Origin of the sequence: Streptomyces sp. NPDC127129, assembly GCF_042671585.1 — a bacterium.
Lineage (GTDB): Bacteria > Actinomycetota > Actinomycetes > Streptomycetales > Streptomycetaceae > Streptomyces.
Window position 1 is genome coordinate 83,202 of record NZ_JBHXTV010000019.1, and the last position, 87,158, is coordinate 170,359.

Below are 87,158 nucleotides of genomic sequence, written 5' to 3' on the forward strand. Positions count from 1 at the left end.
CGATGGCGCCGAACGTCAGCCTGCCGGAGCCCTGCTGGATGGCGACTCCCACCACCACGCGCGCGTAGCGCGGCGCGAGGCGGTCCAGTTCGAGGATCATCGCCTCGTCGTAGCCGAAGCCCTGGCCCGTACGGCTGTCCCGGCTGAGCGTGATCGTCCCGTCGGGGGAGCGGCTGTCGAAGTGCACCAGATAGGCGGGCGAGCCGTACGGATCGTCCGCCGTGTAGACCCCGGCGATGATGTCGAGATCGTGCGCCGCGGCGCCGATCGGACTGGGGTCCCACTTGAGCGTCACCTCGACCTTGCCGACCCCCTTGTTGAGTCCGCTCACCGTGAATCCCCTCTCTGTGTACGACTGATAACCCGGGCACGGTCAACTGCCCATGGTCTCGGACCGGTTGCTCATGGTGTCATGCGCACTCCGCGCGAGAACGGGGTGGCGGGCGGTGAATGCCCCGTACGATGGCGCCGTGCTGGTCAAGTGGATTCGCTGCACCGTGGTGGACCGTCGCGGGTTCGAGCGGGGGCAGCGGAAATGGGCGGGTTTGCTGGGTGAGCCGGGGTTCCGGGGCCAGGGCGGTGGATGGAGCCGGGCGCGGCCCGATGTCGCCCATGTCTTCTCGTTCTGGGAGAGCCGCGCGTTCTACGACTCGTTCATGGCGCGATCGCACGACCGGCTGGCGGCGACGCAGTCCGGCTCGTTCAAGGACAGCCAGGTCAAGCTCTTCGACCACCGCTTCGATGTGAAGACCGGCTTCGAGCCGAAGTTCGCGGACGCCGATGTGGCGAGAGTGGCGCACTGCAGGGTCCACGAGGGCCGGGTCGAGCACTTCGCGCTGATGCAGGAGAAGGTGTGGAACCCGGCGATGGCCGGCTCCCCGGGCATGCTGCGCGGGGTCTTCGGCGAGGCGCCGGGGAACGAGTTCGTCGTGCTGTCGATGTGGCGGTCCGCCGCCGAGCACGGCAAGTACCGGGCGGAGCGGGTCGAACGGCTCGGGCTGCGTGCTCAGACGGAGGCGGACGTGGCAGCGCTCAGCGGGGACGTGGTGCAGCTCGAGGCGTCCTGGACGGTCTGATCACGCCTTTGCCGGGGCTGGTTGGACCGCCGGGACCGCCGGGACCGGTGAGATCGGCTGGACCGGTGGGATCGGCCTAGCTGCCGGGCTCGGCTGGTTCGGCGAGGTTCGACGGTGTTTCGGCAAGGTTCGACGGTGTGAGGTAGGCCCCCGCCGCGACCGCGGTCGCCGTCGCGCGGGCCGACTGGTCGGCCAGCGCCGTGTCGACCGGCTCGCGGGTGACGAACAGGCGCAGGAACAGGGGCGCCGAGACGGCGCGCACGACCGCGCCCGCGTCCGTGCCCTCCGGCGCTTCGCCGCGAGCCACGGCACGTTCGACGACCGCTTCGCAGCGGGTGAAGCGCTCCGTGTAGAAGGCCCGCAGCGCGTCCGCGGCGCGCTCCGACTGGAAGGCGGCGCCGACGAACGCGGTGGGAGCCGCGGATGCGGCGGGGTCGGAGAAGGAGTCGACCACCTCGCGGGCCAGCGCCCGCAGGTCGCGCTCCAGGCTTCCGGTGTCCGGCGGTGTCCAGCTGTCCTCGCCGGCGAGGACCAGGGCGTCCGCGAGAAGCCCTTCGAGGCTGCCCCAGCGACGGTAGAGCGTCGTCTTGTGCACTCCGGAATGCTCCGCCACGTACTCGACGGTGAGGGCCGGATAACCGTGCTCGGCCAGCCCCGTCAGGACGGCGTCGCGCACGGCCGCCCGGGTGCGCGCGGTGCGGCCGCCGGGACGACGGCTGCCGGGCGGAGGTGTCTGGTCCGTTTCCATCGACGCGTTCAATTGCGACTCCCGTTGCGTTAGGAGGCCGAGTCTGCCATAGTCTTCGTAATGCCACTTCCGTTGCATTTACCGGAGGCGGCCATGTCCTGTCGACCGAAACCGGAGGCGCCCTTGCCTACACAGATTTCTCTGCACGACGTGACCGTGTCCCGCGGCGAGCGCCTGCTGCTCGACCGGATCTCGCTCACGGTGCGCCCGGGTGAGCGAATCGGGATCGTGGGGGAGAACGGGGCGGGAAAATCCACCCTTCTCCGTCTGCTCGCGGGTCGCGAAGGGCCCGACGAGGGGGAGGTCACGACCCTTGCGGAGGGCGGCACGGGAATGCTCGCGCAGACCCCACGCCTCTCGGCCGACCACACCGTGGGCGACGCGATCGACGACGCCCTGGCCGAACTCCGGACCCTGGAACGGCGGCTCCGTGAGAGCGAGGCGACGCTCGCCGCGGCCGGAGCGAAGGAACTCGACGCCTACGGAGAGTTGCTCACGCTCTTCGAACTGCGCGGCGGCTACGAAGCGGACGCACGTGTCGACAAGGCCATGCACGGTCTCGGGCTCGCCTCCATAGGCCGAGAGCGCCTGCTCGCCAGCCTGTCCGGCGGCGAGCAGGCCCGGCTCGGCATCGCCTGCGCCGTCGCCGCCGCGCCCGAGGTGCTCCTGCTGGACGAGCCCACCAACCATCTCGACGAACAGGCCCTGGACTGGTTGGAGGAGGCACTGCTGGCCCACCACGGCACGGTCGTGGCCGTCTCTCACGACCGGGTCTTCCTGGAACGGGTCGTGACGTCCGTCCTGGAGGTCGACGCAGACCGGCGCACGGTCGTCCGGTACGGGAACGGGTACGCCGGCTTCCGCGCCGAGCGCGCGGCCGCCCGGCAGCGTTGGGAGCAGGAGTACGAGGCCTGGCACGAGGAGACGGCCCGGCTCGAGGCCTACGCCACGACCACCGCCCATGGAGTGGCCCTGGGGCGCTCGATCAAGGACAACAACAAGATGGCGTACGACCGGGCCGGCGGCCGGGTCCAGGCATCGGTCTCCGGCCGGGTCCGCAACGCCCAGGAGCGACTGCGCCGCCTCCGGGCCGAACCGGTCGCCAAGCCCCCGCGGCCGCTCACCTTCGCCGCACGGCCGGTCGCAGGAGGAGCCGAGGGGGAGGTGATCTCGCTGACTGCGGTGCGTGTGGCGGACCGGCTGGCCATCGACAGGCTGACCGTCCGGGCGGGGGAGAAGCTCCTGATCCACGGCGGCAACGGGGCGGGCAAATCCACGCTGCTCCGCGTCATGGCGGGGCTCATCGAGCCGGACGGCGGGGAAGTCCGACGCAGCGGCCGGATCGGGTTCCTCGCCCAGGAGATACCGGCCCACCGCCCCGCGGAGCGTGTCCTCTCCACCTTCGGCCGCGGGCTGGCGCTCACGGAGGACGAGCAGAGGGAACTGCTCCTCTCGTTCGGACTGTTCCGGCCGGGCGACCTCCACGTACCCGTCGGCAGCCTCTCCGCCGGGCAGCGCCGCAGGCTCGCCCTCGCCCGCCTGCTGGCCCGGCCCGTCGACCTGCTGCTGCTCGACGAGCCCGCCAACCACCTGGCCCTCGGCCTTGTCGAGGAGCTGGAAGAGGCGCTGGAGCAGTGGGCCGGAGCCCTGGTCGTGGTCTCGCACGACCGGCAGCTGCGCCGCCGGTTCACCGGCGCCATACGCCGGATGGACGCCGGACGCCTCCCCGGCAGAGCCCGGGTGGGGGTGGCCATCTAGGGTCATGACATGGCACGACCGCGGCGCATCGTCCTCGTACGGCACGGAGAGTCCGAAGGCAACGCCGACGACACGGTGTACGAGCGGGAGCCCGACCACGCGCTCAGACTCACCGACACCGGTCAACTGCAGGCGCGTGAGACGGGGGAGCGGCTACGGGACCTGTTCGGGGAGGAACAGGTCAGCGTGTACGTCTCTCCGTACCGCCGCACCCACCAGACGTTCCGGGCGTTCCGGCTCGACCCCGGACAGGTCCGGGTGAGGGAGGAGCCGCGGCTGAGGGAGCAGGACTGGGGGAACTGGCAGGACCGGGACGACGTACGTCTCCAGAAGGCCTACCGCGACGCGTACGGGCACTTCTTCTACCGCTTCGCACAGGGCGAGTCGGGAGCGGACGTGTACGACCGGGTCGGCGCGTTCCTGGAGAGCCTCTACCGCAGCTTCGAGGCGCCGGACCACCCCCCGAACGTCCTGCTGGTCACCCATGGGCTGACGATGCGGCTGTTCTGCATGCGCTGGTTCCACTGGACCGTCGCCGAGTTCGAGTCCCTGTCCAACCCGGGCAACGGGGAGACGCGGACGCTGCTCCTCGGCGAGGACGGCCGATACAGCCTGGACCGGCCGTTCGAGCACTGGCGTACCCCGGAACCGTACGGCCACACCGGATAGAGTGGTTCAGCGATGACCGCTGACTCCTCTCTCGACCGGCGCTTCGAACGCGCCCTGGCCAGCCTTCGAGGGCTGGCCGTGGGAGACGCCCTGGGCTCCCAGTTCTTCGTCCCCGTCAACTATCCGCTGCTCAAACGACGCGAACTGCCGTCGGGAACGTGGCAGTGGACCGATGACACCGAGATGGCCTGCTCGGTCCTGGCCGTGCTCGCCCGGCACGACCGGATCGACCAGGACGCGCTCGCTCACTCGTTCGCCGAGCATCACGACTTCGACCGGGGCTACGGGCCCGCGGTCAACCGGATGCTCCGACTCATCCGGGAGGGCGGCGACTGGCGTGAACTGGCCGCCGCGCTCTTCAACGGACAGGGGTCCTGGGGCAACGGTGCCGCGATGCGGATCGCCCCGCTCGGCGCCTGGTATGCGGACGACCCGGAGCAGGCGACCCATCAGGCCGAGATCTCCGCGTACACCACGCACCAGCACCGCGAAGCCGTCGTCGGGGCCATGGCCGTGGCGGCCGCCGCCGCGCTCGCGGCGGATCCCGCGGGTCCGCCGAAGCCCACGGACCTGCTGGACGGAGTCGTCGCCCTCGTGCCGCGCAGCGCCGTCGGCGCGGGGCTGCGCCGCGCACGCGACATGCTCGACTACGGCGATGCCGCAACCGTGGCGGCGGTGCTCGGCAGCGGGCGCCGCACCAGCGCCCACGACACCGTCCCGTTCGCACTCTGGTCGGCGGCCCGGGCCCTCGGCGACTACGAGCAGGTGTTCTGGACGACCGCCCAGGTCGGTGGGGACGTCGACACCACCTGCGCCATCGCCGGTGGTGTCGTGGCCTCCAGCACGGCCGGCGCGCCGCCCGCATCCTGGCTGGAGCGGACCGAGGACCTGCCGGAGTGGCTGCCGACGTCTGTCCGTCCCTGAAGTCCGAGGTTTTCCCCGCCCCAGGGTGCGGTCGGCCGGCGCCGGCCGACCGTGCCCCGGGGTTCCGGTCCCTGGCGGCGTGGTCCTGAACGTCGTCCGGCACCCCTGGAACGGGACGTTGAGTGTCACGGTCCTGACACAGCGCCCCCCGGCCGGGTCCGACGGGCCGGACCGGCGTTAGAGTCGGCCACTCCGCAGCGCTGATCATGACGAGAGCGCGCCGACGCGACACCCGGACCGCTCCCTTCCGCCGCCACGGCACCGAACGCGACCGGGTCGGGAGGGGGTCCCGTGTCCGACATACCGTCCGAACCGCCACCGCAGGACAGAGCTGAGGCGAAGCCTGCCGCTGAGCCGCAGAGCTCCGCAGGTACGCCGCCGTCCGGCGCCGTACCGACGGTGAAGCCGCAGCCGCACAGCCCGCCGCAGCCCCAGATCCAGCCGCAGCCACGGCCGCAGCCCCAGGGCCAGCCGCAGCAGGCGCGGGCCGTGGCGGGTGCCGGGGTGCCGGGCGTCAGACCGGCGTACCCCTGGGCGCCACCCGTGCCTCCGAGCGAGCCCTGGCTCAACCGACTGCGCCCCGCGGCCCCGGCCCCGGTGACGGCTCCGACGCTCTGGGCCGTCCTGGCGACCGCCCTGCTCAGCGCCCTGCTCCTGGGCGAGGGCCTCGGGGTCAACCTGATGATCGTGGCCGCTCCCGCGGTCCTCGCGGCCGCGTTCGCCGCGCGGGCGGCCGGCCGCCGACTGCGGCCCTGGACGCTGGTCTGGGCGATCGGCGGTCTCGCCCTCCTCGCCGTACCCGCGCTGCGGGACGCCGGCTGGCCGACCTTCCTCGCGATCGTCACCGCCCTCGGAGTGACGGCCCTGGCCCTGCACGGTGGCCGGAGCTGGCCGAGCGTCCTGCTCGCCCCCGTCGGACTCTTCGACTCCCTCGGCTCCGGTACCGCCTGGCTCTGGCACGGGGTGCGCCACCGGGCCGACGGCTCGCGCGGCCGGTGGGGTCCGGTCGTACGGACCGTCGCGGTGGCCGTCGTCCTGCTCGTCGTCTTCGGCGCGCTGTTCGCCGGCGCCGACGCCGCCTTCGCCGATCTGCTCGGCGCGCTCATCCCCGACATCTCACTGGAGCAGGCGCCCTGGCGGCTCTCCCTCTTCCTGCTCGGACTGTTCGGCGCGATCGCCGTCGCCCGTACCGCCGCCGCACCGCTGCGCTGGGACCGGATGGCCGTCCGCCCCGGCAAGGCTCGGGCCCGCCTGGAGTGGGCGCTGCCCCTCATCGTGCTGAACCTGCTCTTCGCGGCGTTCAACGCGGTCCAACTCGCCGTCCTCTTCGGCGGATACGACAAGGTCCTCCGCGAGACCGACCTGACCTACTCCGAGTACGCCCGGCAGGGCTTCTGGCAGCTCCTCATGGCGACCCTGCTCACCCTCGTGGTGATCGGCCTCGCCCTGCGCTGGGCGCCGCGCTCGGATGCGCGCGACAACACCCTCGTACGCGCCGTCCTGGGTACCCTGTGCCTCCTCACTCTGGTCGTGGTCGCCTCGGCACTGCGCAGAATGGACCTGTACGTGGACGCGTACGGGCTCACGCGGCTGCGGATCTCGGTGGCCGCCATGGAGATGTGGCTGGGTCTGATCATCCTGCTGATCATGGCCGCGGGGATCTTCGGCGCCCGCCTGCTGCCCCGTGCGGTGGCCGTGAGCGCCGCCGCGGGCATGCTCCTTTTCGGACTGGCCTCCCCCGACGCCATCGTCGCCGAACAGAACGTCGAGCGGTTCAGCAGCTCCGGGAAGATCGACGTGCCCTATCTCGCGGGCCTCTCGGCCGATGCCGTACCCGCACTCGACCGGCTCCCCGAGCCGCAGCGCTCCTGCGCGCTCCTCGACATCGAGGAGCGCCTGGGTGAGAACGACGGCAGCTGGTACGCCACCAGCTGGTCGGAGGCGCGGGCGCGCTCGATCCTGGCGGAGCGTGGGATCGACCGCACTCCTGCCGAATGCGGCAGGCCGAGCAGGGAGGACGAGTACGACCCGTACGCGGACGGCGCCTGGTACGGCGATTCGTACGGCTCTCCCTGAACCCGGACGTGACCATCCGTCCGTTTGTACGTGTGGCCCCCTGTTCCGCCCCGCCGCGGGGAGGAACAGGGGCGACGCCCGAGGCGTCGCGATGATCGATCAGAACACGCCGGAGCGGGGTCCCCGAGGGCTTCTTCCGGCCGCTTCGGACATCCGATGGGAATCCGGGTATCGCGGGCGGTCCCGATCGGCGTAATCTGTCTGGCGCCATGCCCTACGAACCACCCACTCACACCGTCGAGCGCTCGCTCCGAGCCACCACCGGCGCCAAGATCATCGCCGGGGTCGATGAGGTCGGACGCGGGGCATGGGCCGGGCCCGTCACCGTCTGCGCGGCCATCACCGGCCTGCGGCGGCCCCCCGAGGGACTCACGGACTCCAAGCTGATCACCCCCAAGCGCCGCACCGCCTTGGCCGCGGAGCTGGAGAAGTGGGTCACCGCCTACGCCCTCGGCGACGCCTCCCCCGAGGAGATCGACGAACTCGGCATGACCGCCGCGCTCCGGCTCGCCGCCGTGCGCGCGCTCGACGCCCTGCCCGTACGCCCCGACGCGGTGATCCTCGACGGCAAGCACGACTACCTCGGCAGCCCGTGGCAGGTCCGTACGGTGATCAAGGGCGACCAGTCCTGCGTCGCCGTGGCGGCGGCCTCGGTCATCGCCAAGGTCCGACGCGACGCGATGATGGCCGAGCTGGAGACCGAGGCGCAGGAGTGTGCGGCGTACGGGTTCGGCGACAACGCGGGCTACCCCTCACCGGTCCACAAGGCCGCCCTGCGAGAGCTGGGGCCCACGGCGTACCACCGCCTCTCCTGGGCGTATCTCGACGCGCTGCCTCAGTGGAGCCACCTCAAGAAGGTCCGGATCTCCGCCGAGGCGGTCGCACTGGAAAGCGGGGGCCAACTCGGCTTCGACTTCTGAACTTCCCGGCAGGCCCATGCCGACAGCCGGGTCGCACGATTGTGCACACCCGCCGGAGCTTCGCGCACCGGCGTTTGATAGACATCCACCCATGCCTCTCATCCCCGAGGAGCCTCAGATTCACGAGAGTGCCCAGGGTCCCCGCGGCACGGCCGCAGGCCACCCCGCGCCGACCCCCCGTCCCGTACCCGGTCCGCGTTCCGCGGCTTCGCCGCGTCCCGGGCGTCCCGGTCCAGGACCGGCTCGCCCCGCGCCGCCGGTACCGCGCCCGCACCCCGGTGCCGGGCAGTCCCCGTCCTCCCGCACGGAGAATCGTTCCGAACAGCGGTCCGGACCGCAGATCCAGCTGATCCCGGCCCCGGTCGACGGCGCGATCGACGCCGCCGAAGAGGCCGTCGATCTGCTCCTGGAGAGCGGCCGTGCCCCCGGCGACATCCTCGTGCTCACCACCGGTGAGCAGCACCCGTGGGCCGCGCACGAGCTGTCCTTCGGCGAGACCGCCTACTGGGCGCAGCAGGACGCCGGCGACGACGTGTTCTTCGCCGACGCCTCCGCCGTGGAGCGTGCCGCGGCCCGGCCCGTCGTCGTCGTGGCGGTCAACGGTCCGAGCGACGAAGTCGCCGCTCGGACGCTGCCCCTGGCGATGGGACGCGCGACCACGCTGCTCATCGTCTGCGGCGACCCGCAGCGCATCAACGCCGTGCTCGGCGCGGGTGTCTGAGCCGGAGAGCCTTCCGCGGTCCTGACCCGGCTGCCCCTCGCGGGCGGCCGGGCCGTGGTCCCGCGCACCGGCGGGTCCCTCTCAGCGGGCCGCGGTCCGGCGCAGCGGTTCGGCGGCACCGCCGGCCGTGCGCGGAGCGAAGATGCCTCGTTCGGAGGCGGTATCACCGAGCGCGTCGGGACGTGAGCCCAGGCTCGGGTGCCGGCCGCCGCGGCCCTCGCCCAGCACCTGCCAACCGCCCCGGGTGAGCGCGATGTACGCACCGCAGCGCAGCCCGTGGAGCGTGCAGGCGTCCCGCAGCCCCCACATCCAGGCGCCGTCCTCCTCCGTCCAACGCTCGTCGCCCTCGCGGCAGTAGAGCAGCACGGCAGTCCGTACCGGCGTACGCCGACGCAGGTCGTGCGGGATCACGCGACGCAGATGGGCCAGGAGCGCGTTACGGAACTCCCAGCCGTCCGCGATGACCGGACGACGCGTGAACGACGCGCTGGCGATGAGCCGTTCCTCGTGGTCGAGCACCGCGACGACCGCCGTCGCGGGCGTCGGCCGATGGCGTGTGTGCAGTCCGCCGACGACCTCACGGGGATTGCGCAGCAGCGGGATTCCGGCGGCCGCCCACTCGGCGGGCTCCAATATCCGAGCGAGGCGGCTGGCGGACTCGGACGAGGCGATCGAGGCGGCTGCGGACGGAGCGAATCCGAAGGTCACGGTCCTCCCTTCGGATACGCGCCCGTTGGGCGGGCAGGGGCGAGTGAGGGCGCACCACGGCACAGTCCTTCCGGACCGCGTACGGGGCCATGCCGGGCGGTTTCCCAATTCTTGCGGGCCCGTGCGCGGGCGGCAACGAGCAATTGAGGCCGCTGACTGGAATGGGTTGGTATGACACTCATATCCCTGCCCAGACACCCACTGTTCACTCCCCGTTTCACGCCTGGACGGCCAATACCAGGGGGTACACCCCCTCGGCACCCGAGCGGCGCAGCAGTCGGGCCGCCACGGCGAGCGTCCAACCACTGTCCGACAGATCGTCAACAAGCAGCAGGGGACCCCCGGCCGAGCCCAGTCGCTCCGCCAGGGCGGGAGGCACCGTCAGAGCCTGGTGCAGCCCGACCACCCGCTGGGCACTGTTGGTCCGGGAGATCCGCAGCTCCTCGGCCTCCGGCGCGTACTCGACAGTCCCCAGCAGCGGCATCCGGCCGATCTCCGCGATCCGCTGCCCGAGCGAGCCGACCAGCTGCGGCCTGCTGCGCGAAGCCACCGTCACCACGCCGACGGGCCGGGCCGGAGCGTCCGGCGCGCCGGACGCCCAACCCCCGGGACCCTTGGCCCAGTCGGCGAGCACCCGAACCACCGCCTGCACGACATCGTCCGGAACCGGACCGTCGGGCGCCCGCTCGGTCAGCAACGGACGCAGCCGGTTCCCCCAGCCGATGTCCGAGAGCCGCCCCAGCGCCCGCCCGCCGAACGACTGCTCGCCCGCGGGGATACGGCCCTTCAGATCGACACCCACCGCCGCGAGTCCGGTCGGCCACATCTTGCGCGGCTCCACCTCCACGCCGGGACGGCCCAGCTCCCCCTTGGCGGCATCGAGCGCCGCGTCACTCACCTTCGGGTCGAACCGGGAGCCCGCGCAGTTGTCGCAGCGGCCGCACGGCGCGGCCTCCTCGTCGTCCAGCTGGCGCCGCAGGAACTCCATCCGGCAGCCCGTCCCCGCCGCGTACTCGCGCATCGCCTGCTGCTCGGCCGCCCGCTGGCGCGCCACCCAGGCATAGCGCTCGGAGTCGTACACCCAGGGCCGACCCGTACTCGTCCAGCCACCCTTCACCCGGTGCACGGCACCGTCCACGTCGAGCACCTTGAGCATCGTCTCCAGCCGGGTCCGCCTCAGCTCCACGAGAGGTTCAAGGGCGGGGAGCGACAGCGGACGGTCCGCCTGCGCCAGGACGTCGAGGGTGCGGCGCACCTGCTCCTCGGGCGGGAAGGCGACCGACGCGAAGTACTGCCAGATCGCCTCGTCCTCCTTGCCCGGCAGCAGCAGCACCTCGGCATGCTCCACACCACGCCCGGCCCGGCCCACCTGCTGGTAGTACGCGATGGGGGAGGACGGCGAACCGAGGTGCACCACGAAACCCAGGTCCGGCTTGTCGAACCCCATGCCCAGAGCCGACGTCGCCACCAGAGCCTTGACCCGGTTGGCCAGCAGGTCCTCCTCGGCCTGCTGCCGGTCCGCGTTCTCGGTGCGGCCGGTGTACGACGAGACCGTGTGGCCGCACTGGCGCAGATATGCGGTGACCTCCTCGGCGGCGGCCACCGTCAGCGTGTAGATGATCCCCGAACCGGGCAACTCGCCGAGGTGATCGGCCAGCCAGGCCAGCCGGTGCGCGGCGTCGGGCAGCCGGACGACACCGAGGCTCAGGCTCTCCCGGTCCAACGGCCCGCGCAGCACCAGTGCGTCGGTCCCCGCGCCCGTACCGAGCTGCTCGGCGACGTCGGCCGTCACCCGCGCGTTGGCCGTGGCCGTGGTGGCGAGCACGGGAACACCCGCCGGCAGCTCGGCCAGCATCGTCCGCAGACGCCGGTAGTCGGGCCGGAAGTCATGACCCCAGTCGGAGATGCAGTGGGCCTCGTCGACCACGAGCAGGCCCGTGGCAGCGGCCAGCCGGGGAAGGACCTCGTCGCGGAAGCCGGGGTTGTTGAGCCGCTCCGGACTGACCAGCAGGACGTCGACCGCGCCCGCCGCCACCTCCTCCTGGACCGTCTCCCACTCCTCCGTGTTCGACGAATTGATCGTGCGGGCGCGGATGCCCGCACGGGCAGCCGCCTCCACCTGGTTGCGCATCAGCGCCAGGAGGGGAGAGACGATCACGGTGGGACCGCTGCCGGCCTCGCGCAGCAGCGAGGTCGCGACGAAATACACCGCGGACTTGCCCCACCCGGTCCGCTGGACGACCAGCGCACGCCGCTTGTCCGCGACAAGCGCCTCGATGGCACGCCACTGGTCCTCACGCAGTCTCGCCGTGCCCGTGGGATCGCCGACAAGGCGGGCGAGTACGGCGTCGGCGGTGGCTCGGAGGGCCGCGCGGTCGGGGAGGCGCTCTGCGTTGGTCATGCCCCCATGCAACCCGATGACTCGGACAATGCGCGAACGCGCCTCGAAACCTGTGGAAAACCTGGTGAGGGCCTCGCTGCCGAGTTATCCACAGGGCTTTCGGAGTCGGCTCTCCTCGCGAGACCGTCGTGACCATGAACACGAACCCGCACGAATTCCGTGGAACGACCGAAACTCAGCAGATCACCCTGCGCGGCCCCGCCGAACTGGCCGACGCCCTGCCCTTCATGCTCGGCTTCCATCCCAGCGACTCCGTCGTCCTCGTCGCCCTCCACGGCGAGCTCGGACGATTCGGCGGCCGGGTCAGGCTCGGCATCCCGCGATCGTCGAAGGAATGGGCCTCGACGGCGGAACAGCTCGCGGAGTGCCTCGTCGACGGCTGCGCCCGCCGTGGCACCCGCCCGGACGGCATCGTCGTCTTCCTCTGCCAGGACCCGGCACCGGGCGAGACGGGCCGGCATGTGATGGAGCGGCTGCGCCCCTTCTCGCAGCGCCTGCGCACCGCCTGCGGCGCACTCGACATTCCCGTCTACGAAGCCCTCTGCATCTCCGACGGCCTGTACTTCTCCTACTGCTGCCCCGACACCCGCTGCTGCCCGCCCGACGGCACACCGATGGCGCTCACCGGAACGTCGGTCATGGCGGCCTCGGCCGCCTACGCCGGAATCCAGGTCCGCGGATCGCTGCGGGACATGGAGGCACGGCTCAAGCCCCGTCCCTCGTGGCCGGGCGAGGAACAGCAGCGCAAGGCGCTCAACGAGGGCTCGACCCTGATCGTCCCCAAGATCTTCGACGGCCCGCCCGGCGTCGGGCGGACCGAAGTCAGGGAGGCGACGCTCAAGCTCGCCCGGGACGTGCTCCGGCGGTTCGACATCCCGTCCGGCGGGGCCGACACCACGGCGAGCACACCCGTGACGAGCCCCGGGCGCCGCGACGGGACGGCCGAGCAGGATGCGGCGGACGACGCGTCGATCGGGGCCCACGAGGCCGCGGCCCTGATCCTCGGCCTTCAGGACCGGGACACGCGGGACCAGGCCGCCGAGTGGATGGAGGGCCGCGAGGGCGCCTCTGCCCTGCGCCTGTGGCGCGCGCTGGCCCGGCGCTGCGTCGCCCCCTTCGACGAGCACGCTGCGGCCCCGCTCACCCTCGCCGGCTGGGTGGCCTGGTCCACCGGGGACGAACCGGCGGCCCGCGCCGCGCTGGGCCTCGCGCTGGACGCCGACCCCGAGTACGTCTTCGCCCGACTGCTGCACCAGGCCTGCAACGAGGGGCTCGACCCCGAGTCGCTGCGCAGCTGCCTGAGGCACGAGCGGGGATCGCGGGCGGCCGCTGCCGTGGAGGCCCGCGTCGAGGCCCGGCCGATCGGCTCCCAGGACGCCCTCGCGTCGACGGCCGAGGTGGAACGGGCGGAGGGGACCGTCGAGCGGCCCAAGCCGGTGCGGGTGGCCAAGCCGGCCAAGCCCGTCAGGCAGGCCCGGAGGGGCGCCGGAACCCGTCCCGGCAAGACCTCGCCCAGGCCGCCGCGGGATGCGGCGGCACGGCGCGGCGGACGGCGCGGGACGAGGAGGAGGTGATGACGCCCGTGACCCGGCCACCCACAGCGGCGTTCACGTCAGTGGCGGAGCCCGACGACCCGTGCCGCCGACCCCTCATCGGCAGTCCGGACCGCACAGAGAGCACCGCACACCACCCATGGCCACCCGTCCCGCCCCAGCCCCCGGACTCCCGGCCGCACAAGCACCCGCCACCAGCCTCAGGCCGCCCGGAGGCGTACGGCCGCCGGAGCTTCCGTCGGTGCACGACGCCTTCCTCTGCGTCGCCCTGCCGGCCCTCGCTGTCTCCTCCGAGCACGGACAACTCACCGGACACGGTCTCGAAGGGGTCTACGCCTCCGGACGACGCCTCCTCTCCCGCTGCGTGCTGCGGGTGGCGGGCCGTGAGCCCCTCGCACTCTCGGGCCGCCAGGACGCCGCGGACCGTGCCGTCTTCCTCTCCGTGGTCCGAACGGCGGGAGACTCCGGGCCCGACCCCGGGCTCACCGTCGAGCGCTCGCGGAGCGCGGACGGAACCGAGCGGATCACGCTGCGCAGCTTCGCCGCCAGGCCGCTCAGGCTCCCGGTGGAAATCTCTCTGGGGACGGATCTCGCGGATCTGGGTGCCGTCGCGGCCGGGAGGGCGGGAGCCGACATCGTCGCGAGCGTCCACGGCACGGGGATGCGCTGGACCGCCGCCGACGGCCGGTGCGCCTCCGTCAGCGCCGACCCGCCGCCGACGGACGCCCTGGCGGCTGCGGGACTCCTGCGCTGGGAGGTCGACCTCGCTCCCGGATCCGCCCGGACCATCGAGCTCAGAGTGCGGGGCGACCGCCCCCACGGACTGCCCGGTCCCACCGGGCCGGGTACCGGCCGCCCCGGTGGCGTCGGGCTCGCGGAGGTCCACGCGGAAGGGGACGACCCCCGGATCGGCGAGCTGCTGCGGGTCGCCGTCGACGACCTGCGGGCGCTCCTCCAGCGCGACCCGGATCACCCGGCCGACGTCCATCTTGCCGCCGGGGTGCCGTGGCGCTGCGGACCGGTCACCGCCGAGGCGCTCTGGGCCGCACGGATGGCGCTCCCCCTCGGGACTCGGCTCGCCGTCACGACGCTCCGGGCCCTGGCCCGGACCCAGCTCGACGGACCCGGGCCGGCGGGTGGGCGCATTCCCGGCCCGCTCAGAGACGCGGGCCCCTTCCTCCCGCCTCGCTGTACGGGAATCGAGGCCACCCTCGCCTTTCCCACGGTCCTCGCGGAGGCCAGACGCTGGGGCCTGCCCGAGCAGGACCTCGCGGAACTCCTCCCCGTCGCGGAGAGGTGCCTGGGCTGGCTCCGTACCGCGGCCGACCCGCACGGGTTCGTCCCGGACCCGGGGCCCGCCGGGCCGCGGCGGGCCGAGACACAGGCCCACGCCCACCGCGCGGCCGTTCTCGGCGCCGACCTGCTCGACGCCTGCGGCCGACCCGGGGGAGACGGCTGGCGGGACTGGGCCCGCACGCTGCGCGAGCGGTTCCGGGATGAGTTCTGGATCGACGACCGGTCAGGGGGCAGGCCCGCCGCGGCCCTGGCGCCGGGCGGCCGGCCGTGGACACAGCTCGGCGGCTGGGCGGCGCACCTCCTCGACACCGGGCTTCTGGGCGGTGGGCGGTACGCACCCGGCCTGCTGGACGGGTCCGCGACGGACCAGCTGGCCCGGCTGCTGGGCACCCCTGCGCTGGACTCGGGCTGGGGCCTGCGCAGCCTCGGAACCAAGGAGCCGGGCCACAACCCGTTCGGTCACCGGGCGGGAGCGGTCAGGGTCCACGAGACGGTGGTGGCGGTGGCTGGTCTCGCCGCGGAGGGATACGAGAAAGAGGCGGCGTCGTTGCTGAAGGGCACCCTCGACGCGGCGGAGGCCTTCGGCTACCGGCTGCCGGAGATGTACGCGGGCAGTGTGCGGACGGCGGGCGCGGTCCCGGTTCCGCATCCGGCGGCCTGTCGGCCCGCCGCGGTCGCCGCCGCCGGCGCCGTCCACCTCATGACGGCCCTCGTGGGGATCCGGCCCGACGCACCGGGGGGCACGGTCGCCCTCCACCCCGTCCGGTCGGCGCCGCTCGGCGCGGTCCGCCTGTCGGACGTCCGGGTCGCCGGTGAGCCGTTCTCCGCGCGGGTGAGCCGGCTCGGTCTCGGCATGGTCGAGGAGGCCGCAGACGGCCTCCAGCTGGGGGTCTGATCGGATGCCGCTCGACATGGCGCGGGACGCCGCGGGGAACCGCGAAGAAGTCGTCGTCGATGCACGGCAGGGGCGTGTTTATCGTCAGGAAGACGACTATGATCACGGCATGCCTCCCTACGACCCGTCGGCCTTCCCACCCTTCGCCGTCACCGTCGATCTGGTCGTACTCACCGTGCGGCGCCACGCGCTGTGCGCCCTCATGGTGAGACGAGGGGAAACACCGTTCCAGGGCAGGTGGGCGCTGCCCGGCGGCTTCGTCCGGGCCGACGAGGACCTCGGTGCGGCGGCCGCGCGTGAGCTGGTGGAGGAGACGGGGCTCTGCGTCCACGACCCGGGCACCCCGGCGCCCATGCCCGGCAATGGTGCCCACCTGGAGCAGCTGGCCACCTACGGTGACCCGCAGCGCGACCCCCGGATGCGGGTGGTCAGCGTCGCTCATCTGGCTCTCGCGCCGGATCTGCCCGCCCCACGCGCCGGCGGCGACGCGAACAGTGCCCGCTGGGCACCGGTGGAGGAGGTGCTCGGCAAGGACGGTGCGGCCGAGCGCGAGGAGCAGGCCGAGCCGCTCGCCTTCGACCACGCGAAGATCCTGGCCGACGGTGTGGAACGGGCCCGATCGAAGATCGAGTACTCCTCGCTGGCGACGGCGTTCTGTCCGCCGGAGTTCACGGTCGGCGAGCTCCGCAGGGTCTACGAGGCGGTGTGGGGCGTGGCACTCGACCCGCGCAACTTCCACCGGAAGGTGACCGGCACACCTGGGTTCCTGGTTCCGGCGGGTGGGACGACGACCCGTCAGGGAGGGCGCCCCGCACAGCTGTTCCGCGCGGGCGGCGCAACGCTGCTCAACCCGCCCATGCTCCGTCCTGAAGTCTGACCGCGTCGATCCGGCCCGACCCCGGCGACCCGGGGTCCCAACCATGCACCAAAAGTCCGAAATGTAGCGTTATCTTGCTGGGATAGCCGCCCTGCCGCGGAGCGGTCTCACCTACCGCGAGAGAAGCGATGCTCCAGGCCATCGGACTCACCAGCAGCCCCCGCCGTGACCTCCCGCCCGCCGTGGACGATCTCACCTTCGAGGCACGCCCGGGTCAGGTCACCGCCCTTCTCGGCCCCGCCGGATCCGGCAAGACCACGGCCCTGCGGCTGATGCTCGAACTCGAGCCGGGGCGAGGCGTCACCTACTTCCGCGGTCGCCCGCTGCAGCGCATCGCGCACCCCGCCGGTGAGGTCGGAGTGCTCTTCGGGGACGTTCCCGGACACCCTTCGCGGACGCTGCGCAGTCAGCTGCGGATGCTGTGCGCCGCGGCCGGTGTCCCGGCTTCCAGGGCCGACGACATGCTCGAGTTCGTGGGGCTCACGGGCCTCCATGACCAGCGCATCGGCAGACTGGCCCGTGGCATGGATCGCCGACTCGGTCTCGCATCCGCGCTGTTGGGCGACCCCCACACGCTGTTGCTCGACGAGCCGGGTGCCGGACTCTCCGCCCGCGAGAAGGCGTGGCTGCACCACCTCCTGCGGGCTCATGCCGCCGACGGAGGCACCGTCCTCTACACCACCACGGATCCCAAGGGCGCGGCCCGCAACGCCGACCGGGTCGTCACGCTCGACAAGGGCCGGCTCGTCGCGGCACAGGACGCGGCCGACTTCGCCCGTACCCGCCTGCGCCCACGCGTGGCCGTGAGGACCCCCCACGCGGCGCGGCTCGCCGCCGCGGTCGCCCAGGAGGCGCGCGCGGCCCGCCGTACCGTCGAAGTGATCGCCGAACGGGGAAACCGCCTCTCCGTCTACGGCAGCGACTGCGCCGCGATCGGTGAGACGGCCTTCCGGCACGGAGTTCTCATCCACCAACTGGCCGACGAGGTGGGAGACACCGCCCCGCCGGGCCCGCGGGACCTCGCCGGGCCTGCCCCGGAGTCCGCAGAGCGCCGAACCGTGGCCTCCTCCGAGCCCGGACCCTCGAAGGCCCGGCGGCCGGCGCGTTCGCCACTGAGACCGCTGCGGTACGAGATTCGCCGACTGCTCGGGGTGCCGGCGACTCCGCTCGTCGCGGCGGCCGTCCTCGTCGCCTCCGTGGTGATCTCGGTGCTTCTCGCACGCAGCGGCCGGACACCTCTGCCCACGGTGCTCGCCGGATGGCCCGCGGTCTCACCGCTGCCGCCCGCCGCACTGGGCGCCGGACTGCTCGGAGCCTTCTCGTTCGGCGACGAGTACCGCTACCCGGCACTCACCACGGGGCGCGGCGTCGTTCCGCGCAGGCTCGGGCTGCTGCTCGCCAAGCTGACGGTCGCGGCCGCCGTGGCCCTGGTCCTCGCCGTGCTCGTCGTGGTGGCCGATCTGGAGGCGCTCCGCCTCGTCTACGGCGGAGAGTTGATTCCCGTACCCGAAAACTGGCCCACACTCTGTGCGAGTTGGCTGGGTCTGATCGTCGGCTGCGCCTGGGCGGGGGTGCTCGGGGCGGGCGTCTTCCGCGTCGCCACGGCGGGAGTGGCAGCGGTGCTCTCGGTGCCTGTCGTCGTGGCCCCTCTGCTGCGGCTGGTCAGCTGGGGGCCGACGGGCCGGTCGATCGCCGGACTCCCGGGTCGGCTGCGGGAATTCGCCAGCGTGCAGTGGCCGCCGGCGGCCGACCGCTGGCTGCTGGGTGCGCTGCGCGTCGTGGCGCAGCCCGTGGGGGTGGCGCTGGCCGTCGCGTTGACCGCTCTGCTCTGCGCGTATCTGATCACCGGCCTTCATCGCAGAGCGCGTTGGTGATCACTCCAAGATCGGAACTTTCCGTTTCCCCGGTAACTCTCTTGAAAATGCCCGCTTATGTCCGATTAATCGTCAATTGTGTAGCGGGTGCCGATCACCCTTTCGTGTGCTTTTCACCAAAGACCTCAAGGGCCACCGGGGCAACGCCGACAAAGGATGCGTGAGTACCCTTGCGCACACCATGATGACCGCCGCCCGCCCCGTCGACTCCGGCCTCGGCGCCCCGGGCGACCTCGATCGCTACCCGTACGCGGAGGCGCCCGTCTCCGAGCGCGTGGGCCCGCCCTCCTGGGAGGGGGTGGAGACGGACCTCGGCCGGGTCGGGCGTCGCAGCGCCGGCAGCCGCGGCCGAGGGCTGCACGGCCAGCTCGTCCAGCAGCTGGGGCAGATGATCGTCTCCGGCGACCTCGGCGCCGACCGCCCGCTCGTCCCGGAGGAGATCGGCCAGCGCTTCGAGGTCTCCCGCACCGTCGTGCGCGAGTCGCTGCGCGTGCTGGAGGCCAAGGGGCTGGTCAGCGCCCGTCCCAACGTCGGCACCCGGGTCAGGCCCGTCAGCGATTGGAATCTGCTCGACCCGGACATCATCGAGTGGCGCGCCTTCGGGCCGCAGCGCGACGACCAGCGCCGCGAGCTGAACGAGCTGCGCTGGACGATCGAGCCCCTCGCCGCCCGGCTCGCCGCAGGCCACGGCCGCGAGGACGTCCAGCAGCGGCTGTCCGACATGGTCGAGATCATGGGCCACGCCTACGCCCAGGGTGACGGCATCACCTTCACCCGGGCCGACGCCGAGTTCCACTCCCTGCTGATCCAGCTCGCCGGCAACCGCATGCTGGAGCACCTCTCCGGCATCGTCGCCGCCGCCCTGCAGGTCTCCGGCGGCCCGGTCACCGGCTGTGACCGCCCCGGCGAGTCCTGCCTGGCGCACCACGCACGTATCGTCGACTGCCTCGCGGCCGGCGACGCCCAGGGGGCCGAGGCGGCCATGCGCCAGCTGCTCACGGCCCACCCGGAGGTGGAGCGCGTCGTGCCCGCTCCGCGCGAGCACTGACCCCGGCCGTGGCCGGGTGGGCGGAAGTGCGCGCATCGCGTGTCGCCGGACCCGCGCGGAACCCGGGGATCATGGCGTGATCCCCGGGGCCGCGGGGGTTCCGGCGGCGCGAATGCGCCACGAACACCCGTTCTGACCGATTAGTCGCACATGGGGTGTGACTCGGGCCACGCGGATTGGGCGTAACACTCTTCGAAGTCGTGCGATGACCTAAGAGGTGACAGCCGAGGAAGGAATACAGCAGCCGTGTCAGGCGCTGTGCAGTTCCCCGGTCCAGCCCGCGCCGTCGGCACATTCCCCGTCGACGGTCGTCGGCTCCGGCCCGAACATGGGCGGGGCCGGAAGCCGTTTTCCATCGTTCCGAGAGGTTGTTCGTGTCGGCCAGCACATCCCGTACGCTCCCGCCGGAGATCGCCGAGTCCGAGTCTGTGATGGCGCTCATCGAGCGGGGAAAGGCTGATGGGCAGATCGCCGGCGATGACGTGCGTCGGGCCTTCGAGGCTGACCAGATTCCGCCAACCCAGTGGAAGAATGTTCTGCGCAGCCTCAACCAGATCCTCGAGGAAGAGGGTGTGACGCTGATGGTCAGTGCAGCGGAGTCGCCGAAGCGCGCCCGCAAGAGCGTCGCAGCGAAGAGCCCGGCCAAGCGCACCGCCACCAAGACCGTCACCGCCAAGACGACCGTGACGAAGACCGTCTCGGCCGCCGCGGCGGCTCCGGCGGCAGAGAGCGCGGACCCGGCCGACGAGGCCGGAACCCCGGCCAAGAAGGCGGCCGCGAAGAAGACCGCGGCCAAGAAGACGGTGGCCAAGAAGACGGCCGCCAAGAAGACGACGGCCAAGAAGACGGCCTCCAAGAAGGACGCCGACGAGGTCGTCGAGGGCGAGGAGCTCCTCGAGGACGTCGCGCCCGGCAAGGGTGAGGACGAGGAGGCCGAGGGCGAGAACAAGGGCTTCGTCCTGTCCGACGAGGACGAGGACGACGCTCCGGCGCAGCAGGTCGCCGTCGCCGGCGCCACCGCCGACCCGGTCAAGGACTACCTGAAGCAGATCGGCAAGGTCCCGCTGCTCAACGCCGAGCAGGAGGTCGAGCTCGCCAAGCGCATCGAGGCCGGTCTGTTCGCCGAGGACAAGCTGGCCAACTCCGACAAGCTGGCGCCCAAGCTCAAGCGCGAGCTGGAGATCATCGCCGAGGACGGCCGCCGCGCCAAGAACCACCTGCTGGAGGCCAACCTCCGACTGGTCGTCTCGCTGGCCAAGCGCTACACCGGCCGCGGCATGCTCTTCCTGGACCTGATCCAGGAAGGCAACCTGGGTCTGATCCGCGCGGTCGAGAAGTTCGACTACACCAAGGGCTACAAGTTCTCCACGTACGCCACCTGGTGGATCCGTCAGGCGATCACCCGCGCCATGGCCGACCAGGCCCGCACCATCCGTATCCCGGTGCACATGGTCGAGGTCATCAACAAGCTGGCGCGCGTCCAGCGCCAGATGCTCCAGGACCTGGGCCGCGAGCCCACCCCGGAGGAGCTGGCCAAGGAACTCGACATGACCCCGGAAAAGGTCATCGAGGTCCAGAAGTACGGCCGTGAGCCGATCTCCCTCCACACCCCGCTGGGTGAGGACGGAGACAGCGAGTTCGGTGACCTGATCGAGGACTCCGAGGCGGTCGTCCCGGCCGACGCGGTCAGCTTCACGCTCCTCCAGGAGCAGCTGCACTCCGTCCTCGACACGCTCTCCGAGCGTGAGGCGGGCGTGGTCTCCATGCGCTTCGGCCTCACCGACGGCCAGCCGAAGACGCTGGACGAGATCGGCAAGGTCTACGGCGTGACGCGTGAGCGCATCCGCCAGATCGAGTCGAAGACCATGTCGAAGCTGCGCCACCCGTCCCGTTCGCAGGTGCTGCGCGACTACCTCGACTGATCCGAGTCGTACGAGCCGAAGGGCCCGGTTCCCCGAGAGGGGGCCGGGCCCTTCGGCCTTGCGAGGGTGCACTGTGCGGGTCTCTGCACGACGCTGGGTTAACCGACATCATCGGAGAGTCAGGAGGCTCTATGCGTCGCCCCATCGCCCGAGCAGTCACCGCTGCGCTGGGCCTGATCTCGACGGCGGCCGGTCCGTTCGCGGCCGCCGCTCCCGCGGCCGCCGACAGTGTCGTGGTGGGCGGGCAGCCCGCCCAGATCGCGGACGCTCCCTGGGCCGTGGCCCTCTCCAGCCGTGACCGGTTCGGAGGTACGCGGGCGGGCCAGTTCTGCGGGGGAGCGGTCGTGGCGCCCACGCGGGTGCTGACCGCGGCCCACTGCCTCGGCCGGGACGTCCTGGGCGGCGAGCCCTGGGAGCTCGCCGACTTCAAGGTCATCGCGGGCCGGAGCGCCCTCAGCGGCACGGGCGGGCGGGAAGTCCGTGTCACCGGCACCTGGATCAGTCCGGACTACGACCCGACGGCCAACGCCAACGACCTGGCCGTACTGACGCTGGCGAGCCCGCTGCCCGATTCGTACGTGATCACACCGGCCCGTGCCGGTGACCCGGCCGAGGCGCCGGGGACGGCCGCGGACGTGTACGGGTGGGGGGACACCACGGGGAACGGGACCTACGCCTCCGCGCTGCGTGCGGCGCGTGTCCAGGTCCTGCCCGACGCCGCGTGCGAGCGGGCCTACCCCAGTGGCTTCGGGACCGCGTACCGCGCCGACACGATGCTGTGCGCGGGCGACCCGCACGGCGGCAAGGACGCCTGCCAGGGGGACAGTGGCGGGCCGCTGGTGGCCGGTGGGCGGCTCATCGGTCTGGTGTCCTGGGGCAGCGGCTGCGGGCAGGCCGAGAATCCGGGTGTCTACACCCGCGTCTCGACCGTGCTGCCGGCGAACTTCTGAGCCTCGGGCGCGAGAACGGGCGGCCACCCCCCTTGGTCGTGGGAGTGGCCGCCCGTCGTCCGGTCAGCGACCGGCCCATGGCTCGTCGTGTAATGCGAGGCGTCAGCGGTCCTCGTCTACTGCCTTGGCCGGCACGTCGGTGAGCCGGTCAGTCTCATCCTGTATTTCCGCGGCGATCTTCTTGAGTTCCGGCTCGAACTTGCGCCCGTGGTGGGCACAGAAGAGCAAGTCACCACCGCTGGTCAGGACGACGCGCAGGTACGCCTGGGCGCCGCAGCGGTCGCAGCGGTCAGCGGCCGTCAGGGGGCTCGCGGGGGTCAGAACAGTAGTCACGTCGCCTCTTCTCTAGCTCGACGAGCTGTCGTACCAGGGTCAACATCCAACCAGGCCGAAAACGTTCCCGCTCGTGGCTTTTCCTCGAAACTTCTTCCCGAGGTGGCTGCTGCTGCCGGTTGGCGGCGAATGAGCCGTATTGCGTCGCTCTACGGATTTCGCATTGCTTGTCTCGGTTTCGTCCTCCCGGCTGGGTTGCCGGTTGTTCATGAGGACGTGCCCGGAGCCTAAATGGTTCATGCGCGGAAGGGAACGTGATGTTCACGTCACCCGATCGAGGGATCGAACACCCATGCGACTCTGCACTAGCATGAGAAATCAGGAGGGTGGCGTGACAACGGCTCTACCAGGCATCGGTACCCTCTGACCGGTGACCGACGCCGGGCCTTACCCCACCGGGCCAGTTTTCAAATTCAGCGAGGAGCGAACCGCGTGACCGCCGAGACGTCCGTGCCGTCCAGTGCGCTGCTGACCGCAGACCGTGACGGTTCCAACTACACCGCGCGGCACCTGCTCGTACTCGAAGGGCTCGAAGCGGTCCGCAAGCGCCCTGGCATGTACATCGGGTCCACCGACAGCCGCGGCCTGATGCACTGCCTCTGGGAGATCATCGACAACTCGGTCGACGAGGCTCTCGGTGGCTACTGCGACCACATCGACGTGATCCTCCACGACGACGGCTCCGTCGAGGTGCGCGACAACGGCCGGGGCATCCCGGTCGACGTCGAGCCCAAGACCGGGCTGTCCGGCGTCGAGGTCGTCATGACCAAGCTGCACGCCGGCGGAAAGTTCGGCGGCGGCTCGTACGCGGCCTCCGGCGGTCTGCACGGTGTGGGCGCCTCCGTGGTGAACGCGCTGTCGGCCAGGCTCGACGTCGAGGTGGACCGGAACAGCTCCACCCACGCGATCAGCTTCCGCCGCGGCGTACCGGGCATCTTCACCGAGCAGGGCCCCGACAGCCCCTTCGACCCGGGCAACGGGCTGCTGAAGGGCAAGCGCGTCCCCAAGACCCGCACCGGTACCCGCGTGCGGTACTGGGCGGACCGCCAGATCTTCCTCAAGGACGCCAAGCTCTCCCTGGACCACCTCCACCAGCGCGCCCGCCAGACCGCCTTCCTGGTGCCCGGCCTGACCATCGTGGTCAGGGACGAGCGGGACCTGGAGGGTGTGGGCAAGAGCGAGGAGACGTTCCGCTTCGACGGCGGCATCAGCGAGTTCTGCGAGTTCCTCGCGCAGGACAAGGGCGTCTGCGACGTGCTGCGCCTGACAGGACAGGGCACCTTCAAGGAGACCGTCCCGGTCCTCGACGACCGCGGGCACATGACCCCCACCGAGGTCACCCGCGAGCTGGGCGTCGACGTGGCCCTGCGCTGGGGGACCGGCTACGACACGACGGTCAGGTCGTTCGTCAACATCATCGCCACCCCCAAGGGCGGCACCCACGTCTCCGGCTTCGAGCAGGCCATCACCAAGACGGTCAACGAGGTCCTGCGCTCCGCCAAGATGCTGCGCGTCGCCGAGGACGACATCGTCAAGGACGACGCCCTGGAGGGCCTCACGGCCGTCGTGACGGTCCGGCTCGCCGAGCCGCAGTTCGAGGGGCAGACCAAGGAGGTGCTCGGCACCTCGGCCGCTCGCCGGATCGTCGCCACCGTGGTCGCCCGCGAGCTGAAGGCCTTCCTGACGTCCACCAAGCGTGACGCCAAGGCCCAGGCCCGCGCCGTCCTGGAGAAGGCCGTCGCGGCCGCCAGGACGCGTATCGCGGCCCGCCAGCACAAGGAGGCGCAGCGCAGGAAGACCGCGCTGGAGTCCTCCTCGCTCCCCGCCAAGCTCGCCGACTGCCGCAGCGACGACGTGGAGCGCAGCGAGCTCTTCATCGTCGAGGGAGACTCCGCGCTCGGCACCGCCAAGCTCGCCCGCAACAGCGAGTTCCAGGCGCTCCTGCCGATCCGGGGCAAGATCCTCAACGTCCAGAAGTCCTCCGTCTCGGACATGCTCAAGAACGCCGAGTGCGGTGCGATCATCCAGGTCATAGGAGCCGGCTCGGGCCGCACCTTCGACATCGACGCCGCCCGCTACGGCAAGATCGTGCTCCTCGTCGACGCCGACGTCGACGGTGCGCACATCCGCTGCCTGCTGCTGACCCTCTTCCAGCGCTACATGCGCCCCATGGTCGAGGCGGGCCGGGTCTTCGCCGCGGTTCCGCCGCTGCACCGCATCGAGCTCGTCCAGCCCAAGAAGGGCCAGGACAAGTACGTCTACACCTACTCGGACAACGAGCTGCGGCAGACCCTGCTCGAGTACCAGCGCAAGGGCGTCCGGTACAAGGACGCCATCCAGCGCTACAAGGGCCTCGGTGAGATGGACGCCGACCAGCTGGCGGAGACGACGATGGATCCGCGCCACCGGACCCTGCGCCGAATCAACATCGGCGACCTGGACTCGGCCGAGCAGATCTTCGACCTGCTCATGGGCAACGACGTGGCGCCCCGCAAGGAGTTCATCACCAGCTCCGCGGCGACGCTCGACCGCTCGCGGATCGACGCCTAGCCGGCTGTCCACCCAGGGGTGGAGTCACCAGGCTCCACCCCTGAGCCGATCACAGCCGCACCGCCCCTCCGTAGCATCGAAGCGACGGAGGGGGACGGACGTGAAAAGCAACAAGTCGACAGCCCGATGGCTCGCATGGCCCGCGCCGGAGGCGCTGACCCGGGTCGGTGTGCCACGCGGCCGCCTTGTTCTCGACGGACTGCTGATCGCCGCGATCAGCGGCGGGATCGTGGTCAGCGCGTATCGCTCGGGCGCCTTCCCCGGCTGGTACGGGGCGCTGCTCCCCCTGGGGCTCGCCCTCGCGGTCGCACTGATCGCGGCCTACCAGCGGGCGACCCTCGCCAACCGGCTCACAGGCTCGCTCGGCCTGCTGGCCGCCGTCGCCGGCCTCGGCCTCGTGGCGCATGTCGCCGGAGCCCACACGGCCGCCACCCTGCTCTGGATCGTCGTCTCCGTGACCGCCATGGAGCGGCTGCCGCTGGTCGTCGCCCTGGCCACCGTGCTCGTCCTCTCCGGGGGATTCGTGGACGCAGACGAGACCGGGGTCCTGGGAGCCGGAGTCACCACCGCCGCCGTACTGCTCACCGGGTACTCCCTGCGCCTGGACGCCGAGGCCCGCAGCGCAGGGTTCCGGCTGCTGGCTCAGGAGCGCGCGGCACGCGACGCCGAGGCGGCCTCCGCGGCCCTGGCCGAGCGGGCCAGGATCGCCCGCGAGATCCACGACGTGCTGGCGCACAGCCTCTCCGCGCAGATGGTCCACCTGGAGGCGGCCAGACTGCAGATAGAGGCCGGCGCGGAGCGGGAGACGGTCCTCGAACGGGTGGTGGCCGCCCGCTGCATGGCCAGGGAAGGGCTCGCCGAGACCCGGCAGGCGCTCTCCGCGCTCCGTGGCGACATGGTGCCGGTGGAGGACTATCTGCGGGAGCTGGCAGTCCAGGACAGGGCCGAGGTCCGGGTGGTCGGCGCTCGTAGACACCTTCCGGCGGAAGCCTCACAGGCTGTACGGCGAGTGGCACAGGAAGCCCTCACCAACGTTCGCAAACATGCACCCGGGGCCAGGACACGGTTGCTGCTCACCTACGAAAAGGGCGAGGTCGCCTTGGAGATACGGGATTCGGGGGCGCCAGTCGCCCCTGACAGGCCCGGGACACCTGGCGGGGTCGGTGTGTCCGGCGCGGCCGACGTGGCGGGGCTCGGTGCATCCGGCTCGGGTTACGGGCTGCTCGGCATGCGGGAGCGCGCCGAACTGCTCGGCGGGACGCTGGACGCGGGACCCGAAGGCAGCGGCTTCGCGGTGCGGCTGCGGGTGCCGGCATGAGCGCCCCCGAGGACCGGTACGGCGACCGCAAGGTCGCGCGGGTGATCGTGGCCGACGACCAGTCCATGGTGAGGGAGGGAATCGTGCTCGTCCTGGGGTTGCTGCCCGGCATCGAGGTCGTCGGGGCCGCCAGGGACGGCGAGGAGGCCGTTGCCCTGACCGCCGAGCTGGCGCCCGATGTGGTGCTGATGGACCTTCGGATGCCGCGCTGCGACGGGGTGGAGGCCACCCGGCGGATTCGCGCCGAGCACCCGGGCACCGAAGTCGTCGTCCTCACCACGTACGCCGACGACGACTCGCTCTTCCCAGCGCTCCGCGCGGGAGCGCGCGGCTACCTCACCAAGGACGCCGGCGGGGAGGAGATCGTACGGGCCGTGCACGATGTGCTCGACGGACGGGCCGGGCTCGCGCCTTCCGTCCAACGGCGCCTCCTGGAACAGCTGATGACCCAGCCCGAGAGAGGACCACGACCTTCCCGCGACGGATCCAGAGGCCCACGGCGGCAGGCGGATCCGCTTCCCGACGGGCTCACGGACCGTGAGGTCGAGGTGCTCGCCCTGGTCGCCGACGGCCTCTCCAACCAGGAGATCGGCGCCCGGTTGAGCATCTCCACCGCCACCGTGAAGACCCACATCAACAATCTCTTCGCCAAGGCGGGGGTGCGGGACAGGGCGCAGGCGGTCCGGTACGCATATCAGCACGGGCTCGTCGCACCACCTGGGAGAACCATCACCTGATGGGGTGAAGTGCGGAGGGAGAAGAGTCCGGGATCTTCCCGCTCTGTCCATCCTTGGGCACGCGGCCGAAACGGTTCGCTGACAAGGAGAGTTCACCGGTGGAGAAGGACGAAGAGCCGGGCGCCCCCGCGGTGCGGATCGACGACCCCTGGTACGACGCGCTCGCCTCCGGCTGGGGCGAGGCTGCCGACACGGAGACGCCCGCCGCCGAGGCAGAGCAGGGTGCGGCGCCAGCCGGGGCCGTACCGCGCCAGCAGGGTCACGGCGCCGCCGCCGACATCTACCTGGAGGTTCAGCGCAGCCCCGCCTTCCAGGAAGTACGCAGTCGCTACCGGCGGTTCGTGATCCCGGCCGCCCTTGCCTTCCTCATCTGGTACCTCGCCTATGTCGTGGCGGCGACGGCGGCACCCGGGCTCATGGCCCGGCCCGTCCTCGGGATGGTGAACGTGGCGATGCTCGCCGGGCTCGGGCAGTTCCTCACCACCTTCCTGCTGACCTGGGCCTACGCCCGGCATGCCCGGCTGCGGCGGGACCGCGCCGCGTTGGAGCTGCGCTGGACGGTGTTCGACGAGACACGGGCACAGGAGATGACACGGGGAGGCCGAGGGTGAACGGTGACCACCAGACACTCGCACTGCTGCTGTTCAGCGCGTTCATCGCGGTGACGCTCGGGATCACCACCTGGGTGAGTCGCAACCGGCGCGGCTCGGCCGAGGAGTTCTACGCGGGCGGCAGGCTCTTCTCGCCACTGGAGAACGGTTTCGCCATCGCCGGCGACTACATGTCCGCCGCCTCCTTCCTCGGCATCTCCGGCGTGATCGCCCTCTTCGGCTACGACGGCATGCTGTACTCCGTCGGATTCCTCGTCGCCTGGCTGGTGGTGCTGCTCCTGGTCGCCGAACTGGTGCGCAATTGCGGCCGGTTCACCCTCGCGGACGTCGTGGCGGCCCGGATGGCCGAACGTCCCGTCCGGATCGCCGCCGGCACCTCCTCCGTCACCGTCTCCGTGCTCTATCTCGTTGCCCAGATGGTCGGCGCCGGGAGTCTGGTCGCCCTGCTCCTCGGGGGCACCAGCGAAGCCGCCCGCTCATGGACCGTGATCGGTGTCGGCGCCCTGATGGTGATTTACGTGTCGCTCGGCGGGATGCGGGCCACCACCTGGATCCAGATCGTCAAGGCCGTCCTGCTGATGGCCGGCACGATCACCCTCACCGTGCTCGTCCTGCTCCGCTTCCACGGGGACTTCAACCAGCTGCTCGCCACGGCCGCCGAACGCAGCGGACACGGACGGGACTTCCTCGCCCCCGGCCTGCGCTACGGCGGGGAGTGGACCTCGCGACTCGACTTCATCAGCCTCGGCGTCGCGCTCGTTCTCGGCACCGCGGGTCTCCCGCACATCCTGTCCCGGTTCTACACGGTGCCGACCGCGCGGGCCGCCCGCCGTTCCGTCGTCTGGGCCATCGGGCTCATCGGCGGCTTCTACCTGATGACGATCGTCCTCGGCTTCGGCGCGGCGGCGATCATCGGCCCCGACGCCGTCCGCGCCTCCAACGCGGCCGGGAACACCGCCGTACCGCTGCTGGCCCTCGATCTGGGCGGGGGAGCGGGCTCGACCGGAGGCACGGTGCTCTTCGCGATCGTCGCCGCCGTCGCCTTCGCGACCATTCTGGCCGTCGTCGCCGGCATCACCCTCGCTTCCTCCGCCTCAGTCGCCCATGATCTGTACGCCTCACTGCGGCGCCGGGGGAGGCGCGCGAAGCCGTACAGCGAGGTGACCGTGGCGCGGCTCGCCGCGGCCGGGATCGGCGTGGCGGCGATCGGACTCGGTCTGCTCGCCCGCGACCTCAACGTGGCGTTCCTGGTCGGCCTCGCCTTCGCGGTCGCCGCGTCGGCCAACCTTCCCGTGCTGCTGTACTCGCTGTTCTGGCGGAACTTCACCACGCGAGGCGCCGTGTGGTCGGTGTACGGGGGGCTCGTCCCGGCGGTGCTGCTCGTCGTGCTCTCGCCCGTCGTCTCCGGGAGCCCCGAGGCGCTCTTCCCGGGGGTCGACTTCCAGGTCTTCCCGCTCCAGAACCCGGGGGTGGTCTCCATCCCGCTCGGCTTCCTGGCCGGGTGGATCGGGACCGTCACCTCCTCGGAGCCGCCGGACGTGGCCAGGCATGCCGAGACCGAGGTCAGGGCGCTGACCGGCGCCGGGGCGGTGTGACCGGTGGTGTGAGCCGGTGGTGTGGAGCGGTGGTGTGAACGGGCGGTACGCACGCGGCGAGGTCAGCCCGTGGACTTCGCCCAGACGTAGCGGTGCTCGGGGCGGCCCGTCTCGCCGTACTTCAGCGAGAGCCGCACCCGGCCGGTCCGTTCGAGCAGCTTGAGATAGCGCTGGGCGGTCTGCCGGCTGACGCCCGCCCGCTCGGCGATCTCCTGCGCCGACAGGGCCCCGGCGGCGGCGAGCAACACCTGGCGCACCAGCTCCGCGGTGGTGGGGGAGTGGCCCTTGGGAAGGCCGGGCTCCACCACGCCCGCCGAGAGGGCGCCGAAGATGCGGTCGACCTCGGCCTGTTCCGCCTCGCCGCCACCGTCGAGGGTGTGGCGCAGCGCCGCGTACGCCTCCAGTTTGGCGCGCAGCCCGGCGAAGGCGAAGGGCTTGACCAGGTACTGCAGTGCGCCGTGGCGCATCGCCGCCTGCACGGTCGCCACGTCGCGCGCGGCGGTCACCATGATCACGTCGGTCTGGTGGCCCAGCCGCCGCAGTTCCCGTACCAGGGCGAGTCCGTTCTCGTCCGGCAGGTAGTGGTCGAGGAGGATCAGGTCGACGGGCACCTCGGCGAGGCGGGCGAGCGCCTCGGCCGTCGAGTGGGCGGTGGCGACGACCTGAAAGCCCGGCACCTTCGTCACGTAGGCCGCGTTGATCTGGGCGACTCGGCGGTCGTCGTCGACGACCAGGACGTCGATCACTGCGGCTCCTTGAGCGTGGAGGCCCCGAGCGGCGACGTGCCGTGTACCGGCTCCATGGGTACGGGCTCCCTTGGTACGGGCGCCCCGAGCGGGGACTCGTCGCGTACGGGCGCCCCGAGCGGGGGCGCCGCCGGCGGGGACGTACCGGCGTCCGGTCGTCCGTCCTGCCGCGTCGACGGCTCCGGCTCGTTCAGCGCCTCGGGGAGGACGACCGCGAACTCGGCGCCACCGTCCGGGCCGGTGGCCACCCGGGCGCTGCCGCCCTGACGTTCGGCGAGCCGGCGGACGAGAGCCAGCCCCAGGCCCCGCTTGCCGTGAGAGGGCAGTTCCTTGGTGGTCCACCCCTCGGTGAAGATGAGTTCGCGCCGGTCGTCCGGGACGCCGGGGCCGCTGTCGGTGACGCGCAGGACGGCGGTGCGGCCCTCGGCCCGCAGGGCGATCTCGACGCGGGCGTCGGCGGTACCCGAGGCGGCGTCCAGGGCGTTGTCGACGAGGTTGCCGACGACCGTGACCAGTTCGCGCGGGTCGACCAGCCGGTCGGGGAGCAGCGAGTCGGCCGAGATCCGCAGGGAGACGCCCCGTTCGGCGGCGACCGTGGCCTTGCCGACCAGGAGCGCGGCGAGCAGCGGATCGTGGATCTTCTCGGTGACCTGCTCGGCGGTGGCGCGGTGGACGCCGACGACCTCGGTGACGAACTCCACCGCCTCGTCATGCATCTCCAGCTCCAGCAGTCCGAGGAGGGTGTGCAACCTGTTGGCGTGCTCATGGTCCTGGGCGCGGAGGGCGTCGATCAGACCACGGGTGGAGTCGAGCTCCCGGCCGAGCCGCTCCAGCTCGGTGCGGTCGCGCAGGGTGGCGACGGCGCCGCCGTCGTCCGTCGGCATCCGGTTGGCGATCAGCACGCGGTGGCCCCGGACGGTCACCAGGTCCTCGCCCGTGACACGGCCGGCCAGCACGTCGGCCGTACGGCCGGAGCCGAGCGCCTCCTCCAGCGGGCTTCCGGTGGCTTCGGGGCCGATGCCGAGGAGGCGCTGGGCCTCGTCGTTCATGAGCCGGATGCGGCCGGCGCGGTCGAGCGCCACGACGCCCTCGCGGATGCCGTGGAGCATGGCCTCGCGTTCGGCGAGGAGTGCGGAGATGTCCGAGAACGCCAGGTCGTGGGTCTGCCGCTGGAGCCTGCGGGAGATCAGGTACGCGGCCAGGGCGCCGGCCGCCAGGGCGCCGCCGGCGTACGCGAGGAGTCCCGGGATCGCTCCGAGGAGCCGGTCGTGGACGCTGTCGTACTCGATGCCGACGGACACGGCGCCGACGATGGTCCCGTCCGCGTCGCGCAGGGGCGCCTTGCCGCGTGCCGAGCGGCCGAGGGTGCCGCTGTCGATCTCCATGACCTCCTGCCCGGAGAGGGCGGCGCTGGGGTCCGTGGAGACGGTCCTGCCGATCTGCGCGGGGTCGGTGTGGGACCAGCGCACGCCTCGGGTGTCCATGACGACCACGTACTCGGCGCCGGTGGCCTGCCGGATGCGCTCGGCCTCGACCTGCACCGGGCCTGTCGCGGAGGGGGCGGACGCGCGCAGGTCGGCGGCGACCTCGGGTGAGGCGGTGGTCTCGGCGATGGCGAGCGCGCGGCGCATGGCCTGGTCGTCGAGCTGGTCGCTGAGCGGTGCGAGGAAGAGGCCGGTGGCCAGCACCGTGACGCCTGCGGCGATGGCCAGCTGCATGAGGAGGACCTGCGCGAAGACCCGCCGCGGCCAGCCGAACCGCCGACGGCGCGGGGTGGGGCGCGCGGGGGTGGTCGGTGCGGGGCTCATGGCAGGAACGGTACGGGGAGGGGGGTGGGGACCGGAAATGTTGCGGGGCGGCGGGGGCGGGTGGGGCACCGTGGGGTGCGGCCGCGGGCCGGTGGGGGTGCGCCCGGCCTCCGGCCGGGCTGGGGGTTCCCACCCGCACCACCCGTGCGACTAGGAGGGCAGAGGTGCGGGTCGCCCTGTGGGCGGTGCGCGCCGTGGGCGGCCGCGGGCAGTCGGGAAAGCGACAGCTCCGCGTCGCGGGTCCGCGCCGACGCCGGTCGGGTCGCGGCGGCTGGGTGCGGGGCGGTATCGGCCGCGGTCGGGGGTGTGACGGGTCTGTGCGTCGGGCGGTATCGGCCGCGGTCGGGGTGTGACGGGTCTGTGCGGCGGTGGTGTCGGTCGCCGGTTGGGAGGGTGACGGTCTGCGCGTCGAGGCGTGTCGGCTGCGGCGGGCGTGCGGTGGTCTGCGTGACCTGGCGGGGGCGGGCTACTCTGGGGGCTTTGTGGGTTGTGGGTCGGAGGGGTTTTCTTGGGCAGGCAGCAGATTCCCGTCGTCGTCCTCTCCGGGTTCCTCGGATCGGGGAAGACCACGCTGCTCAACCATCTCCTGCGCAGCGCCCGGGGGACCCGGATCGGGGTCATGGTCAACGACTTCGGGGACATCGGGATCGACGCCATGACCGTCGCCGGACAGGTCGGCTCCACCGTCTCGCTCGGTAACGGGTGCCTGTGCTGTGCCGTCGACGTGAGCGAGCTGGACGAGTACCTCGACGTCCTCACCCGGCCCGAGATGCGCCTCGACGTGATCGTCATCGAGGCCAGCGGTCTGGCCGAGCCCCAGGAGCTCGTCCGGATGGTGCTGGCCAGCGACAACGAGCGGATCGTGTACGGCGGGCTCGTGCAGGTCGTCGACGCCGCCGAGTTCACGCGGACGCGGGCCCGGCACCCTGAGACGGACCGGCATCTCGCCCTCGCCGACCTGGTCGTCGTCAACAAGGCCGACCGCGTGGCGGAGCGGGAGCTGAACGCCGTCCACGAGGCCGTCACGGGGCTCGCGGGGCCCGCCGCGGTGGTCCGCGCCGCGCACGGCCGCGTCGACCCCGAGCTCCTCTTCGAGCGGGTCGTCCCGGAGGGGGAGATCGAGGGCCAGATGTCGATCGAGGACCTGCTGTACGGCGACCCGGACGACGCGCACGACCACCCGCACGCCTCCTACGAGACCCTTTCCCTGGCCTCCGGCACGGCGCTGCACCCGCGCAGGCTCATGACGTTCCTGGACTCCCGGCCCGAGGGGCTCTACCGCATCAAGGGATGGGTCGACTTCGGCGAGGCCGACCCCGCCAACCGCTACGGCGTGCACGCCGTCGGCAGGTTCCTGCGCTTCTACCCCGAGCCCTGGCCGGCCGGCGAGGAGCGGCTCACCCAGCTCGTCCTCATCGGATCGGGCATCGACGGCGACGCGCTCCGCGAGGAGCTCGACGCCTGCCGCGTGAACGGCCCGCAGGACGCCCCCGACGAGCACAGCATGTGGGGCGTCCTGCGGTACGTACAGGAGATCGGTCAGGAGATCGGTCAGGAGACCGGTCCGGAGACCGGTCTCGCGCTCTAGCTCGCCGGGCCGGCCACCACCGTGACCGGCTTCGGCAGCGGGGTGCCCGAGCCGTCGCGGCGCGGGTCGGCCTCGGGGAGCTCCACCGGCGTGCCGTTCGCCTGCGCGGCGTACGCCGGCGTGGCCCCCGCCCAGGCCAGGATCAGCACGTCCTCGCCCTTCAGGAACCGCTGGCATCGCACGCCGCCGGTCGCACGCCCCTTGCGGGGGTACTGGTCGAACGGCGTCAGCTTCGCCGACGTGGCGGCCGAATCGTCCAGCGTGCCCGTGGAGCCCGCGATCGTGAACACGACCGCGCCCACCGCCGGGTCCACCGCGGTGAACGAGATCACCTCGGCGCCCTCGGCGAGTTTGATGCCCGCCATACCGCCCGCGGGGCGGCCCTGGGGCCGTACCTGCGAGGCCTGGTAGCGGAGCAGCTGGGCGTCGGAGGTGATGAAGACCAGATCCTCCTCGCCCGTCCGCAGCTCGGTCGCGCCGACGATCCGGTCACCCTCCTTGAGGGTGATGACCTCCAGCTCGTCCTTGTTCGCCGGGTAGTCCGGCACGACGCGCTTCACCACGCCCTGGAGCGTGCCGAGCGCCAGTCCCGGCGAGGCCTCGTCGAGCGTGGTCAGGCAGACGACCGACTCGTCGTCCTCCAGGGTGAGGAACTCCGCCAGCGGCGCCCCGCCCGCCAGGTTCGGAGCGGCGGCCGTGTTCGGCAGCTGCGGCAGGTCGATCACCGCGATCCGCAGCAGACGACCGGCGGAGGTCACCGCGCCGACGTCGCCGCGCTGCGTCGCCGGAACCACGGAGACGATCGCGTCGTGCTTGACGCGCTTGCCGTCCGTGGCGGCCGGAATCTCCTCCGTCGCCGTACGGGCCAGCAGCCCCGTCGAGGACAGCAGCACCCGGCAGGGGTCGTCCGCGACCTCCAGGGACGTCGCTGCGATCGGCGCGCCCGCCGACTCCAGCAGGACCGTACGCCGGTCGGTGCCGAACTTCTTCGCCACCGCCGCCAGTTCGCCCGAGACGAGCTTGCGCAGCTCGCTGTCGGAGTCCAGGATCCCGGTCAGCTCGTCGATCTCGCCGTTGAGCCGGTCGCGCTCCGTCTCCAGCTCGATCCGGTCGAACTTGGTGAGCCGGCGCAGCGGGGTGTCCAGGATGTACTGCGTCTGGACCTCGCTCAGCGAGAAGCGCTCGACGAGGCGCTCCTTCGCCTGCGCCGAGTTCTCGCTGGAGCGGATGAGTCGGATGACCTCGTCGATGTCGAGCAGGGCGACGAGCAGACCCTCGACCAGGTGCAGCCGGTCGCGCTTCTTGCCCCGGCGGAACTCGGAGCGCCGGCGCACCACGTCGAAGCGGTGGTCGAGATAGACCTCCAGGAGCTCCTTGAGGCCCAGCGTGAGCGGCTGGCCGTCGACCAGCGCCACGTTGTTGATGCCGAAGGACTCCTCCATCGGCGTCAGCTTGTAGAGCTGCTCCAGCACCGCCTCCGGCACGAAGCCGTTCTTGACCTCGATGACCAGGCGCAGACCGTGGTTGCGGTCGGTGAGGTCCTTGACGTCCGCGATGCCCTGCAGCTTCTTGGAGCCGACCAGGTCCTTGATCTTGGAGATGACCTTCTCGGGGCCGACCGTGAAGGGCAGCTCGGTGACGACGATGCCCTTGCGGCGGGCCGTCACGGTCTCCACCGTCGCCGTGGCGCGGATCTTGAACGTGCCGCGGCCGTTCTCGTACGCGTCCTTGATGCCCGACAGGCCGACGATCCGGCCGCCGGTGGGCAGGTCGGGGCCGGGGACGAAGCGCATGAGCGCCTCGAGGTCCGCGTTCGGGTACCGGATCAGGTGCCGGGCGGCGGCGATGACCTCGCCCAGGTTGTGCGGGGGCATGTTGGTCGCCATACCGACCGCGATGCCGGACGCGCCGTTGACCAGCAGGTTCGGGTACGCGGCGGGGAGCGCGACCGGCTCCCGCTCCTGGCCGTCGTAGTTCGGCGAGAAGTCGACGGTGTCCTCGTCGATCGACTCGGTCATCATGAGCGCCGCGGCGGCCATCTTCGACTCGGTGTACCGCATGGCGGCCGGCGGGTCGTCGTTGCCCAGCGAGCCGAAGTTGCCGTGGCCGTCGACCAGCGGGAGGCGCATGGAGAACGGCTGGGCCATGCGCACCATCGCGTCGTAGATCGACGCGTCGCCGTGCGGGTGCAGCTTGCCCATGACCTCGCCGACGACGCGGGCGCACTTCACATAGCCGCGGTCGGGGCGCAGGCCCATCTCGTTCATCTGGTACACGATCCGGCGCTGGACGGGCTTCATGCCGTCGCGGGCGTCCGGCAGCGCGCGGGAGTAGATCACCGAGTACGCGTACTCGAGGAAGGAGCCCTGCATCTCGTCGACGACGTCGATGTCGAGGATCCTCTCCTCGAACGCGTCGTCCGGCGGCGGTGTCTTCGTGCTGCGGCGGGCCATCGCGGCTGCGGCTCCTTCACCAACAAGGTTGATCTGACGCGGACCATTGTGGACCGTCCCACCGACAACGCCGACCGCGACCCGGGTACGGGCCGTCGTCAGCCGTACGCGACGCCCGTGCGACCCGGAAGAGGGACGCCGGGAACCTGCGGGAACTTCGCCAGGTGTCAGTGCGCTTGCATAGGGTGGCAGGACTTTTCCATATCGCGATCGAAGGGACGTACATGCCCATGGGTCACACGGCCACGGCAGAGGCCGGCTCAGGCGGCCTGACAGCGACCGAGCACCGGCTGGCCAACGGCCTGCGCGTGGTGCTCTCCGAGGACCACCTGACCCCGGTCGCCGCGGTGTGCCTCTGGTACGACGTCGGTTCCCGCCACGAGGTCGCGGGCCGCACCGGCCTCGCCCACCTCTTCGAGCACCTGATGTTCCAGGGTTCGAAGCAGGTCCACGGCAACGGCCACTTCGAGCTGGTGCAGGGCGCGGGCGGTTCGCTCAACGGGACGACGAGCTTCGAGCGCACCAACTACTTCGAGACCATGCCCACGCACCAGCTGGAGCTCGCGCTCTGGCTGGAGGCGGACCGCATGGGCTCGCTGCTCGCCGCCCTGGACGACGAGTCCATGGAGAACCAGCGGGACGTCGTCAAGAACGAGCGCCGCCAGCGGTACGACAACGTGCCCTACGGCACGGCCTTCGAGAAGCTGACCGCGCTGGCCTACCCCGAGGGCCACCCCTACCACCACACGCCGATCGGCTCCATGGCCGACCTGGACGCGGCGACGCTGGAGGACGCGCGGGCCTTCTTCCGCACGTACTACGCGCCGAACAACGCGGTCCTCTCGGTCGTCGGCGACATCGACCCGGCGCAGACCCTGGCCTGGGTCGAGAAGTACTTCGGCTCCATCCCGTCCCACGACGGCAAGCTGCCCCCGCGCGACGGCACGCTGCCCGAGGTCCTCGGGGAGCAGCTGCGCGAGGTCGTCGAGGAGGAGGTCCCGGCCCGCGCGCTGATGGCCGCCTACCGGCTTCCGCACGACGGCACGCGCGAGTGCGACGCCGCCGACCTCGCCCTGACCGTCCTCGGCGGCGGCGAGTCGTCCCGGCTCCACAACCGTCTGGTCCGCCGCGACCGTACGGCCGTGGCCGCCGGCTTCGGTCTCCTCCGCCTGGCCGGCGCGCCCTCGCTCGGCTGGCTGGACGTCAAGACGTCCGGCGGGGTCGAGGTGCCCGAGATCGAGGCCGCCGTCGACGAGGAGCTGGCCCGGTTCGCCGCCGACGGCCCGACGCCCGAGGAGATGGAGCGCGCGCAGGCCCAGTTGGAGCGCGAGTGGCTGGACCGGCTCGGTACGGTCGCGGGCCGCGCCGACGAACTCTGCCGCTACGCGGTCCTGTTCGGCGACCCGCAGCTCGCCCTGACCGCCGTCAACCGGGTCCTCGACGTCACCGCCGAGGAGGTGCGGGCCGTCGCCGCGGCCCGGCTGCGCCCGGACAACCGCGCGGTGCTGGTCTATGAGCCGGTCGGCACCGAACAGAACGACGCCGAGACGGCCGACAGCGACGAGGAAGAGGGAGCGGACCAGTGACCGACGCTGCCGCGTCTTTGACGAGCATGACGTTCCACCCGCAGCCGGAGCCGGGCACCGCCAGGCCCTGGGCCTTCCCGGCCCCGGACCGCGGAGCGCTGGACAACGGCCTGACGGTGCTGCGCTGCCACCGCCCCGGCCAGCAGGTCGTCGCCGTCGAGATCTTCCTCGACGCGCCGCTGGAGGCCGAGCCCGCGGGTCTCGACGGTGTCGCCACGATCATGGCCCGCGCGCTCTCCGAGGGCACGGACCAGCACACCGCCGAGGAGTTCGCGGCCGAGCTGGAGCGCTGCGGCGCCACGCTCGACGCGCACGCCGACCACCCGGGTGTACGGGTCTCCCTGGAGGTCCCCGTCTCCCGGCTGCCCAAGGCGCTCGGGCTGCTCTCCGAGGCCCTGATCGCCCCGGCGTTCCTCGAGACCGAGGTCGAGCGCCTGGTGCGCAACCGGCTCGACGAGATCCCGCACGAGGCGGCCAACCCGGCCCGCCGGGCGGCCAAGCAGCTCTCCAAGGAGCTCTTCCCGGCCGACTCGCGGATGTCCCGGCCGCGCCAGGGCACCGAGGAGACCGTGGAGGCGATCGACGCCGCCGCCGTCCGCGCGTTCTTCGACGCGCACATGCGTCCCTCCACGGCCACGGCCGTGGTCGTCGGCGACCTGACCGACGTGGACCTGGACAAGGTGCTCGCCGAGACCCTCGGCGCCTGGACGGGGAACACCGCCGAGCCCCGCCCGGTCCCGCCGATCACGGCCGACGACACCGGCCGCGTGGTCATCGTCGACCGCCCGGGTGCCGTCCAGACCCAGCTGCTGATCGGCCGTGTCGGCGCCGACCGGCACGACCGCGTCTGGCCGGCCCAGGTCCTCGGCACGTACTGCCTCGGTGGCACGCTCACCTCCCGCCTGGACCGTGTCCTGCGCGAGGAGAAGGGCTACACCTACGGTGTCCGTGCCTTCGGCCAGGTGCTGCGCTCCGACGGCGAGGGCAACGGCGCCTCGATGCTCGCCATCAGCGGCTCCGTCGACACCCCCAACACCGGCCCGGCACTTGACGACCTGTGGAAGGTGCTGCGCACCCTCGCCGCGGAAGGCCTGACGGACGCCGAGCGTGATGTGGCCGTGCAGAACCTGGTGGGCGTGGCGCCGCTCAAGTACGAGACCGCCGCCTCGGTCGCCGGGACCCTCGCCGACCAGGTCGAGCAGCACCTTCCGGACGATTTCCAGGCGCAGTTGTACGCGCGCCTCGCCGAGACCGGCACGGTGGAGGCGACGGCCGCGGTCGTCAACGCCTTCCCCGTGGACCGTCTCGTCACGGTGCTCGTGGGTGACGCCTCGGAGATCGAGGAGCCGGTGCGCGCCCTCGGTATCGGGGAAGTGACCGTCGTCACCGGCTGATTGAGCCGTCGCGCCGCCGCGTCCGGCGGCAGAGGAGGACCCCGACGTCACGGTACGTCGGGGTCCTCCTCTTTGTCCGTATTGCAGCAGAGGGTGGGCGTATGCCCTGTGGCATGTCTTACAAACGGCCGTGTCTGTTTGGTTATTGAAAGATGGTCCGCATACCGTCAATCCGGCTGTTCGCCAGTTGCACTCCGCCGCACCCGCGGCATCGGACAGTCATCGCCGAGTCCCCGTCAGGCGTGAGCCTGGGGAGCCGGGGACCCACACGAAGTCCCTGGGGTGAATCGGACGCCTTCGCATCCCTGCGGAGGGGCCCGTAGGAGACCTTCCTGCTCCGAACCCGTCAGCTAACCCGGTAGGCGAGAAGGAAGGAAAGGAACAGCCCCTACATGGCGTTCACCCGTGCCACCGGGAAGCACCGTGGTCCGAGCCGTCTGTCGCGCCGCAGCGCCGGCATCGCCGGCGTCGCGACCCTCGCCACGACCGGCGTCATCGGAACCCTCGCCTCCCCGGCATTCGCCGTCGACGCGGACGCTGCCCCCTCCGTCGAGGACACCGGGCTGACCCAGATCATCGCCGCCGACTCGCTCGCCGCCACCGTCGACGCCCAGGCCGCCGCCCAGGAGCGCGAGGCCGCCGAGGCCGAGGCGAAGCGCAAGGCGGAGGCCCGCGCCAAGGCCGAGGCCAAGCGCAAGGCGGAGGCCCGCGCCAAGGAGATCCGCGAGGCCAGGGAGCGCGCCGCCCGTGAGGCCGAGCGCAAGCGCCTGAACTCCTTCCAGCTCCCCGTGGCCGGCTCGTACGTCAGCACCGGCTACAAGACCGGCGGTGCGCTCTGGTCCTCGGGCAGCCACTCCGGTGTCGACTTCCACGCCGCCTCCGGCACCAAGGTCGTCTCCGTCGGCTCCGGCACCGTCGTCGAGGCCGGCTGGGGCGGTGCGTACGGCAACAACGTCGTCATCCGGATGAACGACGGCACGTACACCCAGTACGGTCACCTCTCCGCCATCAGTGTCGGGGTCGGCCAGTCCGTCACCCCGGGCCAGCAGATAGGCATCTCGGGCTCGACCGGCAACTCCACGGGTCCGCACCTCCACTTCGAGGCCCGCACCACCGCCGAGTACGGCTCCGACATCAACCCGATCGCGTACCTCCGTGCGCGCGGTGTGAACGTCTGACCGTTCGAGGTCTTTCCCGGCTTCTCAGAAAAGCCCCGGCTCGTACCGAGCCGGGGCTTTTCGCTGACCAAAAACATATCCATGGTTCCTGCGGAGCCGTCGGAAACAATGCCCTGCTGCAATAGAGTCGCCGGAGAACCGGTTTCGCGCGGATCAAGGCGGAGGTCGAACATGCGCATTCCCGCGCACTCTGTATGCACGGCGATCCGGGACGACATCGTCACCGGGGTCTTCGAGCGCGGCAGCCGGCTGACCGAGGAGCAGCTCGCCCGCCGGTACGGAGTCTCCCGCGTCCCCGTCCGCGAGGCGCTGCGCACCCTGGAGTCAGAGGGCTTCGTGATCACCCGCCGCCACGCGGGAGCCCAGGTCGCCGAGCCCACCGAGCAGGAGGCGGCGGACCTGCTGGACGTACGGTCCCTGCTGGAGCCGCTGGGGGCCGCGCGCGCCGCGCAGCGCCGCACCGAGGCGCACCTCAAGGTGCTGCGGGGCCTGGTCAGGCTGGGGCAGGAGCGGGCCAGGCAGGGCCAGGCGGAGGACCTGCGGCCGCTCGGCGGCTGGTTCCACGAGACGCTGGCCCAGGCCTCGGGCAGCCCGGCGCTCACCGCCCTGCTCATCCAGCTGCGGCACAAGATCGACTGGATGTACGCGATCGAGCTCCCGTCCCAGCCGGCCGAGGCCTGGGCCGAGCACGGGGCGATCGTGGACGCGGTGGCGCGCGGCGACGCCGAGCGGGCCCGCGCGCTGACCGCGACGCACGCCGAGCGGTCCCTGGTGCTGCACCGCCTGAAGCGCCCGGAGCACGGGCGCGTGAGGGTTCCGCAACATGTCGTCAACACCGCGAGCGTCCGGAATTAACGAGCGGGCCGTATACAAGGAGCAGTAAATTTCGCGGGTCGGCTCCGTCCTTTCTGGAACGGTGCCAGCCTGGAACGGGTGCCTGCCTGAAATGGTGCCTGCCCGGAATGGCGCTCGGAAATGTGCTGTGCACGACGCACCGTGCACAATTCGCTGTCCGTGATGCGCCGCAGGGAATGTGCCCGCGGAATCGGGGGGACGAAAAAGCCGCGCCGCCGGTGTTCCGGCGTGCGCGGCTTCTTCGGAGTCCGGGTCAGACGGTCTCGGGAAGCTCCTCGAGTCCCTCGGCAACCAGCTTCGCCAGGCGGTCGAGCGCGACCTCGGCGCCGTCGGCGTCCGAAGCGAGAACGATCTCCTCGCCGCCCTGCGCGCCCAGACCGAGCACCGCGAGCATCGACGCGGCGTTGACCGGGTTGCCCTCGGCCTTGGCGATCGTCACGGGGACGCCGGAGGCCGTGGCGGCACGGACGAAGATGGAGGCGGGGCGGGCGTGCAGGCCCTCGGCCCAGCCGACGTTGACGCGGCGCTCAGCCATGGTGTTGCCCTTCAAGTCTCAAGCGGGTTGTCTAGACCAGTCTCTCACGGGTGGCGGGGTGCTCGTGGCCGACCTCCGGCCCCCGCGCGAGGGCCGATCGGTCCTCCTTACCTTGCATGGCACACAGGTGCCGCGCGACCGGTGCCCGTGTCGGACCCCGGCCGTACGCTTGCCCCATGCAGAGCGCGTCGGAACAGCCGGGCCGGCCCGGGGAGCCGGTACAGGCAGTGCAGTCGGCAGGGGCACAGCCGGAGCACGCCTATCCCGACCACTGGGAAGCGGACGTGGTCCTCCGGGACGGCGGCACAGCGCGCATCCGGCCCATCACCGCCGACGACGCCGAACGGCTGGTCAGCTTCTACGAGCAGGTCTCCGACGAGTCGAAGTACTACCGCTTCTTCGCGCCCTACCCGCGGCTCTCCGCCAAGGACGTGCACCGCTTCACCCACCACGACTTCGTCGACCGGGTGGGGCTCGCGGCGACGGTCGGCGGGGAGTTCATCGCCACCGTGCGGTACGACCGGATCGACGACCGCGGCATGCCCGCCTCCGCGCCGGCCGACGAGGCCGAGGTCGCCTTCCTGGTCCAGGACGCGCACCAGGGGCGGGGCGTGGCCTCCGCGCTGCTCGAACACATCGCGGCGGTGGCGCGCGAGCGCGACATCCGGCGGTTCGCGGCGGAGGTACTGCCCGCGAACACCAAGATGATCAAGGTCTTCACCGACGCGGGCTACACCCAGAAGCGGAGCTTCGAAGACGGTTCCGTACGGCTCCACCTCGACCTGGAGCCCACGGACCGCTCCCTCGCCGTGCAGCGCGCGCGGGAGCAGCGGGCCGAGGCGCGTTCCGTGCAGCGGCTCCTCACACCCGGCTCGGTCGCCGTCGTCGGCGCCGGACGCGCCCAGGGCGGCGTGGGCCGGGCGGTCCTGCGCAACCTCCTCGACGGCGGGTTCGGCGGACGGACGTACGCGGTGAACCGCGCGCTCCCCGCCGAGACCGGCACGTTCGACGGAGTGCCCGCCTTCCGCTCCGTCGGGGACATCGGCGAACCGGTGGACCTCGCGATCGTGGCCGTGCCCGCCGAGCGCGTGCCCGAGGCGGTCGCCGACTGCGGGGAGCACAGGGTGCGGGGGCTCGTCGTGCTCTCGGCGGGCTACGCGGAGACGGGCACGGCGGAGGGCCGGGACCGGCAGCGGGAGCTGGTGCGGCAGGCCCGCTCGTACGGGATGCGGATCATCGGGCCGAACGCGTTCGGGATCATCAACACCTCGGCCGGTGTGCGGCTGAACGCCTCGCTCGCGCCGCAGACGCCGGCCGCCGGACGCATCGGGCTCTTCACCCAGTCCGGTGCGATCGGGATCGCGCTCCTCGCCGGACTGCACCGGCACGGCGCGGGCATCTCCTCCTTCATCTCGGCCGGAAACCGGGCGGACGTCTCGGGCAACGACTTCCTCCAGCACTGGTACGACGACCCGGAGACGGATGTCGTCCTGCTGTACCTGGAGTCCATCGGGAACCCCCGGAAGTTCACCCGGCTCGCCCGGCGCACGGCGGCGGTCAAGCCGGTCGTGGTGGTCAAGGGTGCGCGGCACAGCGGCAGCGCGCCGCCGGGACACCGGGTGCCGGTCACCCGGATCCCGCACACCACGGTCTCCGCGCTGCTCCGGCAGGCCGGCGTCATCCGCGTCGACACGGTGACCGAACTCGTCGACGCGGGGCTGCTCCTGGCGGGCCAGCCGCTGCCCGCCGGGCCGCGCGTGGCGATCCTCGGCAACTCCGAGTCGCTCGGGCTGCTCACGTACGACGCCTGTCTGACCGAGGGACTCCGTCCGCACCGGCCGCTGGACCTGACGACGGGCGCGAGCCCCGCGGACTTCCGAGCCGCGCTGGCGGCGGCGCTCGCGGACGACGCGTGCGACGCGGTCGTCGTGACCGCGATCCCGTGGGTGGGGGAGAACGGGGCGGTCGAGTCCGGTGACGGCGAGGTCCTCGCGGCGCACCTCCGCGAGGCGGTCGCCTCCGCCCCGCCCCCGGCGAAGCCGGTGGTCGTGGTCCACGTGGAGATGGGCGGCCTGGCGGAAGCGCTCTCGGCGGCGACGAGCACCCGCCCGCCCGCCCGCCGCCGACTCGCCGAGTCCGAGGGCCCGGGCGGGTCCCGGTCCGCGTCCGGCGCGGGCTCGGCCGAGGCGCCCCCCGCCCACGCACGCCCCGATGCCACCGGCCCCACGGGCCCGGGCGAGGCCCCGTCCCCCACCGGCCACACCGCCGGCTCGGATGGCCCCGGCAGCTCCGGCTCTGTCGGGGACGGGCCCGGTAGCTCCGGCTCTGTCGCGGACCGGCCCGGTGGCTCCGGCTCTGCCGCAGCCGCCTCCGCCTCCGGCCCTGCCTCCGCCTCCGGCCCTGCCTCCGCCTCCGGCCCTGCCTCCGCCTCCGGCCCTGCCTCCGGCCCCGGCCCCGCCTCTGGCCCCGGCCCCGCCTCCGGCCCCGGCGGCTCCCCTTCCGCCGGGGCCGGGGGCGACGCTCCGCCCGGTGCCCCCGGTGCCCCCGGTGCCCCCGGTGCCCCCGGTGCCCCCGGTGCCGCCGCGGGTGCGCCCGGCGGGGGGATTCCCGCCTATCCCGCCGCCGAGCGGGCCGTGCGGGCGCTGGCCGAGGCCGTGCGCTACGGGCAGTGGCGGCGGCAGGCCGCGGAGCCCGGGCGGGTGCCCGAGTTCGAGGACATCGACGAGGGCGGGGCCGCCGCGCAGATCGAGCGCGTACTCGGGGAGGACGAGGACGCCCGGGGCGCCACGCTCGACGCCGACGCGGCGCGCGAGCTGCTCGGGCGGTACGGGATCGACGTGCTGCCGACCCTCCCCGCGCCCGCCCCCGACGAGGCGGTCCTCGCCGCCGCCCGGCTCGGGTACCCCGTCGCCCTCAAGACGACCGCCCCCCACCTGCGCCACCGCCCCGACCTCGGGGGCGTACGGCTCGACCTGGCGAGCGAGGAACAACTCCGTACCGCCTACGCCGAATTGACCGAGGCGCTCGGCAAGCCCGCCGAGCTCCAGCCGGTCGTCCAGGCCATGGTGCCCCGCGGTGTCGACACCGTCGTCCGCTCGGCCATCGACCCGGCCGTCGGCGCCGTGCTCTCCTTCGGGCTCGCCGGAGCCGCCTCCGAGCTGCTCGGGGACATGTCCCACCGCCTCGTCCCCGCCACCGACCGTGACGCCGCCGAGCTCGTCCGCTCCATCCGCACCGCCCCGCTCCTCTTCGGCTGGCGCGGTTCCGCCCCCGTCGACACTCCCGCCCTGGAGGAACTGCTGCTGCGCGTCTCCCGGCTCGTCGACGACCATCCCGAAGTGGTCGCGATCACGCTGGAGCCCGTGGTCGTCGCCCCGCACGGCCTCTCCGTGCTCGGTGCGACGGTCCGGCTGGCCCCGCCCCCGCCCCGTACGGACCTCGGTCCCCGCAGCCTTCCGAGCTACTGAAACCCGCCTCAACCCGGCCCCGGGGCGTCCCGGAGCGCCCCTTCCGACGGATTAGGATGGAGTCCATGGCGAAGACCGGTACGACGACCCAGGGGCTGCGCGCGGCGATCGAGCGCAGCGGCTACTACCCGGCCCTCGTGGCCGAGGCGGTGGAGGCCGCCGTCGGTGGCGAGGCGATCGCGTCGTACCTGGTGCACCAGGAGACCACGTTCGACTCCAACGAGGTCCGTCGCCATGTCACGGTCCTCGTCCTGACCGCGAACCGCTTCATCGTCAGCCACACCGACGAGCAGGCCGCCGACAGCAGCTCCCCGACGCCGTACGCCACGACGTCCACCGAGTCGGTCAAGCTCGACCGGATCTCCTCCGTCGTCGTCAGCCGCGTCGTCGCCAATCCCGAGTCGTACACGCCCGGCACCCTGCCCCGTGAGGTCGTCCTCACCATCGGCTGGGGCGCCGTCGCGCGGATCGACCTGGAGCCCGCCGCCTGCGGCGACCCCAACTGCGACGCCGACCACGGCTACACCGGCAACGCGACCGCCGACGACCTCAGCCTGCGCGTCAGCGACGCCGGAGACGGCCCGGACACCGTGCGCCAGACCCTCGCCTTCGCCCAGTCGCTCTCCGAAGCCACCGCGGCGACCCGCTGATGGTCCAGCCCACCGCCGTCACCTCCGGCTGGCCGGACGAACCCGTCCCGCTCGACCCTGCCACGGCGCCCGTCCCCGAGTACGGCACGGGCTCGCTCGCCGACGTCCTCCCGACGCTCGTCGCGGGCCAGGGCGCCCCCGGTTTCGAGGCCCGGATCGCCGAGCTGTCCCCCGCGGACCGGAACTGCGTCTTCCTGATCGACGGACTCGGCTGGGAGCAGATCAAGGCCCACCCGGACGAGGCCCCGTACCTCACCTCGCTCCTCGGCACCTCGCGCGGCGGCACGGGCCGCCCGATCACCGCCGGTTTCCCGGCGACCACGGCGACCTCGCTCGCCTCGGTGGGCACCGGCCTCGTACCCGGCGCGCACGGCCTGCCCGGCTACACCGTCCGCAACCCCGACACGGGCGAGCTGATGAACCAGCTCCGCTGGAAGCCGTGGACCTCGCCGCGGGTCTGGCAGCCGTACCCCACCGTCTTCCGGCTCGCGCACGAGGCGGGCATCCACACCGCCCAGGTCTCCTCGCCGATCTTCCAGGACACCCCGCTCACCAAGATCGCGTTGAGTGGCGGAACGTTCCACGGCCGGCTCTCGGGCGAGGAGCGGATGGACTTCGCCGCCGAGCAGCTCGCCGGGGGCGACCGCTCCCTGGTCTACACGTACTACAGCGAGCTCGACGGGGCCGGACACCGCTTCGGCATCGACTCCGACGCCTGGCGCGGGCAGCTGATGTTCGTCGACCGGCTCGTGCAGCGCCTCGCCGAGCAGCTGCCGCCCCACTCGGCTCTGTACGTGACGGCGGACCACGGCATGGTGGACATCCCCTTCGACGACCAGCACCGGATCGACTTCGACGAGGACTGGGAGCTGCGTGCCGGGGTCGCCCTGCTCGGCGGCGAGGGCCGTGCCCGCCATGTCTACGCGGTGCCGGGCGCCGAGGCCGATGTGCTGACGTGCTGGCGGGAGGTGCTCGGCGAGCAGTTCTGGGTGGCGAGCCGCGACGAGGCCATCGCGCTCGGCTGGTTCGGCGACGCGGTCGACGAGCGCGTGTACGGCAGGATCGGCGACGTCGTCGCCGCGGCCCAGGACGATGTCGTCATCACCGCGTCCGTCAACGAGCCCCACGAGTCGGCGATGGTCGGCATGCACGGTTCGATGACGCCGGCGGAGCAGCTGGTGCCGCTCATCGAAGTCCGTTCCTGACTCCGCAGCCCGTACTGCCGTCACCCCGTCCCCTCACCCACGACCTGAAAGGTCCTCGACCTCCCATGCCCGAGCTGGTGTTCTTCTCCGGAACGATGGACTGCGGAAAGAGCACTTTGGCTCTGCAAATCACCCACAACCGCTCGGCCCGCGGCCTCCAGAGCGTGATCTTCACCCGCCAGGACCGCGCCGGCGAGGGCAAGCTCTCGTCGCGCCTGGGCCTGGTCACCGACGCGGTCGAGGTGACCGACGCGATGGACCTGTACGCGTACGTGGTCGGCGAGCTGTCCCAGGGCGGGAAGGCGGACTACGTGATCGTGGACGAGGCCCAGTTCCTGGCATCGGGGCAGATCGACCAGCTGGCCCGGATCGTGGACGACCTCGACATGGACGTCTTCGCCTTCGGGATCACGACGGACTTCCGCACGAAGCTCTTCCCCGGCTCGCAGCGCCTCATCGAGCTCGCGGACCGCATAGAGCAGCTCCAGGTCGAGGCCCTGTGCTGGTGCGGCGCTCGTGCCACCCACAACGCCCGTACCGTCGACGGGGAGATGGTCGTCGAGGGCGAACAGGTTGTCGTGGGCGACGTCAACCGCACCGTAGAGGTCGGCTACGAGGTCCTGTGCCGACGCCACCACCGTCGCCGGATGACTTCAGCCTCCGCCCGCGCCGCCGCCCTTTCCCCGGACGTCCTCCCCGTCAATCGCGCCTGAGGACCCCCTCTCTGTCCCCGGCACGGTGCCGGCACCCCGAGACTCAGGGGCTTCGATCGATGTCGGACGCCTGCAGTAAGGTGATCAACTCGACTGCTGCGACGGGGGAATGGGAACAATGGACGGCATACAAGCCGGAGGCACTTCGGGCTGGGCGGCTACGGGGGCGATGGGGCCGAATGCCGCATACCGCAACCAGACGATGCGGTATGAGGACGTCGAGCTGAGTTTCGACGAGTCGGTGCCGTTCCGGACCGTGTTCCAACTCTGGTTCCAGGCCTTCGTCGTCTCCCTCCTCGTCTTGTTCCTCTTCGGTCTGCTGCCCCTGATGCTGTCGGATTCCGGCCCCTTCGAGTCGGATTACGAGCTGGGCGCGGGACCGATCCTCAGCATCATCGCCTTCTGGGTCGTCCTCCTCGCCGCGCGCATCAACGAACCGGTCTCGGAGTGGAAGACCCTGCTGGAGGACAAGCACGCGGCGTCCTCCTCCGCCTACGCGGCCATCTACGGCGCCCTCGCGCGGCGGCAGATCCCCGTGTCCGCGGTGCCGGTCCGGATCCGCAGCGACCTCATGCCCGAGGTCGTGAACAACCGACTGGTCATCACGAGTGGCCGGTACATCGCCTACGTGACCGTCTTCGGCTACGGGACCAGCCTGTACGTCGGATGGACCATGTGGCGCAGCCGCTCCGGAGCGGTGATCATCGGCCATTTCCTGAAGGATCTCGTGGGCGGGATCTTCAACCGCACGGGGGCGATCAACCAGATGCTCCGCACGGAGAAGCCTCGCGCCATGCGTGAGGCCGTGCACTCCGCGGCCCGTGAGGGCGTGGAGACGGCCGTCCAGGGCATTGAGGTCCCGCTCGTGTCGACCTTCGGTCAGGAGCCGCCCATCCAGTCCGGCTCCACCGCGACCGAGCCGGTGACCAAGGACGGCAACGGTCCGGTTCCGGGCGCCATGCCCGCGCATGGGACGGCCGGTCCGGTCATGGCGCCGCCGGTGCCCCAGACGTACCCGGCTCCGCAGGCCCCGGGAACCCCGCCGCCTCACTACGGTCCGCCGACCCCGCCGGCCGCCCCGCCCGTGCCGCCGTACGGGACCCCTGGCGGTGGAAACTGAGCGCAGCCGGGTCGGACGGCGTGCTCACCGTCACTGACGGCACGACCGTCTGGGCCTGGACGGCCGTTCGCATCGACGCCGCCGCCGACCTCACCGAGACCCAGGAATACGCGGACCTGTCGGAAACGGAGCGCAGGACCAAGGCGGTGGCCGCCGAGACCGCTTGGCTGACGGGGCAGTGGAACACAGAGCATGGCGAACGGATCGAGCTGCGATACCTCAGCGACCCGGTCGAGCGCAGGATCTCCTGCGCCCTGCTCGGCCGGGTCGTGGCTCCCACCGCGCAGCGCGCCGAGGAGGCCGTGCGCGGGCTCCGTGACCGGATGGCGGCGCTGCCCCGGCACGTGCACGCCTCACCGGTCGAGGACGGCTACGAGACGGCACGGCTGCTGACTCCCTTCTCGCCCGACGGGGCGGCGGGGGTGGCGGAGATCCGCAAGCGCTACCACAGCGGGCTGCCCAACCGTCCCGACTCCGGAGTGCACTACTACCTCGCGCCGCAGCCGTTCACGGCGGCGGCCCCGCCGTGGGACATGTTGTGGCAGGCTCTGGCAGCGCACCCGTACCCCGTGATGCTCAGCATCGGCCTGGAGCCGTACGTCGTACCGCCCGACTTCGGCCCGCTCCTGCACCGCATCGCCACGCAGTACGGACGTCTGGGCACCCCAGGGCAGCTCCCCGACGGGCTCTGGTCCCCGGGCGCCCAACTCGCCGCGGACGCCTTCGCCGTGGACGCGTCCCGGATCTACGCCGATGCCGCCCGCCGCTACACCGACCGTGTGTTCCGCGTCCGGATCGCCCTCGCCTCGCCGGCGCCCCTGCCGGAATCCCTTGCCCAACTCGTCGGTGCCACGGTGTCCCCGCCCGTGCAGGCTCGCGAAGGCGGTGTCCTCACCGAGACGGTCAACGGTGCGGCCCACACCGTGGCTTGGCCCACGCCTGCCGAACTCCCCGCAGCCTGGCAGCAACTGACCACCCTGGAGCAGTCGCGTTGGGGCGGCGACCACTGCTGGCGGCTGCCCGAACAGCTCTCCCCGCCCCTGCGACTGCTCCCGGAACTCGTCGACGCCCGTGAGGCCACGGCGGCCTTCCGCCTTCCGCTGGCCGTCAACGGTCACATGACGGCCTTCCCCGTACGGCGCCCCGGCATCGCCGGTGAGACCGCGTACCGCATGGACGGCCCAGCCATCACACTCGGAAAGCAGCTCGTCAACGACACGCCCGCCGGCCCCCTGGGAATCGGCCTCGGTGACCTCACCCGGCATGCCCTGATCGTGGGTACGACCGGCTCCGGCAAGACCAACACCACCCTGGCGTTCTGCGAACAGCTGTGGCGTGACCACCATGTGCCCTTCCTCGTCCTCGAACCCGTCAACTCCACCCTGGACGACTACCGCTGGCTGGCCACCCGACCCGGGTTCGAAGACCTGTTGGTCCTCACCGTCGGCGATGAAGCCGTCGCTCCCCTGCGGCTCAACCCCTTCGAGGTGCCGGCCGGGGTTCGCGTCAGCACCCACATCGCCGGACTCATGGCCTGCTTCGACGCGGCCTTCGGCCTCTGGGACCCGCTGCCCAGCGTCTACAACCGGGCGCTGCGGGCGACGTACGCACGCAAGGGCATCGTCGCCACCGACATCGCCGATACGACCCACGCCGGAAACTGGCCGACGCTGCGTGACTTCATCACAGAGATGCGCAAGCAGTGCGAGCAGCTGGACTACTCGGGCGAGGTACGCGACAACATCATCGCCGCGTCCCGCCTGCGGGCGGAGTCCCTTGCGGAAGGGGCGTGCGGCACCACTCTGGACGTGGCCCGCTCTTATCCGGTCGAAGAGTTGCTGCGGCGGCCGGTGGTCGTCGAACTCGCCGGAGTCGGGGACAACGAGAAGGAACAGTCGCTCATCACGGCGCTGCTCCTGCAGAACATGACCGAGTACTACAAGGCGAACCGCGAAGGCGGCTCCCTCGCCCACGTCACCGTGATCGAGGAGGCCCACCGCCTGCTCGGCCGGCCAGTGGCCAGCGGTGGCGACGCGAAGGAGGGCAACGCTCAGGCCCGGGCGGCCCAGGCCTTCGCCAACACCTTGGCGGAGAACCGCAAGTACGGCGAGGGCATCGTCATCGTCGAACAGGTTCCCGGCAAGCTCGTCGAGGACGCGTACAAGAACACCAACCTCAAGGTCATGCACCGGCTGCCGTCCGCGGAGGACCGCAACCTCATCGGCGGAACCATGCGGTTCTCTCCCGACCAGGAGCGGTACGCCGCCTCCCTGGAGCCCTTCCAGGCCTTCGCCCACCACGACCGCATCGACCGTCCGGGACTGCTCCGGGTACCCGACGTACGCGCGCAGGCGGCGAGGGAGGCGGGCGTCAGCCGGGCACCCCTGGCCACGGACGCCGAACTGGCCTCCCGTTTCCGCGCCTTGGCGGCCGACGACGAGGCGGTCGACGCCGCACTGGCCCCCTTCCCGGACTGCGAGGGCTGCCGTCACCGTTGCAGCTTCCGCACCCGGGCCGCCACGGCGGTGTGGCCCGAGCACGGTACGAAGCTGAAGGAGCGCGTGGCGGCGTACCCGAAGACGAGCGCAGAGCAGGCCGATTGGTGGCGCGACACCGGCGACTGGGTGGCCGAGCTCGCCGCCACGGTTCCCCTGCGCGTTCCGGAAGGCGAAGGAGATCGGGCCCCCGTCGTGAGCGACTACCGCGCCTGTGTCTTCGTCCACGTCGCCCGGGCGGCCTGGCAGCGCAACACCCTGCCCTGGGTGCGTCTCTACCGCGCCAACGTCCGGCCGGGAGGTGACCGATGAGCGAACGTCCGCCGGAGCAGCCCCCACGCCCGGAAGCACCGTCGGCGCCGGAACCCACGGACGCCCCTGCCCCGACCCCACCGACGGACGCTCCTGCCCCGACTCCGGCGACAGACGCCCCGACCCCGACCCCGTCGACGGACCGGGCCGAGGCTTCCAAGCCGGAGGAGGCGCCCAAGGCGGGGGAATCCTCGGCTTCGGAGGCGGCGCCCAGTCCTGGTGAGGCTTCCGACTCGGTGGAGGCGCCTAACCCGGCGGAGTCTTCGGCGTCGGGGGAGGCGCCCAACCCCGCCGAAGCCCCCAACTCGGCGGATGCCCCGGTTCCGGCGGATGCCTCCGACTCTGACGAGGCACCTGAACCCGCCGGGGCGTCGGATTCTGCCGAGGCTTCCGACCGCGATGCGCCTGTGCCGTCGGACGCGGCGTCGGATCCGGAGAAGGCACCGGTCCCGGCGGAAGCCGTCGACTCGGGCGGATCGCGCTCCCCGGAAGCGGACGAGGCGCCCGACCCTGTGCCGGCGTCGGACGACACCCCCGAGCCGGCCGGGCCCGAGGGCTCGGAGGCGTCCGCCGACGGCAGGCAACCCGAAGCGCAGGAACGTTCCGGTGATCGGGCGGAGTCGGACGACGAGACTCCCGAGCTGGAGCTTGAACTCAAGCCCTACGACGACTCAGTGCCGTACTCGGCCGCGTACACCGCATCACGCGGTGCCGCCGAGGCCCGCGAAGCGGACGCGGTACCCGCACGGGCATCGGAGACCGCCGACGAGTCGGCGCCGGAGCCGACAGCGCCGACGGACGCACCCGAGCCGCCCGCGCCCAAGGCTGACGCGGAGGCCGCTCCGGAACGGGCCGAGGCGGCGAAGCCGCCTGCGGACGCCCGGCACTCGGCTGAAGAGGCTCCGGAGCCGACGGCGCCGATCGATGCTCCGGAGCCGCAGGCAGAAGCTGCCCGGGACCTCCCCGCGCACGCCGAGAACGAGGCCGAGCCCGTCGAAGCGCACGAGGGCAGCACGCCGGCGAGCGAGGCCGAGGCCGCCGAACCGGCCGGTGCCGGTGCGAAGACCGGGGAGGCCGGCGAGACCGCCCTGCCAGGTGACGGCAACGGCATCCGCCAGGACCACGAGGCGGAGGCCGAGCCGACGGCCGAGGCGTCCGAGGGGGAGGCCGAGCCGACAGACGAAGCGTCCGAGGACAAAGCCGAGCGGTACGACAACAGCGCGCTGCGGGACGGCCGCGACTACCAGCAGCAGATCGACGACCAGCTGGGCGCACGGGGCCTGGACCGCTCCGAGCACGACAAGCTCCGGCTCACCCGGACCAACGAGCTGAGCGACGCGCAGGCCCGCGAGGTCGTGGGTGTCCGTGACGCGATCAAGCTCGACGAGGGCCGCATGGTGACCAAGGTGATCACACCCGCAAAAATGGACGCGTACCTGGGCAACGCCACGAAGTTCGACGGAAAGGACTTCAACCCCGGCGCGTTTGAGGGCTCCATCGCGCGCGGCTCCGACACCGCCGACCTCCGCAGCATGGACCAACTGCGCGACGGGCTCGCTCTTGACGATGGCGGGGCCGGCTGGACCCCCGTCCCACCGGGCGCGTCCGAGGCGTACCAGCTGCGCTTCCCGGCACCGCACGGCATGGAAGCGCCGCCGAGCTTTGGTGCCGTCCGCGACCAGGGGCTGGCCGACGGCGTCGCAGGCATGGCCGGCCTGAGCAAGGGAAAGGCCTGGCAAGACCCGTTCCTCGGCACCGGTTACACCGGCGGGGGTGTCCCTGAGTGGATCGCCGAGCCCACCGGCTTCCCGCACCATGCTGAGATCTGGTGCATGAACGCTGATGGCACCGAAGAGGCCGTCGGCTTCTTCGACGAGAACGAAGGACGGTGGAATGAATATGACTGACCCTGGGAGCCGCCCCTTCCCGGTCAAGGGCGAGGTCGGCGTTTTCCACGGAGATCTCTACCGGACCCGTCCGGCCGCGGGTCTGTGGCCGGACATCGAGCTGCTGCCCGAGCCCGACCGCCCCGCACCCTCGGGCCTTGCCCCGCGCGAGGCCGTCGACGGGTCGGTGGGGTACGCGGTTGCGCCGGAGCGTCTTGAAGCCTGGTACGCCGTAACGTGGACGTTCCGCTGGCGCGGCGAGCTCTTCGAGTGCACCGCCGCCGCCCCCACCACGCTCACGGGCCACTATCTCGGCTCCGACGAACACTTCGCCAAGGAGCACCTCAAGCGCCGGGGCATTCGCTATCGCGGCGTCTTCCCGCGCGAGGAGGTCACCGAGTTGGAGGAGCAGCGTGAGGATCTGCTGCAGCCTCTGCACGCTCTGGTACGGCGGCTGGCCGAGGTTGACCACTTCCGCCCCAAGATCTACGCGGTCTACCAGGGCCGGACGTATGAGGCTGCTGCCGAGGCCGAGGCCTCGGGCCGCATCGCACTGACCACCGGGCATGATCGCCCAGAGGGTCTCGCCGCCGATCCCCGGGACCCGAGCGCCGAGCACTTCCTGGCCGCCCCGGAGCAGTTGGACGCCTGGTACCGGACCCACTGGACTTTCCGCTGGCAGAACGGCCCCTTCGACGCCGTCGGGACGGTGGACGGCATGATCAAGGGCGTCTACACAGGCGGCAGCTGGGGCTTCGCGGACAGCTGGGGCCTGACCGACGAGACGGGCCGCGACGCGGCGGCGGAAACCCGATACACGGCCAAGGTTGACCTCGACAGCGTCACCGACCTCGAACAGCACCGCACCGACCTGCTGGCCGACCAGTAGGCAGGGCCTTTCGCGGCCGGCCAAGTTGGCTTCATGCTCCTCGCGGCACGGTGTGCGGCCCGTCGCACGTCCTTCGCCCGGGGCCTCACGCCGTGCCCCACTCGCGAGCCGGCGGGTCGGGCTACCGCGCCGCGAGTGCCTCCACGGCCGCGGTCGCGAAGCCGTGGTCCTGGTCCGGGGCTCCGCCGCCGACGCCGATGGCGCCGATGAGCCGGCCGTCGCGGTGGACCGGGAGGCCGCCGGCGATGAAGAGGAGCGGGCGGTCGAGGGCCGTCGTGAGGCTGTGGAAGGGGCCGTCGGGCTTCACCAGGTCGACCAGGTCGGCCGTGGGGGCGTTGAGCTGGAGGGCCGTGTACGCCTTGCGGGTGCTGGTCTCGCCGGAGATAAGGACCGCGCGGTCGTCGCGGCGGAAGGCCAGCAGGTGGCCGCCCGCGTCCAGGACGGTGACGCTGACCGTGACTCCGGCGTCCTCGGCGGCGCGGAGCGCGGCGGAGAGCAGGGTCTCGGCGTCCTGGGTGGTCAGGGGAGTGACGGCCGTGGCGGTGGTGGTCGTGCTCATGGTGCTGTCTTCCTTTGGGGTGGGGGAGGGGTAGGGGTTACGGGGGTCAGTGCCGGCCGGCCGGTACCGGGGCGGCGGCTCGGGCCTCGACCGGCCGGGACGTGGTCTCGGGGGCGGCCGCCGCGGACCGCTTCCGCCGGTCCAGGAACGCCGCCAGGAACGCCAGCAGCAGCGCCGTACCCGAGAGCAGCGCGCCGACCCAGTTCGGGGCGGTGAAGCCGAGGCCCGTGGCGATGACGACGCCGCCGAGCCAGGCGGCCAGGGCGTTGCCGAGGTTGAAGGCGCCGATGTTGGCGGCCGACGCGAGCGTGGGGGCCTGCTTCGCCTGGTCCAGGACCCACTTCTGCAGCGGGGGCACGGTGGCGAAGCCCAGCGCGCCGATCAGGGTGAGCGTGATCGCGGCGAGGACCTTGTGGTGGGCGGTTGCGGTGAACGCCAGCAGCGTCAGGGACAGCGCGCCGAGGGCCACGAACAGCATGGGCATCAGGGCGCGGTCGGCGAACTTTCCGCCGAGCAGATTGCCGAGGAACATGCCGATGCCGAAGAGGACGAGCAGCCAGGTCACGGCGCCTTCGCTGTAACCGGCGACCTCGGTCATCATCGGGGTGATGTACGTGACGGCCGCGAACACGCCTCCGTAGCCGAGGACGGTCATCGCCATCGCGAGCCAGACCTGGACGTTCCTGAAGGCGGCGAACTCGGTGCGGACGCCCGAGGTCTCCGGCCGGCCCGTCTCGGGCACGAGCCTGGCCACGCCGAGGAGACCGATCACACCGAGCGCCGCGACGACGGTGAAGGTGACGCGCCAGCCGGCGGCCTGGCCGATGTAGGTGCCGAGCGGGACGCCGACGACGTTGGCGACGGTCAGGCCCATGAACATCAGCGAGATCGCCGACGCCTTCTTCTCCGGGGCGACCAGGCCCGCGGCGACGACCGAGCCGATACCGAAGAACGCGCCGTGGGCGAGGGAGGCCACGATCCGGCCGGTCAGCATCATCCCGAAGGACGGGGCGACGGCGGAGAGCAGATTGCCGACGACGAAGAGGCCCATCAGGAAGAGGAGCATCTTCTTGCGGGACACCCTGGTGCCGAGCACGGTCAGGAGCGGGGCGCCGAACACGACACCGAGGGCGTAGCCGGTCACCAGCCAGCCGGCCGTGGGAATGGTGACACCGAAGTCCCCGGCGACCTGGGGCAGCACGCCCATGATCACGAACTCGGTGGTGCCGATCCCGAAGGCCCCGATGGCCAGGGCCAGGAGCGCGAGAGGCATGGTGAAGCACCTTCCAGAAATGATTGCAGGGGGGTCTTACGTGCTTCGACAATAGTTGCAGACGCTGGCTAAGTGCAAGCGGAGGGTATTGCGGGCGGCGAATACCGCCGTGTGGCAGCGATCCGTGCCCGCCGGTCCCGTGTGGCCGTGGCACCTCGTGTTCACCTCCGGTGTGCCGGAAGACCGCCTTCTGATCGGATGCGAGACGCCCGGCTCGGCGGTAATGGCCCTCTGCCCGTGCCGTGGACGCGGACGTGAACACCGGGCCCCGCGCGACCGCGCGCCGCCCGACAACCCCGGAGGACGTGTGCCCCCTGCTGCCGAGACCGTGCCCGACCAGGGCGAAGGCGCGCACACCGAGGGCGGGCGACCCGGCGCGGCGAACGGGACGGGGAAGCGCCCCCGGCGGTACCTCGACCGGGCCCGGCACAGCATCCGCGTACGGGCCGCCGTTGCCGCGGCCCTGCTGACGTCCCTCGTCTTCTGTCTCGGCACACGGATCGCCGGCAGCCATCCGTTCGGGTCCACGACCCGCAACACCGTCGACCTCGGCCAGCAGTACCTGCCCTTCCACGCCCACTGGCGCAAGGTCCTGCTCGGCCAGGCCGACGGGGACCTGTTCCTCAACTGGAGCGCGGGCTTCGGGTCGAACTTCCTCGGCGACTACGGCACGTACCTGAGCAGCCCGTTCGACCTGATGGTCGTGTTCTTCCCGGCCGACCGCATGGAACTGGCCCTCTACGTCATCACCGCCGCCAAGATCACCGCCGCCGGTGCGGCCATGGCGGTCCTGCTCCTCAGGCTGCGCCGCGGGCCCTGGCAGGTGGCGGCCGTCCTGGGCGCGGCGTACGCGCTGTGCGGCTGGACCCTCAACTACGGGGCCACCGTCCCGATGTGGCTCGACGGACTGCTCGCCTTCCCCCTGCTCTGCCTGGTGGGGGAGTGGGCCCGCACCGCGCGCCGCCCCGTCCTCGGCCCGCTCGTCGTCGCCCTCGCCTGGTACGCCAACTTCTACACCGCGTACATGGCGACCCTCGGCGCCGCCGTCGTCCTGACCGTCCGTCTGCTCACGGCCGAGACGACCGCCCGCCGGCGCCTGGCCGGACTGCTGCGCGCAAGCCGCTCCGTCCTCCTCGGCATCGCGCTCGCGGCCCCGCTCATCCTGGTGATCTTCCTGGCCACCCGGGTCGCCGACCCGACCCCCGAGGTGACGTTCGCCCCCGTCGCCTGGACCGAGGTGTTCGCCCGGCTGCTGCCGGCCACGGCCAGCGTCGCCACCCCCGCCCTCTTCATCGGCACCCCGGCCCTCGCGCTCGCGCTGGCACTGCCCTTCAACAGCGCCGTGGCCCCCAGGCTCCGTATCGCCTGGACCGCCGCGATCATCCTGGTCGCGCTCTCGCTCCAGTGGGGCCCCACGCATCTGCTCTGGCACGCGGGCGCCTCGCCCAACGGGCTGCCGTACCGTCAGACCTTCGTGCTCTGCGGGCTGCTGCTCATCGCCGCCTGGCTGTCCACCGCCCGCGGACTGCCCCCGCTGCCCGCTCTCCTCGGCGGCGTGGCACTCCTCGCCGCCCTCGCCTTCGCAGCCCGCGACAGCCTCGTCGTCGACCGCTGGACCTACCCCGCCTTCGCCGCCGCCCTGGCCCTCGCGGTGCTCGCCGCCGTCGCCGTCCTGCTCGCCCGGCGGTACGCGGCCGGGGCCCGCGCCCTGCCGGCCCTGGCGGTCGTCCTCCTCGTCGTCGCCCAGGCCGGCGAGACCGCCCTCACCGGAGGCAGGATCGCGGAGCAGGAGCTGAGCAAGGTCCAGTGGAACCCGCGCCTCGGACCCTGGCAGGAGGACATGGCGCGCGCCGTGGAGGCGAAGGACGCCTGGCCGCGCCACCGCACGGATCCGGGCGAGATCCCGGGCGGCAACGACGTCCTGCTCGTGGGCGGCCAGGGAGCCGAGTACTACTCCAGCCTCACGGCGGACACGTACGCGCGCACCCTCTCCGCCCTCGGCTTCGGCTTCTGGGCCAAGGGCCGCCACCCGGTCACCCTCGACAACCCGGTGACCGACGCGATCTTCTCCATCGGCACCCGGATGCGCTCCACACCTTCGGTACCGGTCACACCGGACACCCTGCCCGAGGGCGCGATCACCGTCACCGACACGCCCGTGCCCCCGCTCGTCACGGTCCGTCCGGACGTGGAGCTGCCCGCGCGCGACGCCGCCTTCGGCGACTCCCCGTTCGCCAACCAGGAGTTGCTGCTGGGCTCGGCCGTCTACGCCGTGCCGGACCGGATCCGCCGTACGGACGGTCCCGGAGGAGTCACCACGCTGAGCGCCACGTGCCCCGCGGGCAGCCAGGTCTGGCTCTGGGCGCCCGAGCTCAAGGGCACGGCCGCCCTGGCCGGGCGGCCGCCCCTGACCTTCTTCGGCGGACTGCCGTCGGTCCAGGGCCCGATGCAGACGCTCGGCGCGGTACCGGCCTCCGGCGCCGTACGGATCGAACTGCGCGGCGACGCGCGGGCGGCATCCCTCCCACGGGAGCCCGTGGCCTGCCTGGACCGGGCGCGCCTCGACACCGCCGTACAGCGGCTGACGGCGACCGGCGCCACCTCCGTCCACGTCTCCGGCCACACGCTCACCGCCGAACTCCCTGCGGGCAGCAGGGGAACGGCCCTCATCGCCGCCCCGCGCATCTCCGGCTGGCGCTGCGCATCGGGCGACGCCCCGCCGGCCCCCGCGCAGCGCCACCTCGGACTCCTGGCCGTCCCGATCGACTCCACTGCGACCTCGGTCAGCTGCACCTTCCGGCCCCCGGGGCTCCGCCTCGGCGGCGCGATCGCCGCCATAGCGCTGCTCGCCCTGCTCACGCTCGGCTTCCGGCAGCGGTTCGCGCGCGGGGCGACAAGAGTTCACCTGGAGGCCACATCGGGCTCCACCGGCAGGAGATGACGGTGGATACGCTGCCCGCCTGACCGGCGTCCGCCCTGGTGAAGACCGTGAGCCGAGGCGCCCGAGTGATCGATTGCTTGTCAGTACGTCTGGTTGAGTGTGGGGATTCCGAGTGCCGAAGTTGTCCGTCATCGTCCCGTTCCACAACGTCGGGATCTATGCGTCCGACACCATGCGAAGCCTCGCGAACAACGCGGACCCGGATTTCGAGTTCCTGCTGATCGACGACTGCTCGACGGACGAGACGCCGCACGTCCTCGACCGCTGGCAGAGCCGCATCCCCAACGCCAGGGTGATCCGGCACGAGACCAACCTCGGCGTGGCGCAGGCGCGCAACACCGGAATCGACGCGGCCACCGGCGACCACCTCACCTTCCTCGACGGTGACGACTGGTACGCCCCCGGCCATCTGCGCGGCATGGTCCGCGGCATCGAGGCCCTCGGCTGCGACTTCGCCCGCACCGACCACGTGCTGTCCACCGGCACCAAGCGCGCCATCCGGTACGCCCCCGCCAAGCGGCGTGAGACGGTGATGGACCCGCGCGACGGCATCGCGCCCGCCAGCATGGTCACGATGGTCGACTACCCCTTCGTCCCCTTCGGCATCTACAGCGGCCGCCTCTTCGAGAACGGCGAATCCCGCTTCGAGACGAAGCTGCGCACGGCCGAGGACCGGCTCTGGATCTGGCGCCTCCACCTGAAGGCCACCACCTACGCGGCCCTCAACCTGCACGGGGTCTTCTACCGGCGAGGCGTCACCACCTCCCTCACCCAGATCACCGACAACCGCCAGCTCGACTTCATCCCCTCGTACGACCTCCTGCTCGACGAGGTGTCCGCCGACCGCGACGCCGACCGCTTCCTGCCCAAGGCGGTCCGCACGTACTGCGCCATGATCGCCTTCCACATGGGCAAGGCCGACCAGTACGAACCGGCCGTCACCAAGCGGCTCAAGCGGAACGTGACCGACGCCCTGCGCCGGATGCCGCAGCAGGTGCTCGACGAGACGCTGGCGACGATGGACCCCGCGCGCAGCACCCTGCTCCGCGGCCTGCGCGCCACCGGAAGGACGGCCTGACCCCATGACCGCGACGACAGCGAAGAGCGCACCCGCGCGTATCCAGATCTTCGAGGTGTCCACGCTCTACGGCGCGGCCACGCTCGCGGCGGCGATCGACGCCGGCCGGTTCGGCGCCCCCGGCCACGCCCGGCGCATCCTGCTCGTGTCGAACAACGCAGCGATCCCGGAGACCTCGCTGCGCCTGGAGACGATGACCGGCTACGACCGGATCGCCTCCCGCTTCGACGAGGTGATCGACTGGAACGAGGCCATCCACCCGCACCACCCCGCCACCTGGGCGCCCCGCCCGGAAGAGGCCCCGCTGTGGCAGCGGGTGTTCCGCACGGCCTGGGAGCTGGGCACCGCACCGGTCGAGCTGATCGTCGAGTCCATCCAGGTCAACCCGGCCAAGGCGCTCGCGGCGGTCTTCGCCGAGAGCACCGTCGACGTCTACGCCGACGGCCTGATGAGCTACGGCCCGACGCGCGAGGAGCTGCCACAGTCGATCGCCTGCCGGATCGGACGGCTCCTCCACCTCGACCTGGTGCCCGGTCTGCGCCCCCTGCTGCTCTCCGAGTACGGCGTCGAGCCCGAGCTCGTACCCGACGAGGCGTTCCGGCGGGTCCTCTCGGAGATCGCCGAGGCGGCCGAGGGCGACCGGCAGGTCACCGCGGCGGTCGAGGCCGGGCCGACGGCCCTGCTCCTCGGCCAGTACCTCGCCTCGCTCGGCATCCTCACCGCCGACGAGGAGGAGGACCTGCACATCAGGATGCTGCGCGGTGCCGCGGCCGCCGGACACACGTCGGTGATCTTCAAGCCGCACCCGACCGCGCCCGCCCGCTACGGCACGGCGCTGAACGAGGCCGCGGACGCGGCCGGCGTACGGCTGACGGTCCTGGACGGCCCGCTGCTCGCCGAGACCTTCTACGAGCGCTGCCGGCCGACGCTCGTCGTCGGCTGCTTCTCGACCGCGATGGTCACCGCGTCCGTCTACTACGGCGTCCCCGTCGCCCGGGTGGGCACGGACACGGTCCTGGCCCGGCTCACGCCGTACGAGAACAGCAACCGCGTGCCGCTGACCGTCGTGGACCACATCGTGCCCGACCTGGAGACCGGTGCGGGACCGGCCGTCCCCGGAGCCGGGCCGGAGACCCTGACGCCGCTGGTGCGTGCCGTGGGCTTCTGCATGCAGTCCAAGCTCCACCCGCTGCTGCGCGACGAGACCGCCGCGTTCCTGGAGCGCCACCGGGGGAACGCGGACATGGCCCGGTACTTCGATGCCGAGCGGCTGACGAAGCTCGGCCTGCCCGGCGGCGATCCGGCCGGACCGGCCGGCGGCTCCCGGCTGCGCCGGACCCTGACGCGCAGCGGCAGGGGCTGAACCCCGGAGACCGTCCGCCCGGTCAGTTCGCCGAGTGGACGATCGTGAACACCGCGCCCTCCGGGTCCGCCACCAGCGCGCTCCGGCCCGCCGCGCCCTCCCTGGGCGGCCGCAGCACATGGCCGCCCAGCTCGGTGACGAGACGGGCGGCCGCGTCCGTGTCGGTGACCTCGAAGTACGTCAGCCAGTGCGCGCCGCGGTCGCGGGGGAGCGAGGTGCCGGCGCCGTGCAGGGCCGCCACCGGACGTCCGTCCAGGTGGAGGGTCAGATAGTCGAAGTCGGCGGAGACGACCGGCTCGGCCTCGTACCCGAACACCGACCGGTAGAACTTGGCGATCGCCGACGTCTCGTACGTCAGGAGTTCGTTCCAGACCGGCGTCCCCGGGGGGCCAGCGGCCGCCGTGCCCTGGTGCACCCCGGCCTGCCAGACGCCGAACACCGCGCCGACCGGATCCGAACAGATCACCATCCGGCCGGCCTCGCCCGCGTCGAGCGGGCCGACGGCGACCGTGCCGCCGCAGCAGCGGATGGTCTCCGCGGTCTCGTCGGCGTCGTCGGTGGCCAGATAGGGGGTCCAGGCGACCGGCAGATGCCGGTCGGGAGGCAGCTGGCCGATGCCCGCCACCTCCCTGCCGCCCAGCAGGGCGCGGACGTACGGACCGAGCTGCTGCGGTCCGGGCTCGAACTCCCAGCCGAAGAGCCCGCCGTAGAACTCCTGCGTCGCGTCAATGCCGTGCACCATCAAGCTCACCCAACAGGGTGTACCGGGTGTGCGCCGAGTCGCCTCGGTCATCGTCACTCTTTCCTCGGACCATCGTCGTGGCCGTGCGGGGGGACTGAGCGTGCGCACGAGCTCGTACGGGCGGGTGGGGGCGGGGCCCTCGAGGCCCGCAGCGGGTTCCTGCCCGCCGTTCACCCGCCGTACACGCGCCTCGGTCGCGCGCCCCGTGCAGATGCTCGCACCCCTGAGCCCTTCTCGCGCCACGGCCGCGCCGTCGAGCGGTCGCCGCGCCGTCCTGGCGTCGCCGTGGAACGGTCGGGGGAAGGTGCTCCCGGGCAGCGCGAGCTGCGCGAGGATGGCACCCATGAAGCCCATCATCACCGCAGGCGAACTCGCGAGCGAGTCGGCCGGGGCCCGCCCGGTCCTCCTGGACGTCCGCTGGCAGCTCGGCGGCCCGCCGGGGCTGCCCGAGTACGAGGCCGGACACATCCCCGGCGCGGTCTACGTCGACCTGGACACGGAACTGGCCGGGCCGCCCGGCAGCGGCGGCCGGCACCCGCTGCCGGACCCGGAGGTCTTCGGCGCGGCGATGCGCCGGTCGGGTGTCTCGGCGGACACCCCGGTCGTCGTCTACGACGGCGGGCTCGGGTGGGGCGCCGCCCGGGCCTGGTGGCTGCTGCGCTGGACGGGCCACACCGGCGTACGGGTCCTGGACGGCGGCCTCGCGGCGTGGACGGCCGCCGGGCACGAGCTGTCGAAGGAGACCCCGGAGCCGGAGCCGGGCGACTTCGTGCCGCACCCGAGCGAGGTCGGGCTGCTGGACGCGGACGGGGCGGCCGCGCTGGCCCGCTCCGGGCTGCTGCTCGACGCGCGGGCGGCGGAGCGGTACCGGGGCGAGGTGGAGCCGATCGATCCGGTCGGCGGCCACATCCCGGGTGCGGTCTCGGCGCCGACGACCGAGAACGTGGACGCTGAGGGCCGCTTCCTCCCGGCGCGGGCGCTGGCGGCCCGCTTCGCCGCGCTGGGCGCCCACGAGGACGGCGCGGTCGGTGTGTACTGCGGCTCGGGCGTCTCGGGCGCGCACGAGGTGCTCGCCCTCGCGGTCGCGGGCATCCCCTCCGCGCTCTACGCCGGCTCCTGGTCGGAATGGTCGAACGACCCCACGCGCCCGGTCGCCAAGGGCGCGGACCCGCAGTAGCCGCGCAGGGGACGGTGCCCCGGTCATGCGAGAAGGGGCCCGAACCGATCGCCGGTTCGGGCCCCTTCTCGTACGGGCGTCAGTCCTGCTTCTTCCTTCGCGTGCCGAAGACGATCTCGTCCCAGCTCGGGACCGCCGCCCGGCGGCCCGGGCGCACACCGTCCGCCTCGGCCTGACGGTCCGTCGTGCCGGTGAGACGGTCACGGTGGCCCGAGACCGCGCGCGGCATCAGGACGTCGGCGTAGGCCGAGCCTGCTCCGGCCGAGGCCGCCGGGGCCGGCGGCTCCTCCGCCTCGGGCTCGTCGGTCGGCTCCGTGGAGTCCGGGTCGGTGCCGCGGTCCGGGACGACCATGTCGCCACGGAAGCTCGGCACCGCCTCCAGCAGGCTGGTCAGCGAGTCCCGCTCCTCCTCCGGCTCGGGAACCGGCGCCGGACGCTCGATCTGACGGTCGAGCGCGCGGTCCAGCGGACGGTCGCGCGGCAGCCGCGCGATCCGCGGGACGAAGGGGAAGCTCGGCTCCGGCGCGGCGGCGATCGTGTCGTCCGTCTCGCCGATCAGCGCGCGCGCCTCGTCGTCCACGGCCTGGACGAGCCGCCGGGGCGGGTCGTACGTCCAGCTCGCGGTGTGCACCTCGCCCGCCACGCGGTAGACGAGCAGCACCTCCCACGTGCCGTCGTCACGGCGCCAGGAGTCCCACTGCACGGTGTCCTTCTCGGCACCGCGCAGCAGCAGCCGCTCCTGCACCGCCTCGCCGAGCTGCGGTCCGGTGTTCTCGCCGGGCCGGCGTACAGGCGTCTTGCGGGCCCGCTCGGCCATGAACGCCCGCTCCGCGAGCACGGGTCCCTCGAAGCGCCGTACGCGGTCGACGGGGATCCCGGCGAGCTGGGCGACCTCCTCGGCGGAGGCACCGGCACGTATCCGCGCCTGGATGTCGCGAGGGCGGAGGTGGCTCTCCACCTCGATCTCGATCTGACCGAGCCGCGCGCGGTCGTTGCGCACCGCGGCGCGCAGCCGCTCGTCGATCGGAAGCGTGTACTCCGTGCTGTCAGCAGCCTTCAGCACCAGTCGTGTGCCGTCGTTGGAGACGGCCACGACACGCAGTTCGGGCATGGGGACCTCCCGGGTGGTGCCTGCCGACGTCACGTGCGTCGCTGCTTCCGCTAGTCGAGTGTGGCCTGCCCGGGTGCAGCCTGCCACAACCTTGCCGAGTTGCCCGGCGTGTCGGGCCTGGACCCTGGAACGCCGTTATGGCACGGTTACCCATCTGCGACGCAGAGTGACCGACGGTCACGCTCCGCAGCGGGCTACCGCGCGATGCCTTGGCGCCGCCGGTTCGAGTGCCGTTTTCGGCCCCCTCCCCGCGTCCCGGCACCCATGAGGGAGCCCAGACCCAGGGATCGCCACAGTACTCCATTCGGGCCACCTGGGTGGACCGGCGCGCCGCCCAACTTCTCCGGGGGTACGGGAGTTGAGTCTCCGCGTTCTCCGTCGCCGCGTGGCGCTCTTCACAGAAAGCGCAGAAACGGAACTTTTCACTTCGCCCATTTGTCCCTTGTGGGTATGGATCACGAGAAGAACGGTGAGAAGAAGAAGCTCGACCTGAGCATCGCTCAGGTCTCGGGCTCCGCGGTCGCCGCCGTCGTGGCGGCCAAACTCGCCTCCACGCTCGGCGTGTACGGCACGATCCTGGGCGCGGGTGTGATCAGTGTCATCGCGACCTGCGGGGGCTCGCTCTTCCACCACCTCTTCAGGCGCACGGGAGAGCAGATACGGGAGGTCACCGTCCCCGCCGCGCCGGCGAAGGCCCCTGCGCGCCGGACGGCTCCCGACCGCACCCAGGTCCTCACGGCTGTCGGCGGGCCCGCCGCGCCCCCGTACGACGAGGAGTTCGGCGAGGCGACCACGCACGGCACGCGCGTTCGCGGCTGGAAGCGCTCCGCCGTCGGTGCCGCGCTCGTCTTCCTGGTGGCCATGGGCGGCATCACCGCCTACGAACTGATCTCCGATCAGGACTTCAGCGGCACGAAGGGGCGGACGACCTTCGGGTCCGTCGTCCGCGGCGACGGCGAGGCGCGGAAGGGGACGACGCCGTCCGGCGACGAGCCGGCCCGGCAGCAGGGGCGACCGGCGCAGCAGGACGGCGGCGGCACCCCCGCCGACGGCGGGACGGGTACCGGCGAGAGCACCCCCGACCCCACGCCGACCCCCTCCGGCTCCACCGGCACCGGCGACGATCCGGCGCCCGCGCCGACTCCGACCCGGCCGACGCCGTCGGACCCGACACCTGCACCGACACCGACCCCGACCCCGACTCCGACGGGCACCCCGTCCACCGGCGCGGGCGCTCCGGAAGCCGGGGCGCCCGCCGAATGACCGTCAGTCGCCCAGTACCCGGCGCAGATAGTCGTTGGCGAAGAGCCTCCCGGGGTCGAGCCGGTCACGGAGCGCCGTGAACTCGTCGAAGCGCGGGTACACCTCGGCGAAGTAGGCGGCGTCCCGGGTGTGCACCTTGCCCCAGTGCGGCCGGCCGCCGTGCGCGGTCATGATCCGCTCCACCGCGGTGAAGTAGGCGCGGTGGGGCGTGCCCTTGTAGAGGTGCACGGCGATGTACGCCGTCTCCCGGCCCGAGGCCGTGGAGAGCGCGATGTCGTCGGCGGGCGCCGTCCGCACCTCCACCGGGAAGCTCACCTTCAGCGGCGAGCGCTCGACCATCGCCTTCACCTCGCGCAGCGCCGACACCGCCGCCTCACGCGGCAGGGCGTACTCCATCTCCATGAAGCGCACCCGGCGCGGGGAGGTGAAGACCTTGTACGGGATGTCGGTGTACGTACGGGCCGACAGCGCGCGGCTGGAGACCTTGGCCAGCGAGGGGATGACCGGGGGGACCGCACGGCCCAGCGAACAGGCCAGCTGGAAGACCCCGTTGGAGAGCAGCTCGTCCTCGACCCAGGAGCCGACCTTCCCGGGCGGGGCGGCGGGACCCGCGCTGCGGTTGTTGCGCTTGGTGTTGCAGTTGTCCGTGTGGGGGAACCAGTAGAACTCGAAGTGCTCGTTCTCCGCGTGGAGCGCGTCGAACTCCGAGGTGACCCGGTCGAAGGTCATCGGCTCCTCGCGCGCGGTGAGCAGGAAGACCGGCTCCACGGCGAAGGTGATCGCCGTGACCACGCCGAGCGCGCCGAGTCCGATCCGGGCCGCGGCGAAGACCTCGCGTTCTTCGTCGGTCCCCTTCTCGGAGCAGACCAGCGTCCGTCCGTCGGCGGTGACCAGCTCCAGCTCCCGGATCTGCGCGGCTATCGAGGCCGAGTCGCGGCCGGTGCCGTGCGTTCCGGTGGAGGTGGCCCCGGCGACCGTCTGCTCCATGATGTCGCCCATGTTCGTGAGCGACAGGCCCTCACGGGCAAGCGCCACGTTGAGCCGCTTGAGCGGAGTGCCGGACTCCACGGTCACGGTCATCGCCTCGCGGTCGATCCGCCGGATACCGGTCAGCAGGTCCGGGCGGATCAGCACCCCGTCCGTGGCGGCGATCGAGGTGAAGGAGTGTCCGGTACCGACCGTCTTCACCCGCAGCCCGTCCGCGGCCGCCTGCCTGACCGCGTCGGCCAGCTCGTCGGCCGACGCGGGCGTCACCTCCCGTGCGGGGCGGGAGGAGACGTTCCCCGCCCAGTTACGCCACGGGCTGTTCGTCGCCCTCGTGCTCGTCCACCGCTTCGTCGGCGTACTGCTCACGCTGCCCCTCCCGTGTCGGCACCGGCCTGCCCAGCCGGCGATACCCCAGGAGACCCACCGCGACCGCGAGCGCGCCCGAGACGACGGGCACCACGTACGCCGCCTCCGCGCCCGACGCGTCGACGACCCAGCCGGCGGCCGAGGAGCCGAGCGCCACTCCGATGGCCATCCCCGTCCCTGTCCAGGTCATGCCTTCGGTCAGCTTGGTGCGAGGTACGTGCGCTTCGACGAGGGACATCGTGATCACCATCGTCGGTGCGATGGAGAGGCCCGCGACAAAGAGCGCCACGGCCAGCAACGGCAAGTTCCCGGCCAGTAGGAGGGGGATCATACTCACGGCCATCGTGCAGTTACCCAGGAGCCATGTGCGGGACGGCTCGCCCTTCAGGTGCAGCAGACCGAAGACGGCGCCGGCCAGGCAGGACCCCAGCGCGTAGACCGCGAGCACCAGGCTGGCGGCGGCCTTGCTGCCCTGCTCCTCCGCGAAGGCCACCGTCACCACGTCGATGGAGCCGAAGATGGCGCCGGTGGCGACGAAGACGAGGGCCAGGACCTGCAGGCCGGGGGAGCGGAGCGCCGAGCCTCCGGAGCTTCCGTCGTGCGGGTGCGGCGTGGGCTCGGTGGAGGTCAGCGAGGTCAGCCAGAAGACGCCGACGGCGAGGAAGACGGCAGCGAAGAGCGGTCCCGCCTCGGGGAACCAGATCGTCGACAGACCGATCGAGATGATCGGGCCGAAGATGAAGCACACCTCGTCGACGATCGACTCCCACGAGTACGCGGTGTGCAGCCGGCGGGCCTCGCCGCGGTAGATCTCCGCCCAGCGGGCCCGGGTCATCGCGCCGAGGCTCGGCACACAGCCGATCACGGCGGTGAAGACGAACAGGGTCCAGTCCGGGGCGCCCTGCTGGACGCAGAGCAGCAGTCCCGCGGCCGCGGCCAGCGAGACGAGGGTGACCGGGCGCAGCACGCGCCGCTGGCCGTACCGGTCCACCAGCCGGGAGACCAGCGGGCCCAGTGCGGCGGCGGACATGGCCATGGTCGCCGAGAGCGCGCCCGCGAGTCCGTACCGCCCGGTGACCTGGGAGATCATCGTGACGACGCCGATGCCCATCATGGAGAGCGGCATCCGGCCGATGAAACCGGCGACCGAGAACGATCGGGTGCCGGGCGCCGCGAAGATCGCGCGATAGGGACTGGGCAAGGGGATCTCCGGGCGTTCACTCAACACGTGTAATTAATGGCTAAAGCCTACGGTGTTGAAGTCGATGTCGCACCAACTTTTTCGGCCGGGGCGGGCCGTCGGCCGTCAGAGGGGGGTGGGAAGATCGGTGCCATGTCCGATCAGCACGATCCCGCACCGTACGACGCCCTCCTGCTGCTCTCCTTCGGCGGCCCCGAGGGCCCGGACGACGTCGTCCCGTTCCTCGAGAACGTCACCCGCGGCCGGGGCATCCCCAAGGAGCGGCTGAAGGAAGTGGGGCAGCACTACTTCCTCTTCGGCGGCGTCAGCCCGATCAACGACCAGAACCGCGCGCTGCTCGACGCGCTGCGCGAGGACTTCGCGGAGGCGGGGCTCGACCTGCCGGTCTACTGGGGAAACCGGAACTGGGCGCCGTACCTCACCGACACCCTGCGGGAGATGGTCACCGACGGCAGGCGTCACATCGCCGTCCTCGCCACCAGCGCCTACGCCTCGTACTCCGGCTGCCGCCAGTACCGCGAGAACCTCGCCGACGCGCTCTCGGAGCTGGAGGCGGAGCGCCTCCCGCTGCCCCGGGTCGACAAGCTGCGGCACTACTTCAACCACCCCGGATTCGTCGAGCCCATGGTCGAGGGCGTGCTCACCTCGCTCGCCGAACTCGACGAGTCGGTCCGGGCCGGCGCCCACCTCACCTTCACCACCCACTCCATCCCGGAGTCGGCCGCCGACTCCTCGGGTCCCGTCGGCGAGCACGGCGAGGGCGGGGCCTACGTGAAGCAGCACCTGGACGTGGCCCGCGTGATCGTCGAGGAGGTCCGCCGCAGGACCGGCGTCGAGCACCCCTGGCAGCTCGTCTACCAGTCCCGCAGCGGCGCCCCCCACATCCCCTGGCTGGAACCGGACATCTGCGACCACCTGGAGGAGCTGCACGGCGCCGGCGTCCCGGCCGTCGTGATGGTGCCGATCGGCTTCGTCTCGGACCACATGGAGGTCCTCTACGACCTCGACACCGAGGCCACCGCCAAGGCCACCGAGCTCGGCCTTCCGGTGCGGCGCTCGGCGACGGTCGGGGCCGACCCCCGGTTCGCCGCCGCCGTCCGGGACCTCGTCCTGGAGCGCGCGGCGGGCGAGCGCGGCGTCCGTGCCGAGCGCTGCGCCCTCGGAGCGCTCGGACCCTCCCACGACGTCTGCCCGATCGGCTGCTGCCCCGCCCGTGCGGAGCGGCCCGCGGCGGCCGGCGCCGACAGCCCGTACGCCTGAGGAGCCCCCGTGACCCAGCCCGTGAACCCCGAGCCGGCCGGCGCCCCGAGCCCGGCCCTGCTGACCGAACTGCTCGACCTCGCCCTGGAGGCCGGGCGCCGGGCCGGCGCGCTGCTGCGCGACGGCCGGCCGGACGACCTGACGGTGGCGAAGACCAAGTCCAGCCCCATCGACGTCGTCACGGAGATGGACATCGCCGCGGAGAAGCTGATCACCGGCTTCCTCGCCGAGCACCGGCCCGACGACGGCTTCCTCGGCGAGGAGGGCGCCGCAAGCCCCGGCACCAGCGGCGTCCGCTGGGTGATCGACCCGCTCGACGGGACGGTGAACTACCTCTACGGCCTGCCGACCTGGGCGGTCTCCATCGCCGCAGAGCTGCACGGCGAGACCGTCGTCGGCGTGGTCGAGGCGCCCATGCGGAACGAGACGTACCGTGCGGTGCTCGGCGGTGGAGCCCACATCGGGGACCGCCGCCTCGCGGTCCGCCCCGCGCCGCCGCTGGACCAGGCGCTGATCTCCACCGGCTTCGCGTACGTCCAGACCCGCCGCGCCCACCAGGCGGACGTCGCCCAGCGGATGATCCCGCTGCTGCGCGACATCCGGCGCGGCGGCTCGGCCGCGATCGACCTCTGCGACGTCGCCGCGGGCCGGCTCGACGGCTACTACGAGCGCGGCCTCAACCCCTGGGACCTCGCCGCCGGGGACCTCATCGCCCGGGAGGCGGGCGCCCTGACCGGTGGACGGCCCGGTGAGCGCCCGTCGGGCGATCTGGCCGTCGCCGCCCCACCCGGCGTCTTCGAGCCCCTCCAGGAGCTTCTGGAGAACCTCGGAGCCTGGCACGACTGAGCCCGGCGGAACCGTCGCGCGGCGGACGGTCGCGCGGCGGACGGTTGCGAGGACGCGAAGAGGCCCCGGTGCCGATGGACACCGGGGCCTCTCGCGTCAGGGGTCAGGCGCTGGCGGCGCCGACCTCCACGCCGTGCTCGGCGGCGAGTCGGTGCAGGTCGTCGAGCTCGGCCTGCTCGACCTCCGCGAGGAAGTCGTCGCCCGTCTCGCGTGCCCGTGTGAGGTCGGTCTGCGCAGCGCTTATGCGCTGCAGCAGTCCTGCGGTGAAAGCGTCCATCGTGCGCCCCCTCGTCATGGGTCGGTGGCACGGGGGTGTGCCGAGGGTGGGTGGATCACACGCTGTTACCTCTGGGGGACAGAGCGGCATGTGGCGTGCCACGTACGTGCCACATACAGGGCGTGATCACGGGGTGTGCAGACGTCCTCCCCCGGAGTTTCCTCACAGAAACCTCAACTGGCCCGTGAAGTCAGGTGAATTCTTCGTACGCCCCCTTCAACCCCGCCCGCGCTTCCACGCGCCCCGACCCTCCCCGGAGCCCCTCCCTCCCCGCCCGCACGCCGCCTTACAGCCGGTTTACGCGCGTACGGGGCAGGATGGACACGCACAGTCAGTGCTCACCATCGCCCGGTCCGCATCAGTGGCAGGGGCCCGTAGGAAGGAATGACCGACGTGCGCGTACTCGTCGTCGAGGACGAGCAGCTGCTCGCCGATGCGGTGGCCACCGGACTGCGCCGGGAGGCCATGGCCGTCGACGTCGTGTACGACGGCGCCGCCGCGCTGGAGCGGATCGGGGTGAACGACTACGACGTGGTCGTCCTCGACCGCGACCTCCCGCTGGTCCACGGCGACGACGTCTGCCGGAAGATCGTCGAGCTGGGGATGCCCACGCGCGTCCTGATGCTCACGGCCTCCGGCGACGTCAGCGACCGCGTGGAGGGCCTGGAGCTGGGCGCGGACGACTACCTGCCGAAGCCCTTCGCCTTCACCGAGCTCACCGCCCGCGTGCGCGCGCTGGGCCGGCGCACCACGGTGCCGCTGCCGCCCGTCCTGGAGCGCGCCGGCATCAAGCTCGACCCGAACCGCCGCGAGGTCTTCCGCGAGGGCAAGGAGGTCCAGCTCGCCCCCAAGGAGTTCGCGGTCCTGGAGGTCCTCATGCGCAGCGAGGGGGCGGTGGTCTCGGCCGAGCAGCTCCTGGAGAAGGCCTGGGACGAGAACACGGACCCGTTCACCAACGTCGTACGGGTCACGGTCATGACTCTGCGCCGAAAGCTGGGCGAGCCCCCGGTCATCGTGACCGTCCCCGGCTCCGGCTACCGGATCTGACCCCGTGGCCGCGACCCCTGCGCCCCCACAGGCGCCCCCGAAGCCGACCTGGGACCCCCGGGACCCGGTCAGACCGCTGCTCCGGCCGACGATCCGGATACGGCTCACGCTGCTCTACGGCGGGATGTTCCTGATCGCCGGCATCCTGCTGCTGTCGATCATCTACCTCTTCACCGCGCAGGCCCTGGGCGACAGCGCCTCGGAGCTGCCCTTCAAGGTCGTCAAGGGCGAGGTCCAGCCGACCACGTCCTGGTGCCAGCTGCCCGCCACGGGAACCGGCGAGCAGCTCAACGAGGCCGTCTCCGCCTGTCTCCAGCACCAGCGCGACCTGGCGCTCGACGACCTCCTGAGGCGCTCCCTGTTCGCCCTCCTGGGTCTGAGCATCATCGCCTTCGCCTTCGGCTACGCCATGGCCGGCCGGGTGCTCTCCCCACTGGGTCGGATCACCCGGACCGCCCGGCAGGTGGCCGGATCCGACCTCGCGCGCCGGATCGAGCTGGACGGCCCGGACGACGAGCTGAAGGAGCTGGCCGACACCTTCGACGAGATGCTGGAGCGGCTGGAGCGGGCCTTCACCGCCCAGCAGCGGTTCGTCGCCAACGCCTCGCACGAGCTGCGCACGCCGCTGGCGATCAACCGCACGCTCCTGGAGGTCCACCTCTCCGATCCCGGGGCGCCCGTCGAGCTCCAGCAGCTCGGCAAGACCCTGCTCGCCACCAACGAGCGCAGCGAGCAGCTGGTCGAGGGCCTGCTGCTGCTCGCCCGCAGCGACAACCAGATCGTCGAGCGCAAGCCGGTGGACCTGGCGGAGGTCGCCTCGCGCGCCGTCGACCAGGTGCACGCGGAGGCGGAGTCCAAGGGCGTGGAGATCCGTGCCGAGTGCGAGCCGGCCGTCGTCCAGGGCAACGGTGTCCTGCTGGAGCGGATCGCCCTGAACCTGGTGCAGAACGCCGTGCGGTACAACGTGGCCGAGGGAGGCTGGGTGGAGGTCACCACGGGGACCGAGCACGGCCAGGCGCTCCTGGTCGTCTCGAACACGGGTCCCGTCGTGCCCGCGTACGAGATCGACAACCTCTTCGAGCCGTTCAGACGGCTGAGGCAGGAGCGCACCGGGAGCGACAAGGGCGTCGGACTCGGCCTGTCGATCGCGCGTTCCGTCGCGCGCGCCCACGGCGGCCGTATCATCGCGGAGCCCCGCGAAGGCGGCGGGCTCGTGATGCGTGTCACTCTCCCGATCTGACACACTTCGGGTACCAGCCGGTTCCGTTCGCTTTGCGCGGAATTTTCGGATCCCATTCCTGAGACGCTCATGTGTGATCGATCACAGGGGTGTGCATCCGACCCTCCACTCTCCGTGATCGAGAATTCCAGTGGAAAACCCGGAAAAGTCCGGGTTTCCCGGCCTCTGGATGACGGGAAGTACACGGGGTGGCGCCCGTGAAGGACGGCAGGAGGACCGTGTACGGTCCCGTTCGCCACCCAAAGCCGATCACTCGTGAGAGGGCCGGTTGGGTGTCGATTGAGTAACAGACCTTGATGTGAGGCAAAATCTCCGCCTCAGGTCGGGCACAAGTCCGGCCTCTCACGCGTTACGTGCGCTGGAGACACCGCAACCACCCAGAGGGGGAGAGCGACATGGCAACGGATTACGACACCCCACGCAAGACCGACGACGACGTCGATTCGGACAGCCTTGAGGAACTGAAGGCCCGCCGGAACGACAAGTCCACCTCGACGGTCGACGTCGACGAGTTCGAGGCCGCCGAAGGCCTGGAGCTGCCCGGCGCGGACCTCTCGAACGAGGAGCTCGCCGTCCGGGTCCTGCCGAAGCAGGCCGACGAGTTCACCTGCATGAGCTGCTTCCTCGTGCACCACCGCAGCCAGCTGGCTCGGGAGAAGAACGGCCAGCCGATCTGCCGCGACTGCGACTGAGATCGGTCGGCCGTGGCAGGCGACACACCTTCCCGGAAGCGTCGCTTCCGGCTTCCCAGGAGGCCGGAGGCGAATCAGGGCGGTGACGCAGCGGTGGAGGGTGCCCAGGAGGCACCGGAAGCCGAGGAGACCGCCCTCCTGCCCTCTCTCGGCGCACGTGACGACGAGCGAGGCCGCTCGGCCTCGCTCGAAGCGGCCACGTCCGGTACACCGACGTCCGGCACACCCGTGTCCGGCACCGACGTGTCCGGCACCGACGTGTCCGGTGAGCCCGGGACCGAAGCATCCGCGTCACCGGTACCGGCCGAGCACGGCAGGCGCCGTCACGGCGCCGTCCAGCGCGTCACCGACCCGGCGCGCGCCCAGCTGGACCGTATGAAGCTCGACCGCGCGCGGATCGACGCCGTCAAACGCGGCGTGAAGCGTGGCGGCGAGAGCGCCAAGGCCGGCATCGGCTATCTCGCCGACCGGATCATCGAGATCGCCCCCCGCGTACCCGTGCGGGACCTGGCGACCCTGCGCAAGCACTTTCCGGGGCTCGGCCCCGAGCAGATCGCCGACAGGCTCGTCGGGGGCGCCTGCAACGCTAGCTCGACGGTCGGCGCCGGCGTCGGAGCGGCCGCCATGCTCCCCGTGCCCCCCGCGCTGCCCGCGGAACTGGCCGCGGAGATCACCGGAGTCGCCGCGATCGAGATCAAGCTCATCGCCGAGCTGCACGAGGTGTACGGGCTGAGGCCGCCCGGCACGCTCACCCAGCGGTCCACGGCCTATCTGACCTCGTGGACGGAGGAGCGAGGCATCGACCCCGCCAAGCCGACGACCGTCAACGCGGCCCTCGGCGGGCAGCTCAAGCGCGAGCTGCGCCAGCAGATCATGAAGCGCATGGTGCGCAACCTGCCCAGCCTGATGCCGTTCATGGTCGGCGCAGCCGTCGGAGCCGTCATGAACCGCCGCGACACCAGGAAGCTCGCCGAGCACGTCCGCAAGGACCTGCGCGCGCGTCAGGTGCCCTGGGACGCCCTGGAGGGGCTGCCCCCGCTGGAGCAGCCCGAGAACCCCAAGGAGATCGGCTTCTAGCCCTCGGCGCGGCCGCTAGCCCTCGGTCCGGGCCGCCTCGACGGCCGCGGCGAGACCCTCCGGGTCACGGCTGGAGAGATACACGTACGGCGTCGGGTCCTCGGGGTCCGTGACCGCGATCCGTACGGCACCCGGCACATAGCTGCGCAGCAGCATGAAGGCGCGCGGGTCGGCCTTGAACGTGCGCCAGGCCCGCGCCTCCTCCGCGTCCAGCACCTCCGGCGCCCCGAGCGCCGAGACCGGGATCCGGGCGTCACCGGCGACCAGCGAGCCGGCCACCACCCGGATCCGGGCCGAGCCGTACGAGGAGACGCCCACGGCCGCCAGCGCGCCCGCGGCGATCAGCCCGCCCAGCGTCGCCACCGTGCCCAGCGGGAACATCACCAGACCGCCGCTGAGGGCCAGCAGAACCGTGATGACCCACCACGAGCCGGGAGCGGTCAGCCGCTCGTCGAAGCGCGGCGCGGCGGTCGGAGCGGGGGAGGCGGGGGAAGGCTGCATGCGCCCAAGCTTGGCACGGCGCGACCCGCGGCCGACCTCGCGGGTAAGGTCTGCGCCTGTGACCGCAACATCTCCCGCCCTCACCCCGCCGGCCGACGCCATACCGCCGGTACGCCACCCCGACGCGCCCGCCCCCGGCGAGCTGCTCGGCGCGCACTACGAGCACTGCTTCGGGTGCGGCGGCGGGCAGCCCCACGGGCTCCACCTGGAGGCCCGGGCCGGCGAGGGCGTGACCGTCACGGCCGAGTTCACCGTGACCCCCGACCACCAGGGCGCCCCCGGCCTCGCGCACGGCGGCGTCCTCGCCACCGCGCTCGACGAGACCCTCGGCTCCCTGAACTGGCTGCTGCGCGTCATCGCCGTCACCGGACGTCTGGAGACGGACTTCGCCCGTCCCGTCCCGGTGGGCACCGTCCTGCACCTGGCGGCCGAGGTCACCGCAGTGCACGGCCGCAAGATCTACTCGACCGCCGTCGGCCGGATCGGCGGGCCGGAGGGCCCCGTCGCTGTCCGTGCCGACGCCCTCTTCATCGAGGTCAAGGTCGACCACTTCATCGACAACGGCCGCCCGGAGGAGATCCAGGCCGCCATGTCCGACCCCGACCAGGTCCGGCGCGCCCGCGCCTTCGAGGTGAACCCCTGATGCGCAACCCTGTCGACGTACTGATCCGGCGTGTGGACCCGGACGTACCGCTCCCCGCCTACGGCCACCCCGGCGACGCCGGCGCCGATCTCGTGACCACCGAGGCGGCCGTCCTGGCCCCCGGCGAGCGGGCCGTGCTGCCCACCGGGGTCTCCATCGCCCTGCCCGACGGCTACGCCGCCTTCGTACACCCGCGTTCCGGGCTGGCCGCCAGGTGCGGAGTCGCCCTCGTGAATGCCCCAGGGACGGTGGATGCCGGGTACCGTGGAGAGATCAAGGTGATCGTGGTCAATCTCGACCCGCGTGAGAGCGTGCGGTTCGAGAGGTTCGACCGGATTGCCCAACTGGTCGTCCAGCAGGTCGAGAAGGTGCGCTTCCACGAGGTGGCGGAGCTTCCCGGCTCGGCGCGGGCCGAGGGGGGCTTCGGGTCCACCGGCGGTCATGCCGCCGTGGACGGCACAACGGGTGGGAATCGATACGCTTCGGTCGTATCCGACCGGGAAGGACAGTGACGTGTTCGGACGTCGCAAGAAGAGCGGTGCCGCTGAGGACGCAGCGGGCGAGGCCGAGCAGGTCGTCGACGAGGTCGACACTGACGACACGGCCGGTGCGCCGCGTCGGGTGAACCTTCCGCCGGCGCCCCGGCCCGACGGACCGTGGGACATCTCCGAGGTCTCCAAGCCCGAGGACGGGCGGGTGGATCTCGGTGGCATCTTCGTGCCCGGAGTCGAGGGCATGGAGCTCCGGGTCGAGGTGGCGGGCGACGCGATCGTCGCGGCCACCGTCGTGCTGCGCGACAGCGCCGTGCAGCTGCAGGCCTTCGCGGCACCGAAGAAGGAAGGCATCTGGGGCGAGGTCCGCGAGGAGATCGCCTCGGGCATCACCCAGCAGGGCGGTGTCATCGACGAGGTCGAGGGTCCGCTCGGCTGGGAGCTGCGGGCCCAGGTCCCGGTGCAGCTGCCGGACGGCACCGGAGGCGTGCAGCTCGTGCGCTTCGTGGGCGTCGACGGCCCGCGCTGGTTCCTGCGCGGAGTCATCTCCGGCCAGGGCGCGGTGCAGCCGGAGGCCGCCGGCCTCCTGGAGCAGATCGTCCGGGACACCGTGGTGGTCCGCGGCGACGGCCCGATGGCCCCCCGTGACCCGATCGTCCTCAAGCTGCCCAACGACGCCCAGATGGTGCCGGACGGCGTGCAGCAGGAGGAGCAGGAGGGCTCGCGCTTCTCCGGAGGCATGGGCCAGCTCCAGCGCGGACCGGAGATCACCGAGGTCCGCTGACCCCGTTCCGTACCGCATACAGATCAAGGCCGGTGGGCCGCATTCCGAACATCCTGTCCGGAATGCGGCCCACCGGTGCGTTCCGGCCCCTGGCCGGACGGCCCCTCGGCGTCCGATACTGACGGGCGCGCCGAGGGGCGCACCCGTTCGACGAGGGGGAGCACAGGGATGAGCGAGAGCAGCGCGCGGACCGGTACGGCGGTCGCCGAGGACCCGGCCGGCGGACCCATGGTCCGCGTCGAGAACCTGCGGCGCTCGTACGGTACGGACGCGGCGGCCGTCCACGCCCTGCGCGGGGTCTCCTTCGACGTCCGTCACGGCGAGCTCGTCGCACTCAAGGGCCGCTCGGGCTCCGGCAAGACCACCCTGCTCAACCTGGTCGGCGGCCTGGACAGCCCGGACGGCGGCCGGATCACCATCGACGGGACGGATCTCGCGGAGCTCGGCGAGAACGGGCTCCTGGAGCTGCGCCGGGACCGCATCGGCTTCATCTTCCAGTCCTTCGGCCTCATCCCGATCCTGACCGCCGCGGAGAACGTGGGCGTGCCGCTGAGGCTGCGCAGGGCGGACCCGAAGGAGCGGGAGGAGCGGGTCGCCCTCCTCCTCGCGCTGGTGGGCCTCGCCGACCACGCGGCGCAACGGCCCGGCGAGCTCTCCGGCGGTCAGCAGCAGCGCGTGGCCATCGCACGGGCCCTCGCCAACAAGCCGGCCCTGCTGATCGCCGACGAGCCGACGGGGCAGCTCGACGCGGAGACCGGCCTCGCGGTGATGGAGCTCCTGCGCGCGGTCGTCCGCAGCGAGGGCGTCACGGCGCTCGTCGCCACCCACGACGCGCAGCTCCTGGGACTGGCGGACCGCGTGCTCGAACTGAGCGACGGCGAGATCGTCGAACACTCCCGCTCCCGCTGACGCTGACGCCGACGCCGACGCTGACGCCGACGCCGACGCCGACGCCGACGCCGACGCCGACGCCGGCGCTGACACGGACGCCGGCGCCGGGCGCTGCGTACCCCTCCGGACCGCCCGGGGGCCGCCCCATCAGAATCCCGTCAATACGGCTCGTCGCCCTTGCCCCTTGTGCGGAATGTCCGATTCGCTGGACGTAAGGTCATGGCATGGGACGGGGCAAGCTACGGATCTACCTCGGTGCGGCACCGGGTGTCGGCAAGACCTACGCGATGCTCTCCGAGGGGCACCGCCGGGTCGAGCGCGGCACGGACTGCGTCGTCGCCTTCGTCGAGCACCACGACCGGCCGCGTACGGAGGTCATGCTGCACGGCCTGGAACAGGTCCCGCGCCGCACCCTCGCCTACCGCGACACCTCCTTCACCGAGATGGACGTCGACGCGGTCCTCGCGAGGAAGCCCGCCGTCGCCCTCGTGGACGAGCTGGCCCACACCAATGTGCCCGGCTCCCGTCACCCCAAGCGCTGGCAGGACGTCGAGGAGCTGCTCGCCGCGGGGATCGACGTCATATCGACGGTCAACATCCAGCACCTCGAATCGCTGGGCGACGTCGTCGAGTCGATCACCGGCGTACGCCAGCAGGAGACCGTCCCCGACGAGGTGGTGCGGCGGGCCGACCAGATCGAACTGGTCGACATGTCGCCCCAGGCCCTGCGCCGCCGCATGGCCCACGGCAACATCTACAAGCCCGACCGGATCGACGCCTCCCTCGCGAACTACTTCCGCCCGGGGAACCTCACGGCCCTGCGCGAGCTGGCGCTGCTCTGGACCGCGGACCGGGTCGACGAGTACCTCCAGCAGTACCGGGGCGAGCACGGCATCCGCTCCACCTGGCAGGCCCGTGAACGGATCGTCGTCGGGCTCACCGGCGGACCCGAGGGCCGCACGCTCATCCGGCGTGCCGCGCGGCTGGCCGAGAAGGGCGCGGGCGGCGAGGTCCTCGCCGTCTACATCGCCCGCAGCGACGGCCTCACGGCCGCCTCGCCCAAGGAGCTCGCGGTCCAGCGGACCCTGGTCGAGGACCTCGGAGGAACGTTCCACCACGTCATAGGCGACAACATCCCCTCGGGCCTCCTGGAGTTCGCGAGAGGCGTCAACGCCACCCAGATCGTCCTCGGCTCCAGCCGCCGGAAGACCTGGCAGTACGTGTTCGGCCCCGGCGTCGGCCAGACCGTCGCCCGCGAGTCCGGCCCCGACCTCGACGTCCACATCGTCACCCACGAGGAGGTGGCCAAGGGACGCGGACTGCCCGTCGCCCGCGGCGCGCGTCTCGGCCGCTCCCGGATCATCTGGGGCTGGCTGGTCGGCGTCGGAGGGCCCGCCCTCCTCACCGTGCTCCTCACCCATGTCGACGCCGACCTCGGCCTCGCCAACGACATGCTGCTGTTCCTGGCGCTCACCGTCGCCTCGGCGCTGCTCGGCGGCCTCCTGCCGGCGCTCGCGTCCGCCGCCTTCGGATCGTTCCTGCTGAACTGGTTCTTCACGCCGCCGCTGCACAAGGTGACCATCGCCGACCCCAAGAACATCGTCGCGATCGCCGTCTTCTTCGGCGTCGCCGTGGCCGTGGCCTCCGTGGTCGACCTCGCGGCCCGGCGCACCCATCAGGCCGCCCGGCTGCGCGCCGAGGCCGAGACCCTCTCCTTCCTCGCGGGCAGCGTGCTGCGCGGTGAGTCCAGCCTGGAGTCCCTGCTCGAACGGGTCCGCGAGACCTTCGCCATGGAATCCGTGGCACTCCTGGAACGGGAGAGCGACGTGGAGCCGTGGACCTGCGCCGCGAGCGTGGGAGCGCGCCCCGTCGTCCGGCCCGAGGACGCCGACGTGGACATGCCCGTCGGAGAACACCTGGCCCTCGCCCTGACCGGACGGGTCCTGCCCGCCGAGGACCGGCGCGTGCTGGGCGCGTTCGCCGCGCAGGCGGCGGTGGTACTGGACCGGCAGCGGCTCGTCGGAGAGGCCGAGGAGGCCCGGAAGCAGGCCGAGGGCAACAAGATCCGCACGTCCCTGCTCGCGGCCGTCAGCCATGACCTCCGTACCCCGCTCGCCGGTATCAAGGCGGCGGTCTCCTCCCTGCGCTCCGACGACGTCGAGTGGTCCGAGCAGGACCGGGCGGAACTCCTGGAGGGCATCGAGGAAGGCGCCGACCGGCTCGACCATCTGGTGGGCAACCTCCTCGACATGTCCCGGCTCCAGACCGGCACCGTCACCCCGCTGATCCGCTCCATCGACCTCGACGAGGTCGTCCCCATGGCGCTCGGCGGGGTGCCCGACGGCAGCGCCGAGCTGGACATCCCCGAGACGCTGCCGATGGTCGAGGTCGACAAGGGGCTCCTGGAGCGCGTCGTCGCCAACATCGTCGAGAACGCCGTGAAATACAGTCCTGAGCGGGTGCCGGTGGTCGTCTCCGCCAGCGCGCTCGGCGACCGGGTCGAGCTGCGTGTGGTCGACCGGGGACCCGGAGTGCCGGACGAGAGCAAGGAGGGCATCTTCGAGCCGTTCCAGCGCTTCGGCGACGCCCCGCGCGGCTCCGGCGTCGGCCTCGGCCTCGCGGTCGCCCGCGGCTTCGTGGAGGCCATGGGAGGCACCATCACCGCGGAGGACACCCCCGGCGGCGGTCTGACCATGACGATCACCCTCAAGGCCGTGACGGGGCGGCGGCCGCCGCCCTCCACCGCCGACGTGCCGGCCAGGGTCACCACCTGACCCGCCGGCACCGAGCGACCCCGAGTGACCTCATGACCCCACGGGAATCCCCGTACCCCCGACGTACGCAAGCGAGAGAAGGAAGCCCTCGATGACCCGGGTTCTCGTCGTCGACGACGAGCCGCAGATCGTCCGCGCGCTGGTGATCAACCTCAAGGCGCGCAAGTACGAGGTGGACGCGGCGCCCGATGGCGCCACCGCCCTTCGGCTCGCCGCCGAACGCCATCCCGACGTGGTCGTCCTCGACCTCGGCCTGCCGGACATCGACGGTGTCGAGGTCATCAAGGGCCTGCGCGGCTGGACCCGCGTGCCGATCCTGGTGCTCTCGGCCCGCCAGACCTCCGACGAGAAGGTCGAGGCCCTCGACGCCGGAGCCGACGACTACGTCACCAAGCCCTTCGGCATGGACGAGCTCCTGGCCCGGCTGCGTGCCGCGGTCCGCAGGGCCGAGCCGGTCGGCGGCGACGACAGCGTCGTCACGGTCGAGACGGAGGGCTTCACGGTCGACCTTGCCGCGAAGAAGGTCCACCGCGACGGCCGTGACGTCCGGCTCACGCCGACCGAGTGGCACCTGCTCGAGGTGCTCGTCCGCAACAGCGGACGCCTGGTGAGCCAGAAGCAGCTCCTCCAGGAGGTCTGGGGCCCGTCGTACGGCACGGAGACCAACTACCTGCGGGTCTACATGGCGCAGCTGAGACGGAAGCTGGAGGTCGACCCGTCGCACCCGCGGCACTTCGTCACCGAGCCGGGCATGGGCTACCGCTTCGAGCGCTGAACCGACCCCGCGGAGAGGCCCGCGGGGAGGGCCGCGGGGAGGGCCGTGGGGAGGCCTGCGGAGAGGGCCGCGGGGAGGCCTGCGGAGAGACCCGCGGAGAGGCCCGTGGGGAGGCCTGCGGAGAGACCCGTGAGGGCCCGTCCGGAGGGCCGGTTCCGCAGTCGGTGGGGGCCGGTACGCTTTCTGTATGAGTGCTGCACCGCGTACAGAGAAGCCGGCCGGACGCTTCCGCCGGATGCTCGACCGGCTGTCCACCTCGCAGGAGGAGCTGGAGTCCGTCGAGCTCCAGGAGGACGCCGAGGCGACGGGCTGCACGCGCATCTGTGACTGCTCCGACCGCCAGATAGTCAAGGTGACTGGTACCTTGCGCACGGTCACGCTGCGTCCCCGGGCGGGTGTGCCCGCCCTCGAGGCCGAGCTGTTCGACGGCACGGCCCCGCTGGACGTGGTGTGGCTGGGCCGGCGGTCCATCGTGGGCATCGAGCCGGGCCGCAAGCTGATCGCCTCCGGCCGGATCTCCATGAGCCACGGCCGGCGGGTCCTCTTCAACCCCAAATACGAGCTCCGACCGCTCGGACAGGAGTAGCCGGTGACGTCGCTCGACAAGCCGACGACGGATCAGGACGCCCCGGACAGCCAGGGCGCTCCGCAGGGACAGGCCGCGAAGGAGGTCACCGAGGCCGCGCTGTTCGAGGCCTTCGGCGGCCTGCGGGGCATGATCGAGACGGTCGTCCCCGGCCTGCTCTTCGTCACGATCTTCACGATCAACAAGGACCTGCACATCTCGGCGATCGCGGCGCTCGCGGTCTCCCTGGTCCTGGTCGCCGTCCGGCTGATCCGCCGGGACACCGTCAAGCACGCCTTCAGCGGGGTGTTCGGCGTGGCGTTCGGTGTGGTCTTCGCGATGATGACCGGCAACGCCAAGGACTTCTACCTGCCGGGCATGCTGTACACGCTGGGCCTCGCCCTCGCGTACATCGTCACCACGCTCGCCGGTGTCCCGCTGATCGGCCTGATCCTCGGCCCGGTCTTCAAGGAGAACCTCTCCTGGCGGACGCGTAACCCCGGCCGCAAGAAGGCCTACGCGAAGGCCAGCTACGCCTGGGGCTTCATCCTGCTCGCCAAGTGCGCGATCCTCTTCCCGATGTACTGGTGGGCCGACACGACCAAGTTCGGCTGGGTCCTCGTCGCGCTGAAGATCCCGCCCTTCCTGCTCGCGGTCTACCTGACGTGGGTCTTCCTGGCGAAGGCCCCGCCGCCGATCGACGTCTTCGCCGAGATGGAGGCGGAGGAGGAGGCCGAGAAGGCCCGCAAGGCGGCCGCGGCGCGGGATCGGGAGTCGTAACCCCCGGAGCCGTACGAGACGCGCCGTGAGGGCACGGGGAGCGCGCCGAGAGCCGTCCGCGGACCGGCGCGAGGACCTGCGCGAGCCACGAGCCTCACCGCCGTCATGGGGATGGGGCCCCGCCACCGTCACGGGGATGGGGCCTCACCACCGTCACGGGGATGGGGCCTCGCCACCATCACAGGGAAGGGCCCGGGACCTCTCGAGGTCCCGGGCCCTTCCCCGTACGTGCCGCGCACCTCGCGGCGCGGGCGTCAGTCCCTCGGCGCGCCCTCTTCGCGACGGACCGACAGCAGGTCCTCAAGCTGCTCCTCGCGCGCCTGGGCGGCCACGAAGAGGAGCTCGTCGCCCGCCTCCAGGGTCTCCTCGGGGCTCGGGGTCAGCACCCGCGAGCCGCGGATGATCGTCACCAGGGAGGTGTCCTGCGGCCAGGCGACATCGCCCACGGCCGTCCCCGCGATCGCCGACTCCGGCGGAAGCGTCAGCTCCACCAGGTTCGCGTCACCGTGGCTGAAGCGCAGCAGCCGGACCAGGTCGCCGACGCTCACCGCCTCCTCCACCAGGGCCGACATCAGACGCGGCGTCGACACGGCGACGTCCACGCCCCAGGACTCGTTGAAGAGCCACTCGTTCTTGGGGTTGTTCACCCGGGCGACGACGCGCGGCACGCCGTACTCGGTCTTCGCGAGCAGCGAGACGACCAGGTTCACCTTGTCGTCACCGGTGGCCGCGATCACCACGTTGCAGCGCTGCAGCGCCGCCTCGTCCAGGGACGTGATCTCACAGGCGTCGGCAAGCAGCCACTCCGCCTGCGGCACCCGCTCCACCGAGATGGCGGTGGGCGCCTTGTCGATCAGCAGGACCTCGTGGCCGTTCTCCAGCAGCTCGCCCGCGATGGAACGGCCCACCGCACCCGCGCCGGCAATAGCGACACGCATCAGTGACCGCCCTCCTCGGGACCCTCGGCGAAGGCCTCCTCGACCTTCGCGATCTCGTCCGTACGCATCATCACGTGCACGAGGTCGCCCTCCTGCAGCACGGTCTGCGAGGAGGGGATGATCGACTCGCCCAGCCGGGTGAGGAACGCCACGCGTACGCCGGTCTCGTCCTGCAGCTTGCTGATCTTGTGGCCGATCCACGCCGGAGAGGTGTGCACCTCGGCGAGCTGCACCCCGCCGCTCGGGTCGGTCCACAGCGGCTCGGCGCCCGACGGCAGGAGGCGCCGCAGCATCTGGTCGGCGGTCCAGCGGACCGTCGCGACGGTCGGGATGCCGAGACGCTGATAGACCTCGGCGCGCCGGGGGTCGTAGATCCGGGCGGCCACGTTCTCGATGCCGAACATCTCGCGGGCGACCCGGGCGGCGATGATGTTCGAGTTGTCGCCGCTGCTCACCGCGGCGAAGGCGCCGGCCTCTTCGATCCCCGCCTCACGCAGCGTGTCCTGATCGAAGCCGACGCCGGTGACACGCCGTCCGCCGAAGCCGGAGCCGAGACGGCGGAAAGCCGTCGGGTCCTGGTCCACGACGGCCACGGTGTGCCCCTGCTGCTCCAGGGTCTGCGCGAGAGCGGCTCCCACTCGCCCGCAGCCCATGATGACGATGTGCACGTCCCCTTACCCCGCACTCCTGATCGTCTTACTGACCTGCGAATACACCCTGCTCACAACTTTCCTCACCCGACTGGCCCGGGCCGTGGCGGGCAACGCTCTGCCGTGCTGCCCGATCCGAGCTTATGCGGCAACCCCTTGGGGGACCGCATCCGCGGTCCCCGCCAGGGAGATTCCGTGCGGATTGGGGGTCGCGGTGAGCATGGCTGTTTTCGAACGCTTACGATCCTCTCCGTGTCCAAACTGACCGACCTGCCCAAACGGATCTTGATCGGACGGGCTCTGCGCAGCGACAAGCTCGGGGAGACCCTGCTCCCGAAGCGCATCGCCCTCCCCGTCTTCGCCTCCGACCCGCTGTCCTCGGTGGCGTACGCACCCGGCGAGGTGCTGCTCGTCCTGTCGATCGCGGGTCTGTCGGCCTACCACTTCAGCCCGTGGATCGCGCTGGCCGTCGTCGTCCTGATGTTCACGGTCGTCGCGTCCTACCGGCAGAACGTCCACGCCTATCCGAGCGGCGGCGGCGACTACGAGGTCGCCAACACCAACCTCGGCCCGAAGGCCGGACTGACCGTCGCCAGCGCCCTGCTCGTCGACTACGTCCTGACCGTCGCCGTCTCGATCTCCTCCGGGATCGAGAACCTCGGCTCGGCCGTCCCGTTCGTCGTCGAGCACAAGGTCCTCTGCGCGGTCGGCGTCATCGTGCTGCTGACGCTGATGAACCTGCGCGGGGTGAAGGAGTCGGGCAGCCTCTTCGCCATCCCGACGTACGTCTTCGTCGCCGGCGTCTTCATCATGATCGCCTGGGGCGCCTACAAGGGGATCGTCCTCGACGACACCATGAAGGCCCCCACCGCCGACTTCGAGATCAAGCCCGAGCACCAGGGCCTGGCCGGCTTCGCGCTGTTCTTCCTGCTGCTGCGCGCCTTCTCCTCCGGCTGTGCCGCCCTCACCGGCGTCGAGGCGATCTCCAACGGCGTCCCCGCCTTCCGCAAGCCCAAGTCGAAGAACGCCGCCACCACGCTCGCGCTCATGGGCGCGCTGGCCGTCACCATGTTCTGCGGCATCATCTTCCTGGCGCTCGCCACCGACGTACGGATGGCCGAGAACCCCGCGGTCGACCTGCTCCGCAACGGTGTACCCGTCGGCGAGAGCTACGTCCAGGACCCCGTGATCTCCCAGGTCGCGGCCGCCGTGTTCGGCGACGGAACGTTCTTCTTCGTACTCCTCGCCGCGGCCACCGCGCTCGTCCTCTTCCTGGCCGCCAACACGGCGTACAACGGCTTCCCGCTCCTCGGCTCGATCCTCGCCCAGGACCGGTACCTGCCGCGCCAGCTGCACACCCGTGGCGACCGGCTCACGTTCTCCAACGGCATCGTGCTGCTCGCCGGCGCCGCCGCCCTCCTGGTCTGGGTCTACGGGGCCGACTCGACGAAGCTGATCCAGCTGTACATCGTCGGCGTCTTCGTCTCCTTCACCCTCAGCCAGACCGGCATGGTCCGGCACTGGAACCGCCACCTGCGGACGGAGAAGGACCCGGCCAAGCGCCGCCACATGATCCGCTCCCGCGCGATCAACACCTTCGGCGCGTTCTTCACCGGCCTGGTCCTGGTCGTCGTCCTCGCCACCAAGTTCACGCACGGCGCCTGGGTCGCCCTGCTCGGCATGGTGATCTTCTACGGGACGATGACCGCGATCCGACGGCACTACGACTCCGTCGCGGACGAGATCGCCGCCGCCGAGGAGCGCCCCGACGAGTACGTACGCCCCTCGCGCGTCCGCTCCGTCGTCCTCGTCTCCAAGCTGCACAAGCCGACGCTGCGCGCGCTCGCCTACGCCAAGCTGCTGCACGCGAACGAGCTGGAGGCGCTGAGCGTCAACGTCGACCCGGCCGAGACCAGGGCGCTCAAGGAGGAGTGGGAGCGGCGCGGGATCAACGTACCGCTGAAGATCCTCGACTCGCCGTACCGCGAGATCACCCGGCCGGTGATCGAGTACGTCAAGAACATCCGCCGCGAGAGCCCGCGCGACGCCGTCTCCGTCTACATCCCGGAGTACGTCGTGGGCCACTGGTACGAGCACCTGCTGCACAACCAGAGCGCCCTGCGCCTCAAGGGCCGGCTGCTCTTCACGCCCGGCGTGATGGTGACCTCCGTCCCGTACCAGCTGCAGTCCTCCGAGGCCGCGCGGAAGCGGGCGAGGAAGCGCCAGGACTGGAACGCGCCGGGTTCGGTGCGCCGCGGCCCGGTCGAGAAGCGCACGAAGGAACCGACCGGCAAGGGCACGTAGACTGGTGGGGGGGGGGGGGGGGCCCCCCCCCCCAAAAACAAAAAAGTGGGAGGCCCCCCAAGAAAAAAACGCCCCAGGGGGGGGGGTTGGGGGGGGGGATAGGGGGGGGGGGGGGGCCGGGG

Annotated in this window: 71 protein-coding genes and 1 riboswitch (1 of these 72 only partly in view); of the genes, 52 read left to right on the forward strand and 19 right to left on the reverse strand. The window is 71.8% G+C overall.

All coding sequences use genetic code 11. The features are described from left to right. A protein-coding gene (locus tag ACFVGW_RS30620; RefSeq protein WP_385854220.1) for a TerD family protein crosses the window boundary here: on the reverse strand, positions 1-331 show its 5' portion. Its footprint begins 200 nt before the window's first position; 331 of the gene's 531 nt are visible here — the first part of the coding sequence; it begins with the start codon at positions 329-331; the stop codon falls past the left edge of the window. Positions 332-470: 139 nt separating this feature from the next. Here ACFVGW_RS30620 and ACFVGW_RS30625 point away from each other — a divergent pair, with 139 nt between their 5' ends. Beyond that, positions 471-1,076 carry a YdbC family protein gene (locus ACFVGW_RS30625; RefSeq protein ID WP_352187970.1) on the forward strand — a complete coding sequence of 202 codons (606 nt, stop codon included), beginning with the start codon at positions 471-473 and terminating at the stop codon, positions 1,074-1,076. A gap of 76 nt (positions 1,077-1,152) precedes the next feature. On the opposite strand, the gene ACFVGW_RS30630 is transcribed toward ACFVGW_RS30625, so the two are convergent. Next, positions 1,153-1,824 (reverse strand): TetR/AcrR family transcriptional regulator, encoded by a 672-nt coding sequence (locus ACFVGW_RS30630; RefSeq protein ID WP_385854221.1) that lies wholly within the window; start codon positions 1,822-1,824, stop codon positions 1,153-1,155. 93 nt (positions 1,825-1,917) lie between these two features. Here ACFVGW_RS30630 and ACFVGW_RS30635 point away from each other — a divergent pair, with 93 nt between their 5' ends. The 6 genes from ACFVGW_RS30635 to ACFVGW_RS30660 all read left to right on the forward strand — a co-directional run bounded on the left by ACFVGW_RS30635 (position 1,918) and on the right by ACFVGW_RS30660 (position 8,892). Further along, positions 1,918-3,582, forward strand: a complete 1,665-nt coding sequence (locus ACFVGW_RS30635; RefSeq protein ID WP_385854222.1) for an ABC-F family ATP-binding cassette domain-containing protein — start codon at positions 1,918-1,920, stop codon at positions 3,580-3,582. Positions 3,583-3,591: 9 nt separating this feature from the next. Further along, positions 3,592-4,251, forward strand: coding sequence for a histidine phosphatase family protein (locus ACFVGW_RS30640; protein WP_385854223.1), 660 nt, complete (start codon positions 3,592-3,594; stop codon positions 4,249-4,251). A 12-nt stretch (positions 4,252-4,263) separates the two neighbouring features. After that, the gene (locus ACFVGW_RS30645; RefSeq protein ID WP_385854224.1) at positions 4,264-5,175 is read left to right on the forward strand and encodes an ADP-ribosylglycohydrolase family protein; all 912 of its coding nucleotides are present in this window, start codon (positions 4,264-4,266) and stop codon (positions 5,173-5,175) included. Positions 5,176-5,466: 291 nt separating this feature from the next. Further along, positions 5,467-7,251 (forward strand): DUF4153 domain-containing protein, encoded by a 1,785-nt coding sequence (locus ACFVGW_RS30650; protein WP_385854225.1) that lies wholly within the window; start codon positions 5,467-5,469, stop codon positions 7,249-7,251. A 209-nt stretch (positions 7,252-7,460) separates the two neighbouring features. Then, positions 7,461-8,171 (forward strand): ribonuclease HII, encoded by a 711-nt coding sequence (locus ACFVGW_RS30655; RefSeq protein ID WP_383229359.1) that lies wholly within the window; start codon positions 7,461-7,463, stop codon positions 8,169-8,171. 91 nt (positions 8,172-8,262) lie between these two features. After that, positions 8,263-8,892: a hypothetical protein gene (locus tag ACFVGW_RS30660; RefSeq protein ID WP_385854226.1), complete on the forward strand. Its 630-nt coding sequence runs from the start codon at positions 8,263-8,265 to the stop codon at positions 8,890-8,892. An 81-nt stretch (positions 8,893-8,973) separates the two neighbouring features. Here the strand turns inward: ACFVGW_RS30660 and ACFVGW_RS30665 are convergent, their stop codons facing one another. Together ACFVGW_RS30665 and ACFVGW_RS30670 are read right to left on the reverse strand one after the other, a co-directional pair. Then, complete coding sequence (locus ACFVGW_RS30665) at positions 8,974-9,600, reverse strand: hypothetical protein (RefSeq protein ID WP_385854227.1); 627 nt, start codon at positions 9,598-9,600, stop codon at positions 8,974-8,976. 217 nt (positions 9,601-9,817) lie between these two features. Further along, positions 9,818-12,001 carry a RecQ family ATP-dependent DNA helicase gene (locus tag ACFVGW_RS30670; protein ID WP_385854228.1) on the reverse strand — a complete coding sequence of 728 codons (2,184 nt, stop codon included), beginning with the start codon at positions 11,999-12,001 and terminating at the stop codon, positions 9,818-9,820. 134 nt (positions 12,002-12,135) lie between these two features. Between ACFVGW_RS30670 and ACFVGW_RS30675 the strand changes: the two genes are divergently transcribed. From ACFVGW_RS30675 to ACFVGW_RS30705, 7 genes are all read left to right on the forward strand, one after another. Beyond that, positions 12,136-13,575, forward strand: a complete 1,440-nt coding sequence (locus tag ACFVGW_RS30675) for a DUF4192 domain-containing protein (protein ID WP_385854229.1) — start codon at positions 12,136-12,138, stop codon at positions 13,573-13,575. A 118-nt stretch (positions 13,576-13,693) separates the two neighbouring features. Then, positions 13,694-15,745, forward strand: a complete 2,052-nt coding sequence (locus ACFVGW_RS30680; protein ID WP_385854230.1) for a glycogen debranching N-terminal domain-containing protein — start codon at positions 13,694-13,696, stop codon at positions 15,743-15,745. Positions 15,746-15,854: 109 nt separating this feature from the next. Then, a complete protein-coding gene (locus ACFVGW_RS30685; RefSeq protein ID WP_383229365.1) occupies positions 15,855-16,622 on the forward strand; it encodes an NUDIX domain-containing protein in 768 nt (255 codons plus the stop codon). Positions 16,623-16,750: 128 nt separating this feature from the next. Beyond that, positions 16,751-18,496, forward strand: a complete 1,746-nt coding sequence (locus tag ACFVGW_RS30690; protein WP_385854231.1) for an ATP-binding cassette domain-containing protein — start codon at positions 16,751-16,753, stop codon at positions 18,494-18,496. 160 nt (positions 18,497-18,656) lie between these two features. After that, complete coding sequence (locus ACFVGW_RS30695; protein ID WP_383229367.1) at positions 18,657-19,544, forward strand: FadR/GntR family transcriptional regulator; 888 nt, start codon at positions 18,657-18,659, stop codon at positions 19,542-19,544. A gap of 374 nt (positions 19,545-19,918) precedes the next feature. Next, positions 19,919-21,466 (forward strand): RNA polymerase sigma factor, encoded by a 1,548-nt coding sequence (locus tag ACFVGW_RS30700; protein WP_352187985.1) that lies wholly within the window; start codon positions 19,919-19,921, stop codon positions 21,464-21,466. Between the two features lie 131 nt (positions 21,467-21,597). Beyond that, positions 21,598-22,416 carry a S1 family serine peptidase gene (locus tag ACFVGW_RS30705; protein ID WP_385854232.1) on the forward strand — a complete coding sequence of 273 codons (819 nt, stop codon included), beginning with the start codon at positions 21,598-21,600 and terminating at the stop codon, positions 22,414-22,416. Between the two features lie 102 nt (positions 22,417-22,518). Here the strand turns inward: ACFVGW_RS30705 and ACFVGW_RS30710 are convergent, their stop codons facing one another. Beyond that, on the reverse strand, positions 22,519-22,749 hold the full coding sequence (locus ACFVGW_RS30710; RefSeq protein WP_137992866.1) for a hypothetical protein: 231 nt from the start codon (positions 22,747-22,749) through the stop codon (positions 22,519-22,521). A 432-nt stretch (positions 22,750-23,181) separates the two neighbouring features. Between ACFVGW_RS30710 and ACFVGW_RS30715 the strand changes: the two genes are divergently transcribed. The 5 genes from ACFVGW_RS30715 (at position 23,182) to ACFVGW_RS30735 (ending at position 29,560) form a co-directional block, all read left to right on the forward strand. Then, positions 23,182-25,299: a type IIA DNA topoisomerase subunit B gene (locus ACFVGW_RS30715; protein WP_383229369.1), complete on the forward strand. Its 2,118-nt coding sequence runs from the start codon at positions 23,182-23,184 to the stop codon at positions 25,297-25,299. Between the two features lie 100 nt (positions 25,300-25,399). Continuing rightward, entirely contained in the window at positions 25,400-26,617 is a 1,218-nt protein-coding gene (locus tag ACFVGW_RS30720) for a sensor histidine kinase (protein WP_385854233.1), read from the forward strand. Then, positions 26,614-27,354, forward strand: coding sequence for a response regulator (locus ACFVGW_RS30725; RefSeq protein WP_385854234.1), 741 nt, complete (start codon positions 26,614-26,616; stop codon positions 27,352-27,354). The genes ACFVGW_RS30720 and ACFVGW_RS30725 overlap by 4 nt, the downstream gene beginning before the upstream one ends. Positions 27,355-27,452: 98 nt before the next feature. After that, complete coding sequence (locus ACFVGW_RS30730) at positions 27,453-27,965, forward strand: DUF485 domain-containing protein (protein WP_385854235.1); 513 nt, start codon at positions 27,453-27,455, stop codon at positions 27,963-27,965. Beyond that, complete coding sequence (locus tag ACFVGW_RS30735) at positions 27,962-29,560, forward strand: cation acetate symporter (protein WP_385854236.1); 1,599 nt, start codon at positions 27,962-27,964, stop codon at positions 29,558-29,560. The genes ACFVGW_RS30730 and ACFVGW_RS30735 overlap by 4 nt, the downstream gene beginning before the upstream one ends. Positions 29,561-29,622: 62 nt before the next feature. On the opposite strand, the gene ACFVGW_RS30740 is transcribed toward ACFVGW_RS30735, so the two are convergent. Both ACFVGW_RS30740 and ACFVGW_RS30745 read right to left on the reverse strand, forming a co-directional pair. Further along, on the reverse strand, positions 29,623-30,306 hold the full coding sequence (locus tag ACFVGW_RS30740) for a response regulator (protein WP_385854237.1): 684 nt from the start codon (positions 30,304-30,306) through the stop codon (positions 29,623-29,625). Continuing rightward, on the reverse strand, positions 30,303-32,114 hold the full coding sequence (locus ACFVGW_RS30745) for an ATP-binding protein (protein WP_385854238.1): 1,812 nt from the start codon (positions 32,112-32,114) through the stop codon (positions 30,303-30,305). The genes ACFVGW_RS30740 and ACFVGW_RS30745 overlap by 4 nt, the downstream gene beginning before the upstream one ends. Before the next feature lie 508 nt (positions 32,115-32,622). Between ACFVGW_RS30745 and ACFVGW_RS30750 the strand changes: the two genes are divergently transcribed. Further along, positions 32,623-33,702, forward strand: coding sequence for a CobW family GTP-binding protein (locus ACFVGW_RS30750; protein ID WP_385854239.1), 1,080 nt, complete (start codon positions 32,623-32,625; stop codon positions 33,700-33,702). Here the strand turns inward: ACFVGW_RS30750 and ACFVGW_RS30755 are convergent. Beyond that, the gene (locus tag ACFVGW_RS30755) at positions 33,699-36,155 is read right to left on the reverse strand and encodes a DNA topoisomerase (ATP-hydrolyzing) subunit A (protein ID WP_385854240.1); all 2,457 of its coding nucleotides are present in this window, start codon (positions 36,153-36,155) and stop codon (positions 33,699-33,701) included. The genes ACFVGW_RS30750 and ACFVGW_RS30755 overlap by 4 nt on opposite strands. Before the next feature lie 224 nt (positions 36,156-36,379). On the opposite strand from ACFVGW_RS30755, the gene ACFVGW_RS30760 reads away from it, so the two are divergent. The 4 genes from ACFVGW_RS30760 (at position 36,380) to ACFVGW_RS30775 (ending at position 41,168) form a co-directional block, all read left to right on the forward strand. Further along, positions 36,380-37,741 carry a pitrilysin family protein gene (locus ACFVGW_RS30760; protein WP_352187996.1) on the forward strand — a complete coding sequence of 454 codons (1,362 nt, stop codon included), beginning with the start codon at positions 36,380-36,382 and terminating at the stop codon, positions 37,739-37,741. Between the two features lie 26 nt (positions 37,742-37,767). Continuing rightward, positions 37,768-39,135, forward strand: coding sequence for a M16 family metallopeptidase (locus ACFVGW_RS30765; RefSeq protein ID WP_383227869.1), 1,368 nt, complete (start codon positions 37,768-37,770; stop codon positions 39,133-39,135). A gap of 213 nt (positions 39,136-39,348) precedes the next feature. Further along, positions 39,349-39,515, forward strand: a riboswitch (cyclic di-AMP (ydaO/yuaA leader). A 12-nt stretch (positions 39,516-39,527) separates the two neighbouring features. Next, complete coding sequence (locus ACFVGW_RS30770; protein ID WP_383227858.1) at positions 39,528-40,313, forward strand: M23 family metallopeptidase; 786 nt, start codon at positions 39,528-39,530, stop codon at positions 40,311-40,313. 171 nt (positions 40,314-40,484) lie between these two features. Then, positions 40,485-41,168, forward strand: a complete 684-nt coding sequence (locus ACFVGW_RS30775; RefSeq protein WP_385854241.1) for a GntR family transcriptional regulator — start codon at positions 40,485-40,487, stop codon at positions 41,166-41,168. Between the two features lie 253 nt (positions 41,169-41,421). On the opposite strand, the gene ACFVGW_RS30780 is transcribed toward ACFVGW_RS30775, so the two are convergent. Beyond that, entirely contained in the window at positions 41,422-41,703 is a 282-nt protein-coding gene (locus ACFVGW_RS30780; protein ID WP_385854242.1) for an HPr family phosphocarrier protein, read from the reverse strand. Between the two features lie 176 nt (positions 41,704-41,879). On the opposite strand from ACFVGW_RS30780, the gene ACFVGW_RS30785 reads away from it, so the two are divergent. From ACFVGW_RS30785 to ACFVGW_RS30820, 8 genes are all read left to right on the forward strand, one after another. Beyond that, positions 41,880-45,170 carry a GNAT family N-acetyltransferase gene (locus tag ACFVGW_RS30785; protein ID WP_385854243.1) on the forward strand — a complete coding sequence of 1,097 codons (3,291 nt, stop codon included), beginning with the start codon at positions 41,880-41,882 and terminating at the stop codon, positions 45,168-45,170. Positions 45,171-45,235: 65 nt separating this feature from the next. Further along, a complete protein-coding gene (locus ACFVGW_RS30790) occupies positions 45,236-45,820 on the forward strand; it encodes a DUF5998 family protein (RefSeq protein WP_385854244.1) in 585 nt (194 codons plus the stop codon). Next, positions 45,820-47,025 carry an alkaline phosphatase family protein gene (locus tag ACFVGW_RS30795; protein ID WP_385854245.1) on the forward strand — a complete coding sequence of 402 codons (1,206 nt, stop codon included), beginning with the start codon at positions 45,820-45,822 and terminating at the stop codon, positions 47,023-47,025. The genes ACFVGW_RS30790 and ACFVGW_RS30795 overlap by 1 nt, the downstream gene beginning before the upstream one ends. 65 nt (positions 47,026-47,090) lie before the next feature. Continuing rightward, the gene (locus ACFVGW_RS30800) at positions 47,091-47,738 is read left to right on the forward strand and encodes a thymidine kinase (RefSeq protein WP_383227848.1); all 648 of its coding nucleotides are present in this window, start codon (positions 47,091-47,093) and stop codon (positions 47,736-47,738) included. A gap of 202 nt (positions 47,739-47,940) precedes the next feature. Further along, positions 47,941-48,858 (forward strand): hypothetical protein, encoded by a 918-nt coding sequence (locus ACFVGW_RS30805; protein ID WP_385854246.1) that lies wholly within the window; start codon positions 47,941-47,943, stop codon positions 48,856-48,858. Positions 48,859-48,878: 20 nt separating this feature from the next. Further along, on the forward strand, positions 48,879-51,665 hold the full coding sequence (locus ACFVGW_RS30810) for an ATP-binding protein (RefSeq protein ID WP_385854247.1): 2,787 nt from the start codon (positions 48,879-48,881) through the stop codon (positions 51,663-51,665). Positions 51,666-52,072: 407 nt separating this feature from the next. Next, on the forward strand, positions 52,073-53,572 hold the full coding sequence (locus ACFVGW_RS30815) for a hypothetical protein (protein ID WP_383227842.1): 1,500 nt from the start codon (positions 52,073-52,075) through the stop codon (positions 53,570-53,572). Continuing rightward, on the forward strand, positions 53,565-54,440 hold the full coding sequence (locus ACFVGW_RS30820) for a hypothetical protein (RefSeq protein ID WP_385854248.1): 876 nt from the start codon (positions 53,565-53,567) through the stop codon (positions 54,438-54,440). The genes ACFVGW_RS30815 and ACFVGW_RS30820 overlap by 8 nt, the downstream gene beginning before the upstream one ends. A gap of 121 nt (positions 54,441-54,561) precedes the next feature. Here ACFVGW_RS30820 and ACFVGW_RS30825 read toward each other — a convergent pair whose 3' ends face one another. Beyond that, a complete protein-coding gene (locus tag ACFVGW_RS30825) occupies positions 54,562-54,999 on the reverse strand; it encodes a heme-binding protein (RefSeq protein WP_383227838.1) in 438 nt (145 codons plus the stop codon). Positions 55,000-55,045: 46 nt separating this feature from the next. After that, positions 55,046-56,272 carry an MFS transporter gene (locus ACFVGW_RS30830; protein WP_385854249.1) on the reverse strand — a complete coding sequence of 409 codons (1,227 nt, stop codon included), beginning with the start codon at positions 56,270-56,272 and terminating at the stop codon, positions 55,046-55,048. 307 nt (positions 56,273-56,579) lie between these two features. Between ACFVGW_RS30830 and ACFVGW_RS30835 the strand changes: the two genes are divergently transcribed. From ACFVGW_RS30835 to ACFVGW_RS30845, 3 genes are all read left to right on the forward strand, one after another. Further along, positions 56,580-59,213 carry a YfhO family protein gene (locus ACFVGW_RS30835; RefSeq protein ID WP_385854250.1) on the forward strand — a complete coding sequence of 878 codons (2,634 nt, stop codon included), beginning with the start codon at positions 56,580-56,582 and terminating at the stop codon, positions 59,211-59,213. Positions 59,214-59,325: 112 nt separating this feature from the next. Next, a complete protein-coding gene (locus tag ACFVGW_RS30840) occupies positions 59,326-60,291 on the forward strand; it encodes a glycosyltransferase family 2 protein (RefSeq protein ID WP_383227832.1) in 966 nt (321 codons plus the stop codon). A 4-nt stretch (positions 60,292-60,295) separates the two neighbouring features. Next, complete coding sequence (locus ACFVGW_RS30845) at positions 60,296-61,654, forward strand: polysialyltransferase family glycosyltransferase (protein ID WP_385854251.1); 1,359 nt, start codon at positions 60,296-60,298, stop codon at positions 61,652-61,654. Between the two features lie 22 nt (positions 61,655-61,676). On the opposite strand, the gene ACFVGW_RS30850 is transcribed toward ACFVGW_RS30845, so the two are convergent. Continuing rightward, positions 61,677-62,447 carry a VOC family protein gene (locus tag ACFVGW_RS30850; RefSeq protein WP_385854252.1) on the reverse strand — a complete coding sequence of 257 codons (771 nt, stop codon included), beginning with the start codon at positions 62,445-62,447 and terminating at the stop codon, positions 61,677-61,679. 292 nt (positions 62,448-62,739) lie between these two features. Between ACFVGW_RS30850 and ACFVGW_RS30855 the strand changes: the two genes are divergently transcribed. After that, entirely contained in the window at positions 62,740-63,573 is an 834-nt protein-coding gene (locus tag ACFVGW_RS30855) for a sulfurtransferase (RefSeq protein ID WP_385854253.1), read from the forward strand. Positions 63,574-63,652: 79 nt separating this feature from the next. Here the strand turns inward: ACFVGW_RS30855 and sepH are convergent, their stop codons facing one another. Continuing rightward, on the reverse strand, positions 63,653-64,717 hold the full coding sequence (gene sepH, locus ACFVGW_RS30860) for a septation protein SepH (protein WP_352188015.1): 1,065 nt from the start codon (positions 64,715-64,717) through the stop codon (positions 63,653-63,655). A gap of 417 nt (positions 64,718-65,134) precedes the next feature. Here sepH and ACFVGW_RS30865 point away from each other — a divergent pair, with 417 nt between their 5' ends. Then, a complete protein-coding gene (locus ACFVGW_RS30865) occupies positions 65,135-65,947 on the forward strand; it encodes a hypothetical protein (RefSeq protein ID WP_385854254.1) in 813 nt (270 codons plus the stop codon). 3 nt (positions 65,948-65,950) lie between these two features. Here the strand turns inward: ACFVGW_RS30865 and ACFVGW_RS30870 are convergent, their stop codons facing one another. Together ACFVGW_RS30870 and ACFVGW_RS30875 are read right to left on the reverse strand one after the other, a co-directional pair. Then, positions 65,951-67,300 (reverse strand): D-arabinono-1,4-lactone oxidase, encoded by a 1,350-nt coding sequence (locus ACFVGW_RS30870; RefSeq protein ID WP_385854255.1) that lies wholly within the window; start codon positions 67,298-67,300, stop codon positions 65,951-65,953. Then, the gene (locus ACFVGW_RS30875) at positions 67,239-68,501 is read right to left on the reverse strand and encodes an MFS transporter (protein ID WP_385854256.1); all 1,263 of its coding nucleotides are present in this window, start codon (positions 68,499-68,501) and stop codon (positions 67,239-67,241) included. Before ACFVGW_RS30875 ends, ACFVGW_RS30870 begins: the two co-directional genes overlap by 62 nt. A 132-nt stretch (positions 68,502-68,633) precedes the next feature. Between ACFVGW_RS30875 and ACFVGW_RS30880 the strand changes: the two genes are divergently transcribed. Both ACFVGW_RS30880 and ACFVGW_RS30885 read left to right on the forward strand, forming a co-directional pair. Further along, positions 68,634-69,761, forward strand: a complete 1,128-nt coding sequence (locus ACFVGW_RS30880) for a ferrochelatase (RefSeq protein WP_385854257.1) — start codon at positions 68,634-68,636, stop codon at positions 69,759-69,761. A gap of 9 nt (positions 69,762-69,770) precedes the next feature. Continuing rightward, positions 69,771-70,607 (forward strand): inositol monophosphatase family protein, encoded by an 837-nt coding sequence (locus ACFVGW_RS30885; RefSeq protein ID WP_383227815.1) that lies wholly within the window; start codon positions 69,771-69,773, stop codon positions 70,605-70,607. A 103-nt stretch (positions 70,608-70,710) separates the two neighbouring features. Here ACFVGW_RS30885 and ACFVGW_RS30890 read toward each other — a convergent pair whose 3' ends face one another. Then, positions 70,711-70,884: a hypothetical protein gene (locus ACFVGW_RS30890; RefSeq protein WP_352188021.1), complete on the reverse strand. Its 174-nt coding sequence runs from the start codon at positions 70,882-70,884 to the stop codon at positions 70,711-70,713. A 393-nt stretch (positions 70,885-71,277) separates the two neighbouring features. On the opposite strand from ACFVGW_RS30890, the gene ACFVGW_RS30895 reads away from it, so the two are divergent. The 4 genes from ACFVGW_RS30895 to ACFVGW_RS30910 all read left to right on the forward strand — a co-directional run bounded on the left by ACFVGW_RS30895 (position 71,278) and on the right by ACFVGW_RS30910 (position 74,940). Beyond that, the gene (locus ACFVGW_RS30895) at positions 71,278-71,931 is read left to right on the forward strand and encodes a response regulator transcription factor (protein WP_024758527.1); all 654 of its coding nucleotides are present in this window, start codon (positions 71,278-71,280) and stop codon (positions 71,929-71,931) included. Between the two features lie 4 nt (positions 71,932-71,935). Further along, positions 71,936-73,171 carry a HAMP domain-containing sensor histidine kinase gene (locus tag ACFVGW_RS30900; protein ID WP_352188023.1) on the forward strand — a complete coding sequence of 412 codons (1,236 nt, stop codon included), beginning with the start codon at positions 71,936-71,938 and terminating at the stop codon, positions 73,169-73,171. Between the two features lie 395 nt (positions 73,172-73,566). Beyond that, positions 73,567-73,863, forward strand: a complete 297-nt coding sequence (locus ACFVGW_RS30905) for a DUF4193 domain-containing protein (protein WP_003955561.1) — start codon at positions 73,567-73,569, stop codon at positions 73,861-73,863. A 12-nt stretch (positions 73,864-73,875) separates the two neighbouring features. Continuing rightward, positions 73,876-74,940: a hypothetical protein gene (locus ACFVGW_RS30910; protein ID WP_385854258.1), complete on the forward strand. Its 1,065-nt coding sequence runs from the start codon at positions 73,876-73,878 to the stop codon at positions 74,938-74,940. 15 nt (positions 74,941-74,955) lie between these two features. Here ACFVGW_RS30910 and ACFVGW_RS30915 read toward each other — a convergent pair whose 3' ends face one another. Next, positions 74,956-75,441 (reverse strand): DUF3093 domain-containing protein, encoded by a 486-nt coding sequence (locus tag ACFVGW_RS30915; protein WP_385854259.1) that lies wholly within the window; start codon positions 75,439-75,441, stop codon positions 74,956-74,958. Positions 75,442-75,499: 58 nt separating this feature from the next. On the opposite strand from ACFVGW_RS30915, the gene ACFVGW_RS30920 reads away from it, so the two are divergent. The 8 genes from ACFVGW_RS30920 (at position 75,500) to ACFVGW_RS30955 (ending at position 83,144) form a co-directional block, all read left to right on the forward strand. Then, complete coding sequence (locus tag ACFVGW_RS30920) at positions 75,500-76,084, forward strand: PaaI family thioesterase (RefSeq protein ID WP_383227807.1); 585 nt, start codon at positions 75,500-75,502, stop codon at positions 76,082-76,084. After that, positions 76,084-76,596 carry a dUTP diphosphatase gene (gene dut / locus ACFVGW_RS30925; RefSeq protein WP_383227804.1) on the forward strand — a complete coding sequence of 171 codons (513 nt, stop codon included), beginning with the start codon at positions 76,084-76,086 and terminating at the stop codon, positions 76,594-76,596. The genes ACFVGW_RS30920 and dut overlap by 1 nt, the downstream gene beginning before the upstream one ends. 1 nt (position 76,597) lies before the next feature. Continuing rightward, entirely contained in the window at positions 76,598-77,359 is a 762-nt protein-coding gene (locus ACFVGW_RS30930; protein ID WP_352188027.1) for a DUF3710 domain-containing protein, read from the forward strand. A 168-nt stretch (positions 77,360-77,527) separates the two neighbouring features. Next, positions 77,528-78,268, forward strand: coding sequence for an ABC transporter ATP-binding protein (locus ACFVGW_RS30935; protein WP_385854260.1), 741 nt, complete (start codon positions 77,528-77,530; stop codon positions 78,266-78,268). Positions 78,269-78,474: 206 nt separating this feature from the next. Beyond that, the gene (locus ACFVGW_RS30940) at positions 78,475-81,024 is read left to right on the forward strand and encodes an ATP-binding protein (protein WP_383569275.1); all 2,550 of its coding nucleotides are present in this window, start codon (positions 78,475-78,477) and stop codon (positions 81,022-81,024) included. 91 nt (positions 81,025-81,115) lie between these two features. Next, positions 81,116-81,799 (forward strand): response regulator, encoded by a 684-nt coding sequence (locus tag ACFVGW_RS30945; RefSeq protein WP_361441844.1) that lies wholly within the window; start codon positions 81,116-81,118, stop codon positions 81,797-81,799. Between the two features lie 187 nt (positions 81,800-81,986). Continuing rightward, positions 81,987-82,385, forward strand: a complete 399-nt coding sequence (locus tag ACFVGW_RS30950; protein WP_385854261.1) for an OB-fold nucleic acid binding domain-containing protein — start codon at positions 81,987-81,989, stop codon at positions 82,383-82,385. A 3-nt stretch (positions 82,386-82,388) separates the two neighbouring features. Then, positions 82,389-83,144 carry a DUF3159 domain-containing protein gene (locus ACFVGW_RS30955; RefSeq protein WP_383227797.1) on the forward strand — a complete coding sequence of 252 codons (756 nt, stop codon included), beginning with the start codon at positions 82,389-82,391 and terminating at the stop codon, positions 83,142-83,144. A 254-nt stretch (positions 83,145-83,398) separates the two neighbouring features. Here the strand turns inward: ACFVGW_RS30955 and ACFVGW_RS30960 are convergent, their stop codons facing one another. Together ACFVGW_RS30960 and ACFVGW_RS30965 are read right to left on the reverse strand one after the other, a co-directional pair. Next, positions 83,399-84,082: a TrkA family potassium uptake protein gene (locus tag ACFVGW_RS30960; RefSeq protein WP_352188033.1), complete on the reverse strand. Its 684-nt coding sequence runs from the start codon at positions 84,080-84,082 to the stop codon at positions 83,399-83,401. Continuing rightward, the gene (locus ACFVGW_RS30965; protein ID WP_352188034.1) at positions 84,082-84,750 is read right to left on the reverse strand and encodes a TrkA family potassium uptake protein; all 669 of its coding nucleotides are present in this window, start codon (positions 84,748-84,750) and stop codon (positions 84,082-84,084) included. The genes ACFVGW_RS30960 and ACFVGW_RS30965 overlap by 1 nt, the downstream gene beginning before the upstream one ends. Positions 84,751-84,984: 234 nt before the next feature. Between ACFVGW_RS30965 and ACFVGW_RS30970 the strand changes: the two genes are divergently transcribed. Beyond that, positions 84,985-87,036: an APC family permease gene (locus ACFVGW_RS30970; RefSeq protein WP_352188035.1), complete on the forward strand. Its 2,052-nt coding sequence runs from the start codon at positions 84,985-84,987 to the stop codon at positions 87,034-87,036. Positions 87,037-87,158 lie beyond the last annotated feature (122 nt).

Coding starts and splice junctions, on each gene's coding strand:
- ACFVGW_RS30630 (WP_385854221.1), bottom strand. CDS start 1,824: ATGGAAACGGACCAGACACCTCCGCCCGGCAGCCGTCGTCCCGGCGGC.
- ACFVGW_RS30635 (WP_385854222.1), top strand. CDS start 1,918: ATGTCCTGTCGACCGAAACCGGAGGCGCCCTTGCCTACACAGATTTCT.
- ACFVGW_RS30640 (WP_385854223.1), top strand. CDS start 3,592: ATGGCACGACCGCGGCGCATCGTCCTCGTACGGCACGGAGAGTCCGAA.
- ACFVGW_RS30645 (WP_385854224.1), top strand. CDS start 4,264: ATGACCGCTGACTCCTCTCTCGACCGGCGCTTCGAACGCGCCCTGGCC.
- ACFVGW_RS30655 (WP_383229359.1), top strand. CDS start 7,461: ATGCCCTACGAACCACCCACTCACACCGTCGAGCGCTCGCTCCGAGCC.
- ACFVGW_RS30660 (WP_385854226.1), top strand. CDS start 8,263: ATGCCTCTCATCCCCGAGGAGCCTCAGATTCACGAGAGTGCCCAGGGT.
- ACFVGW_RS30670 (WP_385854228.1), bottom strand. CDS start 12,001: ATGACCAACGCAGAGCGCCTCCCCGACCGCGCGGCCCTCCGAGCCACC.
- ACFVGW_RS30675 (WP_385854229.1), top strand. CDS start 12,136: ATGAACACGAACCCGCACGAATTCCGTGGAACGACCGAAACTCAGCAG.
- ACFVGW_RS30680 (WP_385854230.1), top strand. CDS start 13,694: ATGGCCACCCGTCCCGCCCCAGCCCCCGGACTCCCGGCCGCACAAGCA.
- ACFVGW_RS30685 (WP_383229365.1), top strand. CDS start 15,855: ATGCCTCCCTACGACCCGTCGGCCTTCCCACCCTTCGCCGTCACCGTC.
- ACFVGW_RS30690 (WP_385854231.1), top strand. CDS start 16,751: ATGCTCCAGGCCATCGGACTCACCAGCAGCCCCCGCCGTGACCTCCCG.
- ACFVGW_RS30705 (WP_385854232.1), top strand. CDS start 21,598: ATGCGTCGCCCCATCGCCCGAGCAGTCACCGCTGCGCTGGGCCTGATC.
- ACFVGW_RS30725 (WP_385854234.1), top strand. CDS start 26,614: ATGAGCGCCCCCGAGGACCGGTACGGCGACCGCAAGGTCGCGCGGGTG.
- ACFVGW_RS30745 (WP_385854238.1), bottom strand. CDS start 32,114: ATGAGCCCCGCACCGACCACCCCCGCGCGCCCCACCCCGCGCCGTCGG.
- ACFVGW_RS30755 (WP_385854240.1), bottom strand. CDS start 36,155: ATGGCCCGCCGCAGCACGAAGACACCGCCGCCGGACGACGCGTTCGAG.
- ACFVGW_RS30760 (WP_352187996.1), top strand. CDS start 36,380: ATGCCCATGGGTCACACGGCCACGGCAGAGGCCGGCTCAGGCGGCCTG.
- ACFVGW_RS30765 (WP_383227869.1), top strand. CDS start 37,768: ATGACGTTCCACCCGCAGCCGGAGCCGGGCACCGCCAGGCCCTGGGCC.
- ACFVGW_RS30770 (WP_383227858.1), top strand. CDS start 39,528: ATGGCGTTCACCCGTGCCACCGGGAAGCACCGTGGTCCGAGCCGTCTG.
- ACFVGW_RS30775 (WP_385854241.1), top strand. CDS start 40,485: ATGCGCATTCCCGCGCACTCTGTATGCACGGCGATCCGGGACGACATC.
- ACFVGW_RS30780 (WP_385854242.1), bottom strand. CDS start 41,703: ATGGCTGAGCGCCGCGTCAACGTCGGCTGGGCCGAGGGCCTGCACGCC.
- ACFVGW_RS30785 (WP_385854243.1), top strand. CDS start 41,880: ATGCAGAGCGCGTCGGAACAGCCGGGCCGGCCCGGGGAGCCGGTACAG.
- ACFVGW_RS30790 (WP_385854244.1), top strand. CDS start 45,236: ATGGCGAAGACCGGTACGACGACCCAGGGGCTGCGCGCGGCGATCGAG.
- ACFVGW_RS30795 (WP_385854245.1), top strand. CDS start 45,820: ATGGTCCAGCCCACCGCCGTCACCTCCGGCTGGCCGGACGAACCCGTC.
- ACFVGW_RS30800 (WP_383227848.1), top strand. CDS start 47,091: ATGCCCGAGCTGGTGTTCTTCTCCGGAACGATGGACTGCGGAAAGAGC.
- ACFVGW_RS30805 (WP_385854246.1), top strand. CDS start 47,941: ATGCGGTATGAGGACGTCGAGCTGAGTTTCGACGAGTCGGTGCCGTTC.
- ACFVGW_RS30820 (WP_385854248.1), top strand. CDS start 53,565: ATGACTGACCCTGGGAGCCGCCCCTTCCCGGTCAAGGGCGAGGTCGGC.
- ACFVGW_RS30825 (WP_383227838.1), bottom strand. CDS start 54,999: ATGAGCACGACCACCACCGCCACGGCCGTCACTCCCCTGACCACCCAG.
- ACFVGW_RS30830 (WP_385854249.1), bottom strand. CDS start 56,272: ATGCCTCTCGCGCTCCTGGCCCTGGCCATCGGGGCCTTCGGGATCGGC.
- ACFVGW_RS30845 (WP_385854251.1), top strand. CDS start 60,296: ATGACCGCGACGACAGCGAAGAGCGCACCCGCGCGTATCCAGATCTTC.
- ACFVGW_RS30850 (WP_385854252.1), bottom strand. CDS start 62,447: ATGACCGAGGCGACTCGGCGCACACCCGGTACACCCTGTTGGGTGAGC.
- ACFVGW_RS30855 (WP_385854253.1), top strand. CDS start 62,740: ATGAAGCCCATCATCACCGCAGGCGAACTCGCGAGCGAGTCGGCCGGG.
- ACFVGW_RS30865 (WP_385854254.1), top strand. CDS start 65,135: ATGGATCACGAGAAGAACGGTGAGAAGAAGAAGCTCGACCTGAGCATC.
- ACFVGW_RS30880 (WP_385854257.1), top strand. CDS start 68,634: ATGTCCGATCAGCACGATCCCGCACCGTACGACGCCCTCCTGCTGCTC.
- ACFVGW_RS30890 (WP_352188021.1), bottom strand. CDS start 70,884: ATGGACGCTTTCACCGCAGGACTGCTGCAGCGCATAAGCGCTGCGCAG.
- ACFVGW_RS30905 (WP_003955561.1), top strand. CDS start 73,567: ATGGCAACGGATTACGACACCCCACGCAAGACCGACGACGACGTCGAT.
- ACFVGW_RS30915 (WP_385854259.1), bottom strand. CDS start 75,441: ATGCAGCCTTCCCCCGCCTCCCCCGCTCCGACCGCCGCGCCGCGCTTC.
- dut (WP_383227804.1), top strand. CDS start 76,084: ATGCGCAACCCTGTCGACGTACTGATCCGGCGTGTGGACCCGGACGTA.
- ACFVGW_RS30935 (WP_385854260.1), top strand. CDS start 77,528: ATGAGCGAGAGCAGCGCGCGGACCGGTACGGCGGTCGCCGAGGACCCG.
- ACFVGW_RS30940 (WP_383569275.1), top strand. CDS start 78,475: ATGGGACGGGGCAAGCTACGGATCTACCTCGGTGCGGCACCGGGTGTC.
- ACFVGW_RS30945 (WP_361441844.1), top strand. CDS start 81,116: ATGACCCGGGTTCTCGTCGTCGACGACGAGCCGCAGATCGTCCGCGCG.
- ACFVGW_RS30950 (WP_385854261.1), top strand. CDS start 81,987: ATGAGTGCTGCACCGCGTACAGAGAAGCCGGCCGGACGCTTCCGCCGG.
- ACFVGW_RS30960 (WP_352188033.1), bottom strand. CDS start 84,082: ATGCGTGTCGCTATTGCCGGCGCGGGTGCGGTGGGCCGTTCCATCGCG.